We start from the raw sequence: 114709 nt of genomic DNA, 5'->3' as shown, positions 1-114709 counted from the left end.
TTCGATCGTGATCTGATGCGCCGCGTCCAGGCCCAGATCGCCCGCGAGGTGCGCGCCCGCGGGGTGCCGCTGGTGCTTTCGCCCGTGGTCGATATTGTGCGCGATCCGCGCTGGGGCCGGATCGAGGAAACCTGGGGCGAGGATCCTTACCTCGTCTCGGAAATGGCCATCGCCGCAATCGAGGGCCTGCAGGGCCCGGGCCGGTTCGAGCGCCTCGCGCCGGGCAAGGTCTTTGCCACGCTCAAGCACATGACCGGGCACGGCCAGCCCGAAAGCGGCAACAATGTCGCCCCCGCGCCGATTGCCGAGCGTGAATTGCGCGAGAACTTCTTCCCGCCCTTCCGCAAGGTGATCGCGCGCTGCTCGGTCGGGGCGGTGATGCCGAGCTACAACGAGATCGACGGGGTGCCCAGCCACGCGAGCACCTGGCTGCTCGGCGCGGTGCTGCGCGGCGAATGGGGGTTCGATGGCATCATCGTCAGCGACTATGGCGGCGTGCACGAGCTGGCAACGCTGCACCATGTCGCGCGCGATCTCGAGGACGCGGCCCGGCTGGCCCTCACCGCCGGGGTTGACAGCGAATTGCCCGATGGCGAGGCCTTTGCCACGCTGGTCGAGGCGGTGCGCGCCGGGCGGGTGCCGCCTGGCCTTGTCGATGCCGCCTGCGCGCGGATGCTGACTTTCAAGCTGCGCTGCGGCTTGTTCGAGAATCCTTATGGCGATCCTGCCCTCGCCGAAGCGATAACCGGCAATGCCGAGGCCCGCGCGCTCGCGCTCGAAGCGGCGCGCAAGAGCCTGTGCCTGCTCACCAACAGGGGCGCGCTGCCGCTCGCGCGCGAGCGTGTCGGCACGGTTGCGGTGATCGGCCCCAACCTCGCCATTGCCCGGCTGGGCGGCTATTCCAGCGTGCCGCGCCAGGCAGTGAGCCTGATCGAAGGCTTGCGGATGGTGGCGCCCGAAGTCGATTTCGTCACCGCCCAGGGCGTGTTCATCACCGCCAGCGAGGATCGCTCGGCCGATGAAGTCACGCTCGCCGACCGGGCGCAGAATCTGCGCCTCATCGAGGAAGCCGTGGCCGTGGCCCGCGGCGCCGACACCATCATCCTTGCCATCGGCGATACCGAGCAGACCAGCCGCGAGGGCTTTGCCAGGAACCACCTTGGCGATCGCACCAGCCTTGATCTGGTGGGCGAACAGAATGCCCTCGTCGATGCCCTCGCCGCGCTGGGCAAGCCCTTGATCGTGGTGGCCTATAATGGCCGCCCGCCGAGTTGGCCCAATGTCGTAGCCAAGGCCGACGCACTGCTTGAGTGCTGGTATCCGGGGCAGGAAGGCGGGCGCGCGGTGGCAGAGGCGCTGTTTGGCCTCGTCAATCCCGGCGCCAAGCTGCCGGTCAGCGTGGTGCGCAACGAGGGCCAGATCCCCTTGTTCTACAACCACAAGCCCAGCGCCCGGCGCGGCTACCTGTTCGATGATGGCAGCCCCTTGTTCCCCTTTGGCCATGGGCTGAGCTACACCAGCTTTGTCATTTCCCCCCCGCGCCCGGCCAAGCGCCGATTTGCCCGCGACGAGGCGGTGGTCGCCGAGGTGGACGTCACCAACACTGGCGCGCGCCGGGGTGACGAGGTGGTGCAGCTCTACATCACCCGCTCGCAGCTTGGCCTTGCCCGCCCAGTGCGCGAGCTCAAGGGTTTTGCCCGCGTGACGCTCGATCCCGGGGAGAGCCGCAGCATCACCTTCACCATTCCCCCGAGCGAGTTGGCCGTGTGGGACGATACGCTCAAGGAAAGCAACCCGCCCGGGCCGCTGCGGCTGTGGGCCGGCAACAGTTCCGCAAGCCTCTCATGCACCGATGTGGAGATCATCTGACATGCCCGATCATCTGTTGCTCTCGCGCCGCGCCGCGCTTGCCGGCATGGCCGCCCTGCCGCTTGCCGGGTGTGCAGGGCAGATGGCGATGGCCAATCCGCCCCCTGCAAGCGCTGGCGCCGCGCCGCAACCCGGCCTTGATGCCCTCGCGCAAAGGGGCAAGCGCCGTTTCGGCAGCGCGATCGCCTCGATCCCCGGTGTGGCCGAGGCCGGATCGGTGCAGAACCCGGCCTATACCGCCATCATCAAGGCCGAATGCGGTCTTGTCGTGCCCGAAAACGAGATGAAATGGCAGGCGGTGCGCCCTGCCCCCACGGTCTTCGATTTCGCGCGCATGGACGAGATCGTGCGCTGGGCCGGGGCCAATGGCTTGGCCGTGCGCGGCCACACGCTCTTGTGGCATCGCCCCCAGTGGTTCCCCAACTGGCTCAACACCCATGATTTCGGCGCCAACCCAGTGCGCGAGGCCGAAAGGATCCTCACCGAACATATCCAGACCGTCATCCGCCGCTACAAGGGGGTGATTACCAGCTATGACGTGGTCAACGAGGCGATCGACCATGATCGCAACGCCCCGATCGAGACCAGCCTGAGCCGCGCGATGGGCAGCCCCGAGGCGGTGCTCGACCTTGCCTTTCACACCGCCCGCGCCGAGCTACCCGAGGCGCAGCTGGTCTATAATGACTACATGAGCTGGGAGCCGCAGCACATGAAGCACTGCGCCGATGTGCTGCGCCTGCTCGAAGGCTTCAGAAAGCGCGGCACGCCGGTCGATGCCTTGGGTATCCAGTCGCATATCGAGATATTCGCGATCGACCCTGCCACCGGCGTCGGCCCCTATGCCGAGCGCGAATGGCGCCGCTTCCTCGATGAGGTGACGGGCATGGGCTATCGCCTGCTCATCACCGAGTTCGATGTCAAGGACAAGGCCCTCCCCGGCAACATCGCCCTGCGCGATGCCAAGGTGGCAGACTTTGCCCGGCGCTATTTCGAGGTGATGTTCGAATATGCCGATCACCTCGATGACATCCTCGCCTGGGGCATGGTCGATCGCTTCAGCTGGCTGCAGGGGTTTGAACCGGCGCGCCGGGCCGATGGCAAGGAAGTGCGCGGCACGCCCTATGGCTCGGACTATCAGCCCAAGCCGCTGCGCAGCACGCTTGCCGCGATCTTCGCCGCGGCCTCCTGATCAAACGCTGGTTGGGCAATGAAAGGCCCGGGCGCTTGCCCCGGGCCTTTTTGCATGCGCGTCCCGCAAGGGCGATCGCGCGGATGCGAAAAGGGCCCCCCGGCACGTGCCGGAGAGCCCTTTCCCTGGGGAGCCGGTAAAGCCCTTGCGGCTAGAAATTGCCCCGCAGGATAAAAGAGAAGCGCCTGTCGTTCATGAAGAACGAACGGGGTGCAAGGTCGTTGGCATTGCCGGTGTAGGCCTGGGTTGTCCTCGTCACCTCGTCGAGCAGGTTCACCCCTTGCACGCCAACCCGAATGTTCTTGGTGATATTGAAGAAGATCGACGCATCGAGCTGCCCCGTCGCCTCGTTGAAGATCGAGTAATAGGGGAAGATCACGTCGGCCGGGGTGAGCAGGAAACGCGAGCGCCAGTTATAGGCCGCGCGCATCGAAAGCGGCCCCTTCTCGTAGAAGATCGTGGCGTTCACATTGTGCTTGGAGAGCTGCTCGAGCGGCAGATTGCCTGGCGGGATGGTGGATTCGTTCACCGGTTCGCCCGTGTTGAGGAACACGTTGGGCAGACCCTTGCTCTCGATATAGGTGTAATTGGTGGCCACCCCCAACCCGTCGAGCGGCGCAGGCAGGAAATCATAGGTCTGCTGATAGGCGATCTCGAAGCCCTTGATCTTGCCGTTCTCGGTGAAGTTCGCCGGACCGCGCACCAGCACCTCGCGCGTGATCCCGTTGCTGGTGATCTGCCGCGTGGTGATCTGCTGGTAGAAGAAGTCCTTGATGTCCTTGTAGAAGGCGTTGAAGGTCAAGGAACCTACCCGGGCAAAATACCATTCCAGCGTGGCATCGAACTGCCAGGCCGAGGCCGGCCGGATGAAGGGATTGCCGGCATTGGCGGTCAGCTCCCCGCTCTGCCCGAGCCCGATCTGCAGGAAGTTGCGGACATAGGAATTGTCCGGACGGGTGATCACCCGCGAACCAGCAAGCCGCACGATCACGTCATCAGTGAGCCCGAGCTTGATGTTGAGGCTGGGCAGCCAGAAATCATAGCTTGCCCGCGCCACATCGAGCCGCGTCACCCCGTTGCCGGCGAAGGTCTGCAACTGGGCATAGCCCTCGGGCCCGAGGTTGCACACCCCGCCCGGGCGTTGGGGCTGGGTGCCCGGGGGCGCGCCCGGCGGCACCACCGCCTCGCAGCGTTCCTCGAAGGGTTCGAGGATATTGAGCGCCTGCTGGCTCGGCACCCCGATCGAGCCCTGCGAGCGGATCGCGGTGTTGACATAGCGCAGCCCGATATTGCCTGACAGGCGCACGCTGCCGAGCAGATCGTCGCTGCCGAAATCGAACTGGATATAGCCCGAGGTGTCGCGCTGCGCGATCGGCTGGATGTCTTCCGGCAGGAAGGGCGTGCCGGCGATCGCATTCTGCCGACCGGCGAGCGGCACCCAGGTGGGGCTGGCGCCCAGAGCGCGGGCCTGATCCTGGATCGAGCGGAAGAAATCGACCGAGCCCTGATAGTCGCCGATGAGGTCGCCGGCGTAGTAGAACCCGCCCGGAGGGCCAGGCACCTTGCCGCGGAAGAAGTTGGGAAATTCGTAGCGCAGCGAGGAATCGGCGGGCGTGTCGGCAAAGTTGATCGGGCGCTCGCCCGACCAGGTCTCGCTCAGCATCCCCCAGTTGTAGGTGGTGTAGCGCACCGTCTGGTCACGGTCCTGATAGCGCGCGCCCCACTTGGCCTTGCGGATGAAGGAGTCCTCGTCGAACTGGTAGGCCATGTCGGCCTGGAAGGCATATTGCTTGCCGCTCGAATCCTCGATGTGATCCATCGCCGCGCGCCAGAACTGGAAGCGCGGATCGGTGAAATATTGCTGCTCGGTGGCACCGGCAAGCACGTCACTCGGGGTCGACCAGGTGTAGCCGAGGAACTGCGGCTTGCGCGGGATGATCACCGGCAGATCGCCGGAAATGTCGAGCTCCTGGTCGGCAAAGAGCGAACCGAAGACGCTGAAATCGAGGTTCTGCTTGCGGCTGGTGGCATATTGCGCATCGAGCCGCAGCGACAGGCGGTCGGTCAGCTGGGTCTTGAGGTTGAGCGACCAGTCCTCGTTCTCGATCTCGTCCTTGACCTGCCGCCGGGCGAGCGACTGCTGCAACCCGCCGATCGGCACGAAGGGCGAAGTGCCCGGGTTCCCGCGCCAGCCGTTCGAGGCATTGACGATATAGCCCGATTGGAACAGCCCGTTCTCGTCATAGATGTAATCGGTAAAGCCCCCGACCGGGCACTGGGCCCGCGCGGTGGGATCGCCCAGCGAACCATCGGGATTGATGCGGTTGGGACCGGCATCGTTCTGAAGGCAGCCGATCGGATAGGTCGAATATTCGGCCAGGTCAGGCGCGGTCTCGTAGGTGTATTCGCCCCAACGGTTGGTCGAGGCCGAGCGGATGAACTCGGCGGTGATCAGCGTCTTTTCATCGATCGATTCGAACTGCGCCGAAATCGCGATGCCGTTGCGCTCGCGGTCGAACTCCTGGGTGCGGAACTGCCCGCCCACCGGGGCCACGCGCGATTGGGCAAAGTCGGCAAAGCCATCGGCACCCGGTGCACCGAAATTGCCGCAGGCCGCCCCGCCCGGCGGAAGGGTGAAGGCATCGGCAGCGCTCGGCAGCGGATTGCGGCACACCCGCACCCCATCGGTGTTGGCGGCATTGACCAGCTGCCCGTCACGGGTCTGATAATTGGCCACCTGAAGGCCGTCGGCACGGCTCTTGATACGGGAATAGGACGCGCTGGCGAGCAGGCCGAAGCGGCCCTTGTCGGTATCCCAGGTGTTGCTGATGAGACCGGAGAGGGTGGGCGTCCACTCCTTGCGGAAGTCGCCGTAATTGGCCTCGGCGCTGAAGGCGACCTTCAGACCATTATTGTCAAAGGGCTTGCGGGTGTTGAGGTTGACCGTGCCGGCGAGCCCGCCCTCGATGGTCTCGGCGGTGGCGTTCTTGCTGATGATCACCGAGCCGAGCAGCTCTGCAGGCACGTCGGCGAAGTTGAGCGCCTGGCCACCGACGCCCGCGGCAAATGCGGTGCGGCCGTTGAATTCCGAACGCACGAAGTTGAGCCCGCGCACCACCACGCCCGAGCCTTCGACCGAGAAGTGATCCGGGTCGTTCGAACCGGCAAAGCGGTTGATGGCAATCCCGGGAACGCGCTGCAGCGCCTCGGTCACCGAGCGGTCGGGCAGCGCGCTGATGTCCTGCGCGGTGATGGCATCGACCACGGTATCGGCGTTGCGCTTGACGCTCTGGGCATTGGCGAGCGAGGCGCGCAGCCCGGTGACGACGATCTCCTTGCCCGGTTCGGCGACCGGCTCGGCGACCTGTTCGCTCTCCTCGCTCTCGGCCGCATCCTGCGCGATTGCGGCAGTGGCGCTGATCATGCTGCCCACCACCAGCACCGAAGCCCCGGCGCGCAGCGCGGTCTTCAGCCAGGCGTCGCTCCCACGGTTACGGACGCGGCATTCCTGCGTCGGAATGTTCATTCGGATCCCCTCCTGATGTTAGCGCTATCATTTATGGTCAGATAGCTTGCCCTGTTATGAGGCTGTGGCTTATCGAGAGCCGCCGCGCTTGACAATAGGTCTTTGCATTTTTGCAGGGGAACTGTGGCAAATTGCCAACAATGGCGCGGCAGAGTAGGGTGGGAGCAGGATGGCTGAAAGCGATGGTATCGGTAACGCGCGGCGGCTCGAGCGGGTCGTCATCGTCGTTGGCGGCACCGCCGGATGGATGGCCGCGGCCGCGCTTTCGCGCTATTTCGATGATGGCGCGCGGCGCATCACGCTGATCGAATCGGAGACCATCGGCACGGTCGGCGTGGGCGAGGCGACGATCCCGCCGATCCGCGCCTTTAACGCCATGCTCGACATTCCCGAAGCCGAGTTCCTGCGCGAGACCCGCGGCACCGCCAAGCTCGGGATCGAGTTCGTCGACTGGGGCCGCATCGGGGATCGCTATTTCCACCCCTTCGGCGTTCATGGCGAGGATCTCCACGGCATCGCCTTCCACCAGCTCTATCTGCGCGCGCACGCCCGCGGCGGCAGCGGCGGCGTGATCGGCGATTATTCGATGAGCACCCAGGCCGCGCGGCGGGGGCGATTCGCCCGGCCGGCGGCCGGGGCGCAATCGCTGGTGCGCCAGCTTGCCTATGCCTACCACTTCGATGCCGGCCTTTATGCCGCCTATCTGCGCCGGCTCGCCGAACGGCAGGGCACCAGGCGCATCGAAGGCATCATTACCGAGGTCCTGCGCGATGCAACGAGCGGCGATGTCACCGCGGTGCGGCTCGACGGCGGCGCGTTGATCGAAGGCGAATTGTTCATCGATTGCTCGGGCTTCCGCGGCCTCCTGATTGAGGAAGCGCTCGCAACCGGGTTCGAGGACTGGAGCCACTGGCTGCCTATGGACCGCGCGCTCGCCGTGCCGAGCCGCGCGGCAGGGCCGCCCGATCCCTTCACCCGCGCCACCGCGCACGGCGCCGGCTGGCAATGGCGCATCCCGCTCCAGCATCGCACCGGCAACGGCCATGTCTTTGCCAGTGCCTTCATCGACGAGGAGGAAGCGCGCCGGGTGCTGCTCACCCATCTCGAAGGCGAGGCGCTGGGCGAGCCGCGCCTGCTGCGCTTCCGCACCGGAATGCGCGCCAAGGCCTGGAACCACAATGTCGTGGCGCTCGGGCTTGCCGCGGGCTTCATCGAGCCGCTCGAATCGACCTCGATCCACCTCATCCAGAACGGCATCCAGCGGCTTTTTGCCCTGTTTCCCGACTGGCCGATCACGCCGCTCGAGCGCGACGAATACAATCGCGGAATGCGCGGAGTGTTCGAGGATGTGCGCGACTTCGTGATCCTGCATTACAAGGCCACCCAGCGCAGCGACACTGCTTTCTGGCGCCATGTGCGCGACATGGAAGTGCCCGACAGCCTCGCGCGCAAGTTGGCGCTGTGGGAGCGCTGGGGACGGGTGTTCCGCGAGAATGTCGAACTGTTCTCCACCCCGAGCTGGGTGGCGGTGCTGTTGGGGCAGAACCTCTGGCCACAGGGCTATGATCCGATCGCCGACACGCTTGATGAGGCCAAGGTCGCCGCGGCGATGGCACAGATGCGCGCTGCCTATGCCGAGATCGCCGGACGCCTGCCGGGCCACGAGGAGTTCCTGCGCCGCGCCGGCTGCTGGCACGATGCTGCGCCCGCCGCCGTGCCCGGCCTTGCCCTTGGGGAGATGCCCGCATGACCGCCGCACCCGTCACCCGGATCGTGATTGTCGGCGGCGGCACCGCCGGATGGATGACCGCCGCCGCGCTGGTGCGGGTGCTGGGCAGCCTGCCTGGCCTCTCGGTCAGCCTGGTGGAGAGCGAGGCGATCGGCACGGTCGGCGTGGGCGAGGCGACGATCCCGCAGATCATCGGCTTCAATCGCCTGCTCGGCCTCGATGAGATGCAGTTCATGCGCGAGACCCGTGCGACCTACAAACTCGGCATCGAGTTCGTCGATTGGCTGCGGCCGGGCCATGCCTACGTCCATCCCTTCGGCAGCTTCGGGATCGACATGCTGGGCATTGATTTCCAGCATTTCTGGCTGCGCGGTGCGAGCATCGGCGAATTGGCGCCGATCGATGCCTATTCGATCGCGGCCATGGCGGGCAAGGCAGGTCGCTTCGGCTGGCCGCGCCCCGACCTGCCCAAGTCGCCGCTCGCGCGACTGTCCTATGCCTTCCAGTTCGACGCGGGCCGCTATGCCCGGTTCCTGCGCGCCTATGCCGAGGAGCGCGGAGCGGTGCGGATCGAGGGGCGCATCGTTGACGCCGTGCAGGATGGCCAGAGCGGCTTTGTCACCGCGGTGAGGCTGGAGGATGGGCGCGAGGTTGCCGGCCAGCTGTTCATCGATTGTTCGGGCTTCCGTTCGCTGCTTCTGGGCCAGACCCTGGGGGTGCCCTTCACCGACTGGAGTTCATGGCTGCCGTGCGATTGCGCGGTGGCGATCCCCTGCGAACTGGGGGGCGAGGACGTGCCGCTTACCCGCTCCACCGCGCGCCCGGCGGGCTGGCAATGGCGCATTCCGCTCCAGCACCGCATCGGCAATGGCCATGTCTTTTCCTCGGCCCATGTCAGCCGGGAAGCCGCAACCGATCTGCTGCTTGCCCATCTCGACGGCAAGCCGCTGGCCGAGCCCAATCATCTTTCCTTCAAGGCCGGGCACCGCGCGCGGATGTGGGAGAAGAATGTCGTTGCCCTGGGGCTGGCGGCGGGCTTTCTCGAGCCGCTCGAATCGACCTCGATCCACCTCGTGCAATCGGGCATCGCCCGGCTGCTGGCGCTGTTTCCCGATACCCGCTTCGGCGCGGTCGAGCGCGCGCGCTTCAATGCCGAGACCGAGCGCGAATATGTCAATATCCGCGATTTCCTGGTGCTGCATTACCGGGCCAGCGAGCGCGATGACTCGGATTTCTGGCGCTATTGCCGCAACCTTGCGCCGCCCGATGACCTTGCCGAAAAGCTCGAGCTGTTCCGCTCCTCTGGACGGATCGTGCGCGAGAACAACGAGCTGTTTACCGAGGACAGCTGGCTTTCGGTGATGCTGAGCCAGGGGGTGCGCCCCGAGGCCTGGCACCCGGCTGCCTGGATGCTCGACGAGTACGAAACGCGCAAGGGGCTTGCCCATATCCGCGCGGTGATCGCCAACACCGTCGATCAATTGCCGAGCCAGGCACAGTTTCTCGCCCAGAATGGCGCGGCGATCAGCCCGGCCGAGCGTCTGGCCGCCTGAGCGTAGCCGAAAGGCCACCAAAGCTAGGCCAAAACCCAACCGAAGCGCTAGACCCGCACACCAGCGCCAAGCACGCTTGCCAGCCAGGCTTCATAGGGCGGGGCAAAGGCGAGCGCAGCGCGGGCCTCGGCCTCGAAGGCAGCGCGCGCAGCCGCCTCGCCCGGCGCGGCGGTCGCCAGCGCGGCAGGGGGAAGGCCCGGCGCCCAACCCAGCGCGGCGAGCAGAGCGAACTGCTCCTGCCCCAGCAGCGGCATTTCCTCGCGGAAGGGAATGCGCCCGCGCCGGGTGAACTGGTCGATCACCTCGGCGGCTCGGCCCGGCAGGGGCCGCGCGCCAAACACGGCCGCAGCGGCAGGCGCGGCGAAGTGCAGCGCCAGCACCTCGTGCACGCCCTCCATCATCAGCACCGAGCGGCGGTTATATTCGGCGCGCTCATGCGCACAGATGGGCCGGCCGGGCAGCAGCTCGATGAGCAGGGCGAGCTGGCGATGGGCAAGATCGAGGTGGAGCGGCCCCAGCGGCTCGAAGCGCGCTGCCGCATCACCAAGTGCCAAGACATTGCCGAGCCACGGCGCTTGCACCCGGCCCGGGGTGAGGTTCACCATGCCTGTCGCACGGCTGCCCAGCTGCGCCTCCGCCGCCGCGCGGCTGAGCGGCGCCGCGGTGCCGAGCATCAGATGCGTGCCATCACGGCCTGCAACCGCGCTCAGCCAGCCCGCCGCGCCGAGGCTGAGGCGATCCTCGAGCGCGAGGCGCGGCGCGCCGGGAGCAGCCAAATAGACATGGCGCGTGGGCAGGCTTGCCGACCAGTCGATGAAGGCAAAGCGCGGGTGCGCGGCGATGAGCTGGGCGGCAGGCCCGCTGCAATCGATAAAGAGGTCGGCCGCGATAAGGTCGCCTCCGGCAAGACGGATCGCAGCAATCTCATCGCCCGCGCCGGGCGCGATCCCTTCGGGATGGACCGGAACATGGATCACCCCCAGGCCTGCGGCCACCTCGATCAGCAGATCGCGATAGGCAGCCGGGTTCCAGCGCAGCGCATAATCAACCGCCGAGATCGGGGTCGGCTCACCCGGGGGCGGCGGGGCAAAGCGGCCCGCCTCGGCCAGCACCGCGGCAAGACTGAAGGCCGAGGGCGCCCCTTCGCCCGGCAGGCGCACCCGGCCCCAGTTGCGGGCAAAGGCGGTCTTGAGCACGCTTGGCAGGGTCTCGCCATAGGCAAGCAGGCCCTCATGGCCTACACCGCCCCAGCCGGCGAGCCGCGTGACAAGGCGGTAGGAGCCGCCGGCGCGGCGCACCAAGTCGGCCTCGGCAATGCCCAATCGGTCGTGCAGCTTGTTGGTGAAGGGCATGGCGCTGGCCGCATGGTCGGCAAAGGCAGCAGGGCCGGGTGCCTCGCCCACCACCACCACCTCGCATCCCGGCAGCGCCCGGCGCAGCGCGATGGCGGCAAGGATGCCGAGCGGCCCGCTGCCCGCCACCACCACCCGGCGCAGAGGCTGGCGCGGCGCGCTCACGCCGCCTCGGCGAGCCGCGCGGCCTCGCGCGCGAGGTATTCGCGGTGCTCCGGCATGGTCGCCACCTCACCCGCCACGGCAAGGCGCAACCGCTCGCTCGCCCGGGCAAGGGCGTTGGGATCGATCAGCGCCGTGCGCGGATCGTGCGCCTCGGGCAGCAGGCCCTGGCCAATAAAGACCGCGATCCAGCTGGCATCGTAGAACAGCCCGTCGGAATATTTCGCGATCCGGCCTGCCTGCCGCCACAGTTCGAGCTTGCCCGCAAGGCTATCGGGCACCTGCATCGTGCGCACGTGGTTCCAGAAGTCCGAATCGTCGCGGGTGGTGGCGTGGTAATGGAGGATCAGGAAATCGCGTACCCGGTCATATTCCATGTCAACCAGGCGGTTGAACGCATCCCGATCGCGCGGATCGATCACGCCCCCAACCGGGAAAAGCTCGATGAGATAGGTGATCGCCATCTGCGCGAGGTAGATCGAGGTCGATTCGAGCGGCTCGAGAAAGCCGCTGGCCAGCCCCACGCCGATGACATTGTGGCTCCACGAGCGTGTGCGCCGCCCGGGGCGGAACTTCAGGATCCTCGGCTCGGCCAGCGGCGTGCCTTCGGCCGCGGCAAGGATCGCCGCGCAGGCCTCGTCCTCCGACAGGTGGGCGCTGGAGAAGACATAGCCATTGCCCATGCGGTGCTGGAGCGGGATCTGCCAGCGCCACCCGGCGGGCATGGCGGTGGCGGTGGTGTAGGGCCGCAGCTCTGCGCTGGCGTGGGCGCAGGGCATCGCCGCAGCCCGATCGCAGGGCAGCCAATGGGCCCAGTCCTCCCACGCTTCGCCCAGCTCCTGCCCGAGCAGCAGCGAGCGAAAGCCCGAGCAATCAACGAAGAGATCGCCCGCGATCCGGCGCCCATCGGCGAGCACCAGTGCCGTAACATCGCCGCTTGCCCCATCGCGCTCGACCGCCACCACCCGCCCCTCGTGGCGCTCAACCCCAAGGTTAAGGCTGAACTGGCGCATGAAGGGGCCGAAAAGCGTGGCATCGAACTGATAGGCATAGCCATAGGTTGAAGCGAGGCTGTCATCCTCGGCAGGCGGGCGGAAGCGGTTGGCCCGCGCGGCGGCCACCGCGAGCGAATAGTCGCCCAGATCGCGCGCCAGGCCATGGCGCGCAAGCTCGAGCCACCAGTGGTGGAAGCCCACCCCCTGCACCTCCTCGCCAAAGGAGCCGAAGGGGTGGATGTAGCTCTGCCCGATGCGGCCGAAATCGCGAAAGTCGATGCCGAGCTTGTAGGTGGCATGGGTCGCCTTCATGAAGGCGGCTTCGTCAATCCCCAGCCGTTCGACAAAGCTGCGGATGTGCGGCAGTGTCGCCTCGCCCACGCCGACGATGCCGATCTCCTCGCTTTCGATAAGGCTAACGCGGGCAAGCCCCGGCAGCAGCCCGGCAAGCCCCGCCGCAGTCATCCACCCGGCGGTGCCGCCGCCGAGCACGACCACGCGGACAGGGGTCGGCGCCTCGCCCATCACCGGCCCCGGCCCCGCGCGGCTTTGCTCATCCCACCATCTCCTCCAGCTCCTTGCCCTTGGTCTCGGTGATGAAACGCTGGACGAGGAAGAAGCTGATCACCGCGCAGACGGCATAGAAGCTGTAGCTGGCGGCAAGGCCGATCCCGGTGGCCATCACCGGGAAGGTCTGGGCGATGAGGTAATTGGCAAACCACTGGAAGAACCCGGCCACGGCAAGGGCCGAGCCGCGGATCTGGTTGGGGAACATCTCGGCCAGCATCACCCACATCACCGGCCCCCAGCTGACATTGAAGAAGATGACATAAAGATTGGCCGCGACCACCGCCACCGTCCCGAGCGCCGGGGAAAGCACGAGGTTGCCGGCCGCATCAAGCCCGCCCTGGCTGAAGGCATAGACCATCACCAGCAGGCTTGCCGCCATCCCGGCCGAGCCGATCAAAAGCAGCGGCTTGCGCCCGATCCGGTCAATCACCGCGATGGTGACAAAGCAGGCCGCGATCGAGACCGCGCCTGAAAGGATGTTGATGAGCAGCGAGTCGTTTTCGGTAAAGCCCGCCAGCTGCCACAGCGTTGCCCCGTAATAGAAGATCACGTTGATGCCGACGAGCTGCTGGAACACCGCCAGCATGATCCCCACCCACACGATCGCGCGGATGCCGAGGAAGGACGGCGCCCCGGCAGGCGCGAGCACATCGGCAAGCCGCGGGCGGTGATCGGCAGAAAAGCTGGCGCGGATCTCGGCCAGCTTGGTTGCGGCCTCGGCCGGGCCGAACAGGCTGGCGAGCACCTGCGCAGCTTCGCCATGGCGGCCCTTGCCGACGAGATAGCGCGGGCTTTCCGGAATGAAGAACAAGGCCACCAGGAACACCGCGGCAGGCACGGCCTGCATCAGGTACATCCAGCGCCAGGCGGCGATCCCGCCCCACAAGGCCCCGGTCGAATCGCCAGCCGCGGCGGCCAGCGCGTAATTGACGAGAAAGGCCAGCGTCAGCCCGGTGATGATCATCACCTGCTGCACCGTCGTCATCCGCCCGCGGATATGGGCCGGGGCGACTTCGGCGATATAGGCGGGCGAAAGCACGCTCGCCGCGCCCACCGCCATGCCCCCGGCGATGCGTGCAATGAGGAACAGCGTGTGATCGGCGGTCAGCCCCTGCACTAACGCGCCGAGCAGAAACAGCAGCGCGGCGATGCGCATGACATTGCGCCGGCCGAGCTGGTCAGCCAGCGTGCCAGCAAAGAAGGCACCGATGAAGCACCCGATCAACAGCGAGCCAACGGTAAAGCCGAGACCGCCCTCGCTGAGGCCGAAGGCACCTTTCAGCCCTGGCTGGGTGCCGTTCACCGCCCCGCTGTCATAGCCGAACAGCAAGCCCCCAATCGTTGCCACCGCCACGATCGCCGAAATCAGCGCCATGTTGGCGCCTTCGCGCTGTGTCTCCAAGATCCCTCTCCTTTGGCTTGCCGGTTGCAAGCCCTGCCGTTTATGGTAGCGCTACCTTTGACCGAAAAACGCGCTATGGCAAGCCGCGTTTTCACCACGCGGAATCACTTTTCGAGAGGAATGGCAATGCTGACGGGCAAGAATCTGGTTGCGGGCGAATGGCGTTCGGGCGCGCACAGTTACACCGCCATGGCGGCAGCGAGCGGCACGGCGCTTGCCCCCGCCTATGCCGAGGCCAGCGCCGATGACGTTGCCGATGCCTGCGCCGCCGCAGCAGCAGCGCAAGCGACCTACACCGCGCTGCCGCTCAGCGATCGGGCTGCCTTCCTGCGGGCGATTGCCGCGCATATCGAGGCGCTGGGCGACGAGCTCACCGAGCGCGCGATGCTGGAGACCGGCCTGCCCGAGGCGCGGCTGGTCGGGGAGCGCGGGCGTACCGTGGGCCAGCTGCGCCTGTTTGCCGAGGAGGTCGAAAATGGCGGCTGGCAGGGGCTGCGGATCGACCATGCCCTGCGCGAGCGCACCCCGCCCAAGCCCGATCTGCGCATGCGCAAGGTGCCGCTCGGGCCGGTCGCGGTGTTCGGCGCCTCGAACTTCCCGCTCGCCTTCTCGGTCGCGGGGGGGGATACGGCTTCGGCACTGGCGGCGGGCTGCTGCGTCGTGGTCAAGGGCCATCCGGCCCACCCGGGCACGTCCGAACTGGTGGCGGGCGCACTGCTCGCCGCGATCCGCGAGATGGGCCTGCCCGAGGGGGTGTTCTCGCTCCTCGGCGGCACCGATCACGCGCTCGGCGAGACGCTGGTCAAGGATCCGCGGATCGCCGCGGTCGGCTTCACCGGCTCACGCGCCGGGGGGCTGGCCCTGATGCAACATGCCGCCGCGCGCCCGGTGCCGATCCCGGTCTATGCCGAGATGAGCAGCGTCAACCCGGTGCTGCTGCTGCCCCACCGGCTGGAGGAGGCGGCCGAGGCCCTGGCGAGCGCCTATGTCGGCTCGCTCACGCTCGGTGCCGGCCAGTTCTGCACCAATCCCGGAATCGTGCTGGTGCCGGCTGGAGCCGCCGCTGACCGTTTCATCGCCGCTGTGGGCGCAGCGCTCGCCCCGATCGCGGCCCAGACCATGCTGACCGCGGGCATTCTCCAAGCCTATGAAAGCGGCATCGCCGCGATCACGGCCCATGGCGCGCGCCTCGTGGGCACCGGCGCGGCCGGCAGCGGGCCTTGCGGCAAGGCCCATGTCTTTGCCGTCAGCGCCGATGCGTTCCGGCGCCAGCCCGCGCTTGGCCACGAGGTTTTCGGCCCCGTCTCGATCATCGTCACCTGCACCGATATTGACGAGATGGCCGCAATCCTCGCGGCGATGGAGGGCCAGCTCACCGCCACCTTGCACATGGCAGCGCCCGATTATCCCGCGGCGCGCGAATTGCTGCCGATCCTCGAGGCGCGCGCCGGGCGGATCATCGCCAATGGCTGGCCCACTGGCGTCGAGGTGACCCATGCGATGGTGCATGGCGGGCCCTTCCCCGCAACCTCGGACGGGCGCAGCACCTCGGTCGGCACGCTGGCGATCGAGCGCTTCCTGCGCCCGGTGTGCTATCAGGACATGCCCGCCGCGCTGCTGCCCAAGGCCTTGCTCGACGGGCCGAGCGGCGTGCTGCGCCGTATCGACGGGGCCTATGCGATCACCTAGGCGCGGCGGCCGCGACTGCCCCTGACATCATCCCCTCGCATCCTTCGCCCGCATCAGCGGTTGCTTGCTGCTGGACCGCTGCCCGTTATCTGCGCCGAGCGCAAGCGGGTGCTAGGGTGGCAATCAGTGCCGGGCTGGCAAAGACTGACGTGCTCCCCTGATTGTTACCAGTCAGAGGCAGAGTCTCGCTTCTTCATGATGTGTGTTTGATGGGTTGGCAACGTGTCTGGGGGCATGCCCCCAGACACGTTGGCCGGCGATGTCGGCGGGGGTCTTCCCGCCCAGTTTTGAGTGTGGCCTGACCGTATTGTAATCGTACCGCCAGGCGGCGAGGACGAACCGGGCATGGGCCAGCGAGGTGAACAGGGTCTCGTTGAGGCATTCGTCGCGCAGGCGACCGTTGAAGCTTTCCACGACCCCAGGGCGGCGCAGCCAACCCGTTCTGCATCGGCTTGCCGGGCGCGATGTAGTGCCACTCGACCCGTCGCTCCTGCGACCAGCGCAGGATCGCCGACGAGGTGAGTTCGGTGCCATTGTCGCTGACCACCATGTGCGGCTTGCCGCGGCTGCCCATCAGGCTGGTCAGTTCCCGCGCTACCCGAGCACCGGACAGCGATGTATCGGCCACCAGCGCCAGGCACTCCCGCGTATAATCATCGACCACGCACAGGATGCGGAAGCGCCGACCGCAGATCAGGCTGTCGGAGACGGATTCGAAGCGAAGCGGAGAAGGGCGCGCAGCGCCCAACTCGAGGCTCCAACGCTGGTTCGGACCATCCGGCAGCACCATTGGCCTGCGCGTGCCCAGCGCCCGCTTCCGGCCGCCACGGCGCCGCACGCGCAGTCCTTCCTCGCGGTAGATGCGCAGCAGATTCTTGTGGTTGGGGGCGATGCCCTCTCGCGCCAGCAGGTAGCCCAGGCGGCGGTAACCGAACCGACGACGTTCCGCCGCCAGCTCGCGCAGCCGTTGGCGTAGCGCCCCGTCATCGGACCGCGACGGCTCGTAACAGATCACCCTGCGGCTCACACCAACCAATGCACACGCCCCCCATTCGTCTCTTGGGCTCGCTCACCCCGTGATGCTCCCGGGCATGGGCGACGGCTTCCCGCTTGGCGCCGGGCGTTACCATTTTTTGATGCCAGATCGTTGGCTACGCCGCCCTTCGGGTCAGCACGGCATTGTCGAGCATGGCCTCGGCCAGCAGCTTGTTCGCTTCGCGGCCCTTCGGGTCAGCCGCGAGTTCTCCTCCTCGAGCGACCGTAGCCACCGGGCCTCAGACACATCCAGGCCGCCGAACTTCGACTTCCACTTGTAGAACGTTGCCGAGCTGATCCCGTGGCGGCGGCAGACCTCCGCCGTCGCCATCCCCGCTTCCTGCTCCTTCAAGATCGCAATGATCTGCTCTTCGTTGAACCTGCTCCGCTTCATATCGTCCGACTCCTTGCGTCAGACTCTACCAAAAAGCGGTCACATTTCAGGGGAGCACGTCAACAGGTGACCCCTTCTGGCGAAGCCAGACGTGCGTTGGAGTGATCTTTCGCGACCTGCGCCGAGCCTTGCGCGGCGGTTGTTGCACCGATGATCGAGAGACTGCTTTTCCCTCTCTTGGCTCCCGGAAGCTGCTTACCAGCAACCGGCGAGGGAAAGGTCAGAGTTCCCCACCTGTTCGGGGCTGGCGTCCTCGGGGATCTCGGATTTGCCTATTCTCGCAGCGCTGGCGCGCCCGGCAGGACTCGAACCTGCTGCCTCAAGATTAGAAGTCTCGCGCTCTATCCAGATGAGCTACGGGCGCGCGCCGGCTCGCCCCATAGCGCGCTTTGCGGCCCGCGCAAATCGCGCTAACCGGGGCGGCAATGGAAAAGCCCGCCCCCGCCGCCGATCCCGCGCAGGATCCGGCCGCCGCCTTTGACCGCGATCCTGACGACGGGATCATCGCCACCAGCCGAGCGCCGGTTACCTTCCGCTATTATGACCTCGTCATGGCGGCCTTCGTGGCGATCCTGCTGCTTTCGAACCTCATCGGCGCGGCCAAGCTGACCTATGTCGATGTGCCGTTCTGGCCCGATGGCTGGTGGCCCGCGCCCGACGGGGTGTTCATCTACGGCGCCGGGATCCTGTTCTTCCCGCTCGGCTATGTCATCGGCGATGTCCTGACCGAGATCTACGGCTTCGCCCGGGCGCGGCGGGTGATCTGGGTGGGCACGGCAGCGATGGTGTTCCTTGCCTTCATGTCCTGGGTGGTGGTGAGCCTTCCCCCCTTTGACGGCTGGACCTGCAGCGCCAGCGGCTTTGGCGGGCCGCGCCCCATCACCTCCAATCCCGATCCCGCCATTCCCGACGGGGCGATCTGCCAGGAAACCTATGTCAGCGTGTTCGGCAGCACCTGGCGCATCGTGGTGGCCTCGATCAGCGCCTTCTGGGCGGGCGAATTCGTCAATTCCTTCGTCATGGCCAAGATGAAGGTGCTCACCCGCGGGCGGTTCTTGTGGACCCGCACCATCGGTTCGACATTCGTTGGCCAGGGGGTGGACAGCCTGATCTTCTACCCCGTGGCCTTCCTTGGCATCTGGACTCCGCAAGCAGTGGTGACGGTGATGGTCACCAACTGGGCGCTCAAGGTCGCCTGGGAGGCAGCGCTCACCCCGGTCACCTATGCCGTGGTGGCCCGGCTCAAGCGTGCCGAAGGGGTCGATCTGTTCGATCTCGACACCGATTTCTCGCCCTTTGCCACCAGCACGCCGCGCGCCGGCTAGAGCAGGCTCTCATCGGCCACCACCTCGAGGCGCCAGGGAAGGCCGAGGCGCTGCGCGATGAGCTTGATGTCCTTCTCGGTCGGGCTGCCGAACAGGGCGGCGTGGCTTTCGGCAAGGCGCAGCACCAGGGCGCCGCCGTCCACCAGCAGGCGGCTGGCCTCGAGCGAGCGGCGCGACTGGGCACCCAAGCGCCGGGCGAGCCGCAGCGCGAGGCCCCAGCGCACCGCTTCCTCGAGCGCCTCGGGGCACGCCAAGGCGCGTAGCTCGGCCGGCAGGGAAAGCTGGTTGCCATTGGCCGCGATGGCCGCTGCCAGCATCGCCCGGCCCTTGGCATCGATCCCGATCCAGCGTTTGTGCAGCGCCCAATTGATCGCCTGCGGCAGCCGGATATTGGGCTCGATCTGCATGCTGGCGAGCCCGAGCATCGTGGCCGCAAGGCGCAGCCGTTCGCTGCCATGGGTGCGCGCCGGGGCGGCATCGAGCGTCCAGGCCGCCATGCGGGTTGCAAGCGTCGGCTCGGTGCCGCGCTGGCTGGCAAACACCGCCACCCCGGCGAGCAAAGGATCGGCAGCGCGGCTGTGGGCGGGCAGGCGATCATAGATCAGCCCCTCGCGCAGGCCCCAAGACGAGAACACCACCCGCTCCGGCGCCAGGCGCGCCAGCAGCGCCTCGAGCAGCACCGCGGCATCGGGGAGCTTCTCGGCGCGCATCGAGGAAATGCGCTCGCGTCCCTTGAGCGCCTCGACATCGCTGGCGGCAAGCGCCGCGGCAAGCTCACCCGCCGCCGCGGCATCAAGCGCAAAGCCGTGGGGGTCACTGAGCGGCCAACCGCGCGCCGCCATGGCATAGATCGCCATCGCCCGCCAGGTGCCACCCACGAGGTAGAGCGCGCCGTTTTCCGCCGGCAAGCGCGCGGCATCGTCCCACCCGGCCTTGCGGATCGCCCGGTCGAGCGACTTGCGCATCGCGCTGCGTGCGGCCGCGCCCTTGCGTCCGGAAGGCCGATGGTCGGGCAGGCGCAGCGTCCCGAGCGGCAGGCTGCTGGCACCCTCGCAGCGCCCGTCGGCGACCCGCACCAGTTCAAGGCTGCCCCCGCCAAGGTCGGCCACCACGCCGCGCGCCGCGGGGAAGGCGCCGATCACGCCGTGGGCGGAAAGCAGCGCCTCCTCCTCGCCCGAAAGCACCCGCGGCATGAGGCCGATGGCGCGCAGTTCCTCGAGGAAGGCCGGCCCGTTGCTGGCCTCGCGCACCGCGGCGGTGGCCACGGTCTCAATGTCCCTGATGCCGAGATCGGCAAGCAGCAAGGCAAAGCGCCTGAGCCCGCGCAGCGCGAGCGCCATGGCATCCTCGGCCAGCCGCCCGGTGACGGCGATCTCGCGCCCGAGCCGCGCCGTCACCTTCTCGTTGAGCAGCACCGTGGGCGCGCGCATGGCGCCGCCATAGACCACGAGGCGTACCGTGTTCGAGCCGATGTCGATGATCGCGCGCTCAGGCCTGCTGCCCAGAATGGCGCCCTCGCGCTCGGCCCGCCGCCTAGGATAGCTCATCCCACCGCTCCCCGCCGCAGGCTGAGCTTGGGCACCGCCCCGGCCTCGAGCGCCCCGCCGCGGCCCGAAAGCGAGGGGTTGGTCATGAAATAGCGGTGGCAATTGAAGGGCTTTGCTCCCGGCTCGAGCGTGACGCGCGAATAGTGCCCATCGGGGTGCAGCCACCAGCTCTGCTCGGTGTCGAGCATGTTGGCGAGCAGCACCTGCTGGAGCACCTGGTCGTGCACCGTGCGGTTGAGGATCGGGATCAGGGTTTCCACCCGGCGATCAAGATTGCGAGTCATCATGTCAGCAGAGGCGATGAACACCGCGGCGTGAGCGCTGGGCATGGGATGGCCATTGGCAAAGGCATAGATACGGCTGTGCTCCAGAAAGCGTCCGATGATCGACTTGACACGGATATTCTCGGAAAGGCCGGCAATCCCGGGCCTGAGGCAGCAGATCCCGCGCACCACCAGTTCCACCGGCACCCCGGCATTGCTGGCGGCATAGAGCCGGTCGATCACCCCCTCATCGGTGATCTGGTTGCACTTCATCCAGATCGCGGCGGGCCTGCCCTTGCGCGCGTTTTCGATTTCGGCATCGATGCGGGCATAGATCTCCGCGCGCAGATCAATCGGGGCAATGTGCAGCCGCTCGAGCGCGTGCGGCTCGACATAGCCGGTGATGAAATTGAACATCTTGGCCGCATCGCGCCCGAGCTTGGGATCGGCGGTGAAGAAGCTGAGATCGGTATAGATGCGCGCGGTCACCGGATGATAATTGCCGGTGCCGAAGTGGCAATAGGTGCGGAAGGAATCGCCCTCGCGCCGCACCACCATTGCCACCTTGGCGTGGGTCTTCCAGTCGGTGAAGCCGTAGATCACCTGCACGCCCGCACGCTCGAGCTTGCTCGCCCATTTGAGGTTCTGCTCCTCATCGAAGCGGGCCTTGAGCTCGACCACCGCGGTCACCGATTTGCCCGCCTCGGCCGCCTCGATCAGGGCATTGATCACCGCCGATTGGCTGCCGGCACGATAGAGCGTCTGCTTGATTGCCACCACATCGGGATCGGCCGCGGCCTGGCGCAGGAAATCGACCACCACCTCGAAGCTTTCATAAGGGTGGTGGATGATGATGTCCTTCTCGCGGATGGCCGAGAAGGCATCGCCGTCATGCTCGCGAATGCGCTCGGGATAGCGCGGGGTATAGGCATCGAACTTGAGGTCGGGCCGATCCTCGCGCACGATCTCGGCAAGGCCATCAAGGCCGATCATGCCATCGGTCTTGATCACCGCGGCTTCGTTGATGCCCAGCTGTTCGCGCAGCAAGGCTTCGGCCGCCGGATCGAAATCCTCCTCAAGCTCGAGCTGGATCACCTGGCCGCGGCGGCGGCGCTGGATCGCACTGCGGAAGGTGCGCACCAGGTCTTCGGCCTCTTCCTCGATCTCGATGTCGCTGTCGCGCAGCACCCGGAACAGCCCGTCGCCCTGGATGGCAAAGCCGGGAAACAGCGCCGCGGCATAGCGCTGGATGAGCCGCGCGATCGAGATATAGAGCGCGCCGCTGCCCTCGCCGCCGGTTACCGCATCGGGCACCCGCACAAAGCGCGGCAGGGCGCTGGGGATCAGCACCATCTCGATCAGCTGTTCGCCGGTGGCCTCGCGCCGCAGGGTGAAGAGCAGCCCCAGCCCGCCGTTCTGGACGAAGGGGAAGGGATGCGCCGGATCGAGCGCCTGGGGCGTGATCACCGGCAGGATCTCATTGAGGAAGAAGGCCTTGAGCCACTTGTGCGCGGCCGGGCTGACGCGCTGTTCATCGGCAACGTGGATATCGGCAGCGGCCAGCGCGGCGCGCAGCTTGCGCCAGATCGCCTGCTGGCGCTGCGAGAGCCGGACGAGCTGCTCGCGGATCGCGGCCAATTGCTGCGAGGGGCTGCGCCCGTCGATCGAGGGGGTTTCCAGCCCGCGCTGCACCTGGCCCACCAGCCCGGCGACGCGGATCATCATGAATTCATCGAGATTGCTGCCCGAGATCGAGAGGAAGCGCAGCCGCTCGAGCAGCGGATAGGCCTCGTTGTCGGCCTCGGCCAGCACCCGCTGGTTGAATTGCAGCCATGATAGCTCGCGGTTGAAATAGGGCGATTCATCGGGCCCGAGCGCCGCCAGCGGGGCGGCGGGCATGACAGGCTCTGGACCGGTCGGTGACGTGCTCATCGCTTTCCTGCTTCCATGCGGCGCCGCGGGCCGGCCGCGCCGTGCGCCGGCACGCGCATGTGTTCGCTCGCGCGGTCGGTGTAAATCACCTTGCAGGCGCTGTCACACGAATGTCAAATTGTGCGCGCGGGCGACCTCGGGCGGCCTAGAGCAGGCTGCGGCTGTCAGCGATCGCGGCGATCCCGCGCCGCCCGCTGGCATCGCGCCCCAATTGCACGATCACGTCGATCACGCTTGCGGCATAGGCAATGGTGTCGCCGCGCGAGAGGCCAATGCCCGTCTGCATCACCATAAGCGCCAATTGTTCCAGCGCCCCGCGCAAGCTGTTGGCGTGGATGGTGGAGAAGCTGCCCGGGTGTCCGGTGTTGATCGCGCGCAGGAAGCTGACGCTTTCCGCCCCGCGCAATTCGCCGAGCACGATGCGATCGGGTCTCAGGCGCAGCGCCGCCTGGAGCAATTCGTTGGCCGTGACCTTGGCCTCGCCCAGTTCGCCCTTGACCGCAACGAGGCCCACCCCATTCTCGCCCGGGAGCTTCAATTCGGGCGTGTCCTCGACCAGCACCACCCGCTCCTCGCGCGGGATCTCGCCGAGCATGGCATTGAGGAAGGTGGTCTTGCCGGTGCTGGTGCCCCCGGAAATCAGGATCGTGCGCCGCGCCCGGATGGCGGCGCGCAGATAGGCGATCGGCTGGGTCTGGGGATCGGGCAGGTCGCACTGCTGTTCGCCCATCAGCGGGCCGGTATCATAGGCATCGAGCGGCAGGTCGAGCCGGCGGTGGCGACGGATCGCCATCACCCAGTGCCTGCGGCTCGCCGGCGGGCCGCAGAACTGCACCCGCGCGCCATCGGGCAAGGTCGCACCAAGCAGGGGATGCTCGCGGTTGATCCCCTGGTGGCTGATGCGCGCGACCTGTTCAGCCAGGCGCTGCACCAGCCGATCATCGATCTCGGGGGTCTCGATCCGCTGCATCCCCGGGTTGGCGGCATCCTCGATCCACACCTCGCCCGGGCGGTTGACCATGATCTCGGTGATGGTGTCGCGCTCGAGCCAGCGGCGAAAAGGCGCCAGATAGGCCTCGAGATAGACGCTGCGCTCGGCCATGCCCGCGCGCGCGGCGGCGCTCTCGGCCTCCTCCGGAATGCCTGTCGCCATCAGCCGGTGAATCTCCCCGGGCACAGGATCAGTTGCCCACCGTGCTGAAATCAAGATCGCGCGCGGTGAACACCCGGATCGGCTCGCCCATGCGCACGCGGATCGTGGGGCTGATCTGCCCCTGCGATTGCACCGCGCTGCTGGCAGCGTTCTGCGCCCCGCCGGCGACGATCACCCCGCCGACCCCGCCGGTCGCCACCGCGCCGAGCCCGCCCACCACCGAAAGCAAGAGGCCCGAGCCGAAGCGCTTGAAGAAGTGGCTGTTGACATCGCCCTCAAGCCCGGTGGTGCCGTCAAAGGCCACCGCGGGCGAAGCTAGGTTGATCGAGGCGCCATCGGGGCGAATGAGCCGCGTCCAGATCACATAGGCGCGGCGCTGGCCCTGCTGCACGCCCGACTGGTATTGTCCGATGAGACGCGAGGAGCGCGGGATCAGCACGCGCTTGCCATCAAAGCTGCGCACGTCCTGGCTCACCACCGCGCGGACATAGCCGGGCACGTCGGTGTTGATCGCGGTCTCAAGGATCGCGGGGATCAGCGTGCCCTCGGTCACGGTGGTGGAAGGATTGGTCATCGGCCGGGCCTGCGCCGGCGCGCCGCCGACCCCGCCGATGCGGCTGGCAAAGGCCGCCGCGCTGCCGGTCCCGGCCACATCGCCCGCAGCCCCGCCCGGCGCAGGCGCCGCAACCGGCGCTTCGGCAAGCCGCGGGGCGCTGCGCGCGGCGGTGCCATCGAAAATGAGGCTCGGGCTGTCGAAGGGATTGGCTGCGGGGGCCTGGGCAAACCCGGGCTGGTTGGCGAGCACCGGGGCGGGCGCCGGATCGGGCTGCGGCGCAACCGGCGCAGCCCCGGGCGCCTGTGCCGGATCGGCCACCGGCTGCACCGGCGCGGGCACGGCGGCTGCCTGCGGCGCGGCCACATTGGGGTTGCCGATCCCCTGCGGCGTGGGCGTGCGCGCGGCGTTCATCGCCCAGAAGGTGACCGCGCCGAGCAGGCCGACGATCGCCACGCCGGCGGCAAGGCCCAGCCCGTCACCCCGCGCCCGGCGCTCGGTGACCGCGGGGAAGGCCGCGCGGCTGGCAAGGTCGATGATCTCGGCCGATTCGCGCTCGCGCGGATCGACCAACTCGCTGCTGCTTCCATCGCCCTTCTTCGGCGGCAAACGCATGGCAAGGCGCATCACTTGGTCTCCCTGGCGGATCGGTGGCGGATCATGAACCCTTGCGTGCCCTTTCGGCGGGCGTGCTCAGCCCGGCGGCGCGCGCCGCGGGCGGCATCGGGCCGGTGTTGGTCAGCGTGGCGGTGTCGCGGCCCGAGCGCAGGATGATCTGCGGCGGCACGCCTTCGACCACCACGGTTTCGCCGCGCACGGTGAAGTTGACCGGGCCTTCCTCGCCCGCGGCATTGGTGACGAGGATCGCCGGGATCGGGGCACCCGCAGGCCAGGTGAGGAACACCGCCTCGCCATCATCAAAGGCCCGCAGCGGCAGCAATTCGCGCGCGCCAGCGCTGGCCCAAGCAAAGTTGAGGCTGGCCGGATCGGCGACGGCAAAGCGATCGCTTGCCGCGGCCATCTCCTCCGGGCTCGCCCTGGCGCGCAGGGCTTCGGCCTCGGCCTCGGCGGCAGCAGCAAGGCGCGCTTCCTCCTCGGCCTTCTCGAGATCGGGATAGCGGAACTGGAGCACGTAGAGCGGCGCGTTCTTCGGGCTGGCGACGAGATCGAAAAGGTAGGTGCGCTTGCTCGTCACCACCGTCATGTTGGTGCGCGCCGCCGGCTCGAGCGGCTTGACGAACAGGATCGTCTGCGCGCGGTTGGGCTGCACCTGCCAGGCGGTGCTGTCGCCGATGGCGACATTCTCGATCATCTCGTCGGGGGCAAACTTGATGGTGGTCTGCACCTTCACCCGCCCGTCGATGCGCACCACCGTGCCTTCGTCGAACACGCGGGTCTGCAGGCGTGCATCCTCGCTGGCGGCGGGGGTGGCGAACGCGAGCGCGGCGGCGGTGAGTGAGGGCATCAGCGCAAGGCCGAAGGCACGGGGCATGATCAAGTCTCCGAAGGGTTCCTGGGCGCCGGCGCGCGCAGCGGGGCAGCCGAGGCCAGCGGCGGGGCCGAGCGGAAGCGGTTGCCGATCCCGCGGGTACGCGAGGCGGCAGGATTGAGCGGCACCACCTGCCCGCTCTCGCCCGTGGTGGCATAGACGCGGGTCTCGCGCCGGATGGTGGCATCGGGCGCGGTGTCATTGGCGGCCACCACCGCCGCAGCGGGCGCGATGTCGGTGCGGCGCGGGCCGGGCGCCGTCGCCACCGGAGCCGCGGAGACGCGCGCGCCCGCGCCAGCTGCCGCAAGGCTGGCAGGGGCAGCGCGCGGCGGCTCGGCTGAAGCTGCGCGCTCCTTGCCCGGGGCAAGGCCGAAGACCTGCCAGCCCGCCACCATTACCGAGGATACCTTGAGCGCCATCAGCATCAGCGCCACGTGCACTGCGCCGACGAGGAAAAAGGCCATCGCCGCCTGCTGGTCGATCTTGCCCGGCACCGCCACCAGCGCCGCCAGGATCGGCACCGCCATCTCGAGCATGATGGTGCCGCCCAGCACCGCAAACAGTGGGGCGAGCGCCAGCATCACCAGCCCCTTGAGCCAGCCGGCAAACAGCCCGCGGGTGCCCTCGAACAGCGCCAGCACCACGAAGATCGGCCCCACCGCGAGCAGCAGTGCGAGGCCAATCCGGGCGGTCACCAGCAGGCCCACCGTGCCCAGCAGCAGCAGCATCGCCCCCAGCCACATCATGCCGGGCGGGGAGAAGGCATTGATATCCTTGGTGTCTCCACTTGCCTGCTGGATCGCGAGGAAAACCACGTCGAGCTTCTGCGCGAACACCGCCGTCGCGCTTTGGCCGCGCGTGCCGGTGAGAATGCCGGCGATCTGGTCCGGCCCGCCGATAAAGAGATTGTAGAACACCGTCGAAAAGGCGACAAAACTGGTGGCAAAGGTGAGCACCAGCCCCAGCGTCATCATCTTGGGCAGCAGCGCGCGCACCGAAAGGTTGGCGCGGCCGAGCATCAGCGAAATGCCGAAGAAGCCGACATAGAGCCCGAGCAGAAGCGTCAGGGCAAAAGCGAGCTGGCCTTCGGTGCCGAACAGGCGGTTGAAGGCCTGTTCGGAAACCCCGCTGGCGATGCAATCGACCGCGGTCAGCGCCGCGGAGACCCCGGTGCCCATCGCCTGGGCGGCCATGTCGCAGCTGGTGCTCATTCGGCTGCCTGCCACAAGCTCTCATCCTCCGCCTGCGTGCCATCGGGCCACGGCTTGCCGGTGAGCGCAGGATACCAGGCCGAGGGCGCATCGCCCAGCGCCTCGCGCAACAGATCAAGCCGCCGCACCGCGCTTTCACGGCCAGAGAGGATGGTGAGCACCTCGGGCGCGCCCGACAGGTCGAGCCGCACCACCACGCTCGCATCGGGCTGACGCACCAGGAAGCAGCGCGAATGGGCCGGCAGGCTGCGGATCAGCGCCAGTTCGTGCGCGGTCAGGCCAAAGCCGTCGCAATAATCCTCTGGCCGCGCGCGGCTGTTGGGCATGAAGATCATCGTCGCGGTTTGCTCGACAAGCGCGGTCGCGATCCGGCTGTCGAGCGCATCGCGCGCGCTTTGCGTGGCAAAGCCGACGAGCGCGTTGCGCTTGCGCAGCGTCTTGAGCCAGTCGCGGATGCGCGCGGCGAAGACCTCGTCATCGAGCGCCTTCCAGCCCTCATCAATGAGGATCATCGTCGGCTGCCCATCGAGCCGCTCGTCGATGCGGTGAAAGAGATACATCATCACCGGTGTGCGCAGCCGCGGGCTTTCCAGAAGGGCGGTCATGTCGAAGCCGAGCACGCGCTCGGAAAGGTCGAGCCGGTCGCGCGCGTTGTCGAACAGCCAGGCATGTTCGCCCTCACCGATCCAGGCGCCGAGCCGGTCTGCAAGGTCGCCCGGCTCGGGCCGCCGGGCACCGGCGAGCAGTTCCTTGAAGTGCCGCAGCCGCCGCAACCGCGGATCGTTGGCATAGGTGGCATCGACCGCCGCGGCGATGGTGGCAAGCTCCTCCGGCCCTTCCGCCTTGAGCAGCACGCCGAGCCAGTCGCGCAGGAAGGCGCGGTTGGCCGGGCTGTCGGGCAAGGCCAGCGGGTTGAAGCCGGTGGGCTGGCCCGGGGCGATACGGTCATAGCGCCCGCCGATCCCGCGGATGAACAGCTCGGCGCCGCGATCCTTGTCGAACAGGATGGTGCGCGGCGCAAACTTCTGCGCCTGGGCGGCAAGGAAGTTCATCACCACGGTCTTGCCCGAGCCCGAGGGGCCGATCACGGTGAAATTGCCAAGATCGCCGTGGTGGAAATTGAAGAAGAACGGGGTGGCGCTGGTGGTCTCGAGCAGGGTGACCGCATCGCCCCAGTCATTGCCGCTCGCCTGGCCCAAGGCAAAGCCGTGGAACGAGCCGAAGCCTGCCATGTTGGCCGAGGAAATCAGCGCGCGGCGCACGATATATTCCTCGTTGCCAGGGAACTGCGCCCAGAAGGCAGGTTCAAGATTGGTGTCCTCGCGCACCGCGATCGCGCCGGTATCGGCCAATGCCGCCGCGCAGGCGGCCATGGCATCATCGAGCCGCGGCAAGGTCTTCTCGCGCACCAGCACGGTGAGGTGATGGTCGCCAAAGCCCACCGCCCCATTGCCCAGCGCATCGCGCGCGGCGAGCATCTCGGCCCGTTCGGCCGCGGCCTCCTCATCGACCGAGCGCGAGCGCCTGAGCGCCAGGTCGATGCGCTCCTTGGCGGTGGTGCGCTCGTTGGGGGCATAGGTCTCGGTCACCACCATCTCGAAGGGCAGGCGCAGGAGATTGTCGAGCAAGCCCGGCGAGGTCGCCTCGGGATAGTCTTTAAGGCCAAGGATGGCGGCAAAATCGGGCGCGGCGCTCCCCCGCAGTTCCATCGCATCAAGGCCAAATGAGGCGCGGCGATAGGGCAGCATGTGGCCGATATCGGTTTCGGGCGCGGGGCGCCGCACCGGGCGCATCTCGCCGTTGTAGAGCGCCGAGAGCAGCTCGAGCATTTCCGAATTGGTGCCGCTGCTGCCCGGCGCCTGATAATCGCCCAGCACCGCGGCGCCATAGTTCTGCAGGCTGGCCACGATCCCGGTGATCGCCGCCTTGAGGCTGCGCAGATCGCGCGGATCAGGCTCCAGCTCCTCCGCGGCGGCCCGGCTGAAGAGCTTGGAAAGCCGTTCGGGCAGGCCGGTCTTGCCGCGCGCCGGGCGGCGGATGAGGGTGATGAACTGGTCGTTGATGAACAGCGATCCGCCGGCAAGGCGCTGCTTCCAGCGCGCATCGATATGGCGGCTGAGCGGATCGGGAAATTCGGCCTCAAGCTCCACCTCCACCCGGCGGCGGATGACATGGTGATAGAGCACGAAGCGCGCATCGAGGGTGCTCCGCAGCATCACCTCGCGGGTGGCGGCATGGGCGTTGAGCGCGTCCGAATCCTCGGTCTCGAACAAGAGGCCAGGGACCTGGATCGCGCTCATCACGCTGCCATCGCGCAAGAGCACGGTGTGCTCGTCGATCAGGCGGGCATAGGGCAGGCGGTCGCCCACCTTTGCCTCCTTGGCGCTCCAGGCGGCAGGTCCAATCCATTTTACCATGTCCGGCCCTCCTTGGCGCGGCGACGTGCGGGCGTCATGGCGCGTAGCTGTTGCAGCCCCAGCGGCGGTAATTGGGCACGCGCGGGCATTTCGACACCTTGGTGATCCACAGATCAAAGATGCGCGGCTCGCGCAGCGAAGCGAAATAGCCGATCACGTGCATCACGATCGGCACGGGGATGATCCAGAAGCTCTTGAGCATCAGGAAGGCGATGGTCGTCACCATCAGGTTGATGATGAAGAAATTCATCGTCACCCCCGCAAACATCTGCGGGCGGGTGAGCGCGCGGTGCACCGGATGGCGGACAAGCTCGCTCATCGCTCTGCCCTAGCCCGCGGCCGCCTGGATGCCGGCGACGATGGTGGTGGCGCCGAACAGGATGAACACGCCGATGATGACGGTAGCGCCAAAGCGCCAGTTCATCCGCCCGGTCAGCATCATGAAGCCGATCGCGGCCACCGCCATCACCGCGATGGTGGTGGCGACGGTGCCGAGCAGCGTGCCCTGGAGCCACAGCAGCGCGGCATTGATCGGGCCGGAGCCGGCCGGATCGGCCCCCTGGGCAAGCGCCGCGCCCGGGCTGGTGGCAAGCGCAGCCAGAAAGGCAAGGCGGGCGGGAAGGCGAAGATTGGGCGTCATTATCGGGTCAAGGTCCTTGGCTTGGCGGCGCGGGCCGCCCTATCGGGCGGCCAGGCGCGCATGGTTGGAAAGCCGCCCCATGATGGCAGCGACATAGAGCTTGGTCTCGCGGATATTGGGAATGCCGCCCGAACGGAGCACCCGCCCCGGGCCGGCGTTGTAGGCGGCGAGCGCCTTTTCAAGATCGCCATCGAAGCGATCAAGCTGTTCGCGCAGGTAGCGCGCCCCGCCCTCGAGATTGGCGAAAGGATCATCGGGATCGACCCCGAGATAACGCGCCGTGCCCGGCATCAGCTGGGCAAGGCCCCGCGCCCCCACCGGTGAAACCGCATTTTCGTTCCAGCGGCTTTCCTGCCACACCAGCGCCTCGAGCAGGCTGGGGGAAAGATCAAAGCGCGCGGCAAGTTCGTGGATCTTGGCGGCATAGCGCACCGGCACCCCGGCGGCATGGCGCGCCGGATCGGAGACGGCGATTTCGGGCGCGATCTCGGGCGCGACGGGCGCGTCGCGCGGCGTGGGCGCAGCTGGCATGGCCGCATCGGCGCTGGAGCCAGCGGCGTTCTGCCCGGCGCGCGGGCCTGCCACCCAGCGCGCTTCGCCGCCGCCCAGTTCGAGCACGTCGGCCCGGGCCTCGACCGCCAGGGCAAGCAGCATGGCAAGTGTGGTGACGCGGCAAGCCGCGGCGAGAATCATGTCTCGGCCCTCCAGAATGTCCTCCTTTGTCTATCGTAAATGACACAGAGGTGACAGTCTCTGGAAAGCCGGGACATGCGCGCCAAAGGCTTAACCGCCTCGCATTTCGCGCAAGACCGCGAAAACTTGCGCCTTGGGCGGGCCCGGTGCGGCCCGGTGCGGCTTACTGGTCGCGGTAGGTGAGCTGGCCCGCGGGAGCGGCTGCCGGGCGCAATTCGCCGCGTTCGAGCATCTTGAGCGCGCGGCGCGCGAGCCGGCGCGAATCGGTGGTGGTGCCATCGGCGGTCTGAAGCTCGACCACCTCGGGGCAGGCGAGCGCCTGGGCAAAGGCGGCGCGCGCCTTTTCCTCATCGCCTGCATGGGCATAGGCGATACCGAGATTGATCAGCACCGCGGCATCGCCGGGATCGGCGGCGCTGGCCCGCTCGAGCACCGCGATCGCCTCGCGCGTCCGGCCGGCGGCCAGCGGCCTCGTGGCAAGCGCGCCCGCGCCATCAGGGCTCTGCAGCTGCGCGCTCGCAGCCACGGGCGAAGGGGCGACGGCGACAAGCGCCAGGGCAAGGGCAGTCACGATCATCGGCAAGGCTCCTCCATCTGTGCGGAGCATCATGCCTCAGTCAGGTTGTCGATGCAACAAAACCGTAACAATGTCTTTTTTCTGTAATCTACAATATCATCTCATTGTATTTGCTTATATCTTTCGTGACACCGCCGGACTGCGGGCGCGCCGGGCGGTGGGCGAAAATGGTCATATTTGTCTTTCTTCGGTCATATTGACCGGTTTGCAACACGCCTGTCATGCTGCAAGAATTCTGTCACGCGAGCCCCCTAGCGAGCGTCGCTGCGCACCATCCTGACCGCGCCTAACTCGATTCTCGGCTTTTGAGGGGACCGCTCGCTGTGAAAAACATTCAACGCACTTTGATCCTGGGTTGCAGCTTGGTCGCTCTGGCTGGCTGCGGCGCGGACGAGATCGTCTCGCCGGGCACCGGCGGCAACATCATCATCAACAACCCGCCCGCGCCGACCCCGACGCCGACCCCGACGCCGACGCCGACCCAGTCGCTGGTCACGCCCGCGGCCGGCTGCCCGACCATCGCCACCCCCGGCGGCCTCACCGATGCGGGCACCATCAGCGGCCCGACCGGCACCTATCGCGTGTGCAAGCTGCCCGCGCGCTTCACCACCAATGACCTGCTGCCCTATATCCGCGGGCTGCTCTACCAGATCGAGGGCCGTGTCGATGTCGGCAATGACCGCGGCTTTGCCGGCACCACCGGCACCGCGGTCACGCTCACCGTCGAGCCGGGTGTGATCTTCTTCGCGCAGCAGGATTCCTTCCTGGTGGTCAACCGCGGCAACCAGATCCAGTCGAACGGCACCGCCGATCGCCCGATCATCTGGACCAGCCGCGACAACATCATCGGCCTTGCCAACGACAACAGCCAGCAGCAGTGGGGCGGCGTGGTGCTGCTCGGCACCGCGCCGGTGTCCGACTGCCGCGACGGGGTGTTCAACACTGCGGGCAACCCCAACAACAACCCGACCTGCGAAGGCCGGCTCGAGGGCGCGGCGACGCTCACCCCCTTCGGCGGCAATACGCCGACCAACAACGCCGGTTCGTTCCGCTTCAATCAGATCCGCTTCTCCGGGTTTGAACTTGCTCCCAACAACGAGCTCCAATCGCTCACCACGGGCGGTGCGGGTTCGGGCACGGTGATCGAGAACTTCCTCTCGTTCAACAGCTCGGATGACGGGCTCGAGTTCTTCGGCGGCGGGTTCAACGCGCGCAACTTCGCGATCATCGGCGCTTCGGACGATTCGCTTGACGTTGATACCGGCGCGCTCGTCAACCTCGACACCGTGATCGCAGTGCAGCGCTCGGGCACTGGCGACCGCCTGATCGAGCTTGATTCGCCCAATGTCTCGGACCGCACTCCCTCGAACGCGATCCCGCAGACCCGTTTCCAGCTCAACAACTTCACCTTCGTGGCCCGTTCGGGTGCGCCGATGGTGGTGCAGGCCCGCGGCGGGGCAGCGCTCAGCCTCACCAACGGGGTGATCCGCGCAGGCACCAACCAGTGCTTCCAGATCGACGAGCCGGAAACCCTGGCCGCGCTGATCGGGGTAGATTCAGTGGTCGGCAACTGCCCGGCGACCGATCCGATCCGCGGCGGCGCGGGCGTGACCAACGCCCAGGCGGCCGCTGCGGTCAATGGCGGGACCAACAACAATTTCGCCTTCACCATCACCCTTACCAACAATGTGGTGAACGGCGATGGCGAGAACGGGCGCACCCCGTTCGCGGCCAATTCGCGCTCGACCTTCTTCCCCAACCGCGCCTTCATCGGCGCGATCCAGAATGCCGCGGCGCTGACCACCACCTTCGGCAACTGGACCTGCAACTCGTCGATCCAGAACTTCGACAGCGCCACGGGAGCCTGCACCTCGCTGCCGGTCTATCCGGCCTGAGCCGCAGGCTCGACATGCACGGGGGGCGAGGCCGCATCACGGTGCAGCGCCTTGCCCCCCTTCGCCGCTTTCCTCGCGCGGCTGCCAAGCAGCCTGCGACCATGACACAGGCCTATTCATGAGGGGATCCTCACCTATGTTGACCGGCACGCGCCTGGCAGGGCTGCTGCTTCTCACCACTTCGCTGACCTTGCCTTCGGTGCTCCACGCCCAGGATGAGCAGGCGAGCGATCCGCTGACCCAGGAAGTCGAGGAGCCGGAGCCGCAGGAGGACCTCAGCAATACCGACATCTCGCTGCCCGGCGGCGGCATCATCGTCACCGGTACGCGCAACCGCGATCCGGTGCGCGCCTCCTCGCAGGTGCTGAGCGTGCTGTCAGAGGCCGACATCGCCCGTTCGGGCGAAGGCGATATTGCCGGGGCGCTGACCCGCGTGAGCGGTCTGACCCTCGTTGGCGCCGGGCGCGTGTTCGTGCGCGGCCTTGGCGAGCGCTATTCGCTGGCGCTGCTCAACGGCCTGCCGCTGCCCAGCCCCGAGCCGCTGAGCCGCGTGGTGCCGCTCGACATCTTCCCCACCAGCGTGATCTCCTCGAGCCTTGTGCAGAAGACCTATTCTGCGAACTTCCCCGGCGAGTTCGGCGGCGGGGTGATCAACCTCACCACCAAGGCGATCCCGACCGAGAGCTTCCTTACCATCGGCGGCTCCATCAGCGGCGACAGCGAGACCACCTTTGAAAACGGCCTCACCTATTTCGGCAGCCGCTGGGACACCTTCGGCTTCGACAATGGCAACCGCGATTTTCCCTCCGCGCTCCAGCAGTTGATCGCCACCGGCACCCGCGTCAACGAGGCCTCGGCCGATCTCCAGCGCCAGCTTGCCGGGCAGATCATGCCGCTCAACCTTGTTACCCTGCAGAAGAACAACGCGCTGCCGGTCAATTTCTCCGCCAACATCACCGGGGGCACCTCGTTCGAGATCGGGGATGGCAATTATCTCGGCATCATCGCCACCGCCGGGATCAGCAATTCCTGGCGCAACCGGTCGGTCATCAGCCAGCAGTTCGGCAATGCCGAGGCGGGCGACATCATCTTCGATTCCAACACCTTCATCACCGACAACAAGGTGCTGGTGAATGGCCTTCTCGGCCTTGGCCTCGATGTCGGCGAGCACACGATCCGCTGGACCAACCTCTATATCCGCGACACGCTCAAGACCGCGCGGCTCTCGCGCGGAACCGATTTCTTTACCGACCGTGTCACCGGGTTCGATTTCCAGACCCAGCAGACCGGCTGGTTCGAGCGCCAGCTGATGGATTCGCAGCTGGTGGCCGAGTTCAATTTCGACAAGCTCGAGATCGATCTGCGCGGCGGCTACGCCCAAACCGATCGCGAAGCGCCCTACAATGCGATCGTGCCCTATTTCCGCACCAACATCGCTGGCGATCCCTTCGGCGACAAGTTCGTGGTCGATGTCGGCGCGCTGATCGGCGGCACCGAGCGCATCCAGGTCGGCTTTGAGGACCTGCGCGAAAAGCTGTGGTTCGGCGGGGCGGACGTGACCTACGAGCTTACCGACAATCTCTCGCTCACCGCGGGCTATTCCTATTCGGATACCTCGCGCCGCTCGCTCTCCTTTATCGTGCGTCCGCTGATCAGCTCGTCCGAACAGTTCACCACGGTGCTGCGCGCGCTCGGGCTGCGCCAGCCGGGCGAGATCATCAATGGGGCAACGCTTGCAGTCGGCCCGGATGGCGTGCCGATCTTCAACATCACCGTCTCCGACCCGACGCCCTTCCCGGCCTTCGATGCCGGGTTGAAGATCCACGCCGGCTATGGCCTTGCGCGCTATCGCCCGACCGACCGGCTGAGCATCGAGGCCGGGGTGCGCTTCGAGGACGGGCTGCAGGTGGCCGCGCCCGATCCCGCCTTCGGCAGCGCCTTCCAGCCGACGCCGACGCGGATCGCCGAGCAGTATTTCCTGCCTTCAGGCACGATCACTTGGGAGGTGACCGACGATTTGCAGCTGCGCCTTGCCGCGTCCAAGACCATCGCCCGCCCGCAGTTCCGCGAGCTGGTGGAACAGACCTATTTCGATCCCGAATCGAACCGGCGCTTCCGCGGCAACCCCTTCCTGCAGGACAGCGAGCTGACCAATGCCGAGGCGCGCGCCGAATATTATCTCAGCCGCCGCAACAAGATCAGCCTTGCCGGCTTCTACAAGAAGATCGACAATCCGATCGAAAACTTCCTCATCACCGCCCCGGGGGTGATCGAGACCAGCTATGCCAACGCGCCTTCGGCCGAGCTGTATGGCGGCGAGATCGATCTGTCCTATGCCATCGACCTTGCCAATTGGGGCGGGTTGTTCGAGACCAAGCAGCTGCTGATCCTCGCCAACTACACCTACACCCAGTCGCGCCTTGCGGTCGGGCCGGACGACCTCGCCCCGATCCCCGGCGCGCCCGAACAGCGTGCCACCAACCTGTTTGATGACGGGGCGCCGCTGGTGGGCCAGTCCGACCACGTCGCCAATCTCTCGATCGGGATCGAGGATACCGAGAAGGTGCAGCAGCTCACCGTGCTGCTCAACTATGCGAGCGAGCGCGTCACCCTGCGCGGCGGGGCGCTGCCCGACGTGGTCGAGGACCCGGGGCTGACGGTGGACGTGGTGGGCCGCACCGAGTTCAAGCTCGGCGGGGTGCCGCTCGAGCTTTCGCTCGAGGCGCGCAACATCTTCGGGCGCGACAATTTCGAGTTCCAGGCGATCAACGGCAACCGCGCCGAGATCAACACCTACCAGGTCGGCACCAGCTTCTCGGTCGGACTCAAGGCGAGCTTCTGAGCGCGCCGAAAGGCGCGCTTGAAGCCAGCCGCAGCGAGGGCCACCCCACAGCGGGCGGCCCTTTCTGTTTCCGGGCGCGCAGCGGCGGGCCCACCCCGCGCACGGCAGACTTCAATTGAGATCGAAGACGTAGCCCATCGAGCGCACGGTGCGCAAAGGATTGCCCCCGCCCGCGGCCTTGATCGCCCGGCGCAACCGTCCGATCCAGACATCAACGGTGCGCTCGTCGATCGGCGGCTCGCGCTTGCCAAGGCCGTTGATCAGCTCCGCGCGAGTGAGCACCCGGTTGGGATTTTCGGCAAAAAAGCGCAGCAGCCGGAACTCGTTGGGCCTCAGCACAATCGGCTCGCCCGCCCAGCGCGCCTGGAGCGCGGCCATGTCGATCGAGAGCGCGCCGACCTCGAAGCGGCGGGTGGCGTGGCGTTCGGCCTGGCGCGATTGCAGCGCCAGCACCCGATCGAGCACCGCGGTGCGGGTGAGCGGGCCGATCACATAGTCATCCGCCCCGGCGCGCAGCGCCCGGCGGCGATCTTCGGGATCGTCCTCCTCGAGCACCATGGTGACATGGGCATCCATGGTGCGCGGATCGGCGCGCAGGCGGCGGCACATTTCAAGCCCGGCCAGATCGTCCATCACCCAATCAACAAAGGCCCACATCGGCCCCTCGACCAGCCGCCGCGGGCCATCCGGCCCGAGCCGATCGAAGGTGAAGCGGCGCTGGTCATGGACGAAATCCTCAAGGCTCTCGCCCAGTTCGCTCGTCAGGAAGATGTTGACGACATCCATGTTCAGCCGGCCCCGTTTGGGGCGGGAGTGACGCAAGGGTGTGACGCGTTTGTGACGGGATTACAGCAATGCGAAGCGCGGGGGGAATGACCCGTCGCCGCGGGTGTCAGGACAGGGTCAGCCCCCCGTCGACCACCAGCGTCTGGCCGGTGATGTAGGCGCTCAATGGCGAGGCGAGGAACAGCGCGGCTCCGGCCATGTCCTCTGGCGTGCCCATGCGGCCAAGCGGGATTTTCCTGAGACTCGCAGCGAGGCGATCGGGGTGCTCGGTGGTCACTGCGGTCAGCTTGGTCGGCACGAGACCGGGGGCAATGCCGTTGACGCGGATGCCATCGCGCGCCCAGGCCTCGCCCAGCGTCTTGGTGAGGCTCGCCGCCCCGGCCTTGGAGGCGGCATAGGCGGGCGTGCCGATGGTCGATTTGAACGCCGCGACGGAAGAGACGATGATGAGCGCGCCCTTGGCCGCAGCCAGCGCCGGGTGGAAGGCGCGGGCGGCATCCATCACCGAATTGAGGTTGATGTCGATCACCTGATCCCAGCCCTCGCGGGTAAATTCCTGCCGGCCATAGCGCACCGTGCCCTGGCACAGCACCAGCACATCGAGCGGGCCGAAATCTGCCGCCAGCCGGTCAGCCGCGTCGCGATCGGTAAGATCAAGCTGGCGGTAATCGAGGCCGGTGAAGTCGGAATCCTCGGCCTCGAGATAGTCGCCGCAATCGGGCCGCGTCCCGGTGACGGTCACCCGCGCCCCGCGCTGGCGGAAGCCGTGGGCAATGCCATTGCCGATCCCGCTCGACCCGCCGATCACGAGAACGCGTTGGCCGGTGAAGTCGAGCGGATCGGTCATGTCACATGCCCCTCAGATGCTCCGCGAGATCACTTCCTTCATGATCTCGTTCGTCCCGCCGAAGATGCGGGTGACGCGCGCGTCGCGCCACAGCCGCGCAATGGCATATTCGTTCATGTAGCCCGCCCCGCCGTGGAGTTGCAGCGCCGCATCGCAGGCTTCCCATTGCAGTTCGGTGTGCCACAGCTTGGCCGCGCTCGCCTCATCGGTGGTGAGCTTGCCTTCGAGATGGCGCTTGATCGCCCAGTCGAGATGCGCCCAGCCGACCTGGATCTTGGCCTTGAGGTCAGCGAGGGTGAACTTGGTGTTCTGGAACTCGAACACGGATCTGCCAAAGGCCTTGCGCTCCTTGGTGAACTTCACCGCCTCGTCGAACGCCCGCTGGGCTGCGGCCTGCGCGCCCACGGCGATGCCGAGGCGCTCCTGCGGCAATTCCTCCATCAGGTGGACAAAGCCCATGCCCTCGGCGCCGAGGATATTGGTCATCGGCACGCGGCAATCGTTGAAGAACAGCTCGGACGTGTCGGCGGCGTGCTGGCCGATCTTGTCGAGATTGCGCCCGCGCTCGAAACCCGGGGTGTCGGCATCCACCAGCACCAGGCTGATCCCCTTGGCGCCCTTGTCGGGATCGGTCTTGGCCACCACGATCACCACATCGGCGTTCTGGCCATTGGTGATATAGGTCTTCGAGCCATTGATGACGAGGTGATTGCCGTCCTTCCTGGCGGTGGTGCGGATGCCCTGAAGGTCGCTGCCGGCGCCCGGCTCGGTCATGGCGATCGCGGTGATGATATCGCCCGAAACCATGCCGGGCAGATATTTGGCGCGCTGCTCGGGGGTGCCAAGCCGCTCGAAATAATTGGCGGTGATGTCGTTCTGCAGCGTGAAGCCGGCCGAGGAGCCGAGATAGGAAAGCTCCTCGGTGAGCACGCAGTTGAAGCCGAAATCAAGGCCAAGCCCGCCGTTTTCGGGCTTCACCGTCATGCACAGCATGCCCGCATCGCCCATCTTCTTCCACACGTCGCGCGGGACAATGCCGTTCTTCTCGTGCTCGTCCATGTAGGGCACGAGATGTTCGGCAAAGACCTTGCGCACGGTGTCGCGGAAGGCCTCGTGGTCTTCGTTATAGGCGGTGCGGTTGGCAGTGGCGAGCATGGGGGTTCTCTTTCGGCAAATGGGTTTCGATTTGCCACGATCAAAGCCCGCCACCGGGCGAGGGTCAAGCGCGAAAGTGGGGGTTTAAGGCCCCCAACCATGTCCTAGCCGACGAAGGCCCGCTCGATCACGAACTGCCCCGGCTTGTTGTTCGCCCCTTCCTCGAAGCCGCGGGCTTCCAGATCGGCGGCGTGGTCCTTGATCATCGCCATGCTCCCGCACAGCATCACGCGGTCCTCGTCGGGCACGAAGTGCTTGGGGCCCTTCGACTGCGCGAACAGGCGCCCATCGTCGATCAGCGTCTGGATGCGCCCGGTGGTGTGGAAAGGTTCGCGCGTGACGGTGGGAATATAGATCATCCGCGCCCGATCCTCATCCTCGAGCAGCGGATCGCCCTCGAGCTTGCTTTCGAGCAGCTCGCGATAAGCGAGTTCGGCGACATGGCGCACCGAGTGCACCACGATCACTTCCTCGAACATCTGATAGACTTCAGGATCGCGCACCAGGCTCATGAAGGGCGCAAGGCCCGTGCCGGTCGCCAGCATGAACAGGCGCTTGCCCGGCAGCAGCGCATCGGTGACGAGCGTGCCGGTGGGCTTCTTGCCGAGATAGATCGGATCGCCCGGCTGGATATATTGCAGGCGCGAGGTCAAGGGGCCATCGGGCACCTTGATCGAGAGAAACTCGAGTTCCTCGGCGTAAGAAGGCGAGGCGACCGAATAGGCCCGCAGCAGCGGCTTGCCGTTGTCACCCGGCAGGCCGATCATCACGAATTCGCCCGAACGGAAGCGGAACGAGGCCGGGCGCGTCATCTTGAGGCTGAACAGCCCCTCGCACCAGTGGTGGACGTGGGTGACGGTTTCCACGGTCAGCGCCGCGCTTTCGGTGAACTGGTCGCGGGTCAGGGTAAGCTGGGTCAAGACGGGCCTCGCCAGATGCGCTGCGCCGCGCGCGCAGGCGCGGCAGGATCGGGGGCGCCCTTGCCCGAGAGCCGCGCCCCCTTCAAGACAGTTTCTTGATAGGGGCTGAAAGCCGCGCTTGGTTGGCGCGCGGTCAATTCCACCCCGCCTTGTCGAAGATCTTCACCGCTTCGGCCTGGTGCCGGCCGATTTCGGCAAGATTGAGCGGATCGGGCTTGAACGCGCCCAGCCCCGCCACCGCCGCATTGGGCTTCAACCCGATCACCGCCGGATATTCGTTGTTGCCATCGGCAAAATAGCGCTGGGCGCTTTCAGAGGTGAGATATTCGAGAAAGCGGATTGCATTGGCGCGGTTGGGCGCGGTCTTGACCAGCCCCGCCCCGCTGACATTGACATGGGTGCCCGTCCCGTCCTGATCGGGGAAGATCACGCCGACCTTGTCATAGATCGCCTTCGCCTTGGCATCGCCCCCGGCATAGCGCGCGAGGTAATAGGTGTTGACGAGCGAGAGGCGGCACTGGCCGGCGGCCACGGCCTCGATCATCGCCGTGTCATTGCCCTGAGGCGGCTGGCGGAAATTGGCGACCACGCCCTTTGCCCATTGCTCCGCCGCTGCCGGGCCCTTGTGGGCGATGATGCTCGAGAGCAGCGAGATGTTGTAGATGTTGGAGGAGGAGCGCATGCAGATCTGCCCCTTCCACCTGGGATCGGCCAGATCGGCATAGGTCTTCAGCCCCTCGGGCACGCCGGCGGCCTTGTTGTAGATGATGATCCGGGCGCGGGTGGAAAGGCCAAACCACTTGCCTTCAGGGTGGCGCAGATGGGCAGGCAGGCGCTCTTTCAGCACCGCCGAATCGACGGGCGCGAGGATCCCCGCCTGTTCGGCGCGCCACAGCCGTCCGGCATCGACGGTGATGAGCAGGTCAGCCGGGCTGAACTCGCCCTCGGCCTTGATCCGCTCGATCAGGGCATCAGCCTCGGCCTCGATGCGGTTGACCTTGATCCCGGTTTCGCGGGTGAAGTCCTCATAGAGGGCAAGGTCGGTGTCATAGTGGCGCGAGGAGTAGATATTGACCTCGCCCGTGATCGGGGCCGCCGCGCCCTTGCCTTGCGGCTCACCGGTTTCGCTTGGCGAACAGGCGGCAAGGCCAAGCACGGCCAGGATGGCAAACAGAAGCTGCTTCATCGGGAGGATTCCTGCACAGATTTGCGAATGACTTGCAATATTAACGCAAGCCGCGCAAGCCCTAATCGCGGGCAAAGGCGCGCAGGCTCGCCGCCTCGGGCAGCGGCTGGTAGCGCGCCGCCGGATCGATCTGCCCTGCGGTTTCAACCGTGATCATTGCCCCGCCCGCGCCTTCGAGCACCACCCGGGTGCGCCGGCCGAGCGGGTGCAGGTCGCGCACCCGGCAGCCGGCATCGCCCTGGGCCGGGGCGAGCGCGATGCGCTCGGCCTCGACCAGCAGATCGAGCGCTTCAGCCGCGGGCAGCGGCCCAGCCAGGCTCGCCAGCGGCCAGGTGCCGAAGGCGCTTTCCAGCCCCTCGTCCACCCGCCGCGCGGCGATGATCTGCGCGCCCGAGAAGATCGCCCCCACCGCCGCGCTCGCCGGCGCCTCGTGCAACTCCTGCGGCGTGCCGAACTGGACGATCCGCCCGCGCTCCATCACCGCGATCCTGTCACCAATGTCGAGCGCCTCGGCCGGGTCATGCGTCACCAGCACCACCGTCGCCCCCGCCGCGCGCAGCAGGCTGCGGCATTCGCGGCGCAGCGCGCGGCGCAGCACGATATCGACACTGGCAAAGGGCTCGTCCATCAGCAGCACCCGCGGCCCCGGTGCCATCGCCCGGGCAAGCGCGGCGCGCTGCTGCTGCCCGCCCGAAAGCTCGTGGGGATAGCGATCGCCCAGCCCCGCAAGCCCCACCTGGGCAAGCCAGCCTTCGACCTCGCCCCGGCGCGCCTTGGGCAGGCCAAAGGCGATATTGGCCGCCACGCTCATATGCGGAAACAGCGCCCCATCCTGAAACACCAGGCCCACGGGCCGCGCTTCGGGCGGGGGGTTGCGGCGCGGATCGGCCAAGGGCGCGCCATCGAGCCAGATCTCCCCCTGCTGCACCCTGAGCAGCCCGGCGGCGAGGCCCAAAAGCGTTGACTTGCCGCAGCCCGAAGCGCCAAGCAGGCAGGTGATCTCTCCCGCCGGGGCGGCAAGGGTAATGTCCTCGAGCGCCCGCACCGGACCGTAAGCATGGGCAATATGGCGAAATTCAAGGCTCAATGGCTGATCCTGCCGCTCGGGCGCTGGCGCCGTGGGGGCGCGCGCCGGTGAGCCGCATTAGGCAATTTCGCCGCCACGAGGCAAGCGGGGCCGGGTGGACGGGGGCCGCGCTGGTGCTCGCCGCGCTTGCCGCCCTGCCGCTGGTGGCGGTCGCCGCCGCGGCGCTCACGGACGGCGGTGAGAGCCTCGGCGCGCTTTCCGGCACGGTGCTGCCATCCTATCTTTCCAACACCGCGCTGCTGATGCTGCTGGCGGGCGGGATCGCCGTCGCGATCGGCACCCTGTGCGCCTGGCTGGTGGTGGCCACGCGCTTTCCCGGCCGCCGCCTGCTCGCCTTTGCGCTGGTGCTGCCGCTGGCGGTGCCGGCCTATCTTGCCGCCTATGTCTATGGCGCGCTGCTCGATATCGGCGGGCCGGTGCAGAGCGCCCTGCGCGCGCTCACCGGATGGCAGGCGGGCACCTATAGCTTCCCGCCGATCCGCTCGCTCGGCGGCGGGGCGCTGGTCTTTGGCCTGGTGCTCTATCCTTATGTCTATCTCCTTGCCCGCACCGCCTTTGCGACGCAAAGCCTTACCCAGTTCGCCGCGGCGCGCAGCCTCGGGGCCGGGCCGTGGCGGGCCTTCTTTGAGGTCGCCCTGCCCGCGGCGCGCCCGGCGATCGCCGGGGGCCTTGCACTGGTGCTGATGGAGGTGCTGGCCGATTTTGGCGTTGCCGAATATTTCGCCATTCCCACCTTTTCCACCGGCATCTTCCGCGCCTGGCTGATCAGCGGGGACAAGGCCGGCGCCCTGCGCCTTGCGGGGGTGATGCTGGCCTTCGTGATCGCGCTGGTGGCGCTCGAGGCGGCGAGCCGGCGCGGGCGGCGCGACAGCCGCGATGGCCTTTCCCGCCGCGCCGAGGCCGAGCCGATGGTGCACCTGACGCCGCTGGGCCAAGCGCTCGCGCTTGCCGCCTGCCTCGTGCCGGTGGGGCTCGGCTTCGTGCTGCCGGCGGCCTACCTTGCCGCCCTCGCGCTCACCGAACGCGCCCGCGCCGCCGCTGGCGAACTGGCAAGCTATGTGGCGAGCAGCCTGTGGCTGGCGCTGGCGGTGGCAGGCACCTGCCTCGTCGCCGCGCTGCTGCTTGTCTTTGCCCGGGCGCGCGCCGGCTCGCGCCTCACCGGCGCGGCGATCCGGGTGGCGAGCCTTGGCTATGCCCTGCCCGGCGCGCTGCTCGCGGTCGGCCTGCTCGCCCCGCTCGGCGCGCTCGACCAGAGCCTCACCCGCCTCGCGCGTGACCACCTGGGCTGGAGCGGCGGGCTGCTGCTTACCGGCACCAGCCTCCTGCTCATCTATGCCCTTGCGGTGCGGTTCCTGACGGTCGCCTACAACACGCTTGATGGCGGGCTGGCCCGCATCCCGCCCGGTCTCGATGCCGCGGCCCGCAGCCTGGGCGCCGCGCCGGGGCGGGTGCTTGCCCGCATCTATGCCCCGCTGCTTGCCCCCAGCCTCGCAGGCGCCGCCGCGCTGGTGTTCATCGACACCCTGCGCGAACTGCCGGCAACGCTGATCCTGCGCCCCTTCAATCTCGAAACGCTGGCCACCCGCACCTATCGCCTCGCCAGCGATGAACGCCTGATCGAGGCGGCGATCCCGGCGCTGATCCTGCTCGCCGCCGGGCTGCTGCCGGTGCTGCTGCTCAACCGGCTGGGCAAGCGCTGACAGCCGGGCGCGGGGCGCATCGGCCGCAAGTGTCCAGCCAGCCTGTCACTTGTGCTTGTCCAAAGCCGCCGGAAGGTTCACAAGACCAGGCGATGGCACGCTTTCCCTTCTCCGCAATCGTCGGTCAGGACGAGATGAAGCAGGCGCTGCTGATTGCCGCGGTCGATCCCGGCATCGGCGGGGTGATGGTGTTCGGCGATCGCGGCACCGGCAAGTCCACCGCGGCGCGCGCGCTCGCAAGCCTGCTGCCGCCGATCCTCGCGCCCGAGGATTGCCCCTATGGCTGCGCCAGGGAGGATCAGGCGCGCTATCCCGATATCTGTGGCAAGGGCCGGATGGTGCGCCGCCCGGTGCCCTTCGTCGATATGCCGCTGGGCGCAACCGAGGACCGGGTGATCGGCGCGCTCGATCTCGAACGGGCACTGAGGCGGGGCGAAAAGGCCTTCGAGCCGGGCCTGCTGGCCAAGGCCCATCGCGGGTTCCTCTATATCGACGAGATCAACCTGCTCGAGGATCACCTCGTCGATCTGCTGCTCGATGTCGCCGCCTCGGGCGAGAACGTGGTCGAGCGCGAGGGCCTATCGGTGCGGCACCCGGCGCGTTTCGTGCTGATCGGCTCGGGCAACCCCGAGGAGGGCGAGCTGCGCCCGCAATTGCTCGATCGCTTCGGCCTGTCGGTCGAGGTGCGCAGCCCCACCGACATCGACGTGCGGGTCGAGATCATGCGCCGGGTGGCCGAGAGCGAGCATGACCCGCAAGGCTTTGCCGCGCGCTGGGCGGGCGAGGATGCGAAGATCCTGCGGCGCATCGCCCGCGGCAAGGCGCGCCTAGCCCGGCTGGCACCGAGCGAGGCGGTGCTGCGCGATGCGGCCGAGCTGTGCCTTGCCGTGGGGGCCGATGGCATCCGCGGCGAACTCACACTGATGCGCGCCGCCCGGGCGCTTGCCGCTCTGCAAGGGGCCAAGGAAGTGACCCGTGCGCATCTGGTCGCGATTGCCCCTTCGGCCTTGCGGCACCGGCTGCGGCGTGACGTGCTCGACGAGACCGGATCGACCGCGCGCATCACCCGGGCGATTGCCGAGCTGTTCGGATGAGCCAGGAGCCTGCCGCCGATCCGCTGGCCGATGCGGTGCTGGCGGCACGGCTGTTTGCGCTGGCGCCGCAGCGCTTTGGCGGGCTGGTGCTGCGCGGCGACAGCCCGGCGCGCGCGGCGCTGGTGGCGGCGCTGGGCGCGGCGCTGCCGCTGCGCCGCCTGCCCGGCCATGTCGATGATGCGCGCCTCATCGGCGGGATCGATCTTGCCGCGAGCCTTGCCGCCGGCCGCCCGGTGGAGGCCGCCGGCCTCATCGCCGAGGCCGCGGGCGGGGCGCTGGTCGCCGGCATGGCCGAGCGAATGGAGGGCGCCGTCGCCGGGCGGCTGGCCCAGGCGCGCGACGCCGGCAAGGCGGCGCTGGTGCTGCTCGATGACAGCGCCGATCCCGAGGAAGCCCCGCCCGCGTGCCTGACCGAGCGGCTCGCCTTCTCCTGCAACCTTGCCGCCGTGCGCGCGTGGGAGGCGCTCACTCTTCCCCCGCCGCCGGGCAGCCTTGCCGCGGTGGCCCCGCTCACCGCAGAAGATCGCGCGGCGCTCGCCGCCGCCGCGGCCGCGCTTGGGGTGGAAAGCCTGCGCGCGCTGCTCTTTGCCGAGGCCGCGGCGCTGGGGCTGGCGGCGCTCGAAGGGCGGGAGCTTGCGGGCAGGGCCGATCTTGCCGCCGCGGTGCGGCTCGTCCTCGCCCCGCGCGCCACCCGCCTGCCGCCCGCGGAAGCCCCCGAAGCCCCGCCCGAGCCGCCCGAACCGCCCCCGCCCGACGGCGCGCCCGAGGAGCAAGCCGAAAGCGAGGCCGCCCAGCCGCCCGAGCCCGAGCTTGCCGACATGCTGATCGATGCGGCGCGGGCGGCGATCCCGGCCGATCTTCTCGCCCGGCTGGCGGCGGGGGCGGCCCCGCGCCGCGCCGCGGGCAGCGGCACCGGGCAGAAGCGCAAGGGCGCGCTGCGCGGCAAGCCGCTCGGCGTGCGCCCCGGCCTGCCGCGCGGCGGCCAGCGCCTCACGCTGATCGACAGCCTGCGCGCCGCTGTCCCCTGGCAGCGGCTGCGGCGGGCCGAGACCGGCGCCCCCACCGATGGCCCGATCCTGATGCGCAAGGCCGATCTCAGGGTGCGCCGCTTCGAGGAGCGCGCCGCGCGCGTCACCATCTTCGTGGTCGATGCCTCGGGCTCGGCCGCGGCCGCGCGGCTGGCCGATGCCAAGGGCGCGGTCGAGCTGCTGCTGGCCCAGGCCTATGTCACCCGTTCGCAGGTGGCGCTCGTCGCCTTTCGCGGCACCGGGGCCGAGGTGCTGCTGCCCCCCACCCGCTCGCTCACCCGGGCGCGGCGCCTGCTGGCGGCCCTGCCCGGCGGGGGCGGCACGCCGCTCGCGCAAGGCCTTGCCGCCGCGCGCGAACTGGCCGAGGCGGTGACCGCCCGCGGCCACAGCGCCGCGCTGGTGATCCTTACCGATGGCAGGGCCAATATCGCCGCTGACGGCACGCCCGGCCGCGTGCAGGCGAGGGCCGATGCCGAAGCCGCCGCCCGCGCCATCGCTGCGCGCGCTATCGAGGCGCTGGTGATCGACATTTCCGCCCGCCCCGGGCCGGAAGGCGCGGCGCTCGCCGAGGCCCTGGGCGGGCGCTTCCTCGCCCTGCCGCGGGCTGACGCACGGATGCTCAAGGCCGCGATCAACGCCGCCCAGCCCATCGGCGCGGCGGCATGAGCGGGCTGGACTGGCAGCGCGAGGGGCTGATCTGGCCGCACCGCGAGGCCAGCCGCTTCATCATGGCAGGAGGCGCGCGCTGGCACGTGCAGGAGATGGGCGCCGGCCCGGTGCTGCTGCTGCTCCACGGCACCGGCGCCTCGGTCCATTCCTGGCGCGGGCTGATGCCGCTGCTCTCCGAGCGCTACCGGGTGATCGCGCCCGATCTGCCGCGCCATGCCTTTACCAGCGGCCATCCCCCGCAGGCGACGGGCCTTGCCGCAATGGCCCGCGCCGTGGCCGAACTCAACGCCGCGCTGGGAATCGCGCCGCAGGCGATCATCGGCCATTCGGCAGGCGCGGCGCTGGCGCTGCAGCTGGCGCTCGATCACGGCTTTGCCGGCCCGATCATCGGCCTCAACGCCGCGCTGCGCCCCTTTCCCGGCCCCTTTGCCCAGCTGTTCCCGGCGGTGGCCAAGACCCTGCTGGTCAACCCGCTGGTGCCGCGGCTCTTTGCCGCCACGGTCGATTGGGGCGGCGGGGCCGAGCGCTTCCTGTGGCGATCGACCCGCTCGCGCCTCGATCCGCAGGGGCTGGCCTGCTATCGCACCCTCCTCACCCATCCGGGCCATGCCGCAGGCGCCCTGGCGATGATGGCCAATTGGGACTTGCCGGGCCTGAGGGCGCGCATGGGCGCGGCGGGCAATCGGGTGCTGCTGCTTCACGGCAGCGCCGATCCCGCCGTGCCGCTCGCCTGGGCGAAGGAAACGCAAGGCTGGCTCGGCAACGCCCGGCTGGACGTGCTCGAAGGCCTCGGGCATCTTGCCCACGAGGAAGCGAGCGCGCAAGTGGCGGCACGGATCGTCGCCTTCCTCGCCGATGAGGGGCAAGGAGGCTGAGATGCACGCCGGGAACCTTGGCTGGATCGAGCTGGTGGCCTTCTATGGCATCGCCATCGGCATCGGGGTGTGGCAGTGGGTCAAGATGGACCGGATGCTGAAGCGCACCCGCGCCGAACAGGCCGCGCGCGCCGCAGATGAAGCGCGGCCCGAAACAGAGCCGGAAAGGTGATCGGCCCAGCCGCCGCGCAGCACCCTAACCCCTGCGCCGGGGCATGCGATAGGGCAGCATGAATTGCACGAGGCCTGAGGAAAAGCGCTCAAGATCAAGACTTTCCTGCACGGCCACCACTTCCTCACCCAAAAAGCGCGAGGCCAATTCGGAGCGGGCGTAGAAGGGCGTGTCCTCCCAGGTGCGGCGGACCCGGGCCACTCCGATATCCGACCGGGTGCGCCGTGCGATCCGCCAGCGGCTGCGCGGCAGGTGCGCGATCGGCGGCAGCTCCACCGGCTCGGGCACGCCGTGGCGATCGAACCGCAGGGCGCTGGCGAACAGCGAGCCATCGCCGCGCTCGCCCTCGTAGCACACCAGCGCGCCCTGCGTGAGGTGCGCGCGCGACCAGTGCCAGGTGCGAAAGCCGGCCTCGAGCGGCTCGGCGCCGCGGTTGTGATCGAGATAGGCCTTGCCCTGCCAGCTGAGCGCCGGCGCCTCCATCTCCACCTCGATCCGCGCGCGCGGGGCGAGGCAGTGCCAGATGTGCTGCTCGCGCGCATCGAGCGCAAAGGCCGCGCGGTTGAGCGCCTCGGGGATCACCCGCACCCGCCCGGCCACCCGCCGCTGCCACGGAATGAACAGGCGCGTGTCGCCTTCCTCGATGGTGATGGTGAGCGCCCCATCCTCCCAGCGCACCTGGCTCGGCCCGAGGGTGAGCAAGGCCGCCTCGCGCGTGAGCGCGCTGCGCCCGCGCTCGGTCATCACCCAGCGCTGCGCCGGGCCATAGAGCGCGACATTGAGCGCGGCATGATCGAGCGGATCGCGCCGCCCGGCGCGCTTGTAATAGGGGGAAAAGACGCTGCCGACAAAGGCGATGATCGTCAGCGCGTGCTGCCCGTCGTCGCTGATGGCATCGACATACCACCAGGCATAGCCGCCGGGCGGAATGTCCTCATCGAAGCGAGGTCCTTCGCGATCAGCCGCGCCGCCAGCTGCCCGGACAAGGCTGCCATGGGGACGCCGGCCGCCGGATGGGTCGCCCCGCCCGTACAGAACAGGCCCGGCAGGCGGGTGCGCGGCCCCTGTCGCTGGAAGGAGGCTGCCCAGCCGTGCGACGCCCGCCCATAGAGCGCGCCGCCCGTGGCCGGGAACAGGCGCTCCCATTCCTGCGGGGTCATCAGCTGGTGCGGCAGGGGCTGCTCGAGCATGAGCCCGCATCGCTCGAGCCTTGCCATCATGGCCTTGGTGCATCGCGCTCTCTCCTCTGCGCTGTAGCTTTGGGTGTCGCCATCGGCCGGGGCATTGACGATGATCTGCAGCCGCTCGCGCGTGCCCGGCGTCAGGGCGGCCCCGGCAAGGGTGGGGGGCCGGTCGATGGCGCAGACATAGACGGTGGGATCGGAAGGGGGCGCGCCGCCGGCGATCTCGGCAAATTCGCGGGCGTAATCGCGCGAGAAAAAGACGTTGTGGTGATTGAGGGCAAAGCCACTCGTTTCGGCATGGGCATACCACACCAGCGCCGAGAGCGAGCGCGCGCGGGGCGGCAGCGGCGCCACCGCGCGCGCTGCGGCTGCGCCAAACCGCCCGGTGGCGAGCGCCGAAGGATCGGCGTTGCAGATGACGATATCGGCAGCGATCTCCTCGCCGCTGGCAAGCCGCACCCCGCGCGCGCGCCCGCCGCTCACCAGCACCTCGGTCACTGCCGCAGCGGTGCGCACCGCGGCGCCCTGGCGCACGGCAAGCTCGGCCAGCGCCCGGGCGAGCGCATGAATCCCGCCCTCGATCACCCACACCCCGCGCGCCTCGACATGCGCGATCAGCATCAAGGTGGCCGGGGCAGCGAAGGGCGAAGAGCCGCAATAGGTGGCATAGCGGCCAAACAGCTGGCGCAGCCGCGGATCGGCAAAATGCCCGCCCAGCGCATCCCACATGCGGGTGAAGGGGCGCATCGCCAGCATCTCGCCGAGCCGCGCCGGGCCGATCCGCCACATCATCGGCAGGGGGGTGCTGGCCTTGTCGCCGCGCAGGAACGGCTCCTCCAGAACCGCATAGATGCGCGCCGCCTCGGCGCAGAAGGCGCGGTAGCCGCGCGCCGCCTCAGCCCCGGCAAAATCCCCGATCGCGGCTTCCGAACGGCGCGGATCGGCAAAGAGGTCGAGCGCGGCGCGATCATCCCAGGCGTGGCGGGCGATGATCTCGGCCGGGGTCACCCGGACATGATCGTCGAGCCGCGCGCCGCAGGCGGCAAACACCTCCTCGAACACCTCGCGCAGGGTAAAGACCGTCGGCCCGCCATCGATCTCGGCACCATCCACGCGCACCCGGCGCGCCTTGCCGCCGACCCAGGCCTCCTTTTCCAGCACCGTGACCTCGGCCCCGCGCGCGGCGAGCAAGGCGGCGCTCACCAGCCCGCCAATGCCTGCTCCGATCACGGCGACTCGCCTCGTCACGCGCCACTCCTCTGGCCATGGCCGGGCTTTATCATTGACCTTACGGTCTCATCTGTCCAATGATTTGGACATATGGCCCGAGCTGAGACCAGATGAAGCGCCTTTGGGCTGCCTTGAAGCTGGGCTATGTCGCGCGCCGCAACCGGGTGTTTGGTTCGCCCCGCTTCCAGCATTGGGCCGCGCGCCTGCCGTTGGTGCGCTGGATCGCCCGCAGCCGCGCGCGGGGCCTTCGATCTCTTGGCCGGCTTTGCCTATGCCCAGGTGCTGCGCGCCTTTGTCGAGGGCGGGCTGTTTGCGATCCTCGCCCAAGGCCCGCTCGGCCATGCCGAGATTGCCGCGCGCATGGGCCTGTCGCCCGCCGCCGCGCTGACCCTGCTGCGCGCCGGAAGGGCGCTGCGCCTGGCTGAGGAAGTCCTGCCGGATCAGTGGATGCTGGGCGAACAGGGGGCGGTGTTTGCCGGCAATCCCGGGGTGCAGGCGATGGTGCGCCACCACCGGCTGCTCTATGCCGACCTTGCCGATCCGCTGGCGCTGCTGCGCGCCGATCGCAGCGCGCCCACCGCGCTCAGCCGCTTCTGGAGCTATGCCGGGGCGCTCCACGGCGCGGGCGAGCGCGGCGCCGCAACCCAGGAAGATTCCGAACTGATGGCCGCCTCGCAGCATTTCGTTGCGGGCGAGGTGCTCGCTGCGGTGCGCTTTTCCCGCGCGCGGCGGCTGCTCGATGTCGGCGGCGGGCACGGCGCCTTTCTCGCTGCGGTGGGCGCCGCGCACCCGCACCTTGCTGTCGGCCTGTTCGACCTGCCCGAAGTCGCCGCGGTCGGCGGCGCGCGGCTCGCCCAGGCGCTGGGGGACAAGCGGGTAAGCATCCATCCGGGGGATTTCTTCCGCGACCCCATTCCGCAAGGCTACGACATGGTCGCGCTGATCCGCATCCTCCACGATCACGACGATGCGCCCGCAGCGGCGCTGCTCGCCAATATCCGCCGCAGCCTGGCCCCCGGCGCACGCCTGTTGATCGCCGAGCCGATGGCGCGCGTGCCCGGCGCCGAGGCGATGGGGGAAGCCTTTTTTGGGCTTTACCTCTGGGCGATGGGCTCTGGCCGCCCGCGCAGCCCCGGCGAGATCGCCGCGATGTGCCGGAAAGCGGGATTTGCCGCGGCACGGCCCGTCGCCACCGCGCAACCGGTCAACGCAAGCGTGGTGCTGGCCCGGGCCTGAGAAAACTTGTCCAATTAAATTGACAGTTGTTTGCGTAAGGCGTAGCAAACAGGTGGGAGAACGTAGCGATCGGGTTTCCGACTCGACTGCGCTGTCGCTGGCACTCGGAGAGGACGAGGCGATGAACACGCTGGCAGTCATTCTCGAAGCACCGCAGCGCCTGGCGCTGCGCGCGCTCGAGATGAAGCCGGTGGAAGACAGCGACGTGCTGGTCGAAATCGCCTTCAGCGGGATCAGCACCGGGACCGAAAAACTCCTGTGGAGCGGGCAGATGCCGCCCTTCCCCGGCCTCGGCTATCCGCTGGTGCCGGGTTACGAATCGGTCGGGCGGATCTGCGATGCCGGCCCGGCGGCGCGCGGGCGCATCGGCGACTGGGTGTTCGTGCCGGGTGCCAATTGCTTTGCCGGGGCGCGCGGGCTGTTCGGCGGCACCGCGCGGCGGGTGGTGGTGCCTTCGGCGCGCGCCCTGCCGATCCCCGAACATCTGGGCGAAGCAGGGGTGCTGTGCGCGCTCGCCGCCACCGCGCTGCACGCGATCAAGGGCGGCTTTGCCCGCGCCGCGGCCCTGCCCGATCTCATCATTGGCCACGGCGTGCTCGGCCGCCTGCTCGCCCGCATCACGCTTGCGCTCGGCGGGGCGGCGCCCACGGTGTGGGAGGTGAGCCCCGCCCGCCGCAGCGGCGCGCTGGGCTATCAGGTGATCGCGCCCGAGGCTGACGAACGCCGCGACTATCGGGCAATCTATGATGCCAGCGGCGATGCCGGCCTCATCGACACGCTGATCGAGCGCCTGGCCAAGGGCGGCGAGATCGTGCTCGCGGGCTTCTATTCCGAGCGGGTGAGCTTTGCCTTCCCTGCCGCCTTCATGCGCGAGGCCCATTTGCGCGTTGCGGCCGAATGGCAGCCGGGCGACCTTGCCGAGACCCGGGCGCTGATCGAATGCGGTCGGCTCGATCTCAAGGGCCTCATCACCAACCGGCGCCCCGCCGGAGAGGCGCTCGAGGCCTATCCCCAGGCCTTCTCGGACCCTGCCTGTCTCAAGATGGTCCTCGATTGGAGCCAATGCTGATGTCCGTGCTCGACACCCAGGCAGCCGCCCTGCGCGAGGAAGCGAGTCATGATCCCGATCCGGTGCACACCGGGGAGGTGACCAAGCAAACCCAGATCATCGCCATCTATGGCAAGGGCGGCAGCGGCAAGAGCTTTGCCCTTGCCAACCTCAGCTACATGATGGCCCAGCAGGGCAAGCGCGTGCTGCTGATCGGCTGCGATCCCAAGAGCGACACCACCAGCCTGCTGTTCGGCGGCAAGGCCACGCCGTCGATCATCGAGACCTCCTCGAAGAAGAAGCTCGCCGGCGAGGAGGTGCGGATCGAGGACGTGTGCTTCCAGCGCGACGGCGTCTTCGCGATGGAGCTGGGCGGGCCCGAGGTCGGGCGCGGCTGCGGCGGGCGCGGCATCATCCACGGCTTTGAAACGCTCGAGAAGCTGGGCTTTCACGAGTGGGGCTTTGATTACGTGCTGCTCGATTTCCTCGGCGACGTGGTGTGCGGCGGCTTTGGCCTGCCGATCGCGCGCGACATGTGCCAGAAGGTGATCGTGGTCGGCTCGAACGACCTGCAATCGCTCTATGTGGCCAACAATGTGTGCCACGCGGTGGAATATTTCCGCAAGCTCGGCGGCAATGTCGGCGTCGCCGGCATGATCGTCAACAAGGACGATGGCACCGGCGAGGCCCAGGCCTTTGCCAAGGCGGTGGGGATCCCGGTGCTCACCGCCATCCCCGCGCATGAGGACATCCGCCGCAAGAGCGCCAATTACCAGATCATCGGCTATCCCGGGGGTGAATGGGGCGGCCTGTTCGAGGAACTGGCAACCAATGTCGCCAAGGCCCCGCCGCTGCGCCCCAAGCCCTTGTCACAGGACGAGCTGCTCGGCCTGTTCAGCCCCGATCAGGTGGGCGGCACGATCGAGCTGATCCCGGCCACCCAGGCCGACATGCGCGGCGGCTCCTTCGAGGTCCGCCCAAGCCTGGAGGTGATCTACGACGAGGCATGAACAGTCCGGCCGCCTTTGACGCCCCGCGCGCCCCTGACCGGATCGAGCTCGATCCGGCGCTGGCGGGCGGCTGTGCTTCGAAGGAGACGATGCGCGAGGCCGCGCGCGCCGCGGGCAACAGCGACCTGCTCGATCGCTATGCCGCCGATTATCCGGTTGGCCCGCATGATCAGCCGCAATCGATGTGTCCGGCCTTCGGCTCGCTCCGGGTGGGCCTCAGGATGCGGCGCACCGCCACCGTGCTCTCGGGCTCGGCCTGCTGCGTCTATGGCCTCACCTTCACCTCGCATTTCTATGGGGCGCGGCGCACGGTCGGCTATGTCCCGTTCAATTCCGAAACCCTGGTGACGGGCAAGCTGTTCGAGGACATCAAGGAGGCGGTCGAGGGCCTGGCCGATCCTGCGCTCTATGATGCGATCGTGGTCACCAACCTGTGCGTGCCCACGGCGAGCGGGGTGCCGCTCCGGCTGCTCAGGAAGCAGATCAACGGGGTGCGGATCATCGGCATCGACGTGCCGGGCTTTGGCGTGCCCACCCATGCCGAGGCCAAGGACGTGCTCGCCGGGGCGATGCTCGCCTATGCCCGCGAGGAAGCCATGGCCGGTCCCGTCGCCGCCCCGCGCGAACGCGCAGACAAGCCCAGCGTCACGCTGCTCGGCGAGATGTTCCCGGCCGATCCGGTGGTGATCGGGCAGATGCTCGAGCCGCTCGGCCTTGCCGCCGGCCCGGTGGTGCCCACGCGCGAGTGGCGCGAGCTTTACGCCGCGCTCGATTGCGCGGTCGCGGCGGCGATCCACCCCTTCTACACCGCCTCGATCCGCGAGTTCGAGGCCGCCGGGCGCCCGGTGATCGGCTCGGCCCCGGTCGGCGCCGATGGCACCGCGGCCTGGCTACAATCGCTCGGCGAGGTGCTCGGCCTGCCCCAGGCCAAGGTCGATGGGGTCAAGAACGCGATGATCGGCGCCTGCCGCGCGGCGCTCGGGAAGATGCCGATCAAGGGGCGGATCACGGTTTCGGGCTATGAGGGCTCGGAACTGCTGGTGGCGCGCCTGCTGATCGAAAGCGGGGCCGAGGTGCCCTATGTCGGCAGCGCCTGCCCCAGGACCCGCTGGTCGGATGCCGACCGTGAATGGCTCGAAGCACGCGGGGTCGAGGTGAGCTTCCGCGCCAGCCTCGAACACGATATCGCCGCGGTTGAAGAATATCGCCCCGACCTTGCGATCGGCACCACCCCGGTGGTTCAGCACGCCAAGGCCAAGGCGATCCCGGCGCTCTATTTCACCAATCTCATCTCGGCCCGGCCGCTGATGGGCCCGGCGGGCGCGGGCAGCCTTGCCACGGTGATCAACGCCGCCCTTGCCAACCGCGCGCGCTTTGCCGCGATGCGCGATTTCTTCGAGGGCGTGGGCACCGATCATGCCGCCGGGGTGTGGCAGGACGTGCCGGTGGACCGGCCCAAGTTCCGCAAGAAATACGCCGCCCTCAACGAGGCCGCGCGCAAGGCAGCGGAGGCGGTGGGCACATGAGCCTGGTTCTCGATCATGATCGGGCCGGTGGCTATTGGGGCGCCACCTATGTCTTCACCGCGGTGAAGGGCCTGCAGGTCATCATCGATGGCCCGGTGGGCTGCGAGAACCTGCCCGTCACCTCGGTGCTGCACTACACCGATGCCCTGCCCCCGCACGAGCTGCCGATCGTGGTCACCGGCCTTTCGGAAGATGAGCTGGGCAAGACCGGCACCGAGGCGGCGATGAAGCGGGCCTGGCAGACGCTCGATCCCGAATTGCCGGCGGTGGTCGTCACCGGCTCGATCGCCGAGATGATCGGCGGCGGGGTGACGCCCGAGGGCACCAATATCAAGCGCTTCCTTCCGCGCACGATCGATGAGGACCAGTGGCAATCGGCCGATCGCGCGCTGGTGTGGCTGTGGCGCGAGTTCGGGCCGAAGAAGGTGCCCGCCCCGCGGCAGCGCAAGGAGGGCGAAAGGCCGAAGGTCAACATCATCGGCCCGGCCTATGGCATGTTCAACATGCCTTCCGATCTCGCCGAGATCCGCCGCCTCGTCGAAGGCATCGGCGCCGAGGTCGGGGTGATCTTCCCCCTGGGCACCCACCTTGCCGATATCGCCCGCCTGGCCGAGGCCGATGCCAATATCTGCCTTTACCGCGAATATGGCCGCGGGCTGTGTGAGGCGCTCGAGCGGCCCTATTTCCAGGCGCCCATCGGCCTTACGCAAACCACCCGTTTCCTGCGCGCGCTGGGGGCCGAATTGGGGCTCGATCCCGAACCCTTCATCGAGCGCGAGAAGCACACCACCATCAAGCCGCTGTGGGATCTGTGGCGCTCGGTCACGCAGGATTTCTTCGGCACGGCGAGCTTCGGCATCGTCGCCAACGAAACCTATGCCCGCGGCATCCGCCGTTTCCTTGAAGAGGACATGGGCCTGCCCTGCGCCTTCGCCTTTTCCCGCTGCGCCGGGGCCAAGCCCAAGAATGATGAGGTGCGCGCCGCGATCCACGGCAATCCGCCGCTGGTGCTGTTCGGCAGCTATAATGAGCGGATGTATCTGGCCGAATGCGGCGGGCGCGGGGTCTTTATCCCGGCGAGCTTCCCCGGCGCGGCGATCCGGCGCCACACCGGCACGCCCTTCATGGGCTATTCGGGCGCGACCTATCTGGTGCAGGAGGTGTGCAACGCGCTGTTCGATGCGCTCTTCCACATCCTGCCCCTCGCAACCGAGATGGACAAGGTTGCGCCCACGCCAGCCCGGCGCGAGGTGCCGCTCAGCTGGGACGATGAGGCCAAGGCACGGCTCGACCAGCTGGTCGAGGCCCAACCGGTGCTGATCCGCATTTCCGCCGCCAAGCGCCTGCGCGATGCGGCCGAACGCGCGGCGCGCGCACGCGGCGAGACCACGGTTTCACCCGATTGCCTCGCCGAGGCACTGCTCGAGGGGGCGGCAACATGACCATGCGGCCCGCCCTTGCCCTGGCTTTTGCGCTTTTCCAGCCTTTGTTGCTGCTGCGGCCCCGTGCCGTTGCCGCGCCACAGAATGCCCCCCGCAAGGGGGCTCTCCAATCCACGTGGGGGATCACGCGGGGATGCCGACGGGGGCCTTCGGGCTCCCACTCTCACCCAACTGAATGGAGAAAACCCAATGAATGAACGCATCGGGACCCACCTGACGCCCGAAGAGGCGCAGGAAATCCACAAGGGCTTCATGGGCACTTTCACGCTCTATGTGGCGATCGCGCTGGTCGCCCATGCTCTGATGTGGGCCTACAAGCCCTGGCTCTAACTCCGTCGGACACGCGCCCCGCCTGCCGCGCGCAAGGGGCCATGGTCCTCTGATCGGTTCACGAAAGGAATTTTCCCATGTGGAGAATCTGGTTCTATTTTGACATCCGCCGCGTTCTGGTTGCGCTGCATGTGGGTCTGGCTGTGCTGGCCTTCACCATCCACTTCATCCTGCTGAGCACGGATCGCTACAACTGGCTCGAGCGCGCCCCCGGCACGCCCGCGCCGGCTCAGGCCGCGGTCGAATCGTCGGAAAATCCGGCGGCCGGCTAGCCCCTGGTCGAATGTGAGGGGGCAGGTTCGCCTGCCTGCCTCCTGACACTCCTTTCGATCACTTCAAGAACCTGCCGCTGAGGCGGGAAGGATGGACCTATGGCGCTCCTCAGTTTCGAGCGGAAATACCGCGTCCGCGGTGGCACCCTGATCGGCGGCGACCTGTTCGACTTCTGGGTCGGGCCGTTTTATGTCGGTTTCTTTGGAGTGACCACGGCCATCAGTGCGCTGCTCGGCACCGCATTGATCTTCGCCGCGGCCACCCAGGGCCCGACCCTCAACCCCTGGCTGATCTCGATCAACCCGCCGCCGGTCGAGTATGGCCTCTCGCTGGCACCGCTCAAACAGGGCGGATACTGGCAGATCATCACCTGTTGCGCGGTGGTGGCCTTCGTCTCGTGGGTCTTCCGGCAGGCGGAGATCTCGCGCAAGCTCGGCATGAGCTACCACGTGCCGATCGCCTTTAGCGTGGCGGTGTTTGCCTATGTCACGCTCAACGTCATCCGTCCGCTGTGGATGGGGGCCTGGGGCAATGGCTTTCCCTATGGCATCTGGACCCATCTGAACTGGGTCTCGGGCGTGGGCTATGCCTTCGGCAACTTCCACTACAACCCCGTCCACATGCTCGCGATCACCTTCTTCTTCACCAACTGCCTGGCGCTCGCGCTGCATGGCGGGCTGGTGCTCTCGGCGGTCAATCCGAGCGGCGGGACCGACGTCAAGTCGCCCGAATACGAGGACACCTACTTCCGGGACTTCATCGGCTATTCGGTCGGCACGCTCGGCATTCACCGGGTGGGGCTCTTCCTGGCGCTCAACGCCGGGTTCTGGAGCGCCATCTGCATCGTCATTTCCGGCACCCTGTATGTCGGCAGCTGGATCGAATTCTGGGATTTCTGGAAGAAGATCCCGATCTGGTCATGAGGAGCACCTGAACATGGCGACCTATCAGAACATCTTCACCCAGGTGCAAGTGCAAGGGCCGCCCGAAATGGGCGTCCCGCACCTCGACGGCTCGGAGGGGCGGCTTGCGCTCACCGGGCACAACTACTGGATGGGCAAGATCGGCCAGGCCCAGATCGGCCCGGTCTATCTCGGGCTGCTGGGCACGCTCAGCCTGGTCTTCGGCGGGGCGGCGATCCTGATCATCGGGCTGAACTTCTGGGCCCAGGCCGGGTGGAGCCCGCAGACCTTCATGCGCGAGTTCTTCTGGCTCTCGCTCGATCCGCCGGGGCCGGAATATGGCTTCAGCCCCTTCGTCCCGCTGGAGAAGGGCGGCTGGTTCATCATGACCGGGGCCTTCCTCACCATCTCGGTGCTGTGCTGGTGGGCGCGCACCTACATGCGAGCCAAGGCGCTGGGCATGGGGATGCACATTCCCTGGGCCTTTGCCAGCGCGATCTGGCTGTTCCTGGTGCTGGGCTTCATCCGCCCGATGCTGATGGGCCAGTGGTCCGAAGCCGTGCCCTACGGCATCTTCAGCCACCTCGACTGGACCAACAATTTCTCGCTGGTCTATGGCAACTTGTTCTACAACCCGTTCCACGCGCTTTCGATCGTGTTCCTCTACGGTTCGGCGCTGCTCTTTGCGATGCACGGGGCGACCATCCTCGCGCTCGGGCGCTATGGCGGGGAGCGCGAGATCGAGCAGATCACCGACCGGGGCACCGCGGCCGAGCGCGGGGCGCTGTTCTGGCGCTGGGTGATGGGCTTCAACGCCAGCTTTGAATCGATCCACCGCTGGGCCTGGTGGTTTGCGGTGCTGACCACGCTCACCGGCGGGATCGGCATCCTGCTCACCGGCACCGTGGTCGACAACTGGTATCTGTGGGCGCAGGAACACCACTACGCTGCCGATACCATCCACTACGATCCGAGCGGCGCGATCCAGGAATCGACCGGGCAATAGGCCCGCGCGTGAGGCCGCCACCCCCCGGCGGCACGATCCTGACTGGCCCGGTGCAGGCTTCCCCTGCGCCGGGCCTTGTCTTGGCTCGCCCAACGCGCACCAGGCCTTGCCCGCCGCGTAGATGGCAGGCGCCAGCGCGGGGCCGCGCTCAATCCTCGGCCAGCCGCGCGCTTAGATCGAGAAGGTGCAGCGGCAGCGAAGCGGCGAGCGGCAGCGCGATCCACCACCACGGCGCGCCGGTGAGCGCCGCACGCAGGCCCAGCACGATCAGCACCGCCGGGCCGATGAGGCCGGCGATCGCCCGCCAGCGCCAGCCGCGCGCGCGGCGCAGCCACAGCGCCTCGGCCGCAAGCACGATGAGGATAAGATCGGCCGCATGGCCCGATGCAAAGAGCCAGGCCATCGCCCCCGCCCGCCCCGCTCAGCCGAAGGGCGCGTTGAGCGCCACCACCGCCTGGTTGAGCGCCCCGGCAAAGCTCACCCAGCCAAGATAGGGCAGCAAGAGCAGCGCGGCGATGCGCGAGAAGCGCCCGCAATAGACGATCAGCACGAGGATCGAGAGCCACAGCGCGATGAGCTCATAGAAGGCGCAATCGGGCCGCTGCAGGCGAAAGAAGATCAGGCTCCAGGTGATGTTGAGAAAGCCGTTGAGGGCAAACAGGCCGATCACCCATTCCGCCTCGGCCGAAGTGCGCGCATCGCGCCAGGCATAGACCGCAGACATGGTGATGAGCGCATAGATCAGCGTCCAGCCCATCGGAAAGAGCGCATCGGGCGGGGTCCAGCCGGGCTTTTCCAGCCCTTGATACCAGGGGCCAAGATCGGTCACCGTCGCCCCCAGCGCCGCCACGCCGAGCGCAGCAAGGCTCGCCACCGCCACGGGCAGGATCATCATGCGCTTCATGGCAGGGGGGTTTAGCGGGTTGCGGCGCGCAAGCCTAGCAGGTGGGCGGTATCCTTGAGGAAGATCTTGAGGTGCGCCATCGGTTTGGCGCGCACCAGCCGCTTGTGCATATAGGCCTGCCAGGTGAGCTCCTGCACGTCCTTGTCATCGCACATGGTGACAAAGCGCTCGCGCCGCTTGTCTGTAGAATACCAGAAATATTGCATGATCCCCAGCACCATGAACACCGTGCCGTGCTCCTGCATGAAGCGCTTGCGGGCCTGGTGCAGGTGGCGGGCGTCGCCGGTGGCAAGGAAGGCAGCGGCGGCCTCGGCCACCATTTGCCCGCCGACCATGGCGTAATAGATCCCCTCGCCCGAGGCCGGGGCGACGATCCCGGCGGCATCGCCCGCCACGATCACATCGGCGCCATTGTCCCAGCGCTTCAGCGGCTTCAAGGGGATCGGCGCGCCCTCGCGGCGCAGGGTCTCGCAGCGATCAAGCCCGAGATCGGCGCGCATCGTGGCGATCGCCCCGCGCAAGGAAAAGCCCTTGTTGGCGCTGCCCACGCCGATGCTCGCGGTTTCGCCATGGGGGAAGACCCAGGCATAGAAATCGGGCGAGAGACGCCCCTGGTAAAACACGTCGCAGCGGCTGCCATCGAAGGCATCCGAACTTACCTGCGGGCTGCGGATGATCTCGTGATAGGCAAAGACGCAAGGCACGCGCTCGGCCCCGGGCAGGCATTGCTTGGCCACCGCCGAGCGCGCCCCATCCGCCCCGATCACCACCCGCGCGCGCACGCGCTCGAGCGGCGCGCCGCGGCTGCGGCGGAAGATGACGATCGGGTGCGGGGCATCGTCGCGCGCGATCTTCTCGAAGGTGGCGGTAAGACGCTCGGCCCCCGAATGGCGCGCGCGCTCGCGCAGCCATTCGTCAAAATCCTCGCGGTCGACCATGCCGACATAACCGATCTCGCCCACCGGCATATCGACCGCGCGGCCCGAAGGCGCCACCATCCGCGCCGCGCGCGCCCGTGCCACCAGCAGCGATTGGGGAATGTCGAAATCGGCGAGGAGGCGCGGGGGAATCGCCCCGCCGCAGGGCTTGATCCGCCCGCCGCGCTCCATCAGCAGCACCGAGCGGCCGGCCAGCGCCAGCGCCCTTGCCGCGGTGGCGCCCGCCGGGCCGCCGCCGATCACCACCGCATCATAGACCATCTCGCTCATGCGAACCTCTCTCCTGCCCGCTCGGGCCTCGTCTCGGCCATGCTGATGCTGCGGATCGCCGCGCTGCCGGTGGCCCTGACGGCAAGCAGCGCGGCGAGCACGAAGGCGCTTGCCTCGATCGCGAAGACCAGCTGGAAGGCCGGCCCAGCCGCGCCCAGCGCGCGCCGGGCAAGATCAACGCCAAGAGCGCCCGAGAGCCCGCCAAGGCCGAAGGCGATCGCCTGGCTCGCGCCCCACACCCCCATGCGCACACCCTCGCGCGTGGTCTTGCCCGCGCCGGCAAGGCCCATCATTGTCCCGATCGCCGCCACGGCAAAGACGCCATTGCCAAGCCCGAGCACGAAGACATTGAGCCCCAGCGGCCAGGGCGGGCCGCTCACCGCGGCAAGCCCCAGCGCCCCCAGCCCCAGCGCGGAGACGAGGCACCCGCCGATCACCCAGGCGCGCAGACCATCGGGCCGCTTGCCGGAAAAGGCGCTGCCGCCGATCCCGGTGAGGATCATGCCAACAAGGATCCCGCCCTGGTGCTGCCCGCCCAGCTGGGTCGATTCTCCGGGCGCAAGGCCAAAGACGAGGCCGGCAAAGGGCTCGAGGATCAAGTCCTGCATCGAGAAGGCGATCATCGAGACGAAGATGAAGATGGTAAAGCGCCGCGCCGCCGGCTCGTGCCAGATCTCGGCCAGCGCCGCGGCAAAGGCGGGTGCGGGCGCATCGGCCGCGGCATGGCCGAAGCGGCCCGCCTGCCGCTCGAGCCGGAAGGTGGCGAGCGCGGCAACCAGCACCATCACCAGCGCCAGGCCCCCGGCGACCAGCAGCAGCCGAGTGAAGGAAAAGGGCTTGAGCAATTGGCCCACACTGATCGCCGAGGCGACGATGCCGGCGACCATCATGATCCAGGTGAGCGCCGCGGCCGCCGCGCGGCGCTGCGGGGCCACCCCGCTGGCGAGCAGCGCCAGCGCCGAGGTGCCGCCCGCCCCCACGCCCGCGCCGATCAGGGCATAGGCAAGCACGGCCAGCGCAAGCGCCGGGGCAAAGGCGCTTGCCATCCAGATCGTCGCCTGGGTGGCGAGCAGCCCGCCGAGGCCGAGCAGCCCCACCCCGCCGACGATCCAGGCGGTGCGCCGGCCCCCGCGGTCCGAGGCATGGCCCCACAGCGGGCGCGCAAGCTGCACCCCATAGTGCCAGGCCACCAGCCCGGCGGGGATCGCCGCGGCGAGCGCCAGTTCCACCACCATCACCCGGTTGAGCACCGTGGTCGCCAGCATCACCAGCGCGCCGATCGCGGCCTGCACCAACCCGATGCGGATGATCGCCAGCCACCCGAACCCGGCCTTGCCCGTCGCATCCTGGGGCGCAGGCCGGGGGGCGTGCATCAGATATAGCCCCCAAGGCCGAGCGCGGCGGCGAGCATCCCCAGCACATAGAGCGTCACCCCAACACCATTGTACCACGGCGCCTGCCCGGCCGGATCGCGGATCAGCCGCGGCATGGCGGCGATCTGGGCGGCCAGCAGCCCGGTGACGATCAGCGCCGAAAGGCCAAAGCCCCAGATCAGCAGCAGCAGGATCACCACGATCTGCGCCGAGGCCATGGTGGTGCAGGCAAAGCGCACCGCCGCGTCCACCCCCATCACCACCGGCAATGAGGCTAGGCCCGTCTGCCGATCACCTTCGACTGCCTTGAAATCATTGAGCGCCATGATCCCATAGGCGCCGAGCGAATACATGAACAGGATGATGCCGACCTCGACCGGCGGGGCATGGCCGAGCATCACCGCCGCGCCGGTGAACCACGAGAGGCCCTCATAGGTCAGGGCGCACACCAGCGGCCCGACCCAGCCATTGGCCTTGAGCCGCAGTGGCGGGGCCGAATAGGCCCAGGCAAAGGCAAGGCCGATCAGCGCCGCGGCAAACACCAGCGGGCCGAGCAACCAGGCAACCCCGGCCGAAACCAGCGTGGCGATGCAGGCGATGTAAAGGCCCCAGCGGCCTGGGATCCGGCCCGAGGGGATCGGGCGGTGCGGCTCGTTGATGGCATCGACATGGCGGTCAAACCAGTCGTTCACCGCCTGGCTGGTGCCGCACACCAGCGGCCCTGCCAGCAGCACCCCGCCGGCCACGAACCAGCCGCGCCCTTCCAGCCCCACGCCCGATGACACCGCCCCGCACAGGAACGCCCACATCGGCGGGAACCAGGTGATCGGCTTCATCAGCTCGAGCACATCGCGCGGGCGCAGGCGCGCGGGCCGGGAGGCTGGCTGCGGGGCCGCCGGGCGAGTCGGGGCTACCGAATGCTCCATGGCAAAAGGGTATGTCTGACGCCATGAAGCGTCAAATTATTTTGACACTCATTTTTGCATTGGGCCCGTTTTCGGAATGATAAATCGTGATCGGGCGCAAGCCATGTCCATCGGCTTGCTGTCAAGCAATTGGACAGATCGGCGCGCGGATGCGACGAATTGCCTTGGCTTAGAGCGGCTTGAAGGTCACGGGCCCGGTGCGCAGGCAGGAAAGCGCCGCGCGGCGCGCGAGGGGGCCTTGCTAGTCGTTTTCGCCCGCGAGATTGCCGAGCCCGTAGCGGTGCAGCTTGGAATAGAGGCTCTGGCGCGACAGGCCGAGGATTTCGGCGGCCGAAGCACGGTTGTCGGCGGTGTAGGAAAGCGCCGCCTCGATGCACAGCCGCTCGATCAGATCGGTGCTCTCGCGCACAATGTCCTTGAGGCTCATCCGCCCGACCAGTTCGGTCAATTGCTCGACCGAGCGCGGCAGATCCTGCCGGCCCGGGGGCAGATCGCGCAGGCGCCGGCCGATCGGGCGGATGACGAAGCCGTAATAGCCATCCTCGCCCGCGGTGCGCACCGCCGACAATTCAACCGGTTCGCCTTCAACGTCCTGGCCGACCCGCAGCACCGTGGCGACATTGCGCGCCGCCCCGTGCTGATCGATCTGCCCCTCGATCAGTTCCAGATCGATCCCCGGCCGCCCGATCCACGTTGACAGGTGCCTCCCGCGCAACTGATCGACGCTGGCGGCTTGCACCATTTCGACAAAGGCGGCATTGGCGGTGACAATCGCCAGATTGCTGTCGGCGACCACGAAGGCATCGGGCATCTGATCAATCAGATCGAGCACCGGCGAGCCTTCGGCCCCGCTGCGCTCGCCGATCGGGGTCAGGCGCACCAGCAGGAACTGTCCGCGATCCTGGGTAAAGCCGGTGAAGGCGGCCATCACCTCGCGCGCGCCCTTGGTGATGCAGATCGGCGCCGGGCTGACCGTGTCCGACACCTGCGCCGCGCCGACCAGGCTCAGCACCACCTCGTGCGAATTCTTGTCGATGAAGTTCAACAGCTTCTTGCCCGGCAGGCCGACCGGGCGCACGCCAAGCAGCGCGTGCGCGGCCGCATTGGCCTCGCGGATGCGCAAGGTTCCCCCCTCGATGATCAGCACCGGCTCGCTCGAACGCTCGAACAGCATCCGATAACGCGCCTCGAGCTGGCGCATCTTGAGATAATCGCGCTCGAGCGATTGCTGCACCTGGAGCAGGCGCTGCTGGAGCTTGCCCGCCTCGCGCAGGTCACGCCCAAAGGCGATGCGGTGCTCGCCGCGATTGACGCTGAGCACAGCATAGCGGATCGGCACATCACCATCGCGCGAGGGATGGTTAACCTGGCGCCAGTGCTGCACCTCGCCGCGCCGGGCGGCGGCCAGCATTTCCATCACCTTGGGGCGGCTCTCATCGGTGACGGTGTCGATCCAGTTGCTGCCCACCCAATCGCCAAAGGCCGGAAATTCGCGCGGATCATAGGCGGCATCGAGGATGGTGCCGGTATCATCGAGCACCAGGGTGACATCGCCCGCCACCATCGCCAGCTTCATCGCCGCCTCGGCATCGAGCGTGTTGAACAGCTCGGCGGCCTTGCCGAAGGGGTTCTTGCCTTCAATGCTGTGTTTGCGGGTGAGCATGGCGGCGATCCGAACCTATCCGAGGTTCAGATCACGAACGGCTGCCTTCTCCACCAGCGCATTTGCCACTTCGAGAGCCGCCAGCGCGTCCACGCCCGTGCCGTCTGCCCCCACTTCGATTACCAAGCCCGGGTTCTCGTTGATCATTCGCCCGCCGACAAGCACCATGATGTGGGGATTGGCTGATGCCGCGCGCATCGCCTTGATGAGGTTTGCAAGGGCCGCGCTAGGGCAATCGCGGGCGAGCGTCAATCCCACCAGATCATAGGGCTGGCGCGCCAGCCGGTCGAGCAATTCGCGCCGCTCGGGCCGCACCAGCGCCTCGCTACGCCAGCCGCCGCGGGCGAAGACCTCCTCGATCATCAGCGTGCCGAAATTGTGCTGATCGCCGGGCATCGGCGAGAACAGTGCGCTGCGCGGGATGCAAAGCCCGCCAAGCTCGGCCGGGCTGCGCGCGGCGATCTCGCGCATCACTTCCTGCAGCCGCCACAAACCCATTGTGACATCGAGGAAATCACATTCATCACGATCCCACATCTCGCCCAGCATTCGCGCCGCAGGGGCGAGCAGATCGATGCAGATGGTCTCGACGCTGGCGCCCTCGGCGATGAAGGCATCGACCTCCTCGATGAGGCACGCCGCCTCGAGCCGCAGCGGCAGCAGGGCAAAGCGCGAGGCATCCTCGGGCCTGATGCCGCGCCCACGCCGCAGCCTTGGGCGCGCGCCATTGCCAGCCCCGCCAGACCCGCCGCCATGGGCCATCAGCAGGCGCGGGATGATCTCGCTCTCGATGATGGTGTTGACCGAATCGTCCTGGCCTGGCGCGGGGGCCGCGCTCCTGCGTCTGACCCGTTCGAGCGGCGCGGCGATCACCTCGCGCAGCATCGCCGATCCGGCGCCGAACATGCTTGAAGCCTTGGACTCTCCCATTCGTCAGACCCTCCTAGGTCTTGCGGAAAGCCTTTCCGCGAGGAGGTGGCGACCACAACCGGACGAAGCGGCCTTGGCTCTGATCCCGAAAAGCCAGCGACTCTCTTTTACGCTCTTTTCGATCAGGGCGCAAACGACCTTACCGACAAGGGCATGGTCGTCAAGCTAGCTAAACGTCCAATTGAGTTGACACATAGGGGCTAAAGAGTAATCATCCGAGTCTGACAAAAAGGCTGACGCGGCAGATGACTCGGATGGATCAGGTATCCCCGGTCGAACCCCAGGCAGGCGCACGGGTGGCGGGCCAGAAACGGGTGAGGACCAGAGCGCTCTACACCGCCGAGCAGCGGCGGCGGCGCGATGCCTCGGTCTGGACCGTGGTGCAGGGCGTGCTCGCGCCACTTCAATTCCTGGTGTTTCTCGTCAGCCTCGCGCTGGTGCTGCGCACGCTCGTCACCGGCGAGGGCGCCTTTGCCGCCGATCTTTCGATCGTGATCAAGACCATGGTGCTCTACACCATCATGGTCACCGGCTCGATCTGGGAGAAGGTGGTGTTCGGCAAGTGGCTGTTTGCCGAGCCCTTCTTCTGGGAAGACGTGTTCTCGATGCTGGTGCTGGCGCTGCACACGCTCTACCTCGTGATGCTCTTTGCCGGTCTTGGCACCCTCGAAGAGCGGATGCTGGTCGCGCTGGCGGGCTATGCCGCCTATGTCATCAATGCCGGCCAGTTCCTGTGGAAGCTGCGCATGGCGCGGCTCGAAGGCGCAGGCAGCGCCGCGGCGGTGCCGGCATGAGCGCGCTCGATCTGCTCGAGGGCTGCGCCGCCCCTGTGGCCCCCACCGCGGCAGACCCGGCGCGCGCGGTGCTGCGCGAACGCGGCCAGCGCGAGGTGTTCTGCGGGCTCACCGGGATCATCTGGCTGCACCGCAAGATGCAGGATGCCTTCTTCCTCGTGGTCGGCTCGCGCACCTGCGCGCACCTGCTCCAGAGCGCGGCCGGGGTGATGATCTTTGCCGAGCCGCGCTTTGCCACCGCAATCCTCGAGGAGCGCGACCTTGCCGGCATGGCCGATGCCCAGGACGAGCTTGACCGGGTGGTTGCCCGCCTGCTCGCGCGCCGCCCAGACATCAGGACGCTGTTCCTCGTCGGCTCGTGCCCATCCGAGGTGATCAAGCTTGATCTTGCCAAGGCCGCCGAGCGGCTCGGCGCGCGCTATCTGCCTGAGGTCAGGATCCTCAACTATTCGGGCAGCGGGATCGAGACCACCTTCACCCAGGGCGAGGATGCCTGCCTTGCCGCGCTGGTGCCCGACATGCCCGCGCTTGCCCCCGACGCGCCGGCCGAGCTGCTGATCGTCGGCGCGCTCCCGGATATCGTCGAAGACCAGTTCCTGCGCGTGTTTGCCGCCATGGGGATCGAACGGGTGCGCGTGCTTCCGGCGCGCAGCGCCCGCGATCTGCCCGCGGTGGGGCCGGGCACGCGCTTTCTGCTCGCCCAGCCCTTCCTCGGGGCCACCGCGATGGCGCTTGAGGCGCGCGGGGCGCAGCGGATCGCGGCGCTGTTTCCCTTCGGGGCCGAGGGCACCGCCGATTGGCTGCGCGCCGCGGCGCGCGCCTTTGGCATCGCGCCCGAAGTGGCCGAGCGGGTGATCGCCCCGGGCGCCGAGCGCGCCCGCCGCGCGCTCGCCCGGCTGCGCCCGGAGCTTGAGGGCAAACGCATCACCTTCCTGCCGGATTCGCAGCTCGAGGTGCCACTTGCCCGCTTCCTTCAGGACGAGCTGGGGATGGAACTGGTCGAAGTCGGCACGCCCTATCTCCACCGCGCCCATCTCGCGCCCGAACTGGCGCGCCTTGCCCCCGGCGTGCGTCTTGCCGAGGGCCAGCATGTCGAGCGCCAGCTTGATCGCGTGCGCGCCGACCGGCCCGATATCACCGTGTGCGGCCTGGGCCTTGCCAACCCGCTCGAGGCCGAGGGGCTGACCACCAAGTGGGCGATCGAACTCGTCTTCTCGCCGATCCACGGCTTTGATCAGGCCGCCGATCTTGCCGAACTCTTTGCCCGGCCGCTGCGCCGGCATGCGTTGCTGGAGGTCTAGGGCGATGCAGCTGGCGGTCTGGACCTATGAAGGGCCGCCCCACGTGGGGGCCATGCGGGTCGCGACCGCGATGGAAGGGCTGCACTACGTGCTCCACGCCCCCCAGGGCGATACCTATGCCGACCTGTTGTTCACCATGATCGAGCGGCGCGCCAAGCGCCCGCCGGTGACCTACACCACCTTCGAAGCGCGCGATCTGGGCAAGGACACCGCCCAGCTGTTCCAGGATGCCGCGCGCGAGGCGGTGGCGCGCTTTGCCCCTGAGGCGATCATCGTCGGCGCCTCCTGCACCGCCGAGCTGATCCAGGACGATCCGGGGGGCTTGGCCGAGGCGATGGGCCTGCCCGTGCCTGCCATTCCGCTCGAACTGCCGAGCTACAGCCGCAAGGAAAACTGGGGCGCGGCTGAAACCTTCTACCAGATCGTGCGCACGCTCGCCGATCGGTCGCTCACGCGCCCCCCGCGCGCGGGCCGCCCGGCGCGGGCCAACATCCTTGGCCCCACCGCGCTCGGTTTTCGCCACCGCGACGATCTCGTCGAGGTGCGCAAGATCCTCGATTGCCTCGGGGTCGAGGTCAATCTCGTCGCCCCGCTGGGCGCGAGGCCGAGGGACATCGCCCACATCGGCGCGGCCGATTTCAACATCGTCCTTTATCCCGAAATCGCAGATGAGGCCGCCCGCTGGCTGGAGCGCACATTCGCGCAGCCCGCGGTGCGGACCGTCCCGATCGGCGTGGGAGCCACCCGCTCCTTCATCGCCGAAGTCGCCGAGCTGGCAGGTGCAGATCCCACGCCTGCCCTCGGCGACACCTCTTCCCGCCTGCCGTGGTGGAGCCGCTCGGTCGATTCGACCTATCTCACCGGCAAGCGCGTGTTCATCTTCGGCGATGCCACCCACGCCATCGCCGCGGCCCGCATCGCCCGCAAGGAACTGGGCTTCGAGGTCTGCGGCCTTGGCTGCTACAACCGCGAATTCGCCCGCGACCTGCGCGCCGAGGCGGCGGCCTGCGGGGTCGAGCCGCTGATCACCGACGATCATCTCGCGGTTGAGGAAGCGATCGCCGCCGCCGCGCCCGAGCTGGTGCTGGGCACGCAGATGGAGCGCCACATCGCCAAGCGGCTCGGCCTGCCCTGCGCGGTGATCTCGGCCCCGGTGCATGTGCAGGATTTCCCCGCGCGCCACTCGCCGCAGATGGGCTTCGAGGGCGCCAACGTGATCTTCGACACCTGGGTGCACCCGCTGGTGATGGGGCTGGAGGAGCACCTGCTCACCATGTTCCGCGAGGATTTCGAATTTGCCGACGAGGCCGGCCCCAGCCACCTCGCCGCGCACAGCCCGCGCGCGCCTGGGGGAAGCCGCGCAGCCAGCACCCCGGCACCGGCCCATGAGGCCGCGCCCGCCCCCGGCCCAGCGCCAGCCGCGCCCGAACCGGCCCCAGCCGACACGGGCGGGCCGGTGTGGACCGCCGAGGCCGAGCGCGAACTCAAGAAAATCCCCTTCTTCGTGCGCGGCAAGGCGCGCCGCAACACCGAGGCATTCGCCGCTGCCGAAGGGCGCAGCGCCATCGATCTCGACACGCTCTACGAGGCCAAGGCCCATTATGCACGGTAAGATCGCCTCCCCCGCCTCGGTCGATCCGCGGGCGCCTGTGCGGGTGGCGATCGTCACGCTCGACAATCACCTGAAGGGCGCGGTGAACCGGGCCGAAGCCGCGCTCGCGCCCGAGGGCATCGCGCTCAGCCTCCATGCCGCCAGTGACTGGGCGAGCGATGCCGGCGCGCTCGAGAGGGTAAAGGCCGCGATTGCCGAGGCCGACATCGTGATCGCCACGATGCTTTTCCTCGATGATCACATCCGCCTGATCCTGCCCAGCCTCGAGGCGCGGCGCGAGGCCTGCGATGCCATGGTGTGCATGATGAGCGCGGGCGAAGTGGTGCGGCTCACCAAAATGGGCCAATACCGCATGGACGCGCCGGCCCGCGGCCCGCTGGCGCTGCTCAAGCGGCTGCGCGGCAAGCCGGGCAAGCAGGGCCAGGGGCCGAGCAATTCGGGCGCCGGGCAGATGAAACTGCTGCGCCGCCTGCCCAAGCTCTTGAAGTTCATTCCCGGCACCGCGCAGGATGTGCGCGCCTATTTCCTCACGCTGCAATACTGGCTCGCCGGATCGGACGAGAACGTGATCGCCATGGTGCGCGCGCTGATCGACCGCTATGCCGCGGGCGATCGGATTTATCGCCGCGGCATCACCCCGGCCGAGCCGCCGCGCGAATATCCCGAAACCGGGGTCTATCACCCGCGCACCCGCCAGCGCATTTCCGAAAGCCTGCGGCTGCTGCCCGAAGGCGAAGGGCGCGAGGGCACGGTCGGCCTCATCCTGCTGCGCTCCTACATCCTCGGGCGTGACTGCGCGCATTATGACGGGGCGATCGCCGCCTTCGAGGCCGCCGGGCTCAAGGTGGTGCCGGTGTTTGCCAGCGGGCTCGATGCGCGCCCGGCGATCGAGAAGTTCTTCATCGGCCCCGACGGGCGGCCCACGGTCGATGCGATCGTCAATCTCACCGGCTTTTCGCTGGTCGGCGGGCCTGCCTATTCCGATGCGGCAGCCGCGCGCGAGGTGCTCGCCCGGCTCGATCTGCCTTACATCGCCGCCCATGCCACCGAGTTCCAGACGATCGAGGAATGGGCGCACCGTGCGCAGGGGCTCCTGCCGATCGAGGCGACCATGCTGGTGGCCCTGCCCGAGCTTGATGGTGCCTGCGTGCCGCATGTCTTTGGCGGGCGCGCCGGCGGGGGCGAAGGTGGCTGCACCGGCTGCGCGCGCAAATGTCCGCGCCCGGCCTCGCACAAGGCCAAGCCGATGCAGGCCTGCCCCGAGCGGGCCGAGGCGCTGGCCGCGCGCACCTTGATGCTCATCCGCCTGCGCCGCAAGGCGCGCGCGGCGCGCAAGCTTGCCATCGTGCTGTTCAACTTCCCCCCCAATGCCGGAGCCACCGGCACCGCCGCCTTCCTCGCGGTGCACGAATCGCTTCACGCCACGCTCCAAAGGCTCAAGGCCGAAGGCTACAGCCTCGAGGTGCCCGAAAGCGTCGAGGCGCTGCGCGAGGCGCTTTTGGGCGGCAATGCCGAGCGCTATGGCACCGATGCCAATGTCGCCCACCGCATCCCGGCCGATGAGCATGTGCGGCGCGAGCCTTACCTTGCCGAGATCGAGGCCGCCTGGGGCCCGGCTCCTGGCCGGCAGCTTGCCGATGGCGGGCATATCCTCGTCCAGGGCCTTCAGCTCGGCAATGTCTTTATCGGGGTGCAGCCCGGCTTTGGCTATGAGGGCGATCCGATGCGGCTGCTGTTCGAGGGCGGCTTTGCCCCGACCCACGCCTTCAGCGCCTTCTACCGCTTCCTGCGCGAGGATTTCGGCGCCGATGTGATCCTGCATTTCGGCACCCATGGTGCGCTCGAGTTCATGCCCGGAAAGCAGGCCGGGATGTCGGGCCAGTGCTGGCCTGACCGGCTGATCGGCGCTTGCCCCAATTTCTATCTCTACGCCGCCAACAACCCGTCCGAAGGGATGCTGGCCAAGCGCCGCTCGGGCGCGACGCTGATCAGCTATCTCACCCCGCCGCTGGCGCAGGCCGGGCTTTACAAGGGCCTGGCCGAACTCAAGGCCAGCCTCGATCGCTGGCGCGCCGCGCCCGATGATGCCGATCATGCCGCCGAGCGCGCCGATCTTGCCCGCCTCATCGCCGATCAGGCCGAAGCGCTCGACATCACCTATGGCGATATCGGCGAGCTGCCCGCGCGCCTTTACGAGATCGAGGAGGTGCTGATCCCCCATGGGCTGCATGTCCTTGGCCGCAACCCGCAAGGGGCCGAGGCCGAGCACATGCTCGATGCGATGATGGAAGCGGGCAGCCACGATGGCCCCACCCCCGATCGCGCCGCGCTGGCCGCGCGGCTTGCCGCCTCGGACGAGCTGGGCGCGCTGATCCACGCGCTCGATGGCGGCTATGTGCCCCCGGCGCCGGGCGGGGATCTGGTGGTCAATCCCGAGGTGCTGCCCACCGGGCGCAACATCCACGGCTTTGACCCCTTCCTCATGCCCTCGGCCTATGCCTGCCGGCTTGGCAGCGCCCAGGCCGAAGCGCTGATCGCCCGCCACATCGAGGGCGGCGAGCCTTTCCCCGAAAGCATCGCCATGGTGCTGTGGGGCACTGACAACATGAAGTCCGAAGGGGTGCAGGTGGCCCAGGCGCTGCGGCTGATGGGCGCGCGCCCGCGGCGCGACACCTATGGGCGCCTGGCCGGGGCCGAACTCATCCCGCTCGCAGAACTCGGCCGCCCGCGGATCGACGTGGTGATGACGCTTTCGGGCATCTTCCGCGATCTCCTGCCGATGCAGATCCGAATGCTGGCCGAAGCCGCGCTGCTCGCCAGTCAGGCCGAGGAGCCTGAGGAGGCCAATTTCATCCGCATGCACAGCCTCGCGCTGATGCAGCAGCATGGCTGCGATCTCGAGACCGCGGCGCTGCGCGTGTTCTCCAATGCCGAAGGGGCCTATGGCGCCAATGTCAACCAGATGATCGCCGGCGGGGTCTGGGCCGATCCGGATGAACTGGCCAATGCCTTCGAGAGCAACAAGGGCTTTGCCTATGGCGTCTCGGGCCGGCCGGTGCAGCAGCGCGAGTTGCTCAGAAGCGCGCTCGCCACGGTCGATTTCACCTATCAGAACCTCGAGAGCATCGAACTGGGCATCAATGACGTTGACCAATATGTCGATGGCCTTGGCGGGGTCACCCGCTCGGTGGCGCGGGCCAAGGGGTCCGAAACCCCGGTCTATATCCTCGATGCCACCCGCGGCAGCCCCAAGGTGCGCACGCTCGGCGAACAGATCGACCTTGAAACCCGCACCCGCACGCTGAACCCGCGCTGGTTCGAAAGCCTGCTCGAACACGGCTATGAAGGCGTGCGCCAGATCGAGGGCCACGTCACCAGCACGCTGGGCTGGTCGGCCACCACCGGGCAGGTGGCCCCATGGGTCTATCAGAAGATTTCCGAGACCTTCGTGCTCGATGCCGAGATGCGCCGGCGCATGGCGGCGCTCAACCCCAAGAGCTCGGCGCGGGTGGCCGGCCGCCTGCTCGAAGCCTGCCAGCGCAATCTGTGGACGCCCGACGAGGCCACCCTCGCCGCGCTGCGCGAAGCCAATGACGAGCTGGAGGACCGCCTCGAAGGCGTGTTCCCGGCCGAATGACCAAGGGATAGATCATGAACCTGCACAGCCCCGCTTCCCGTTTCAGCCCGCCCGATGGCGAGGGATCGGTGCAGGTTCAGCTCGATCCGCGCGACCGCATCGGCGGAGCCAAGGTCTTTGCCGTCTATGGCAAGGGCGGGATCGGCAAATCGACCACCTCGTCGAACCTCTCGGCGGCCTTTTCCAAGCTCGGCCACCGGGTGCTGCAGATCGGCTGCGATCCCAAGCACGATTCGACCTTCACCCTCACCAAGAAGCTGATGCCCACGGTGATCGACGTGCTCGAGACGGTCGAGTTCCACGCCGAGGAGCTGCGGCCCGAGGACTACATGTTCGAGGGCTACAATGGAGTGATGTGCGTCGAGGCCGGGGGTCCGCCGGCGGGCACGGGCTGCGGCGGCTATGTCGTGGGCCAGACGGTCAAGCTCTTGAAACAGCACCACCTGCTCGAGGAAACCGATGTCGTCATCTTCGATGTGCTCGGCGATGTGGTGTGCGGCGGCTTTGCCGCGCCGCTCCAGCACGCCGAACGCGCGATCGTGGTGGCGGCCAATGATTTCGACAGCATCTTCGCGATGAACCGCATCGTCGCCGCGATCGGGGCCAAGGCCAAGAACTATGACGTGCGCCTTGCCGGCGTGGTCGCCAACCGCAGCCGCGAGACCGACGAGATCGACCGCTTCTGCGATGCCATCGGGATGCGGCGCCTTGCCCATTTCCGCGATGTCGATGCGATCCGCCGCTCGCGCCTCAAGAAGTGCACCCTGTTCGAGATGGGCGACGATCCCGAAGTGATCGAGGCGCAGAACGAATATCTGCGCCTCGCCCAGATGCTCTGGGACGGGGTCGAGCCGTCGCAGGCGCGGCCGATGAAGGACCGCGACATCTTCGATTTCCTGGGGTTCGAGTGATGGCCAGCCGCAACCCATCCGAATATGAACTGCGCCGCGAGGCCCTGGCGACCTATTTCGACAGCACCGCGCGCCAGGCCTGGATCGATCTCACCTCGGACGTCAAGGTCTCGGGCATCCGCGCCACGGTGCGCGCCGGGCGCGAGGCGATGCGCGCCACCCTGCTCGGCTGGCTGCCGCCCGATCTGCGCCGCACCCGGGTGCTCGATGCCGGCTGCGGCACCGGTGCGCTGGCGATCGCGGCGGCCTGCCGCGGGGCCGAGGTGATCGGCATCGACATCGCCCCCGGCCTCATCGAGGTGGCGCGCGAGCGCACCCCCTCCTTCCTCGGCCATGGCCGCATCCGCTGGCGCTGCGGCGACATGCTCGATCCCGATCTCGGCAGCTTTGCCCATGCCGTGGCGATGGATTCGCTCATCCACTATCAGCCCGAAGACCTCGTCGCCGCGCTCGCCCGGCTGGCGGCGCGCACCAGCGGCTCGATCCTTTTCACCTTCGCCCCGCGCACGCCGCTGCTGGCGGCGATGCACAATGTCGGCAAGGTCTTTCCCCGGTCCGATCGCAGCCCGGCAATCGTGCCGGTGGCCGAAAGCGATCTCTCCGCGCGCCTTGCCCGGCTCGATGGCTGGCGCATCGGCCGCACCAAGCGCATCAGCAGCGGATTTTATACCTCGCAGGCGCTCGAACTGGTGAGGATGGGATGAGCCGCCCGGCGCGCCCTGCCCCGCCGCACTGGACCGAGGCGATCTTCCGCCTCCTGCCCTTTGCCGACGCGGCGAGCGCCGATCTGCCACTCGGTCGGCTGCTGCGCCTGGCGCTGTTCCAGGTCAGCGTGGGGATGGCGATGGTGCTCTTGAACGGCACCTTGAACCGGGTGATGGTGGTGGAGCTGGGCACGCCCACCTGGCTGGTGGCGCTGCTGATCGCGGCGCCGCTGGTGGTGGCGCCGTTCCGCGCGCTGATCGGCCACAAGTCCGACACCCACCGCTCGGTGCTCGGCTGGCGGCGGGTGCCCTATATCTGGTTCGGCACGCTGATGCAGTTCGGCGGGCTGGCGATCATGCCCTTCGCGCTGCTGCTGCTGGGCGTGCCGGAGCGCTTCACCCTTGGCCTCATCGCCGCGGCGGCGGCCTTCCTGCTCACCGGCACCGGCTTTCACGTCACCCAGACCGCAGGCCTCGCGCTCACCAGCGATCTTGCCCCGCAAGACAAGCGCCCGCGCGCGGTGGCGCTGCTCTATGTCATGCTGCTTATCGGCATGATGTTTGCCGCCTTCGTCATCGGCGGGGTGCTGGCTGATTATTCGCCGACCAGGCTGGTGCAGGTGATCCAGGGCTGCGCGCTGCTCACCCTGGTGCTCAACACCACCGCGCTGTGGAAGCAGGAGGCGCGCAACACCAAGATCACCGCGCCCGACCGCGAGACGCCCACCTTCGGCGAATTGTGGCAGGCCTTCGTGCGCGACGGGCGCAATGCCCGGCTGCTCACCGCGATCGGCATCGGCGCGGCGGGCTTTGCCATGCAGGATGCGCTGCTCGAGCCCTATGGCGGGGAGATCCTCGGCCTTTCGGTCGGGGCGACCACCGGGCTGACGGGGGCGTGGGCGCTGGGCTCGCTCATCGGCTTCATGCTCTCGGGCCGGGCGCTCGCGCGCGGGTGGGATCCGCTGCGGCTGGCCGGGGCGGGGCTGGTGATCGGGATCAACGCCTTCCTGCTGGTGCTCTTTGCCGGGCCCTTTGCCGCGGCGCTGCTGCTCTATGCCGGGGCGCTGGGGATCGGGCTTGGCCTCGGGCTGTTCTCGGTCGGCACGCTGATGGAGGCCATGAGCCTTGCGCGCAGCGAGACTGCCGGTCTTGCGCTGGGTGCCTGGGGCGCGGTGCAGGCGACCTGTGCCGGCACCGGCATCGCGCTTGGCGGCCTCATCCGCGATGGCGTTGCCGCCTGGGTCGGCAGCGGCGCGGCGAACGCCTCGGTGGCGACCAGGGCGAGCGGCTATTCCACCGTCTATATGCTTGAAATCGCGCTGCTGCTTGCCGGGATGGCGGCGCTCGGCCCGCTTGTGGGCCATGCCCGCCGCCGCCGCGGCGCGCCCGACGATCCCCTCGCCCAGCCCTTCGGCCTGAGGGAGTTTCCGACATGATTACCCGTGCCCGCCTGTCCCTGATCCTGCCCGGCCCGGCCTCGGCCGGTCTGTTCCATGAGAGGAATGTGAAATGAATGCAGCCTATATTGTCGGCACGCTCGACGTCGCTGAACTCGCCTTCCTGCTGTTCTTCGTCTTCTTCATCGCGCTGGTTTTCTATCTCAACCGCGAAAGCCGCCGCGAAGGCTATCCGCTTGAGGATGAACAGACCGGCAAGATCCACCCCGGCAGCCTGTTCGATGGCGACAAGAAGGTGTTCAAGCTGCCCCATGGCCGCGGCACCTATGTGCCCGAGGACAATCCGCGCGATGACATCAACATCCCCGCGGTGCAGGCCTTCAACGCCGCCGGCGCGCCCTGGGTGCCGACCGGCGATCCGATGATCGACGGGCTTGGGCCGGCGGCCTGGGCCAACCGTGCCAAATATCCCGATCTCACCTTCGACGGGCGCCCGCGCATCGTGCCGATCGGCCAGAGCCACGAGATCATCGTCTCCCCGCGCGATCCGCAGCTGATCGGCTGGCCGGTGGTGGCCGCCGACGGCGTGACCGTGGGCAAGGTCAGCGACATCTGGGTTGACCAGGCCGAGCACATCATCCGCTATCTCGAGATCGAGACCAACAGCGGCAAGAAGGTGCTGGCCCCGATGATGGTGGCCGCGGTGCAGACCAGAGGCTTCTTCAACGACAAGCCCGAACTGGTCGAGATCGATGCGATCACTTCGGCCCAGTTCGAAAATGTGCCCCAGCTTGAAACCCCCGGCATCATCACCCGCTACGAGGAAGACCGCATCCAGGCCTATTTCGGTGGCGGCTACATGTATGCCACGCCCGAGAGGTCGGAAGCATGGCTGTAACCACCCCCGGCCTTGAGGCGGCGCCGGCAGCCACGCTGCCAGCGCTGCCCGAGGGGATCGATCACGCCGCGCTCGAGGAGGATGGCCCGCGCGCCTTTGGCGATCGGATGGGCACCCCGGCAGCAGATGAAAAGGTGCTGTGGAAGGGCCGGCCCGATCTGCGCCTGCTTGCCCGCAGCGCCTTTCACACCCGCGCGCTCGGGCTTTACATGGCAGCCCTGGTGGTGATCGCGCTTGCCACCGGAAGGAGTGATGCGGCGATCGTGGCCGGGGTGCTGGGCGCCGCGCTGCTTGCGCTCCTCTACCTCATCGCCTGGCACAGCACGCGCACCACGCTCTACATCCTCACCGACAGCCGGCTGATCCTGCGCATCGGCATGGCGATCGAAACCCGCATCAACATCCCCTTGAAGCAGATCAGGGCCGCCCATCTGCGCCTGCGCGGCCAGGGGCATGGCGATATTGCCTTCGAGCTGGCGGGCGAGCGGATCCTCGGTACGCTGCTGCTCTGGCCCCATGTGCGCCCCTGGCACTATGCCATGCCCCAGCCGATGCTGCGCGCCGTGCCCGATGCGGCGGCGCTCGCGCACCTGATCGCCGCGGCCCGGGCACGGCACGGCGCGATCACGCAAAATTTGATCGGGATCAAGGAAAGCGCCGCCCCGGCAGGCGAGGCTGGCAGCATGGCCGGCGCGCTGCCGGCGCAGGGCGGCGCGAAAGGCCGGCTGGGCGAGGCGGGTCTTGCGGCCGGTCTTGAAGGAGCGACGGCATGATCGTTCGCGAATACGAGAAGGACGAAGTCACCGTTCACAAGGTGCCGCTGCTGCTGATGGGCGGCATCGTGGCGATCTCGCTCGCGCTCACCGCCTCGGTCAGCTTCGGCCTGTTTGAGCGCAGCGCGATCCCCGAAAAGGCCCGCGCCGAGGCCGGCACCAGGCCCGAGGCGCAGCGCCCCTTGCGCTTCTTCGACGAGCCCGATGGCACCGTGCGGGTCGAGGACGGGGCGAGCAAGGCGGTGCTCGCCCGCTTCGGCCCGGGCGAAGGCGGGTTCGTGCGCGCCAGCGTGCGCGCGCTGGTGCACCAGCGCCGCATCCGCGGGCTTGGGCCGGAGGTTGCCTTCGAGCTTATCTCCTGGCCCGATGGCGCGCTCACCCTGCACGATCCGGCCACCGGGCGCAGCATCGAGGTTGCCTCCTTCGGCCCGATCAACCGCGCGGTCTTTGCCAATATGCTGGCGCAGGAGGCACGCTGATGGGCCGGCGCTTCGAGACCCCCTGCACCATCACCGTGGAACAGAGCCCCGAGGCCTTCCACGCCCATGTGGAACTGGCCGAGGAGGTCGAGATCTTCCCCGGTGACAGGGTGCGCGTGCACGGCGCGCCGATCCAGATCCCCTTCGGCACGCGCCAGGTGTTTGAACGCCGCGCCACCATCACCCGCGCCGGGCCGCTGCGGCGCCGGCTGGTGCGCCTTGCTGCCTATTTCGATCTCAGCGAGCTTTACGAAGTGAGCTTCAACGCCGGGAGGATCAAATGAACGCCTACAAGCCGATGACCAGCGAGGAGGCGATGGCGCTGGCAACGCAGGACACCATCCTCACCCCCCGCTTCTACACCACCGATTTCGATGCGCTCGATGCCATCGATGTCAGCCCGGTGAGGGCCGAGTGGGACCAGCTGATCGCCGACATGAGCGCTGACCCGAACAAGCGCCACTTCAAGCGCGCCGAGAGCTTTGTCGGCGCGATCGAGGGGCTGGAGCCGGCGCTGCGGCAGGAGTTCACCGATTTCCTCGTCAGCTCGATGACTTCGGAGTTTTCGGGCTGCGTGCTCTATGCCGAAATCGCCCGGCGCACCAGGAACCCCGATGTCAAGCAGCTCTTCCGCCTGCTGGCGCGCGATGAAAGCCGCCATGCCGGCTTCATCAACGAGTGCCTCAAGGATGCCGGGATCGGGGTGGATCTCGGCTTTCTCACCAGGACCAAGAAATACACCTTCTTCAAGCCCAAGTTCATCTTCTACGCGGTCTATCTGAGCGAGAAGATCGGCTATGCGCGCTACATCACCATCTATCGGCACCTTGCGCGCAACCCGCAATACAAGTTCCACCCGATCTTCGACTGGTTCGAGCAGTGGTGCAACGACGAGTTCCGCCATGGCGAGGCCTTCGCCATGCTGCTGCGCTCCGATCCCAAGCTGCTTGAAGGCGCCAACAAGCTGTGGATCCGCTTCTTCCTGCTGTCGGTCTATGCCACGATGTATGTGCGCGATCACAACCGGCCGGTGTTTCACGCCGCGCTGGGCCTTGATCCGACCGAATATGATTACAAGGTGTTTTCGATCTGCAACCAGATCGCCCGCCAGGTCTTCCCGGTCGAGCTTGATATCGACTCCCCGGCCTTTCGCGCGCAGATGGAAAGGCTGCGCCGCGCCGCGGGCCGGATCGAGGATGGCAAGGCGCGCGGGGGCCTTGCTGGCTGGGCGCAGCGGCTCTCCGGCACGATCGGCGCGGGCCTTGCCTTTGCGCGGATGTTCCTCCAGCGGCCGCGGGCCAACACCCTGCCGCAAGCGATCCGGCTGCAACCGGCGTGGTAAGCTGGAGCGGCCATATCGTCCCGGCAATCGTGACGGTGGCCTTGTGGTTCGTCGCCACCGGGCTGATCGCCTGGGCCGACAACCGCGAGCGCGCCTCCTTCTCGCGCAGCCTGATGGTGGGCAGCCTCGCCGGGATCGGCGGGCTGGTGGTGATCCTCATCGCCTCGCTCTCGGTCGAGGTCTGGGCGGTCTATCTCGCCTTCATCGGCGCGCTGATGGTGTGGGGCTGGCATGAGCTGGCCTTTCTCACCGGCGCTGCCGCCGGCCCGCGCCGGGGCCTTGCCGATCCGGGCCTCACCGGCCTTGCCCGCTTCCGCCAGGCTGCGGCCACGGTGATGCACCACGAGGTGGCGCTGGCGGTCACCGGGCTGCTGCTCGTCTCGCTCTCGTGGGACGTGCCCAACCAGATCGGGGCGATGGTCTTCGTGCTGATGTTCGCGATGCGGCTGATCTCCAAGATCAACCTGTTCATCGGCGTGCCCAACACCAGCGCCGAGATGCTGCCCGAGCACCTGTCCTACCTCAAGTCCTATTTCGGCCCCCGCCGCATGACGCTGACGCTTGCCCTTTCGATCGCAGGGATCGCCGCGGCGGCGGCGTGGTTTGCGGGCCTTGCGCTCGCGGCGCCGGCGGGCAGCGCGGCGATGGTGGGGGCAAGCCTCATGGCCACCCTCGCGCTCCTCGGGGTGCTCGAACACCTGTTCCTCGCCCTGCCTTTCCGCGACGGAATGCTGTGGGGCTGGGCCTTGCCGCAGCGCCGCCCGGCGGGGGCCAGACGGGAAAGACCATGACACCAACGACAAACACAAAGGGAACGCCGATGGATTTCGAAGCCTTCTTTGCCGGTGAGCTTGACGCGCTGCGCGCCGATGGCCGCTACCGCGTGTTCACCGACATCAAGCGTCACCGCGGGCGCTTCCCCCATGCCACCCGCTTTGTCGGCGAGGATACCCGGCCCGTCACCGTGTGGTGCTCGAACGACTATCTCGGCATGGGCCAGCATCCCAAGGTGCTCGAAGCGATGCACGCCTGCCTCGATGAATGCGGGGCGGGCGCGGGCGGCACCCGCAACATCTCGGGCACCAACCACTATCATGTCGAACTCGAGGCCGAGCTTGCCGATCTCCATGGCAAGGAGGCGGCGCTGCTGTTCACCAGCGGATATGTCTCGAACTGGGCGGGGCTTGGCACGCTCGCCAGCAAGATCCCGGGCTGCGTCGTCTTTTCCGATGCCTTGAACCACGCCTCGATGATCGAGGGCATCCGCCATTCGCGGGCGCCCTACAAGATCTGGCGCCACAATGATGTGGAGCACCTTGACGAGCTGCTTTCAGCCTACGGCCCCGAGGTGCCCAAGCTGGTCGCCTTTGAAAGCGTCTATTCGATGGATGGCGATATTGCCCCCATCGCCGACATTCTCGATGTCTGCGAGAAGCACGGGGCGATGAGCTATATCGACGAGGTTCACGCCGTGGGCCTCTATGGCCCGCGCGGCGGCGGGGTGGCCGAGCGCGAGGGGCTGATGGACCGCATCACCGTGATCGAGGGCACGCTCGGCAAGGCCTTCGGGGTGATGGGGGGCTATATCGCCGCCAGCGCCAACCTTGTTGATTTCGTGCGCAGCTTTGCCAGCGGCTTCATCTTTTCAACCGCCCTGCCCCCGGCGATCGCGGCGGGCGCGCTGGCGAGCATCCGCCATCTCAAGACCAGCAATGCCGAGCGCGAGCTGCAGCAGAAGCGTGTCGCCCAGGTGCGCCGGGCCTTGGACATGATGGGCATTCCGCACCTCAACAACCCCAGCCACATCATCCCGGTGATGGTGGGGGATGCCAAGAAGTGCAAGATGATCAGCGATTGGCTGATGGACAATCACGGCATCTATGTGCAGCCGATCAACTATCCCACCGTGCCCGTGGGCACCGAGCGGCTGCGGGTGACGCCCTCGCCGGTGCACAGCGATGGCGATATCGACCGGCTGATCAAGGCCTTGAGCGAAATCTGGTCGCATTGCGAGCTGGCGCGCATGGCAAGCGCGGCCTGAGGGCAGTGCTTGGCGCTCCGGCCCCGCTGCCTTGGCCGGACCATCGCGCGCTCGGGCGGCCGCTTCGGGGGAGGCGGCCGCCCTTTCGCATCTGCTGCCCGCGCGCTTGCGGGCGCGCGCCTCACGTCACCGGAATGAAGCGCACCGCCGCCCCGCCCCCGGGGGCAAGCCGCAGGGCAAAGGCATCCCCGCCCGTGACCAGCTTTTCCTCGATCACCATGGCATAGGGGTTGGTGTCCCAATCGGCATCCGCCCCATCGCGGTAGATCTGGGCGCGGTATTGCCTGCCCGGCTCGAGGAAGCTCAAGGTGAGCGCCAGATCGCGCGCCTCCTCATCGCTCACGGCGCCCAGGAACCATTCCTTCGATTTCCTCCCCTGCCGAGCGATGGCGACATAATCGCCGATCTCGCCGGCCAGCGCGATCGATTGCTCCCAATCGGTTTCCACGTCCTTGATGAACTGGAACGCGTCGGGCCGCGCCTCGTAATTCTCGGGCAGGTCGGCGGCCATCTGGATCGGCGAATAGAGCACCACATAGAGCGCCAATTGCTTGGCGAGCGTCGTCTGCGGGCGGTTGGAGGGATCGCTGCGCGGCATGTCGGGGCGCAGCGGCGGGCGTTCGTTGGGGCGAAGATCGAAGATGCCCGGCGTGAAGTCCATCGGCCCGGCGAGCATCCGGGTAAAGGCCAGCATCGCCTCGTGCTCGGGCGGGTTGGGGGGCGTGCCCCAGGCGTTGAACTCCATCCCCCGCGCCCCCTCGCGCGAAATCCAGTTGGGATAGGTGCGCCTGAGGCCGGTGTCCTTGACCGGCTCGTGCGCATTGATCGAAATCTGGCGCCTCGCCGCTTCCTCGACCACCTTGAGATGGTGGCGCACCATGAACTGGCTGTCATGCCATTCATAGCGGCGGATGCCCTTGGCATCGATCCGCACCACGTCGCCGGCATCGGCGACATAGCCGGTCTTGACCTGGCGCACGCCGAGCCGCTGGTAGAGATCGAAGGCGGCCTCCATCTGGTTTTCGTAATTGGTGATGTTGGCCGAGGTTTCGTGGTGGCCGATCAGCCGCACGCCCTTGGCAAGGGCATAGCGGGCAACCTCCTCGAGATCGAAATCGGGCATGGCCTCGGTGAAGCGGAACAGATCGCCATTGTTGAACCAGTCGCCATCCCAGCCGATGTTCCAGCCCTCCACCAGCACCCCGGCAAAGCCGTGGCGCGCGGCAAAATCGATATAGCGCTTGGCCTCATCGGTGGTGGCGCCGTGGATGCCCTCGCGCCCCCAGGTGCGATCGCGGATATGCATCGCCCACCAGATGCCGACATATTTGCCCGGCTCGACCCAGGAGACATCGCCCAGCTTGTTGGGCTCGTTGAGGTTGAGGATGAGATCGGAATTGATGAGGCCCACCGCCGCGGGCGCGATCTGGATGGTGCGCCAAGGGCTGTGGAACGGCGCGCGGGTGATGACCTTGGGCCCGCCCGACCAGTTCCTCAGGCGCGCCTCGAAGGTGCCGGGCCGCAGCGCCCCCAGCGACATCGCCGAATAATCGACGAGCGCGGCCTCGTGGATGGAAAAATAGATGCCATCGCCGTTGCGGAAGGTGGCCGGGGTGTGCGCATCATCGACCTTGCCCGCCGCCCCGGTGCGGGTGAGATATTCGTAGCGGTTGAACTCGTCCGAAGGGGTGTACCACATCTGCGTGGTCTCGCCGACGGCGAACTGGGTCAGCTCCTCGACGATGGCCAGCTCGCCGGCCAGCGCCGCTTGCGCGCCCAGCTCGTAGCGAAAGCCGATCCCGTCATCAAAGGCGCGAAAGCGCACCACCATGCTTCGCGCCGGGCCGGTGGTGGCGCTGAAGGTGACGGCCAGCTCATTGTGCCGATCACGCACCTGCCGCCGCTCGCCCCAGGGCTGCTCCCAGGTGTCATCGCGGCTGGCGCGCGCCGCGGCGGTGATGGCCAGATCGCGCTCGAACCCGTGATGCGCGGCAAACAGCAGCCCCAAGCGCGAGCGCGCGATCACCGGGCGGCCCTCAAAGGCCACTTCGTAGCTCGCCTCACCGCCGGCATCGCTGATGGTGATGGCAATGCGGCCATCGGGCGAGGTCAGCACCAGGCTCTCGGCCCGGGCGGGCGCGGCGAGCGCCCATGCCGCCCACAGCACCGCGGCAAATGCGGCAAGGATGTTCCGATAGCGTCTCATGCGTCCCTCTCCCTTGCGTGAGCCCGCGCGGCGGGCCGTGCCTCAATCGCTCTCGGCAAAGATGCGAAAGCCCCAGGCGGGCAGTTCCAGCACCTCGCCCCCGGCAAAGGCCATGGCCTCACCCCCCAGCGCGTCGCGGTAGCGGCCGTGGTGGCGGGCGAGGCCAAAGCGCACCTGCTGCGCGCGGGGTGAGAGGTTGAACACGGCAAAGACCCGCTCGCCCGCAGCGCCGCGGGTGAAGGCGAGCACGTCGGCATCGGCGCTGGTGGGCACCATCACCATCGGCGCGCCAAAGCGCCCGTTGTGAAGCGCGCGCATCCGCGTCTTGAGCGCGATGAGCTGGCGAAAGAGCGGGGCATGCACCCCCTCGCGCCAGGCAATCGGATCGCGTTCGAAAAAGGCCAGCTGGCGGTCATTGTCCGCCTCCTGCCCGTTGTAGATGAGCGGCAGCCCCGGCCCGACGAAGCTCAGCGCAATCGCTGCCGCATAGGCCGGGCCATAGATCGCACGGGCCGCCCCGTCCCAGGCGTTCTGATCGTGGTTTTCGGTATAGACCATGCGCATCGCCGCATGGGGCCAGGTTTCGGCCTGAAGCGCATAATAGGCGCGGATCGGCCCGGCGCCCTCGCCGCTTTTGACAAGGCGCTGCATCGCCTCCTTCCAGCCCCAGGCATAGGTGGCATCAAAGGCGCGTGCGTGAAGATCGCGCTGTTCCCATTCGGCGAGCATGAACACCGGCCTGATCGCCTCCAGCTCGGCGCGCGCCGCCTCCCAGAAGTCGGTGGGGACATAGCCCGCGACATCGCAGCGGAACCCGTCGATCCCGTATGCGCGCACCCAATGGGCCATGGCATCGATCATGTAGCGGCGCAGGCCCGGCTGGCTGTAATCGAAATCGGCCACATCCGACCAATCGGTGCCCGCCGGGCTGGTGAGCGCGCCTTCGGGGGTGCGGGTGTACCAGTGGGGGTGGCTCTGCGTCAGCGGGTTGTCGCGCGCCGAATGGTTCGCCACCCAGTCGAGAATGACCTTGAGCCCCAGCCGGTGTGCCTCGGCCACAAAGGCGGCCAGATCGGCCTCGGTGCCAAGCTCGGGGTTGACCGCCAGATAGTCGCGCACCGCATAGGGGCTGCCAAGGCTGCCCTTGCGCCCTTCCAGCCCGATCGGGTGGATCGGCATCAGCCAGATGATATCCACCCCCATCGCCGCCAGCCGCTCCAAGTGCTGCTGCGCGGCGGCAAGGGTGCCCTCGGGGGTGAACTGGCGGGTGTTGATCTGATAGATCACCGCATCGCGCGTCCAGGCGGGGTTGGTGAGAGCCACCCCGGCGGCAGGCGCATCGCCGGGCGCGGCCTGCACCGGCACCGCGGCCAGCCCCGCGGCGATGAGCGTGGTGAGCAGGCGCCGCCTCATGCCGCCGCCTCCTTCACCAGCAAGGTCGCCAGCGCCGCAGCCACGAAGCTCGTCGCCGAAATCGCAAAGGCATAGGCCGGCGCGCCGCCGAACAGGTTGGTGATGAGAAAGCCCAGCACGGTCGCCGCCAGGAGCTGCGGCACGACGATGAAGATGTTGAACACCCCCATGTAAATGCCCATTTTCTCGGCCGGCACGCAGCCGGCAAGGATGGCATAGGGCAGCGAGACGATCGAGGCCCAGGCAATGCCAAGGCCGATCTGCGGGATCCACAGAAGCGCCGGATCGCGCACCAGCAGCATCGCGGCAAAGCCCGCCGCACCGGCGATGAGGTTGAAGGCGTGGAGGCGGCAACGGTCGATCCTTGCCGCGATCAGCACGAAGCCGAGCGCCGCGGCAGCGGCAAGGCCGTTCCTCACCGATCCCATCAGGCTCCACCAATCGGCGCCGTTCTGGTAGGCCGCGCTCGCCGCCTCGGTCGCGCCGAAATGGTATTCGGCCACCCCCGGGGTGCCATAGATCCACAGGCCGAACATCCCGAACCAGCTGAAGAACTGCACCAGCGCCAGCTGGCGCATGGTGCGCGGCATGGCGAAAAGATCGCCCACCACCTCCATGAAGCCATTGTCCGCGCGGCTCTGCCGCTTGAGCACGCCCGCGATCAGCTGGATCGCCCCGAACCCGGCGAGCAGGGCGGCAAGGACATAGATGTCCTTGGCGATCTCGATCGTGCCGAGCAGCGCCGCGCCGTTCTCACTGCGAGCAAAGGCGACAAAGGCGGCAAGGGCAAGGCCCGCGGCCACCCACATGATCCCGCCGCGGGTGAACTGCGCTGCCGTGCGCGCCGCCGCGGCTGCGGGGGTGCGCGGCGCGGCAGCGCGGGCCGCTTCGAAGCGCGCCAGCTCCTCGGGCGAATATTCCCTGGTGGTGAAAACCGTCCAGCACACCGCCGCCAGCAGCGCCGCGCCGCCGATGTAGAAGGACCAATGCACTGTCTCGGGGATCTCGCCCGCGGGCGCGGTGTTGCTGAGGCCCAGCCAGTTGGTCATCACCCAGGGCAGCGCGCCTGCCAGCACCGCGCCGGTGCCGATGAAGAAGCTTTGCATGGCATAGCCCATGGTGCGCTGCGAATCGGGCAGATTGTCGCCCACGAATGCGCGGAACGGCTCCATCGTGATGTTGAGCGAGGCGTCCATCACCCACAGGAGGCCCGCCGCCACCCACAGCGCCGGGGCGTTGGGCATGATGAACAGGGCCAGGCTGGCAAGGAGCGCGCCGATGAGGAAGAACGGGCGGCGGCGGCCGAAGCGCGGGCTCCAGGTCTTGTCGGAAAGGTGGCCGATGATCGGCTGCACGATCAGCCCGGTCATCGGCGCGGCGATCCACAGGATCGCCAGTTCGCCGACATCGGCGCCCAGGGTCTGGAAAATGCGGCTGACATTGCCGTTCTGAAGCTCAAAGCCGATCTGGATGCCGAGAAAGCCGAAGCTCATGTTCCAGATCTGGCCCGGGCTCAGCCGAGGCTTGAGGCCGGCATCATGCATGTCCCATTCCCTCTCCCTCACGCGCGGGCCGCTTGCCAGCCGGCGCGCCACAGGGCAGGCTGCCGCCCGCCGGATGCTACGCCCGGTCATTGTGCTGGCCTGCCGCCGTGCAGTGTGAAGCTCCTGCAAAAATTTGCAAGAATCTTTGCCATCCGGCGGGTGATTTTTCCTGCTCACTTCCGGCCTTGTGAAATTATTTTCTGCATTTTTAATACTTTGATTGCCATATTGGGCGCCGGCGGCGGCGTTCACAAAGATTTGCAAAATCTCTCGCGCGGTGTCACAGATAGGCGCGGAGGGAGTTGGGTCATGATGCGAATCCTCGCCAGTCTGGCGGCAGCCTTGTGCGCGGGCAGTGCGCTTGCAGGCGGGCCGGTGGCGGCCCCTGGTGCCGGGTACGGGGAGGGGACAAGCGCCCCGGCGCCGCGCGCGCCTGCCCCCCTCGCCCCGATTGCCGAGCGGCGGCTCGAGGATGAGGTGATCTATTTCGTCCTGCCCGATCGCTTCGCCAATGGCGATTCCACCAATGACAAGGGCGGGCTCAAGGGCGGGCCGCTCCAGCACGGCTTTGATCCTGCGCGCCGCGGCTTCTACCACGGCGGCGACCTTAAGGGGCTGACCCAGCGGCTCGATTACATCGCCGGGCTGGGGGTGAGCGCGATCTGGTTTGCGCCGGTGTTCAAGAACAAGCCGGTCCAAGGCCGCCCGGGGGAGGAGAGCGCGGGCTATCATGGCTATTGGGTGACCGATTTCACCCAGATCGATCCCCATTTCGGCACCAATGGGGAGTTCAAGGCCTTCGTCGATGCCGCCCATGCCCGCGGCATCAAGGTCTATATGGACATCATCACCAACCACACCGCCGATGTGATCGACTATGTCGAGGGCGAGGCCACCGGCTATGCCTATCGCTCCAAGGGGGAATATCCCTTCTCGCGCCGCGGCGGGCCCGATGGCGTGCCGATCAACGAAGGCTTTGCCGGGGATGACGATCCCGATCCGGCCAATTGGGCGCGGCTTACCGATCCCACCTATGCCTATACCCCCTTCGTGCGCGAGGCCGAGCGCAACATCAAGGTGCCTGCCTGGCTCAACGACATCACGCTCTATCACAACCGCGGCAATTCGCACTGGGTGGGCGAAAGCAGCGTCTATGGCGATTTCGTCGGGCTTGACGATCTGGCCACCGAGCATCCGCGGGTGGTGGCCGGGATGATCGAGATCTTCGGCCGCTGGATCGAGGATTATGGCATCGACGGCTTTCGCATCGACACCGCCAAGCATGTGAACCCGGCCTTCTGGCGCGCCTTCGTGCCGGCGATGCTCGAGCGCGCCCGGGCGCGCGGGATCAACCACTTCCACATCTTCGGCGAGATCGCGCACGAGGAACCCACCGCCACGCTGACCGCGCAGGTGATGGCCGAAAGCGCCCTTCCCCACGCGCTCGACATGGGCTTTGCCAAGGCCGCGCAGCTGGTCGCCAGCGGCAAGGCGCCGCCGCGGCTGATGGCCGAGTTTCTGGCGCAAGACGCGATCTATCCCGGCGGGCCGGCCACTGCGCTGGGCCTGCCGACCTTCCTTGGCAACCACGATTTCGGCCGCTTTTCGATGTTCGTGCGCGAGCTGAGCGGCGAGCGCGACGCGGCGCGCCTGCTCGCGCGCGTCAGCCTCGGCCATGCAATGATGTTCCTGCTGCGCGGGGTGCCCACGGTCTATTACGGTGACGAGCAGGGCTTCATCTCCGATGGCAATGACCAGCTTGCGCGCGAGGACATGTTTGCGAGCAAGGTGGCCGAATACAACGACAATGACCTTATCGGCAGCGATGCCACCACGGCGCAGGACAATTTCGATCCTGCCCACCCGCTCTATCGCCTGATCGGCACGCTGGCCGCGGCCCGCCACGCCAATCCGGCGCTGCGGCGCGGGCTTTCCACCGTGCGCGCCTTTGCCGAAAGCGCGCCGGGCATCCTCGCGGTCGAGCGCCACGATCCCGAAAGCGGGGCGCGCGTGCTGGTTGCCTTCAACACCGCCGAGGAGCCCTTGTCGCAGGCGATCGAAGTGAGCTACCGCGCCCGCGGCGTGAAGCAGCTTGTGGGGGCCTGCCCGGCGGCGCTCGCCGCGCCGGGATCAATCCGGCTCACCCTTCCTGCCTTCGGCTTTGCCGCCTGCATCCTGGAGAATGACGAATAATGGCAACCGCCGTGGCCGAGCCTTCCCCCAATGCTGCTGCCGCCCGCCCGTGGTGGCGCGGCGCGGTGATCTACCAGATCTATCCGCGCTCCTTCCGCGACACCAATGGCGATGGCATCGGCGATCTTGCGGGAATCGCCGAGGGGCTCGATTACATTGCCGATCTCGGCGTGGACGGGATCTGGATCAGCCCCTTCTTCACCTCGCCGATGAAGGATTTCGGCTATGACGTGGCTGATTATTGCGGGATCGATCCCTCTTTCGGCACCTTTGCCGAGTTTGACCGCATCATCGCCAAGGCCCATGCCCTCGGGCTCAAGGTGATCATCGACCAGGTCTATTCGCACACCTCCGATCAGCACCCCTGGTTCCTCGAGAGCCGCAAGGATCGCACCAATCCCAAGGCCGATTGGTATGTCTGGGCCGATCCCAAGCCCGACGGCTCACCCCCGTCCAACTGGCAATCGGTGTTCGGCGGTTCGGCCTGGCAGTGGGACGGGCCGAGGAAGCAATATTACCTGCACAATTTCCTCACCTCGCAGCCCGATCTCAACGTCCACAACCGCCAGGTGCAGGATGCGCTGCTCGAGGTCGCGCGTTTCTGGCTCAGGCGCGGCGTCGATGGCTTCCGCCTGGATGCCATCAACTTTGCCATGCACGATCCTGCCCTGCGCGACAATCCGCCCTCGGGCCTGCCGATGGAGCTGGTGACGCGCCCGTTCGACATGCAGATCAAGCGCTACAACCAGTCGCACCCCGATATTGTTGCCTTCCTCGAGCGCATCCGCGCAACGATCGAGGAATTCCCCGGACGCTTCACCGTCGCCGAGGTCGGCGGGGCCGAGCCGCTGGCGGAGATGAAGGCCTTCACCGCGGGCGGCAAGCGGCTCGATTCGGCCTATAATTTCGATTTCCTCTATGCCCCCGCACTCACCGCCGCGCGGGTGCGCGCGAGCCTGGCGCAGTGGGACGGGGAGCCGGGCGAAGGCTGGCCTTCCTGGGCCTTTTCCAACCACGATGCCCCGCGCTGCGTTTCGCGCTGGGCGCGCGGCGGCGATCATGCCGCGGCCGCCAGGCTCAGCCTGATGGTGCTCCTGTGCCTGCGCGGCAATCCGATCATCTATCAGGGCGAGGAGCTGGGCCTGCCGCAGGGCGAGGTGCCCTTCGAGGATCTGCAGGACCCCGAGGCCATTGCCAACTGGCCGCACACCCTGGGGCGCGATGGGGCGCGCACCCCGCTGCCTTGGGCTGCCGATGCCCCGCAGGCGGGCTTTTCCAGCGCCAATCGCACCTGGCTGCGGCTCGATCCAGCCCATGTGCCGCTGGCGGTTGATCGCCAGGCGGCCGATCCCGGCTCGACCCTTGCCTATGCCCGGGCGCTGCTGCGCCTGCGCCGCAGCCTGCCGGCGCTGATCGCGGGCGACATCACTCTCATCGACACGCCCGAGCCGCTCCTCGCCTTTGTCCGCAAGGACGGGCCAAGCCGGGTGCTGTGCGTCTTCAACCTCGGCGAGGAGGCGCTCGCCTGGCAGCCCCCGGCAAGCCTCGGCCAGGCCACGCTGGTGGCGCGCACCGAGGCGGTCGGCCCGGCGCCGCTGCCGTTGCAGCTTGCCCCTGGTTGCGGCTACTGGGCGGTGCTGACCGATATGTGAACCCCATGGCCGATCGCCCGCCCCCTTCCGCCCGCCGCAGCGCCACGCTCGAGGACATCGCGCGCGAGGCCGGGGTGTCGATCTCGACCGTGAGCCGGGCGCTGAATGACAGCCCCTCGGTCAAGCGCCGCACCAAGCAGCATATCTGGCAGATCGCGCGCGCGCATGATTACGAGTTTCGCGCCTCGATGCCTTCCGGCCCGATCGGCGCCGATGCCACCATCGCGGTGGTGGTGCCCACCCCGCAGGCGCGCGAGAGCAGGGTGGCCGACCCCTTCTTCCTTGAACTGCTCGCCGGGATCGCCGAGGCCGCGCGCGAGCGCAACGCTGATCTCATCATCAGCCACCTTGCCCCGCGCGCGGGCGCGGACCTTGATTATGCGATGAGCACCAGCCGGGCGACGGGGGTGATCTTCATCGGCCAATCCTCGCTCCACCACGCCTTCAATGCCCTCGCCGCGCGCGACAACCGCTTCGTGGTCTGGGGCGCGGAGTTCCCCGATGCGCAATATTGCGTGATCGGATCGGACAATCTGGCCGGCGGGCGGCGGGCGACCGCGCATCTTGCCCGGCTGGGGCGGCGGCGCATCCTGTTCCTCGGCGATACCGAGGCGCCCGAGGCCGAACAGCGCCTGCGCGGCTACCGCCAGGCGCTCGCGCAGGCCGGGCTGGGCTATGACGAGACCCTGGTGCTGCCCGCCCATTTCGAGGTGCATTCGGCCGAGGCCGCGGTGCGCAGCGCGCTGGGGCGCGGGCTTGGCTTTGATGCGGTGTTTGCCGCGAGCGACCTTATCGCCATCGGCGCGATCCGCGCGCTCACCCGTTCGGGGCTGAAGGTGCCCGAGGATGTCTCGGTGGTGGGCTATGACAATATCCCCGCCGCCCGGCTCGTCACCCCGCAGCTCACCACCATCGATCAGGATGCCAACCTTGCCGGGCGGATGCTGGTGTCCAAGCTGATCGACAAGGGCGATGGGCCGGCGATCTCCGAGCGGCTAGAGACCAGCCTGCTCATCCGCGAGAGTTGCGGCGGATGAGCCGCGCCCCCGCCCCGCTGCGCCAGATCGTCATCGTCGGCGGGGGCAGCGCCGGGTGGATGGCGGCTGCCGCGCTCGCCCAGGCGGTGGGTGAAAGCTGCGCCATCACCCTCATTGAGAGCGAGGTGATCGGCACCGTGGGCGTGGGCGAGGCGACGATCCCGCCGATCCGCCACTTCAACCAGCGCCTCGGCATCGACGAGGCCACCTTCCTGCGCGAAACCCAGGGCAGCTACAAGCTCGGCATCCAGTTCGTCGATTGGGGACGCCAGGGGCACAGCTATTTCCACCCCTTCGGCCAATATGGCGCCGAGTTCGATCAGGTGCCCTTCTATCACCACTGGCTCAACGAACACCTTGCCGGGCGCGTGGCCGGGCCGATCGATCACTTCTCGATGTGCTGGGCCATGGCCGAGGCCGGCAAGTTCAGCCACCCGGCCAGCGACCGGCGGCTGATCCAGTCAACCTTTGACTATGCCTATCACTTCGATGCCGGGCTTTACGCCGCCTTCCTGCGCCGCTTTGCCGAGGCGCGCGGCGTGGTGCGGCTGGAAGGCAAGGTGGTTGCGGTGGCGCTCGCTGGCGAGGATGGCTTCATCGAGGCGGTGCAGCTTGAAGATGGGCGGCGCATCACCGGCGATCTGTTCATCGATTGCTCGGGCTTTCGCGGCCTTCTGATCGAGGAAGCGCTCGGCGCAGGCTATGACAACTGGCAGCACTGGCTGCCGTGTGACCGCGCCGTGGCGGTGCCCTGCACGCGTGGCGCGTTCACCCCCTACACCCGCTCGACCGCGCGGCAGGCCGGGTGGCAATGGCGCATCCCGCTCCAGCACCGCACCGGCAATGGCTATGTCCATTGCAGCCAGTTCATCAGCGAGGACGAGGCCGCCGCCACGCTGCTCGCCCATCTCGATGGCGAGGCGCTGGCCGAACCGCGCACCTTGCGCTTCGTCACCGGCAAAAGGCGGGCGTTCTGGAAGAAGAACTGCGTGGCGATCGGGCTTGCCGCCGGGTTCATGGAGCCGCTCGAATCAACCAGCCTCCACCTCATCCAATATGCCATCCTGCGGCTCATCGCCCTGCTCCCCGATGCCTCGATGCCGCCGCTCCTGGTGCGCGAATATAATGCCCAGACTTCAAGGGAATACGAGCTGATTAGGGATTTTCTCATCCTCCATTACAAGGCCACCACCCGCGATGATGGGGAATTGTGGCGCTATTGCGCGGCGATGGAAATCCCCGAGAGCCTTTCCTACAAGATCGCCCATTTCCGCGCCCATGGCACGCTGGTGGCCGAGCCGGGCGAGCTGTTTGCCAATCCGAGCTGGATCGCGGTCTATCTCGGCCAGGGCATCGTGCCCGAACGCGCGCCCCCGCTCGCCACCATGCGGCCCAAGGTGCCGGTGGCCGAGCGCCTCGCCCAGATCCGCACGGCCATGGCCGAAGCGGTTGCCACCATGCCCAGCCACGGCGAGTTCATCGCCCGCCACTGCGCTGCCGCACCGATCGCCGCCTGAGCCTTCCCCGCCAGGCGCCGCCGCGCCCGCGCGCGACCAATGTTTCACGTGAAACATTTCAGGAACGCACTGTCATTCACCGGCGCCGCGGGCACGGCCCTGCGGCGCGCAAAGAAGGGCCCGCCATTGCTGGCGGGCCCTTGCCTCGACCCGGGCTGCGACCCCAAGGGCCCTGCGGCGATTGGCCGTCAGAAGTTCTTGCGGATGGTGAAGTTGAAGGTGCGCCCGTAAAGTTCATGCCGGCTGGGGAAGGTGCCCACCTGCTGGCCCGCGCCGTTGAACAGGTCGTTCTCGGTGACAAAGGGCTCATTGGTGAGGTTGAACACCTCGGCCAGCACCTGCACCCCGTTGAGCACGCTGCCCGGCTTGTCGAAGGTATAGCCGATCTGCGCGTCGATGATGGTTTCGGGCTGGGCCTGCGCGCCCGAGAGCGAGCCGTCGAAGTTCTGCACTTCGGAGAGGAACCCGCTGCGGTAGCGCGCCGCGATCTTGGCGCGGAAGCCGTGCTTTTCGTAGAAGATGTCCCCCGACCAGGTGAGGTCCGAATAGCCGGGAATGGCGATCGGGTTGAAGTTCTGGTTCTTCACCTTGGCGTCGGCATAGGTGATGCTGGCAAAGCCGCCGAAGCCATCGAGCGCATCGCTGAGATCGCCGAAATTGAGGCGCACCGTGCCTTCCACCCCGGTGATCTTGCCATCGGCAAAGTTGACCGGGCCGTTGAAGGTGCCGATCGCCACCTGCGGATTGTTGACGAGGATGCCGCCAAACCCGGCGTTGTTGATCGACTGCGTGAGGTCGGTCAGCTCGCTGAAGTCGATGATCCAGTCCGACAGGTCCTTGTGGAAGGCAGCGATGATGATCGCGCTTCCGGGCGAGAAATAGCGCTCGAGGCTGATGTCGTAGGACACCGATTCATAGGGCCGCAGCGCCGGGTTGCCGCCGCCGAGGTTGAAGCACACCACCGAGGGCGGGTTGTAGGCGATCACCTGATCGGGCCGCTGGTCGCCATTGGTGTCGATGCAGCTCAAGGGGTTGAAGCCGATGTTCTGGTTGGCGGTCATCTGGTCGAGCCGCGCGCGGGTGATGGTCTTGGCCGCGGCCACGCGGATGAAGGTGTCGGGCATCACCTCGAAGGAGAGGTTCATGCTCGGCAGCCAGTTGTCATAGCTCGCCCGGACGGTGTTGGTGCGCCCGCCGGCGATGGTGCCGGTCGATTGCTGCCTGGTATCGGCATAGCGCAGGCCGATATTGCCGCGCACCGGCACGCTGCCGAGATCGCCATCGATATTGGCCTGGATATAGAAGTTGTGGATCTTCTCGGCCACCACCCACTGGGTGTCGAAGGTCGCCTTTTCGACCCTGTAGGTGCCATCGGTGAGGAAGAACGAGGGATCATAGGCAAGGATGTCCATGCCCAGGCTCTTGGTGTCGGTGGTGCCGCGGATCGCGCCCGCCGGGACCACCAGCCCGTTGCCGAAGGCAGGCGTGGGGCGCAGGAAGCTTTCGTTGGAATCGAAGTTCTTCTCGCGGTCGGAATAGAGCCAGCCGAGGGTGATGCGGTCGATGAAGCCGCCATCAAACTCCCAATAGGCCTCGGCGCGCAGCTGGTGCAGCTCGTCGCTGATGATCGGCTGCTTGATGAAGCCGACCTGCCCCCAGCCGCCCGGATCGGTGAGCAGCACGTTGGCGGGGTTGGTGTAATCGAGCTGGCTGTCGATGGTGTAGGCCCCATCGCGCGGGAAGGTGAAGGTCAGCCGATCCTGCGCGCCCGAACGCGCGCGCCCGGTGCCGGCATAGCTTTCGTAGTCGATGTCGTTGCGATCGAGCGTCGAATAGCCATAGTCGAGCACGAAGCCGAGATTGTCGGTGGCCTTCCACTCGGCATTGGCGCCGATCGCGAAGATCTCCGACTCGGCCCCTTCGGTGTCGGTGCGCAGGATCGGCACCACCGCGTTGTAGGTGGCGCTGTCGGCAAAGGGCCCATTGCCGGTGGCGCTGACGAACTGCGCGCCGCTCCACGAGGCGATCGGGGTTTCGGTGCCGCGGAAGATCCCGCTGTCGCTGGTGTCGGTGTAGAAGCTGTCGACGGTGAAGGAGAAATTGTCGGTCGGCTCGAACTGGAGCGTGCCGGCGATCGAGGTGCGCTCGAAATTGCGGCTGACCACGCCCTGGCGCGGGTTGTCGGCCGGGTAGATCACACCCTGCGGCGTGCGCGCCACCTGAAACTGGTTGGTCTTGAGTTCGCGGCTGATGAACTGGGTCGGGATCGACTGCACGGTCACGCCCAGCGCCCAGCCCACGGTGCCATCAGCGTTCTGGTCGATGAGGCTGCCGAAGAAGCGGTAGCCGTCGCTGGCGAAATCGGGGTTGAGCTGGCCGTTGTCGTTGAAGGTGTAGGTGCCCGAAAGGGTGATCTGGCGCTTGCCCGAATCAAGCGGCTTGACGGTGCGCAGATCGACCGCGCCGGCAATCCCGATCGCGGCGAGCTGGGCATCGCCGGTCTTGTAAACCACGCCCTGCCCGATCAGCTCGGAGGGGAACTGGTCGAATTCGATCCCGCGGTTGTTGCCCGCCGAGACCACCTCGCGCCCATTGAGCAGGGCCAAGCTGAAATCGGGACCGAGGCCGCGGATCGAGACCTGCTGCGAACGGCCGCGCACGCGCTGGGCGGTGACGCCGGGCAGGCGCGCAAGCGTATCGGCGATCGAAAGGTCAGGGAGCAGGCCGATATCTTCAGCCGCGATCACCTCGACGATCGAGGTGGCATTGCGCTTGGCATCGAGCGAGGAACGGATCGAGCCGCGGATCCCGGTGACGATGATGCTGTCGGCCTCGCTGCCATCATCCTCGACCGCGCCGGCCTGATCCTCGGCCTTTTGCGCCATCACCGGCGCGCTCGCAGCCGCCAGAGCCAAGAAGGTCGCCGCCCCGCACAGCAGGCGCGCACCACCAATGATCCCGTTCTTCTTCATCACAAATCCCCTCCCGCAAGCGACATCCTGCGTGCGCTTTTGCAGGTTTTTTCATAGACCATGGCGCGGCGCGCGTAAATCGCCAATCTGCGCTTGTCCGGTAAACCTGCGGACATGGCATTTTCGGCAATATTTTTCGTGTTTTAGCACGCATCTCAAAGGCCGCCCGCGCAGCCCGGCAAAGCGGTTTCGCGCGATTGTTGCCGGATTGTCACACTTGCCTGCCTGCCGGCGGAGCGCGCCGCGCCAGGCCCTGCCAGACCATGCGCGCCGGCGGCTCGGCCATGCCCCCCGCCTTGGCACAATTCCTCTGCAAATTATGCACTTAACATCGCGCTTGGCCGGTGTCCGGCGTTTTGTTAGGCTTGAGGCCATGACCCCGGCCCGCCCGCTCGCACCGTTACCGCCGCCCGCCGGCTGGGCGCTTGCGGGCACAAGCCCCGAGATCGGCACAATTCCGGGCACGGATCAGCCGCTGATCGCCTTCGAGGGCTTCCTCGCCGCGCCTGAAACGGTGATTCGCGCGGCCAGTTTGCAAAATTTTGCAAAGATCACTCCGCACTATCCGGGGCTGCGCGCGCCGCTTCCGGCGGCGGCTTCGGCGGCCTGGCTCGCGCAGCTTGCCCCGCAGCTTGCCGCCTGGTTCGGCGCGCCCGCCGGGGGCTGGCGGATCGAGGCGTGGTATTCGCTCGTCACCACCGCGCCGGAAGCGCTCGCGCCGATCCAGCGCCTGCCCCATGTCGATGGCACCGATCCCGATCAGATCGCGATGATGCTCTATCTCCACCGCACCGGGCACGGCGGCACCGCCTTCTTCCGCCACCGCTCAACCGGCCTTTCGGTGCTGGGCGCGGCAGACTATCCGCGCTATGCCGCCGCGCTCCAGCGCGAGGTTGCCGCGGCCGGGCTGCCCCCGCCGGCCTATCCCACCGATGGCGCCCCGCATTTCACCCGCATCCACGCGGTCGAGGGGCGGTTCAATTCTGCGGTTTTCTATCGCGGCAATATCCTCCACAGCGGGGTGATCGACAATGCCGCCCCCTTGAGCGCCGATCCGCGCGCCGGGCGGCTGACGATCAACGCCTTTTTCCGGCCGATCAGGGGGTGAGCGAGGAGAGCATGGACGAAAGCGGCATCACCCGGCTGGTGATCGTGGGCGGGGGCACCGCCGGGTGGATCACCGCGGCGGCCTTTGCCCGCCTCCTGGGGCAGCGCCTTGCGATCGAACTGGTCGAGAGCGAGGCGATCGGCACCGTGGGCGTGGGCGAGGCGACGATCCCGCAGATCATCCGCCTCAACACCATCCTCGGGATCGACGAGCATGATTTCCTGCGCCACACCGGCGGCACCTTCAAGCTCGGCATCGAGTTCGTCGATTGGGGGCGCAAGGGCACGCGCTATCTCCACACCTTCGGCGAGACCGGGCTGGCCCTCGGCCATGTCGCCTTCCACCACTATTGGCGCCGCAGCCTCGGGCAAGGCACGCATCACGATCCGATGAGCCTGTGGGACTATTCGCTGCACCAGCACGCGGCGGCCGCGGCGCGCTTCGGCAAGCTCGAGCGGGTCGGCAACACCGCGCTGGCTGGCCTTGCCTATGCCTATCACTTCGATGCCAGCCGCTATGCCGCCTACTTGCGCGCCTATGCCGAGGCGCGCGGGGTGGTGCGCACCGAGGGGATCGTGGCGGCGGTCGAGCGCGAGGGGACGAGCGGCGACATCACCGCCATCACCCTTGCCGACGGGCGGCGCGTGGCGGGCGATTTCTTCATCGACTGCACCGGCTTTCGCGCGCTGCTTCTGGGCGAGGCGCTGGGGGTGGGCTACGAGGACTGGTCGCGCTGGCTGCCGTGCGACCGGGCGCTGGCGGTGCCGAGCGAGCGCCTGCCCGTGCTGGTGCCCTACACCCGCGCGGGCGCGCGCGAGGCCGGGTGGCAATGGCGCATCCCGCTCCAGCACCGCACCGGCAATGGCCTGGTCTATTCCTCGAGCTTCCTGGCTGACGAGGCGGCCGCCGAGATGCTGCTGGCCGGGCTGGATACCCCCGCGCTCGGCGATCCGCGCCCGATCCGCTTCACCACCGGGCGCAGGCAGGCCTTCTGGGCGCATAATTGCGTGGGCATCGGGCTGGCGAGCGGCTTTCTCGAACCGCTCGAATCCACCAGCATCCACCTCATCCAGTCTCACGTCAGCCGCCTCATCCAGCTTTTCCCTGGTAACCGTCGCAGCAGCGCCGAGCGCGACGAATACAACCGCCGCTGCGCTGCGGAATTCGCGCAGATCCGGGATTTTCTCATCCTTCACTACCACCAGACCGCGCGCGAGGACTCCGAGTTCTGGCGCTATTGCCGGCACATGGCCGTGCCCGACAGCCTCACCCACAAGCTCGAACTCTTCGCCGCCTCGGGCCGGGTCGGGCGCGATGTCGATGATCTGTTCCGCGAGGCCAGCTGGGTGCAGGTGATGCTGGGCCAGGGGCTGATGCCGCGCGCCCATGATCCCATGGCCGATCAGATCAGCCCAGGCCAGCTTGCCGAGTTCCTCGCCAATCTCAAGACCATCATCACCCGCGCAGTGGCGGGCCTGCCGGCGCATGAGGACTATCTTGCGCGCCACTGCGCCGCCGACCCGGCCAGCCTCGCCGCCTGAGGCGCGCAGCAAAAGGGGCGGCGTGGCACCCCACACCGCCCCCTTCTCCACGCGCCGCGCGGGCGCGGCGGCTTACTTCGACTGGCTTTCGAGATAGGCCACCAGGTTGGCGCGATCCTGCGGATCCTTGATCCCGGGGAAGGCCATCTTGGTGCCGGGCATGAAGGCCTTGGGGTCTTCAAGGTATTCAAACAGCACTTCGGGCGTCCAGGTCACGCCGCTGTTCTTGTTGGCTTCCGAATAGGCAAAGCCGGGGACCGAGCCCGACTTGCGGCCCACCACCTTGTGGAGCGAGGGGCCGACGCGGTTCACGCCTTCATCGAGCACGTGGCACGAACGGCACAGGGCAAAGACCTTTTCGCCCTTGGCCGGATCGGTGGTGAAGCTCGCATATTCGAGCTTGGCACCTTCCGCCGCCGCGGCAGCCGGGGTTTCGGCAGCAGCCGGGGCTTCGGCGGCAGGCGCCGCTTCGGTGGCCGCGGGCGCCGGGGCATTGGCATCGCTGCCCGCACCGCCACCGCAAGCCGAAAGGGTAACCAGAGCCGCCAGCGCGGAGCCCATCAGGAAATTACGCTTCATGATTTTTTGTCCTTCCGAACGACTGGTCCTCCCGCATCCCCGCGGGCATAAACCACAATGCCGGGCAGGGAAAGCGGGGCTTGGCGCGCGGTGCACAAGCCCTCTCCCCCGGCGCCGTGCACCTGCAACGCATGAAGCGGCTTTGGTTTCCCGACCCGCGCGCAGCGATTGCCTTGCGCGCCGGAGGCGTTAAACCCTTGGCCCCATGAAGATGCTTGCCTGGCATTCCAAGCTCACCCTGGCGCTCATAGCGCTCATCCCCCTGTTCTTCGCGATTGCCGCGCTGGGCACGCGCCTTGGCCTTTGGGGCTGGCAGTTTGGCCTGCTCACGCTCACCTTCGGCGGGGGCGTGATCCTCCTCGGGCTGACCGCGCTTGTCGCGGTGATTTCACTGGTGCTGGCCCTGCGCGCCCAGCCGCGGCGCAACCTGCCGCTGGCGCTGGCGATCATCGGCCTCCTTGTGCCGGGGGCGGCCTTCGTCATGTTCCTCTCGGCCGCGGGCAAGGCCAGCGACAATCCGATCCATGATATTTCCACCGACACCGCCAATCCCCCGGCCTTCTCGGCGGCGGTGATGGCGGCGCGCCAGGCCGCCGGGGCCAATCCGCTGAGCGACTATCAGACCCCGCTCGGCCAGATTGACCTGTTCAAGGATCGCGTTTCGCCCGAACTTGCGGTCAAATCCCACGCGCAGATCATCACCGCCCGGCGTGACCGCCCGGCGCCGCTGCCGCTGGGCGGGGCAAGCAAGGCCGAGGGCATGGCCGCGGTGGCCGCGGCGATGGCGGCGATGGGCATGGGCGAGATCCGCAGCGATCCCGAGGCGGGCCTGGTCGAGGGGGTGGCAACGAGCTTCTGGTTCGGCTTCAAGGACGATGTGGTCGCCCGGGTGGGCGAGGCGCAGATCGATTTCCGCTCGGTCAGCCGGGTGGGCCTCAGCGACCTTGGCGCCAATACCCGGCGCATCGCCGAACTGCGCCGCCGCACCGAGGCGCTGCTCGGCGCGGCAAGTCGCTAGCCGCCAAAGCGCGCGGCGGCCATGGCGCTGCGCTGCACCACGGTTGCCACGCACAGGGCGGCATAGGTATAGGCGATCGTGGCGAACCACTGCGGCGCAAGGCACATGGCGATAAACACCGCAATGGTCTCGGCCCCCTCGGCAAGGCCGGTCGAATAGAAGAAGCTCTTGCGCCCATGCGCGCGGGTCTCCTCGCCGCGCTTGGCGGCGATCACCGCGAAGGCAAGGAAACTCACCCCCGTGAGCACGAAGCTCGCTACCAGCACCAGCGCGGGCAGGGTGTTGGCCGGATCCATGATCCCGAAGGCGGTGGGAATGGCAACATAGAAGGCAAAATCAGCCACGATGTCGAAATAGCCGCCCAGATCGCTGGCCCCGCGCGCGCGGGCGACCGCGCCGTCGAGCCCGTCAAACAGCCGGTTGGCACAGATGAGCACCAGGCCCCAGCCGAGCGCGCCCAGGGCAATCGCGCCCGCCCCGGCAAGCCCCAGGGCAAGGCCGGCAAAGGTGAGGCACGTGGCGCGCACCCCCAGCTGCGCGAGGGCGCGCCCGGCGGCGTTGAGCGGCGGATCGATGAGCGGGCGCAGCCGGGCGTCGAACATGGGTGTCTTCCCCCTCCCCTCAGCCGCGCCGCCAGGCGTGGTAGCGCTCGACCCAGCGCAGGAGCCGCTCGGGCTTGTGCGCGCGCTTCCACGCGCCGGCGGCATATTTGTTGGCCTCAACCAGGGTGGGATAGGCGTGGATCGTGCCGAGGATCCGATTGAGCCCGATCCCATGCTTCATCGCCAGCACATATTCGGCGATCATCTCCCCGGCATGGGCGCCGACGATGGTGACGCCCAGCACCTTGTCCTTGCCCGGCGGCGTGAGCACCTTGACGAAGCCTTGCGTCTCGCTCTCGGCGATCGCGCGGTCAAGCTCGTCGAGCGGGAAGCGCGTCACCTCACAGGCAATCCCCTTTTCGGCGGCCTCGCGCTCGTTGAGGCCCACCCGGGCGATCTCGGGATCGAGAAAGGTCACCGCCGGGATCACCCGGTAATCGGCCTTGAACCGGCGAAACTGGCCGAACAGCGCGTTGACGCTGGCATACCAGGCCTGGTGGCTGGCGGTGTGGGTGAACTGGTAAGGCCCGGCGACATCGCCCGCGGCCAAGATATTGGGAAAGCGGGTGGCCAGATAGGCATCGGTGGTGACGGTGCGATCGGTGGCAATGCCGAGGTCTTCAAGCCCGAAGCCCTTGAGCCGCGCCCGCCGCCCGACCGCAACGATCAGCGCATCGAAGGGGACAGGCACGTCCTGCCCGGCGTGCTCGGCCACCAGCACGTGGCCCTCGATCCGCGCCGCCTTGTGCCCGGTGAGCACGCTGACCCCATCATCTTCGAGCACCCGGCGGGCCAGCGCCGAAACTTCAGGATCCTCACGTCCCAGCAGCTCGGGCGCCATTTCGACCAGCGTCACCCGGGAACCCAGCCGCGCCAGCGCTTGGGCAAGCTCGCAGCCGATCGGCCCGCCGCCCAACACCGCGACGCGCTGCGGCGGCGCGTCCATCTGCATGAGCGCCTGCCACAGGGTATCGCTGGTGAGATAGCCGCTCGTCTCGATCCCGGGGATTGGTGGCACCACCGGCTCGGCGCCCGAGGCGATGATGATGCTGCGGGTGGTGAGCCGGCGGGCGGTGCCATCCGCGCCGGCGATCTCGACCGTCCAGGGATCGACGATTCGCGCATGGCCCTTGACCACATCGACGCCAAGCGCGGTGTAGCGTTCGACGCTGTCATTGGGGGCTATCGTGCCGATCGTGCGCCGCACCCGCGCCATCACCTGGCGGAAGGGCACTTCAGGCTCCACGGGGCCAAGGCCATAGCGATCGGCATGGCGCATCTGGTGGGCGACCCTTGCGCTCTTGATCAGCGCCTTGGAGGGCACGCAGCCGGTGTTGAGGCAATCCCCGCCCATCTCGCGCGCTTCGACCAGGGTGACGCTCGCCCGCACCTGCGCGGCGATATAGGCCGAAACGAGGCCGGCCGATCCGGCCCCGATCACCACCAGATTGCGATCGAACCGCCGCGGCCGGGTGAAACCTGTATAGATGCGGCGGCGCTGGAGCACCCCGACGATGCCCTTGGCCAGCCAGGGGACGATGCCCAACAGCACGAAGCTGCCCAGCATCGCCGGCGAGGCTATCCCGGCAAGGCTGTCGATCTGCGCGAGCTGGGTGCCGGCGTTGACATAGACGATGGTGCCCAGCAGCATCCCCACCTGGCTCACCCACATATAGGTGAGCACCGGCATGCGGGTGAGGCCCATGACCAGATTGACCACGAAGAAGGGAAAGAGCGGGATCATCCGCAGGGTGAAAAGGTAGAACGGCCCGTCGCGCGCCAGCCCGGCGTTGATCGCGGCGAGCCGGGCGCCAAGACGCGCCTCGAGCCGGTCGCGCAGCAGATAGCGCGCCGAGAGGAAGGCGAGCGTCGCCCCGAGGGTCGAGGCGAAGGAGACGAGGATGCTGCCCACCACCAGCCCGAACAGCGCGCCTGCCGCCAGCGTCATCACCGCCGCGCCGGGAAGCGAGGCCGCGGTCACCGCGACATAGGCAAGAAAGAAGGCCGCGAGCACCAGCAGCGGATTCTCGGCATAGAAGGCCTGCCAACCGCCCAGTGCCTGCTTGATCCCGCCAAGGGTGAGATAGTGATCGAGGTCGAGCGCGAAATAGGCCGCGATGACAAGCGCCAGCACGGCCAGGATGGCAAGCTTCTTCATCGCTGATCTCCCTTGCCCAAGGGTTCGCCCCGCCCGGGCGCGCGGTTACGCGCCACCGGATTGCTTACCACTTGCCAGCGCGGCGTATTTCGCAATCCAGCGCTTGTCGATGGCGTGCTTGAGCGCCAGCACCCAGCGCCCTTCGGTCGCAAGCGGGCCATAGCTTGCGATTGCCCGGCCATCGCCGGTGTTGAGGAGATAGAGGCTATGGCGGCGCGGGCGATAGGCAGCGCGCGGCGCCTTGCCCGCAAGCGCCGCGCGCAGATTGGCGGCGAGCACCGGCCCGGCGCGCACCGCGTGCACCCCCGAATGGGCGAGCGCCCGGTCGGCCCGCGCGGCAACATCGCCCGCGGCAAACACATGGGGGTGCGACACCGAGCGCTGCCGCGCATCGACCAGCACGAAGCCCGCCGCATCAAGCGCCAGCCCGCTGGTGCCGAGCCACGGCGGCGCGGCGCTGCCGAGTGCAGCGACAAGGCCATCAACCGGCTCGAGGCTGCGGCCTCCCGCCATCACCTTCCCGCCCGCGATGCGCGCGTCTGCTGCGATCAGTGCGATCCCCTGCCGCGCCAGCGCCCGCGCGGCGCGCGCCCTGACGCCGGGGGCAAAGCCAGGGAGCAGGCCGGCAGCGCCTGCCACCAGCGTCACCGCCGGGCGCGGCGCGGCGCCAGCGCGGTTGCGCAGGGCAAAGGCCAGTTCCACGCCCCCCGCCCCGCCGCCTGCCACCACCACATGGCCGGTGAGCATCTGGGCGGCAAGGCTCTCGGCAAAGGCGCTGATCGGGCGCACGTCGATAAGGCGCGGATCATCACCGATCAGCGCCGCCCCGCGACCCACGCCGCCGCAATCGAGCGCGGCGACATCAAAGGCAAGCCTGCGCCCGCCCGCAGTGATGACGATCCGCGCCGCGGCATCGATCCCGCTGCAGCGATCGGCCAGCCACGCGATCCCCGCGCGCGCGGCGAGAGCGGCAAGATCGACGCGGCCCGCGCCAGCGCCATGCTGGCCGGCCAGCCAGCCCGGCACCATGCCCGAATAGAGAAGATGGCGCTCGGGGCTGAGCAGCACCGCGCGCACGCCGGCAGGCGCGCCGCGGGCGATCCAGTCGGCCAGCACCGCCACGTGGGCATGGCCGCCCCCCACCAGCACCAGCTCACGGCCCATTGCCCCTCCTGCCCTCGCCTTGCGCGCTCAAGACCGCCCCGGCATTGCGGGATCGTTCATCCCGGCGCAAGCTTCGCCCGCTAACGGGCGCCGCGCGATACATCGTCTCACCGGGTGGGAACACTCTGCCGATCTTCAAAGGCTTGCAGATGCGCCCGGCCTCGGAACCGCCAGCGGGCTGGGCGATTGATCGCTTGCACAGGCAGGGTGTTGCGCGCCATACAATCACGCGGCGCGGACATTGCCCCTGGTCGCCGGGCTGATGGTGCGGGAAACGGATTTCGGAGCGGAAAAGGGCTGTCATGGCAGGATCAGGCCAAAGTTACGGTGCCCAGCTTTCGCTGGCACAGTTCTTCCGGATCTTCTTCGACATCCTCAAGCCCGAGGCCAATTTCTACTGGCTTGCCGCGGTTTATGGGGTGGGCATCAGCCTGCTCAGCCTGGCCACCCCGATCTCGGTGCAGATGCTCATCAACACCATCGCCAACACCGCGCTCACCGCGCCGCTGGTGGTGCTCTCGCTCACCCTGTTCGGGCTGCTGGTGATCTCGAGCCTGCTTTATGCCCTGCGCATCCACCTGCTCGAGCTGTTTGCCCGGCGCTTTTATGCGCGCATGGTGGCCGAGATTTCGCTGATCTCGGTCTATGCCCAGAACCCCTTCTTCGGCGACGTCAAGCAAAGCGCGCTGTTCAACCGCTATTTCGATGTCGTCTATGTCCAGTCGCTGGTGCCCAACCTGTTCATCGGCGGGTTCACCGTGCTCCTGCAGATCGCGGTCGGCTTCGTGCTGGTCTCGCTCTATCACCCCTATTTCCTTGCCTTCACCCTGGTCATGATCGCGCTCATCTGGGCGATCTGGCTGGTGTGGGGCAGCCGCGCGCTGCGCACCGCGGTCGATCTCAGCCACGCCAAGCACAAGACCGCCGCCTGGCTGGAGAGCATCGGCGGGTCCAACGGCTTCTTCAAGTCGCAGCGCCGGATCGACTATGCGCTCGACAAGACCGATGATTTCACCCGCGATTACATCATCGAGCGCAAGCGGCACTTCCGCCAGCTGTTCTCGCAGACCATCGCCTTCCTGCTGATGTATGCCGCGGCGAGCGCGGCGCTGCTCGGCCTTGGCGGCTGGCTGGTGATCCAGAACGAGCTGACGCTCGGCCAGCTGGTGGCGGCCGAGCTGGTGCTTTCGGCCGCCTTTGTCGGGGTGTCGCAGCTTGGCACCTACCTCTCCTATTTCTACGACCTGTTTGCCGCGGTCGAGGAGATCTCGCTGTTCTACCAGGTCGAGCAGGAGCAGCCCAAGGGCGCCGATCCCTTCGACGGGCCCGATCACACCATCGTGATGAAGGGGGTGAAGGGCCTCGCCCGGCACGAGCAGGCGCAGTTTGACCTCACCATCCCCTCGGGCGCGATCATCATGGCCGATACCAGCCACCACGGGGTGCAGCGGCTGTTCACGAATCTGTTGAAGATGCACGCCCTGCCCGAAGGCGGCTATGCCACGCTCGGCGGGATCGACATCAAGGACATCGAAGCACATCACCTGCGCAAGAATGTCCACGTGCTCGACCGACCGACCTTCGTGGAGATGACCATCCGCGAATATCTCGCGCTCTCGTGCAAGGACACCGCGCCGCGGCGGATGATCGAGGCGCTCGAGACCGTGGGCCTGGCCGGCACCATCGCCACCTTCGAGAAGGGGCTCGACACCCCGATCGCCTCGACCGGCTTTCCGCTCTCGGCGGTGGAGCTGCAGCAATTGAAGCTTGCCAATGCCCTGCTCGAGGCGCCGCGCATCCTGGTGCTCAGCCGCCTGTTCGACCTGCTCGATCCCGAACCGCTCAGCCGCGCGGTGCGGGTGCTCAGGGAACAGGCCTATTCGACCGTGATCTACTTCTCCAACCGCCGCATCGACCTCGGATTTGACCGCTTCCTCTATCTCGAAGCGCGCCAGCAGCGCTTCTTCGACAATTTCGAGGAATTCCGCGCCGCGGTAACGGCGGGGCAGCAGGCGCTCGCCGCCCCCGGCGCCGCGCATGAAGCAGGAGGGCGCTGAACATGGCCACGCTTGATCGGGACATGGCCCATTTCACCACGCTCGCCGCGATCCGCACCCCGCGGGTGATGCGGGTGGTGTTCGTGGGGCTTCTGGCGGCGATCGTCATCACGATCGCCTTCCTCATCTATGTGCCCTGGGTGCAGACCACCTCGGGCTATGGCGTGATCACCACGCTCAGCCCCAACGAGCGCAAGCAGGACATCAACGCACTGGTGCCGGGGCGGATCGAGGAATGGTATGTGCGCGATGGCAGCACGGTGAAGAAGGGCGATCCGATCGTCAGGATCACCGATATCGACCCGCAGCTGATCGAGCGCCTGGAGGCCGAGCGCGCCCAGCTGGCGCTGCAATTGCAGGCCGCCCAGTCGGCGCTCGCCACCGCCAAGATCGACGAACGGCGCACCCGCGAACTTTACGAGGCCGGGCTTGCCGCGCGGCGCGACTATGAACAGGCGCAGATCCGCATCGCCGAGCGCGAGGGCCAGGTCGCCGCGGCCCAGGCCGCGCTCAACCGTGCCGATGTCAACATCGCCCGCCAATCCGAACAGATCGTGCGCGCCCCGCGCGATGGCTTCATCCAGAGCCTCAACGCCGGGGATGCCTCGACCTTCATCAAGGCCGGCGACGTGCTTGCCACCTTCGTTCCGGCCAATGCCCAGCGGGTGATCGAGATCTTCATCGACGGGCGCGACGTGGCGCTGGTCAAGCCCGGGGACAAGGCCCGCATCCAGTTCGAAGGCTGGCCCGCGGTGCAGTTTTCGGGCTGGCCCTCGACCGCGGTCGGCACCTTTGGCGGCAAGGTGCTGGCGGTCGATCAATCGGCCCAGATCGACGGGCGCTTCCGGGTGCTGATCGAAGAAGACCGCAGCGAAGGCGAGCGCTGGCCGGCCGAGCGCTATGTCCGCTTCGGCGCCGCGGTGCAGGCCTGGATCCTGCTCGAAACCGTGCCGGTGGGCTACGAGATCTGGCGCCAGCTCAACAATTTCCCGCCCGAATTGCCCCAGGGCGAGGGCACGGCCCAGGCCAAGTAGCGATGGCGCGCGCAGCGGCTCGCACAAGGCTCGGCGCGCTGGCCGGCAAGGCCGCGATCGGCACGGCGCTGCTGGCGCTGGTGCTCGCCCCGGCCCCGGGCGCGGCGCAGGACATCGCCCCGCTCGGCGATCCGCTCGAGGCCGCGCTCACCCGAGGCCCGCTCCTGCCCGAGGCGGTGCTGCGCTCCTCGGCGCTCACCTTCCCGGCGATCCTCGAGGCCTTCGAGCGCGAGGCCGCCGCGCGCGCCGATCAGCTCGGCGCCGACGGGGCCTTCGACCTCATGCTCAAGGGCGAATATTACGACCGGCTGACGGGCTTTTACTCCGGCGGCTATGGCAAGGCCGAGGCGCGCCAGCCGCTGCGCCCCTATGGTGCCGAGGTGTTTGCCAGCTACCGCCTGTCGGACGGCACCTTTCCGACTTACGAGAACGAGTTCAACACCAACCGCCTCGGCGAAGTGAAGGTGGGGGCGCTGTTTGCACTGCTGCGCGGCCGCGACATCGATGCGCGGCGCTTCGCCATCGAGGACACCCGCCTTGCCGCGAGCCAGGCGCGGCTCGATGTCATGCTGGTCAAGCTCAATGTCCAGCACGAGGCGCTGCGCGCCTATTGGCGCTGGGTGGCGGCGGGCGAGGAGATCCGGGTGTTCGAGGAACTGCTCGAGATCGCCGAGGCGCGCCAGATCGGCCTTGCGCGCGAGGTTGGCGAAGGCGCGCGGGCGCGCATCGCGCTCACCGAGAACGAGCAGAACCTGCTGCGCCGCCGCACCCTGCTGGAAGAAGCCAAGCGCAACTTTGCCGTCGCGGCCAACAGCCTCGGCTTCTATCTGCGCGGCGAGGACGGGCGGATGATCGTGCCCACGCGCGAACAATTGCCCGATCCCGGCACGCTCGCCGCGATTCCGCCGGCAGAGAAGCTGCTCACCGTGCCGCTCGCTGAGGTGCTGGCGAACCGGCCCGAGCTTGCCGCCTTCCGCCTCGCGCTCGAGCGGGCGGTCAACCGGGTGGCGCTCAGGCGCAACGATCTCATGCCCCGGCTCGATGCCAGCGTCGAGCTGTCGCGCGATTTCGGCCCGGTGGGCGCAGGGGGTGCGGGGTTCGCTTCGACCGACACCGTGGTCGGCCTCACCTTCTCGGTGCCGCTCCAGCGCCGCCAGGCGCGCGGGGCCTTGCAGCGCGCCGAGGCCGAGCTGCGCGAGACCGAGCTGCGCCAGCGCCGCATCGCCGACCAGGTCGCCACCGATGTCGCCAATATCATCGCCAACCTCACCGCCGCGCTCAAGCTCGGTGAACTTGCCGATGCCGAGGTCAAGCAGGCCAATGCCATGGTGCAGGCCGAGCGCACCCGTTTTCGCCTCGGCGCGGGCGAGTTCTTCCTCGTCAACGCCCGCGAGGAAACCGCGGCCAATGCCCAGATTGGCGCGATCCGCGCCGATCTCAACGCCCGGCTCGCCGAAGCGAGCTACAACGCGGCGACGATGAACCTCAAGGCGCTGGGGCTGGAATAGGCGCGCCCACCGCTTCGGCAGGCGCTTCCTCGGCCATCGCGCTCACCTCGCTCACAGCCGCGGCGCGGGCACGGGCCTCGGCCTCGGCCTCGGCCAGGCCGACCAGATCGATCGGCACGTCGCGCTCATAGGCCAGCACCCCCGGCACCGGCGGGATCCGCCCGACCAGCACGGAAAGCACGTTGTCGCGCTTGCCCGCCGCGCGCAGCTGCGCCGGCGCGCCGGGATATTGCGCGAGGCTCGCGGGCAGGCTCCAGTCGGTGGCGCGCGCCGGACGATCGGGCAGCAACTTGCGCTCGATGGTCGATTGCGCGAGCGCCGCGCGATCCGCCCAGTCGAGGCTGAGGAAATCGCCGAGCGAAGTGATGACGCCGGCGCGGGCCTCGAAGCGAACCGAGCCCATGCAATAGCAGGTGCCGAAGATCTGCGTGCCGGGCAGGTAGAAGATCGGGCCGAGATAGGTATATTCGCCCGGCTCGACCTCGATCAGATAGCTGAAGCTCTTGTCCGGCCCCTCGGTCTTGTCGAACACGAATTGCGGGCCAAAGGCGACGATCATGCGCAGATCGATCGGGGCGATGGCAAAGCTCTCCTCGGTCGGCTCGACCGGCTTTGGCCCGCGCTTGCGCCCGCTCTGCGCCTCCAGCTCCCAGCGGCGCAGCTGGCCGGGATAGTCCTCGCGCGCATCGGCCAGTTCCTCGCGCCACTTGGCCTCGTAATTGGCCAGTTCCTCAGCGCTCGGGGTCTTTAGGAACACCCCGTTGGTGCGATTGCGCGGGCTGCGGATGAAGATATAGGCCTTGGCAGGATCGATCTTCGCCTTGCCGGCGAGGATGTTCTTGAGCTCGATCGGGCGATGTTCGGCAATATCGGGCTTGAGCTTCTCGGCTGCCGCAGGTGCCGCAAGTGCAAGCGCGAGGGCGCCTGCAAGCAAAGAGACAAGACGCATCATGGTTCAAGCACCTCATATGTCGGGCGCGGGCCGGAGGCGACGCGCGCCTGCTTGAGCAGCGCGGCCTCGCGGTCCTTGGCGTTCTCGCGGCTCAGCCCTTCCTCGAAATGGAAGGCCTGCCACTTGTCCTTTTCCAGACCATAACGATCATAGCCCTTGTAGAACATGCAGTTGCGCATGTTGATGCGCTTGATCCGGCGGCGTTCGGCGCTGCCGAAGATAGCATCGGCCATCAGCCCGCCGATCGCCCCGCCGATCCCGCCGGCGAGCACCCCATATTGCGCCATGGCCGAGGCCAGCGCGGCGCTGTCGGCCCCCATGTAGAAACTGATCCCGCTTGCCAGCGCATCGCATTCGGTGATGTCGGCATAGGCCTGGCTGAAATCGGTATCGGGGCGATGGAAGAAGAAATACTTGTCGAAATCGGCCGCGATCGCCGGATCGGGCTTGTAGGCAAGATCGGGCATGGCAACCGCTTCGATCTCGGCCGCCGTGAAGGTGCGCATCGGCGGCTCGGACTTGATCGCCTGGGCATGGGCACCCCCGGGCAGCGCGAGCGCGAGCATGAGCGGCGGCACCAGCGCCGCCGCGCGTGACAGAAATGGCATGGAAAGATTGCCCCCTTTAAGCCCCTCGGCGCTGCACGTCGCAGGTTTGCCCCGAGGCTGCAAGCTATATCTTGCCGCGCAGCGCCTGATAGGCCGCGGCTGACACCGTGTTGGCAAGGTTGAGCGAGCGGATCACCTCGGATCGCATCGGCAGGCGGAACAGGCGATCAGGATATTGTGCGGTGATGCTGCGCGGCAAACCTTTTGTTTCATTGCCGAATACGAGGAAGGCGTCATCGGGATACTCGGGCTCGTAGAACGAGCGCGGCCCATATTCCTCGAACAGGAACAGCTGCTCGGCCCGCGGCGCGCGCGCGGCGAGGAAGGCCTCCCAATCGGCAAATTCGGCAAGGCGCACATGCGGCCAGTAATCAAGGCCCGAGCGCTTCACCCGCTTGTCGGAAATCTCGAAGCCCAGCGGGTGGATGAGGATGAGTTCCAGATCGAGCGCCACGCAGGTGCGCCCCACCGCCCCGGTGTTGCCGGGGATCAGCGGCTCGACGAGAACCACGGCAAGGCCCATGCGGGCGCTGCTCAGCCGAGCTTGTCCTTGAGGAGCTGGTTGACCACCTGCGGATTGGCCTTGCCCGCCATCGCCTTCATCACCTGGCCGACGAAGAAGCCGAACAGCTTGTCCTTGCCGGCGCGATATTCGGCCACCTTGTCTTCGTTGGCGGCGATCACCGCGGCAATCGCCGCCTCGATCGCGCCGGTGTCGGAGACCTGCCGCAGCCCCTCGGTCTCGGCGATCTCGGCCGGATCGCGGCCGGTCTTCATCACGATCTCGAAGATCTCCTTGGCCTGCCCGCCGCTGATTGCGCCCTTGTCCTGCATCGCGAGGATGGCGGCCTGCGCGCGCGCCGTGGCGTTGGCGGGGTCGGCTTCATCGCCAAGCGCCTTGATCACCCCCGGCGCGACCGAGAGCGACCAGTTGGCGACTTGCGTTGCGACCTCTGCCTCCCCCTTGCCGGTGGCCCGGGCGGTCTCAGCCAGCAGGGTTTCAAAGCGGGCGAAGGTTTCGACCTCGGCGGTCAGCTCGCGGGCGTTGTAGGGGGTGAGGCCGAGCACCTCGATATAGCGGCGGCGCTTGGCATCGGGCAGTTCCGGGAGCGAAGCGCGGCATTCGGCCAGGAAGTCCTCGTCCAGCTCGAGCGGCAGGAGATCGGGATCAGGAAAGTAGCGATAGTCATGCGCATCTTCCTTGCTGCGCATGGTGCGGGTGGTGCCGGTGGCCGGATCGAACAGGCGGGTCTCCTGATCGACCGTGCCGCCGCTTTCGAGCACATCGACCTGACGCATCGCCTCGTGCTCGATCGCCTGCATCACGAAGCGCACCGAATTGACGTTCTTGGTCTCGGTGCGGGTGCCGAAGGGTTCGCCGGGGCGGCGCACCGAGACGTTGACATCGGCGCGCAGCGAGCCTTCCTCCATGTTGCCATCGCAGCTGCCGACATAGCGCAGGATCGCGCGCAGCTTCCTCAGGTAAGCCCCGGCCTCGGCGGGCGAGCGCATGTCGGGCCTCGAGACGATCTCCATCAGCGCAACGCCGGCGCGGTTCAGGTCGACATAACTCATCGTCGGGTGCTGATCGTGCATCAGCTTGCCGGCATCCTGCTCGACATGGATGCGCTCGATCCCGATCCACTTGTCCTCGGCGATCCCGGCCTTCTCGTCGGCCTCGATCAGCAGCCGCCCCTCGCCCACCAGCGGGTGATAGAGCTGGCTGATCTGATAGCCCTGCGGCAGATCGGCGTAGAAATAGTTCTTGCGGTCAAACCGGCTCCAGCGATTGATCTTGGCCTCGATCGCCATGCCGGTGCGCACCGCCTGGCGGATGCATTCGCGGTTGGGCACGGGCAGCATCCCCGGCATGGCCGCATCGATGAGGCTGACCTGGGTGTTGGGCTCGGCCCCGAAGGCGGTGGCCGCGCCGGAAAAGAGCTTGGCGTTGGAGGTGATCTGGGCGTGGACTTCAAGGCCGATCACGACCTCCCATTCGCCGGTGGCGCCCTGGATGCGATAGGTGCTCATCTCCTGTCCTCGTCCTCGATCACCCTGCCGTCCGGCCCGAAGCGCATTTCGCCGTGATCGACATTTTTCCTCACCCAATTGGCGACCATGAAGGTCACCGGCACCGCCAGCATGATTGCGATGCCGGCGATCACAAGCGGTGTGTCAACGCTCACCACCACTTCTCCGGCCGCGCGGCAAAGCCCGCGCGCTCCTCGATCGCCAGGCCGGCATCGAGCACGGTCTGCTCATCAAACGGGCGCCCGACGATCTGCAGGCCCAGGGGCAGGCCCTCGGGATTGAGCATGGCGGGAACGCTCATGGCGGGCAGGCCCGCAAGGCTGGCGGGCACGGCGAAGACGTCGTTCAGATACATCGTCAGCGGATCTTCGTTCATTGAGCCCAAGGGGAAGCTCGCGGTCGGCGTGGTCGGCGCGAGGATCGCGTCGCATTCCTCGAAGGCGCGGGCGAAATCGCGGGCGACCAGCGCGCGCACCTTCTGCGCCTGGGTGTAATAGGCATCGTAGAAGCCCGCCGAGAGCACATAGGTGCCGATCAGGATGCGGCGCTTGACCTCATCGCCAAAGCCCGCGGCGCGGGTGGCGGCATACATCTCCTGAAGGCCCGCCCCTTGCGGCAATTCGCGCAGGCCATAACGCACCCCGTCATAGCGCGCGAGGTTGGACGAGGCTTCGGCAGGCGCGATGATGTAATAGGCGGGCAGGGCATATTTGGTGTGCGGCAGCGAGACATCGACGATCTGCGCGCCGGCATCCTGCAGCCATTCCTTGCCCTTCTCCCAGGCCTCGAGGATCGCCGGATCGGTGCCCTCCATCCGGTATTCGCGCGGAATGCCGATCTTCTTGCCCCTAAGGTCGCTCGTGAGCTGTCCTTCCCAATCGGGCACCGGCATGTCGAGGCTGGTTGCATCCTTGGGATCAAAGCCCGCCATCGCGCCCAGCATGATCGCGCAATCCGCAACCGAGCGCGCCATCGGCCCGGCCTGATCGAGGCTCGAGGCAAAGGCGATGATGCCCCAGCGCGAGCAGCGGCCATAGGTGGGCTTGATCCCGCAGATGCCGGTGAAGGCCGCCGGCTGGCGGATCGAGCCGCCGGTGTCGGTGCCGGTCGCCGCCGGGGCGATGCGCGCCGCCACCGCCGCCGAAGACCCGCCCGAGGAGCCGCCCGGGCTCATCGCCGCATTGGAGCCGGCCTTGCGCCAGGGCGAGGTGACATTGCCGAAATAGCTCGTCTCGTTCGAGGAGCCCATCGCGAACTGATCGAGATTGAGCTTGCCGAGCATCCCCGCGCCCGCGTCCCACAATTTCTGGCTGACGCTCGATTCGTAGCGCGGGGTGAAGCCTTCGAGGATGTGGCTGGCCGCGGTGGTCTCTACCCCATGGGTGGCAAACAGGTCCTTCATCCCGATCGGCACGCCCGCCATCTTGCCCAGCGGCTTACCCGCGGCGCGCGCTGCGTCGACCTTCTCGGCCGCCGCGAGCGCGTGGTCGGGGGTGGTGAGGATGAAGGCATTGAGCGCCGCGGCCTCGGCCACGGCGGCATTGAAGGCCTCGGCCACCTCGCGCGCGGTGAAATCGCCCCGGGCGACCCCGTCGCGGATATCCTTGACGCCAAGAGAGGTGAGGTCAGTCATGGTCCTGCTTCCGTCATCCCCGCGCCCGCGGGGAACCGGCTCACCTCACCAGCCCTGGCTTGGATCCCCGCCGTGGCGGGGATGGCGAGGCGAGCGCAATGAATTGCCTATTCGATCACCTTGGGCACGCCGAAGAACCCGTGTTCGGCCACCGGGGCATTGGCCAGCACATCATCGCGCTTGCCCCCGCCGGTGAGCGGATCGGCATCGACTTCGTCCTCGCGCAACCGCAGCCGGTTGGGGATCACCGCCGCCATCGGCTCTACCCCGCTGACATCGACTTCGCCCAATTGTTCGACCCAGGCGAGGATGCCGTTGAGTTCGGGCACCATGCGCTCGAGCGCTGCATCATCCATGCGGATGCGCGCGAGGCTGGCGATGCGGGCGACGGTGGCCTTGTCAACCGACATGCGCAGCGCCCACCCTTACTGGCCCTGCGTGCCCTGCGGCGCGCCCGGAGCACCGGGGGCGCCGGGGCCGCTGCCCATCTGGCGCTGCATCGCCTCTTGCAGGATGGCAAGATTGCGATCGAAGGTGGCCTTGCTCATGATGTCCACGACCTCGATCTCGAACTCGAGATC

At 67.7% G+C, this 114709-nt stretch carries 92 protein-coding genes, 1 tRNA gene and 1 pseudogene (2 of these 94 cut by a window edge); 46 read left to right on the top strand and 48 right to left on the bottom strand.

Translation table 11 applies throughout. The features are described 5' to 3' along the window. Both G524_RS0113390 and G524_RS0113385 read left to right on the top strand, forming a co-directional pair. Nucleotides 1–1869 carry the 3' portion of a glycoside hydrolase family 3 N-terminal domain-containing protein gene (locus G524_RS0113390; RefSeq protein WP_027444146.1) on the top strand. 519 nt of this gene lie to the left of the window's left edge, so only the last 1869 of its 2388 coding nucleotides appear in the window; its start codon lies beyond the left edge, outside the window; its stop codon occupies nucleotides 1867–1869. A 1-nt stretch (nucleotide 1870) separates the two neighbouring features. Beyond that, entirely contained in the window at nucleotides 1871–3058 is a 1188-nt protein-coding gene (locus G524_RS0113385; RefSeq protein WP_051221263.1) for an endo-1,4-beta-xylanase, read from the top strand. 151 nt (nucleotides 3059–3209) lie between these two features. On the opposite strand, the gene G524_RS0113380 is transcribed toward G524_RS0113385, so the two are convergent. Then, complete coding sequence (locus tag G524_RS0113380; protein ID WP_245561377.1) at nucleotides 3210–6584, bottom strand: TonB-dependent receptor; 3375 nt, start codon at nucleotides 6582–6584, stop codon at nucleotides 3210–3212. A 169-nt stretch (nucleotides 6585–6753) separates the two neighbouring features. Between G524_RS0113380 and G524_RS0113375 the strand changes: the two genes are divergently transcribed. Continuing rightward, nucleotides 6754–8334, top strand: coding sequence for a tryptophan halogenase family protein (locus G524_RS0113375; protein ID WP_051221262.1), 1581 nt, complete (start codon nucleotides 6754–6756; stop codon nucleotides 8332–8334). After that, nucleotides 8331–9866 (top strand): tryptophan halogenase family protein, encoded by a 1536-nt coding sequence (locus G524_RS0113370; protein WP_027444142.1) that lies wholly within the window; start codon nucleotides 8331–8333, stop codon nucleotides 9864–9866. The genes G524_RS0113375 and G524_RS0113370 overlap by 4 nt, the downstream gene beginning before the upstream one ends. Before the next feature lie 47 nt (nucleotides 9867–9913). On the opposite strand, the gene G524_RS0113365 is transcribed toward G524_RS0113370, so the two are convergent. From G524_RS0113365 to G524_RS0113355, 3 genes are read right to left on the bottom strand one after another with little or no spacing between them, the layout of a single operon-like run. Then, entirely contained in the window at nucleotides 9914–11383 is a 1470-nt protein-coding gene (locus G524_RS0113365) for a tryptophan 7-halogenase (RefSeq protein WP_027444141.1), read from the bottom strand. Then, a complete protein-coding gene (locus G524_RS0113360; protein ID WP_036857990.1) occupies nucleotides 11380–12900 on the bottom strand; it encodes a tryptophan halogenase family protein in 1521 nt (506 codons plus the stop codon). The genes G524_RS0113365 and G524_RS0113360 overlap by 4 nt, the downstream gene beginning before the upstream one ends. 28 nt (nucleotides 12901–12928) lie before the next feature. Next, the gene (locus tag G524_RS0113355) at nucleotides 12929–14350 is read right to left on the bottom strand and encodes a sugar porter family MFS transporter (protein WP_027444139.1); all 1422 of its coding nucleotides are present in this window, start codon (nucleotides 14348–14350) and stop codon (nucleotides 12929–12931) included. Between the two features lie 123 nt (nucleotides 14351–14473). Between G524_RS0113355 and G524_RS0113350 the strand changes: the two genes are divergently transcribed. Next, a complete protein-coding gene (locus G524_RS0113350) occupies nucleotides 14474–16036 on the top strand; it encodes an aldehyde dehydrogenase (NADP(+)) (RefSeq protein WP_036857987.1) in 1563 nt (520 codons plus the stop codon). Nucleotides 16037–16207: 171 nt separating this feature from the next. Here G524_RS0113350 and G524_RS16745 read toward each other — a convergent pair. Both G524_RS16745 and G524_RS0113335 read right to left on the bottom strand, forming a co-directional pair. Beyond that, nucleotides 16208–17465: pseudogene (locus G524_RS16745) on the bottom strand (IS3 family transposase). 287 nt (nucleotides 17466–17752) lie between these two features. Beyond that, nucleotides 17753–17829 (bottom strand) — tRNA-Arg (locus G524_RS0113335). Nucleotides 17830–17890: 61 nt separating this feature from the next. Here G524_RS0113335 and G524_RS0113330 point away from each other — a divergent pair. After that, nucleotides 17891–18790 (top strand): queuosine precursor transporter, encoded by a 900-nt coding sequence (locus tag G524_RS0113330; protein ID WP_027444136.1) that lies wholly within the window; start codon nucleotides 17891–17893, stop codon nucleotides 18788–18790. On the opposite strand, the gene G524_RS0113325 is transcribed toward G524_RS0113330, so the two are convergent. The 11 genes from G524_RS0113325 to G524_RS16420 form a co-directional block, all read right to left on the bottom strand. Beyond that, a complete protein-coding gene (locus G524_RS0113325) occupies nucleotides 18787–20337 on the bottom strand; it encodes a Ppx/GppA phosphatase family protein (protein WP_027444135.1) in 1551 nt (516 codons plus the stop codon). The genes G524_RS0113330 and G524_RS0113325 overlap by 4 nt on opposite strands. Then, nucleotides 20334–22532, bottom strand: coding sequence for an RNA degradosome polyphosphate kinase (locus G524_RS0113320; RefSeq protein ID WP_156894099.1), 2199 nt, complete (start codon nucleotides 22530–22532; stop codon nucleotides 20334–20336). Before G524_RS0113320 ends, G524_RS0113325 begins: the two co-directional genes overlap by 4 nt. Before the next feature lie 145 nt (nucleotides 22533–22677). Continuing rightward, on the bottom strand, nucleotides 22678–23685 hold the full coding sequence (gene virB11 / locus G524_RS0113315; protein WP_027444133.1) for a P-type DNA transfer ATPase VirB11: 1008 nt from the start codon (nucleotides 23683–23685) through the stop codon (nucleotides 22678–22680). A gap of 28 nt (nucleotides 23686–23713) precedes the next feature. Further along, nucleotides 23714–24865: a TrbI/VirB10 family protein gene (locus tag G524_RS0113310; protein ID WP_245561376.1), complete on the bottom strand. Its 1152-nt coding sequence runs from the start codon at nucleotides 24863–24865 to the stop codon at nucleotides 23714–23716. A 31-nt stretch (nucleotides 24866–24896) separates the two neighbouring features. Continuing rightward, on the bottom strand, nucleotides 24897–25730 hold the full coding sequence (locus G524_RS0113305; RefSeq protein WP_051221260.1) for a TrbG/VirB9 family P-type conjugative transfer protein: 834 nt from the start codon (nucleotides 25728–25730) through the stop codon (nucleotides 24897–24899). Between the two features lie 2 nt (nucleotides 25731–25732). Then, nucleotides 25733–26938, bottom strand: coding sequence for a TrbL/VirB6 family protein (locus G524_RS0113300; protein ID WP_027444130.1), 1206 nt, complete (start codon nucleotides 26936–26938; stop codon nucleotides 25733–25735). Beyond that, entirely contained in the window at nucleotides 26935–29355 is a 2421-nt protein-coding gene (locus tag G524_RS0113295) for a VirB4 family type IV secretion/conjugal transfer ATPase (protein ID WP_027444129.1), read from the bottom strand. Before G524_RS0113295 ends, G524_RS0113300 begins: the two co-directional genes overlap by 4 nt. Before the next feature lie 34 nt (nucleotides 29356–29389). Next, nucleotides 29390–29674, bottom strand: a complete 285-nt coding sequence (locus tag G524_RS0113290; protein WP_027444128.1) for a VirB3 family type IV secretion system protein — start codon at nucleotides 29672–29674, stop codon at nucleotides 29390–29392. 9 nt (nucleotides 29675–29683) lie between these two features. Further along, nucleotides 29684–29995: a TrbC/VirB2 family type IV secretion system protein gene (locus tag G524_RS0113285; RefSeq protein ID WP_027444127.1), complete on the bottom strand. Its 312-nt coding sequence runs from the start codon at nucleotides 29993–29995 to the stop codon at nucleotides 29684–29686. A gap of 39 nt (nucleotides 29996–30034) precedes the next feature. Further along, nucleotides 30035–30688, bottom strand: a complete 654-nt coding sequence (locus tag G524_RS0113280; protein WP_051221258.1) for a lytic transglycosylase domain-containing protein — start codon at nucleotides 30686–30688, stop codon at nucleotides 30035–30037. A gap of 163 nt (nucleotides 30689–30851) precedes the next feature. Further along, a complete protein-coding gene (locus tag G524_RS16420; RefSeq protein WP_051221256.1) occupies nucleotides 30852–31265 on the bottom strand; it encodes a tetratricopeptide repeat protein in 414 nt (137 codons plus the stop codon). A gap of 362 nt (nucleotides 31266–31627) precedes the next feature. Between G524_RS16420 and G524_RS0113270 the strand changes: the two genes are divergently transcribed. Then, entirely contained in the window at nucleotides 31628–33160 is a 1533-nt protein-coding gene (locus tag G524_RS0113270) for a hypothetical protein (protein ID WP_156894098.1), read from the top strand. A 136-nt stretch (nucleotides 33161–33296) separates the two neighbouring features. Next, nucleotides 33297–36002 (top strand): TonB-dependent receptor domain-containing protein, encoded by a 2706-nt coding sequence (locus tag G524_RS0113265; RefSeq protein ID WP_027444124.1) that lies wholly within the window; start codon nucleotides 33297–33299, stop codon nucleotides 36000–36002. A 111-nt stretch (nucleotides 36003–36113) separates the two neighbouring features. On the opposite strand, the gene G524_RS0113260 is transcribed toward G524_RS0113265, so the two are convergent. From G524_RS0113260 to G524_RS0113235, 6 genes are all read right to left on the bottom strand, one after another. Continuing rightward, nucleotides 36114–36788 (bottom strand): response regulator transcription factor, encoded by a 675-nt coding sequence (locus tag G524_RS0113260; RefSeq protein WP_027444123.1) that lies wholly within the window; start codon nucleotides 36786–36788, stop codon nucleotides 36114–36116. A gap of 106 nt (nucleotides 36789–36894) precedes the next feature. Continuing rightward, complete coding sequence (locus G524_RS0113255) at nucleotides 36895–37635, bottom strand: SDR family NAD(P)-dependent oxidoreductase (protein ID WP_027444122.1); 741 nt, start codon at nucleotides 37633–37635, stop codon at nucleotides 36895–36897. A gap of 12 nt (nucleotides 37636–37647) precedes the next feature. Beyond that, a complete protein-coding gene (locus G524_RS0113250; protein WP_027444121.1) occupies nucleotides 37648–38790 on the bottom strand; it encodes an acyl-CoA dehydrogenase family protein in 1143 nt (380 codons plus the stop codon). Between the two features lie 104 nt (nucleotides 38791–38894). Continuing rightward, the gene (locus G524_RS0113245) at nucleotides 38895–39710 is read right to left on the bottom strand and encodes a ferredoxin--NADP reductase (RefSeq protein WP_051221254.1); all 816 of its coding nucleotides are present in this window, start codon (nucleotides 39708–39710) and stop codon (nucleotides 38895–38897) included. 133 nt (nucleotides 39711–39843) lie between these two features. Further along, the gene (locus tag G524_RS0113240) at nucleotides 39844–40896 is read right to left on the bottom strand and encodes a Fe(3+) ABC transporter substrate-binding protein (RefSeq protein ID WP_036857986.1); all 1053 of its coding nucleotides are present in this window, start codon (nucleotides 40894–40896) and stop codon (nucleotides 39844–39846) included. Between the two features lie 61 nt (nucleotides 40897–40957). Further along, complete coding sequence (locus tag G524_RS0113235) at nucleotides 40958–41983, bottom strand: ABC transporter ATP-binding protein (protein ID WP_027444118.1); 1026 nt, start codon at nucleotides 41981–41983, stop codon at nucleotides 40958–40960. Between G524_RS0113235 and G524_RS0113230 the strand changes: the two genes are divergently transcribed. The 5 genes from G524_RS0113230 to G524_RS16935 all read left to right on the top strand — a co-directional run bounded on the left by G524_RS0113230 (nucleotide 41983) and on the right by G524_RS16935 (nucleotide 47521). Then, entirely contained in the window at nucleotides 41983–43683 is a 1701-nt protein-coding gene (locus G524_RS0113230; protein ID WP_169447853.1) for an ABC transporter permease, read from the top strand. The two genes, G524_RS0113235 and G524_RS0113230, sit on opposite strands and share 1 nt — an antisense overlap. A 92-nt stretch (nucleotides 43684–43775) precedes the next feature. Further along, a complete protein-coding gene (gene bchI, locus G524_RS0113225) occupies nucleotides 43776–44777 on the top strand; it encodes a magnesium chelatase ATPase subunit I (protein ID WP_027444116.1) in 1002 nt (333 codons plus the stop codon). Further along, nucleotides 44774–46471 (top strand): magnesium chelatase subunit D, encoded by a 1698-nt coding sequence (locus G524_RS0113220; protein WP_027444115.1) that lies wholly within the window; start codon nucleotides 44774–44776, stop codon nucleotides 46469–46471. The genes bchI and G524_RS0113220 overlap by 4 nt, the downstream gene beginning before the upstream one ends. Further along, a complete protein-coding gene (bchO, locus tag G524_RS0113215; RefSeq protein ID WP_027444114.1) occupies nucleotides 46468–47349 on the top strand; it encodes an alpha/beta fold hydrolase BchO in 882 nt (293 codons plus the stop codon). Before G524_RS0113220 ends, bchO begins: the two co-directional genes overlap by 4 nt. 1 nt (nucleotide 47350) lies before the next feature. Next, nucleotides 47351–47521 carry a hypothetical protein gene (locus tag G524_RS16935; RefSeq protein WP_156894097.1) on the top strand — a complete coding sequence of 57 codons (171 nt, stop codon included), beginning with the start codon at nucleotides 47351–47353 and terminating at the stop codon, nucleotides 47519–47521. Nucleotides 47522–47545: 24 nt separating this feature from the next. Here G524_RS16935 and G524_RS0113205 read toward each other — a convergent pair whose 3' ends face one another. Beyond that, nucleotides 47546–48265 (bottom strand): hydroxyneurosporene dehydrogenase, encoded by a 720-nt coding sequence (locus G524_RS0113205; RefSeq protein WP_027444112.1) that lies wholly within the window; start codon nucleotides 48263–48265, stop codon nucleotides 47546–47548. Between the two features lie 119 nt (nucleotides 48266–48384). Beyond that, nucleotides 48385–49953: a 1-hydroxycarotenoid 3,4-desaturase CrtD gene (gene crtD, locus G524_RS0113200; RefSeq protein ID WP_027444111.1), complete on the bottom strand. Its 1569-nt coding sequence runs from the start codon at nucleotides 49951–49953 to the stop codon at nucleotides 48385–48387. Between the two features lie 237 nt (nucleotides 49954–50190). Here crtD and G524_RS16025 point away from each other — a divergent pair, with 237 nt between their 5' ends. The 9 genes from G524_RS16025 to pufM all read left to right on the top strand — a co-directional run bounded on the left by G524_RS16025 (nucleotide 50191) and on the right by pufM (nucleotide 58708). Beyond that, on the top strand, nucleotides 50191–51171 hold the full coding sequence (locus G524_RS16025) for an acetylserotonin O-methyltransferase (RefSeq protein WP_245561375.1): 981 nt from the start codon (nucleotides 50191–50193) through the stop codon (nucleotides 51169–51171). Nucleotides 51172–51292: 121 nt separating this feature from the next. After that, a complete protein-coding gene (bchC, locus tag G524_RS0113190; RefSeq protein ID WP_027444110.1) occupies nucleotides 51293–52240 on the top strand; it encodes a chlorophyll synthesis pathway protein BchC in 948 nt (315 codons plus the stop codon). After that, a complete protein-coding gene (locus G524_RS0113185) occupies nucleotides 52240–53229 on the top strand; it encodes a chlorophyllide a reductase iron protein subunit X (protein WP_027444109.1) in 990 nt (329 codons plus the stop codon). The genes bchC and G524_RS0113185 overlap by 1 nt, the downstream gene beginning before the upstream one ends. Further along, nucleotides 53226–54755: a chlorophyllide a reductase subunit Y gene (gene bchY, locus G524_RS0113180; protein ID WP_027444108.1), complete on the top strand. Its 1530-nt coding sequence runs from the start codon at nucleotides 53226–53228 to the stop codon at nucleotides 54753–54755. Before G524_RS0113185 ends, bchY begins: the two co-directional genes overlap by 4 nt. Then, the gene (bchZ, locus tag G524_RS0113175; protein ID WP_027444107.1) at nucleotides 54752–56197 is read left to right on the top strand and encodes a chlorophyllide a reductase subunit Z; all 1446 of its coding nucleotides are present in this window, start codon (nucleotides 54752–54754) and stop codon (nucleotides 56195–56197) included. Before bchY ends, bchZ begins: the two co-directional genes overlap by 4 nt. Nucleotides 56198–56386: 189 nt before the next feature. Next, nucleotides 56387–56527, top strand: a complete 141-nt coding sequence (gene pufB / locus G524_RS16740) for a light-harvesting antenna LH1, beta subunit (RefSeq protein WP_084625188.1) — start codon at nucleotides 56387–56389, stop codon at nucleotides 56525–56527. A 77-nt stretch (nucleotides 56528–56604) separates the two neighbouring features. After that, nucleotides 56605–56799, top strand: coding sequence for a light-harvesting antenna LH1, alpha subunit (gene pufA / locus G524_RS0113165; protein WP_027444106.1), 195 nt, complete (start codon nucleotides 56605–56607; stop codon nucleotides 56797–56799). Between the two features lie 99 nt (nucleotides 56800–56898). Further along, complete coding sequence (pufL, locus tag G524_RS0113160; RefSeq protein WP_027444105.1) at nucleotides 56899–57723, top strand: photosynthetic reaction center subunit L; 825 nt, start codon at nucleotides 56899–56901, stop codon at nucleotides 57721–57723. Nucleotides 57724–57736: 13 nt separating this feature from the next. Beyond that, complete coding sequence (gene pufM / locus G524_RS0113155; RefSeq protein ID WP_027444104.1) at nucleotides 57737–58708, top strand: photosynthetic reaction center subunit M; 972 nt, start codon at nucleotides 57737–57739, stop codon at nucleotides 58706–58708. Between the two features lie 148 nt (nucleotides 58709–58856). Here pufM and G524_RS0113150 read toward each other — a convergent pair whose 3' ends face one another. The 7 genes from G524_RS0113150 to G524_RS0113120 all read right to left on the bottom strand — a co-directional run bounded on the left by G524_RS0113150 (nucleotide 58857) and on the right by G524_RS0113120 (nucleotide 65688). Next, nucleotides 58857–59111, bottom strand: coding sequence for a hypothetical protein (locus tag G524_RS0113150; RefSeq protein WP_027444103.1), 255 nt, complete (start codon nucleotides 59109–59111; stop codon nucleotides 58857–58859). Nucleotides 59112–59129: 18 nt separating this feature from the next. Then, entirely contained in the window at nucleotides 59130–59612 is a 483-nt protein-coding gene (locus tag G524_RS0113145) for a TspO/MBR family protein (protein ID WP_027444102.1), read from the bottom strand. 11 nt (nucleotides 59613–59623) lie between these two features. Further along, nucleotides 59624–60820: a geranylgeranyl diphosphate reductase gene (locus tag G524_RS0113140; protein ID WP_027444101.1), complete on the bottom strand. Its 1197-nt coding sequence runs from the start codon at nucleotides 60818–60820 to the stop codon at nucleotides 59624–59626. Continuing rightward, the gene (locus G524_RS16020) at nucleotides 60817–62193 is read right to left on the bottom strand and encodes a BCD family MFS transporter (RefSeq protein WP_051221250.1); all 1377 of its coding nucleotides are present in this window, start codon (nucleotides 62191–62193) and stop codon (nucleotides 60817–60819) included. Before G524_RS16020 ends, G524_RS0113140 begins: the two co-directional genes overlap by 4 nt. Next, nucleotides 62193–63119 (bottom strand): chlorophyll synthase ChlG, encoded by a 927-nt coding sequence (gene chlG / locus G524_RS0113130; protein ID WP_027444100.1) that lies wholly within the window; start codon nucleotides 63117–63119, stop codon nucleotides 62193–62195. The genes G524_RS16020 and chlG overlap by 1 nt, the downstream gene beginning before the upstream one ends. A 241-nt stretch (nucleotides 63120–63360) precedes the next feature. Further along, nucleotides 63361–64782 (bottom strand): transcriptional regulator PpsR, encoded by a 1422-nt coding sequence (ppsR, locus tag G524_RS0113125; RefSeq protein ID WP_027444099.1) that lies wholly within the window; start codon nucleotides 64780–64782, stop codon nucleotides 63361–63363. A gap of 15 nt (nucleotides 64783–64797) precedes the next feature. Further along, nucleotides 64798–65688: a cobalamin B12-binding domain-containing protein gene (locus G524_RS0113120; RefSeq protein ID WP_027444098.1), complete on the bottom strand. Its 891-nt coding sequence runs from the start codon at nucleotides 65686–65688 to the stop codon at nucleotides 64798–64800. 278 nt (nucleotides 65689–65966) lie between these two features. Between G524_RS0113120 and bchF the strand changes: the two genes are divergently transcribed. The 14 genes from bchF (at nucleotide 65967) to hemA (ending at nucleotide 81601) form a co-directional block, all read left to right on the top strand. Further along, a complete protein-coding gene (gene bchF, locus G524_RS0113115) occupies nucleotides 65967–66506 on the top strand; it encodes a 2-vinyl bacteriochlorophyllide hydratase (protein ID WP_051221248.1) in 540 nt (179 codons plus the stop codon). After that, the gene (locus G524_RS0113110; RefSeq protein ID WP_027444096.1) at nucleotides 66503–67807 is read left to right on the top strand and encodes a ferredoxin:protochlorophyllide reductase (ATP-dependent) subunit N; all 1305 of its coding nucleotides are present in this window, start codon (nucleotides 66503–66505) and stop codon (nucleotides 67805–67807) included. Before bchF ends, G524_RS0113110 begins: the two co-directional genes overlap by 4 nt. Before the next feature lie 4 nt (nucleotides 67808–67811). Then, the gene (gene bchB, locus G524_RS0113105) at nucleotides 67812–69419 is read left to right on the top strand and encodes a ferredoxin:protochlorophyllide reductase (ATP-dependent) subunit B (protein ID WP_027444095.1); all 1608 of its coding nucleotides are present in this window, start codon (nucleotides 67812–67814) and stop codon (nucleotides 69417–69419) included. After that, the gene (locus G524_RS0113100) at nucleotides 69409–73056 is read left to right on the top strand and encodes a magnesium chelatase subunit H (RefSeq protein WP_036857985.1); all 3648 of its coding nucleotides are present in this window, start codon (nucleotides 69409–69411) and stop codon (nucleotides 73054–73056) included. The genes bchB and G524_RS0113100 overlap by 11 nt, the downstream gene beginning before the upstream one ends. A gap of 14 nt (nucleotides 73057–73070) precedes the next feature. After that, complete coding sequence (gene bchL, locus G524_RS0113095; protein ID WP_036857984.1) at nucleotides 73071–73967, top strand: ferredoxin:protochlorophyllide reductase (ATP-dependent) iron-sulfur ATP-binding protein; 897 nt, start codon at nucleotides 73071–73073, stop codon at nucleotides 73965–73967. Further along, nucleotides 73967–74671: a magnesium protoporphyrin IX methyltransferase gene (bchM, locus tag G524_RS0113090; protein ID WP_027444092.1), complete on the top strand. Its 705-nt coding sequence runs from the start codon at nucleotides 73967–73969 to the stop codon at nucleotides 74669–74671. The genes bchL and bchM overlap by 1 nt, the downstream gene beginning before the upstream one ends. Continuing rightward, the gene (locus G524_RS0113085; protein WP_027444091.1) at nucleotides 74668–76107 is read left to right on the top strand and encodes a BCD family MFS transporter; all 1440 of its coding nucleotides are present in this window, start codon (nucleotides 74668–74670) and stop codon (nucleotides 76105–76107) included. The genes bchM and G524_RS0113085 overlap by 4 nt, the downstream gene beginning before the upstream one ends. A 73-nt stretch (nucleotides 76108–76180) precedes the next feature. Continuing rightward, nucleotides 76181–76966: a photosynthetic reaction center subunit H gene (gene puhA, locus G524_RS0113080; RefSeq protein WP_027444090.1), complete on the top strand. Its 786-nt coding sequence runs from the start codon at nucleotides 76181–76183 to the stop codon at nucleotides 76964–76966. Next, nucleotides 76957–77739 (top strand): photosynthetic complex putative assembly protein PuhB, encoded by a 783-nt coding sequence (gene puhB / locus G524_RS16015; RefSeq protein WP_084625186.1) that lies wholly within the window; start codon nucleotides 76957–76959, stop codon nucleotides 77737–77739. Before puhA ends, puhB begins: the two co-directional genes overlap by 10 nt. Further along, nucleotides 77736–78218, top strand: coding sequence for a photosynthetic complex assembly protein PuhC (gene puhC / locus G524_RS0113070; protein WP_027444089.1), 483 nt, complete (start codon nucleotides 77736–77738; stop codon nucleotides 78216–78218). Before puhB ends, puhC begins: the two co-directional genes overlap by 4 nt. Further along, nucleotides 78218–78502 (top strand): hypothetical protein, encoded by a 285-nt coding sequence (locus tag G524_RS0113065; RefSeq protein WP_027444088.1) that lies wholly within the window; start codon nucleotides 78218–78220, stop codon nucleotides 78500–78502. Before puhC ends, G524_RS0113065 begins: the two co-directional genes overlap by 1 nt. After that, entirely contained in the window at nucleotides 78499–79560 is a 1062-nt protein-coding gene (gene acsF, locus G524_RS0113060) for a magnesium-protoporphyrin IX monomethyl ester (oxidative) cyclase (RefSeq protein WP_027444087.1), read from the top strand. The genes G524_RS0113065 and acsF overlap by 4 nt, the downstream gene beginning before the upstream one ends. After that, nucleotides 79554–80351: a putative photosynthetic complex assembly protein PuhE gene (gene puhE, locus G524_RS0113055; RefSeq protein ID WP_027444086.1), complete on the top strand. Its 798-nt coding sequence runs from the start codon at nucleotides 79554–79556 to the stop codon at nucleotides 80349–80351. Before acsF ends, puhE begins: the two co-directional genes overlap by 7 nt. A gap of 29 nt (nucleotides 80352–80380) precedes the next feature. Next, nucleotides 80381–81601, top strand: a complete 1221-nt coding sequence (gene hemA / locus G524_RS0113050) for a 5-aminolevulinate synthase (RefSeq protein ID WP_027444085.1) — start codon at nucleotides 80381–80383, stop codon at nucleotides 81599–81601. Nucleotides 81602–81722: 121 nt separating this feature from the next. Here the strand turns inward: hemA and G524_RS0113045 are convergent, their stop codons facing one another. Genes G524_RS0113045 through G524_RS0113035 form a run of 3 tightly spaced genes read right to left on the bottom strand, consistent with a single transcriptional unit; the run spans nucleotide 81723 to nucleotide 86764 of the window. Beyond that, nucleotides 81723–83807 (bottom strand): glycoside hydrolase family 97 protein, encoded by a 2085-nt coding sequence (locus G524_RS0113045; RefSeq protein ID WP_084625185.1) that lies wholly within the window; start codon nucleotides 83805–83807, stop codon nucleotides 81723–81725. A 42-nt stretch (nucleotides 83808–83849) separates the two neighbouring features. Further along, entirely contained in the window at nucleotides 83850–85220 is a 1371-nt protein-coding gene (locus G524_RS0113040) for an alpha-amylase family glycosyl hydrolase (RefSeq protein ID WP_027444083.1), read from the bottom strand. Then, nucleotides 85217–86764, bottom strand: a complete 1548-nt coding sequence (locus G524_RS0113035; RefSeq protein ID WP_027444082.1) for an MFS transporter — start codon at nucleotides 86762–86764, stop codon at nucleotides 85217–85219. The genes G524_RS0113040 and G524_RS0113035 overlap by 4 nt, the downstream gene beginning before the upstream one ends. 309 nt (nucleotides 86765–87073) lie before the next feature. Between G524_RS0113035 and G524_RS0113030 the strand changes: the two genes are divergently transcribed. From G524_RS0113030 to G524_RS0113015, 4 genes are read left to right on the top strand one after another with little or no spacing between them, the layout of a single operon-like run. After that, the gene (locus G524_RS0113030; protein ID WP_036857983.1) at nucleotides 87074–88957 is read left to right on the top strand and encodes an alpha-amylase family glycosyl hydrolase; all 1884 of its coding nucleotides are present in this window, start codon (nucleotides 87074–87076) and stop codon (nucleotides 88955–88957) included. Next, nucleotides 88957–90609 (top strand): alpha-glucosidase, encoded by a 1653-nt coding sequence (locus G524_RS0113025; protein WP_036857982.1) that lies wholly within the window; start codon nucleotides 88957–88959, stop codon nucleotides 90607–90609. Before G524_RS0113030 ends, G524_RS0113025 begins: the two co-directional genes overlap by 1 nt. A gap of 5 nt (nucleotides 90610–90614) precedes the next feature. Continuing rightward, the gene (locus G524_RS0113020; RefSeq protein WP_027444079.1) at nucleotides 90615–91646 is read left to right on the top strand and encodes a LacI family DNA-binding transcriptional regulator; all 1032 of its coding nucleotides are present in this window, start codon (nucleotides 90615–90617) and stop codon (nucleotides 91644–91646) included. After that, nucleotides 91643–93163, top strand: a complete 1521-nt coding sequence (locus G524_RS0113015) for a tryptophan halogenase family protein (protein ID WP_027444078.1) — start codon at nucleotides 91643–91645, stop codon at nucleotides 93161–93163. The genes G524_RS0113020 and G524_RS0113015 overlap by 4 nt, the downstream gene beginning before the upstream one ends. A gap of 188 nt (nucleotides 93164–93351) precedes the next feature. Here G524_RS0113015 and G524_RS0113010 read toward each other — a convergent pair whose 3' ends face one another. Next, nucleotides 93352–96135 carry a TonB-dependent receptor gene (locus G524_RS0113010; protein ID WP_036857981.1) on the bottom strand — a complete coding sequence of 928 codons (2784 nt, stop codon included), beginning with the start codon at nucleotides 96133–96135 and terminating at the stop codon, nucleotides 93352–93354. 373 nt (nucleotides 96136–96508) lie between these two features. On the opposite strand from G524_RS0113010, the gene G524_RS0113005 reads away from it, so the two are divergent. Next, nucleotides 96509–97243, top strand: a complete 735-nt coding sequence (locus G524_RS0113005) for a DUF6445 family protein (RefSeq protein ID WP_245561374.1) — start codon at nucleotides 96509–96511, stop codon at nucleotides 97241–97243. An 11-nt stretch (nucleotides 97244–97254) separates the two neighbouring features. Next, nucleotides 97255–98784, top strand: a complete 1530-nt coding sequence (locus tag G524_RS0113000; RefSeq protein ID WP_027444075.1) for a tryptophan halogenase family protein — start codon at nucleotides 97255–97257, stop codon at nucleotides 98782–98784. 72 nt (nucleotides 98785–98856) lie between these two features. Here G524_RS0113000 and G524_RS0112995 read toward each other — a convergent pair whose 3' ends face one another. After that, nucleotides 98857–99363 carry a c-type cytochrome gene (locus G524_RS0112995; protein ID WP_027444074.1) on the bottom strand — a complete coding sequence of 169 codons (507 nt, stop codon included), beginning with the start codon at nucleotides 99361–99363 and terminating at the stop codon, nucleotides 98857–98859. 205 nt (nucleotides 99364–99568) lie between these two features. On the opposite strand from G524_RS0112995, the gene G524_RS0112990 reads away from it, so the two are divergent. Further along, entirely contained in the window at nucleotides 99569–100381 is an 813-nt protein-coding gene (locus G524_RS0112990; RefSeq protein WP_027444073.1) for a DUF1499 domain-containing protein, read from the top strand. Here G524_RS0112990 and G524_RS0112985 read toward each other — a convergent pair. Genes G524_RS0112985 through G524_RS0112975 form a run of 3 tightly spaced genes read right to left on the bottom strand, consistent with a single transcriptional unit; the run spans nucleotide 100378 to nucleotide 104305 of the window. After that, the gene (locus G524_RS0112985) at nucleotides 100378–100983 is read right to left on the bottom strand and encodes a CDP-alcohol phosphatidyltransferase family protein (RefSeq protein ID WP_027444072.1); all 606 of its coding nucleotides are present in this window, start codon (nucleotides 100981–100983) and stop codon (nucleotides 100378–100380) included. The genes G524_RS0112990 and G524_RS0112985 overlap by 4 nt on opposite strands. 19 nt (nucleotides 100984–101002) lie before the next feature. Beyond that, the gene (locus tag G524_RS0112980; protein WP_027444071.1) at nucleotides 101003–103141 is read right to left on the bottom strand and encodes an FAD-dependent oxidoreductase; all 2139 of its coding nucleotides are present in this window, start codon (nucleotides 103139–103141) and stop codon (nucleotides 101003–101005) included. A gap of 45 nt (nucleotides 103142–103186) precedes the next feature. Beyond that, nucleotides 103187–104305 (bottom strand): FAD-dependent oxidoreductase, encoded by a 1119-nt coding sequence (locus G524_RS0112975; RefSeq protein WP_027444070.1) that lies wholly within the window; start codon nucleotides 104303–104305, stop codon nucleotides 103187–103189. Between the two features lie 302 nt (nucleotides 104306–104607). Between G524_RS0112975 and G524_RS0112970 the strand changes: the two genes are divergently transcribed. Genes G524_RS0112970 through G524_RS0112960 form a run of 3 tightly spaced genes read left to right on the top strand, consistent with a single transcriptional unit; the run spans nucleotide 104608 to nucleotide 108904 of the window. After that, nucleotides 104608–106362: an ABC transporter transmembrane domain-containing protein gene (locus tag G524_RS0112970; protein ID WP_051221246.1), complete on the top strand. Its 1755-nt coding sequence runs from the start codon at nucleotides 104608–104610 to the stop codon at nucleotides 106360–106362. A 2-nt stretch (nucleotides 106363–106364) separates the two neighbouring features. Beyond that, nucleotides 106365–107396 (top strand): HlyD family secretion protein, encoded by a 1032-nt coding sequence (locus G524_RS0112965; RefSeq protein WP_051221245.1) that lies wholly within the window; start codon nucleotides 106365–106367, stop codon nucleotides 107394–107396. A gap of 2 nt (nucleotides 107397–107398) precedes the next feature. Beyond that, nucleotides 107399–108904 (top strand): TolC family protein, encoded by a 1506-nt coding sequence (locus G524_RS0112960; protein ID WP_084625184.1) that lies wholly within the window; start codon nucleotides 107399–107401, stop codon nucleotides 108902–108904. Here the strand turns inward: G524_RS0112960 and G524_RS0112955 are convergent. The 8 genes from G524_RS0112955 to G524_RS0112920 all read right to left on the bottom strand — a co-directional run. Then, the gene (locus G524_RS0112955; protein ID WP_027444066.1) at nucleotides 108882–109856 is read right to left on the bottom strand and encodes a hypothetical protein; all 975 of its coding nucleotides are present in this window, start codon (nucleotides 109854–109856) and stop codon (nucleotides 108882–108884) included. The two genes, G524_RS0112960 and G524_RS0112955, sit on opposite strands and share 23 nt — an antisense overlap. Next, nucleotides 109853–110464 (bottom strand): hypothetical protein, encoded by a 612-nt coding sequence (locus G524_RS16010; RefSeq protein WP_051221242.1) that lies wholly within the window; start codon nucleotides 110462–110464, stop codon nucleotides 109853–109855. Before G524_RS16010 ends, G524_RS0112955 begins: the two co-directional genes overlap by 4 nt. A 64-nt stretch (nucleotides 110465–110528) precedes the next feature. Further along, nucleotides 110529–110987 carry a tRNA (cytidine(34)-2'-O)-methyltransferase gene (locus G524_RS0112945; protein ID WP_036857978.1) on the bottom strand — a complete coding sequence of 153 codons (459 nt, stop codon included), beginning with the start codon at nucleotides 110985–110987 and terminating at the stop codon, nucleotides 110529–110531. Nucleotides 110988–110998: 11 nt separating this feature from the next. Then, complete coding sequence (gatB, locus tag G524_RS0112940; protein WP_027444064.1) at nucleotides 110999–112495, bottom strand: Asp-tRNA(Asn)/Glu-tRNA(Gln) amidotransferase subunit GatB; 1497 nt, start codon at nucleotides 112493–112495, stop codon at nucleotides 110999–111001. Next, nucleotides 112492–112650 (bottom strand): glutamyl-tRNA amidotransferase, encoded by a 159-nt coding sequence (locus G524_RS0112935; protein WP_245561373.1) that lies wholly within the window; start codon nucleotides 112648–112650, stop codon nucleotides 112492–112494. The genes gatB and G524_RS0112935 overlap by 4 nt, the downstream gene beginning before the upstream one ends. Continuing rightward, a complete protein-coding gene (gatA, locus tag G524_RS0112930) occupies nucleotides 112647–114128 on the bottom strand; it encodes an Asp-tRNA(Asn)/Glu-tRNA(Gln) amidotransferase subunit GatA (RefSeq protein ID WP_027444062.1) in 1482 nt (493 codons plus the stop codon). Before gatA ends, G524_RS0112935 begins: the two co-directional genes overlap by 4 nt. 107 nt (nucleotides 114129–114235) lie before the next feature. Next, nucleotides 114236–114538 carry an Asp-tRNA(Asn)/Glu-tRNA(Gln) amidotransferase subunit GatC gene (gatC, locus tag G524_RS0112925; RefSeq protein ID WP_027444061.1) on the bottom strand — a complete coding sequence of 101 codons (303 nt, stop codon included), beginning with the start codon at nucleotides 114536–114538 and terminating at the stop codon, nucleotides 114236–114238. Nucleotides 114539–114553: 15 nt separating this feature from the next. Continuing rightward, nucleotides 114554–114709, bottom strand: partial view of an FKBP-type peptidyl-prolyl cis-trans isomerase gene (locus G524_RS0112920; protein ID WP_027444060.1) — the 3' portion only. It continues 435 nt past the right edge of the window; only the last 156 of its 591 coding nucleotides appear in the window; its start codon lies beyond the right edge, outside the window; its stop codon occupies nucleotides 114554–114556.

The sequence above is a fragment of the Erythrobacter cryptus DSM 12079 genome (assembly GCF_000422985.1).
Classification (GTDB): domain Bacteria; phylum Pseudomonadota; class Alphaproteobacteria; order Sphingomonadales; family Sphingomonadaceae; genus Erythrobacter; species Erythrobacter cryptus.
The sequence above is the reverse complement of the archived record's forward strand: the minus strand, read 5'-3'. Positions and strand labels throughout refer to the sequence as shown.

What these genes read in the sequence shown, in the direction of transcription:
- G524_RS0113240 (WP_036857986.1), bottom strand. Translation starts at nt 40,896, where the DNA reads ATGAAGCAGCTTCTGTTTGCCATCCTGGCCGTGCTTGGCCTTGCCGCC.
- G524_RS0112985 (WP_027444072.1), bottom strand. Translation starts at nt 100,983, where the DNA reads ATGTTCGACGCCCGGCTGCGCCCGCTCATCGATCCGCCGCTCAACGCC.
- G524_RS0113140 (WP_027444101.1), bottom strand. Translation starts at nt 60,820, where the DNA reads ATGAGCGAGATGGTCTATGATGCGGTGGTGATCGGCGGCGGCCCGGCG.
- G524_RS0112945 (WP_036857978.1), bottom strand. Translation starts at nt 110,987, where the DNA reads ATGGGCCTTGCCGTGGTTCTCGTCGAGCCGCTGATCCCCGGCAACACC.
- G524_RS16420 (WP_051221256.1), bottom strand. Translation starts at nt 31,265, where the DNA reads ATGATCGTGACTGCCCTTGCCCTGGCGCTTGTCGCCGTCGCCCCTTCG.
- G524_RS0112970 (WP_051221246.1), top strand. Translation starts at nt 104,608, where the DNA reads ATGGCAGGATCAGGCCAAAGTTACGGTGCCCAGCTTTCGCTGGCACAG.
- gatC (WP_027444061.1), bottom strand. Translation starts at nt 114,538, where the DNA reads ATGTCGGTTGACAAGGCCACCGTCGCCCGCATCGCCAGCCTCGCGCGC.
- pufL (WP_027444105.1), top strand. Translation starts at nt 56,899, where the DNA reads ATGGCGCTCCTCAGTTTCGAGCGGAAATACCGCGTCCGCGGTGGCACC.
- G524_RS0113185 (WP_027444109.1), top strand. Translation starts at nt 52,240, where the DNA reads ATGTCCGTGCTCGACACCCAGGCAGCCGCCCTGCGCGAGGAAGCGAGT.
- gatA (WP_027444062.1), bottom strand. Translation starts at nt 114,128, where the DNA reads ATGACTGACCTCACCTCTCTTGGCGTCAAGGATATCCGCGACGGGGTC.
- puhB (WP_084625186.1), top strand. Translation starts at nt 76,957, where the DNA reads ATGGCTGTAACCACCCCCGGCCTTGAGGCGGCGCCGGCAGCCACGCTG.
- G524_RS0113010 (WP_036857981.1), bottom strand. Translation starts at nt 96,135, where the DNA reads ATGAAGAAGAACGGGATCATTGGTGGTGCGCGCCTGCTGTGCGGGGCG.
- G524_RS0112965 (WP_051221245.1), top strand. Translation starts at nt 106,365, where the DNA reads ATGGCCACGCTTGATCGGGACATGGCCCATTTCACCACGCTCGCCGCG.
- G524_RS0113025 (WP_036857982.1), top strand. Translation starts at nt 88,957, where the DNA reads ATGGCAACCGCCGTGGCCGAGCCTTCCCCCAATGCTGCTGCCGCCCGC.
- G524_RS0113370 (WP_027444142.1), top strand. Translation starts at nt 8,331, where the DNA reads ATGACCGCCGCACCCGTCACCCGGATCGTGATTGTCGGCGGCGGCACC.
- G524_RS0113320 (WP_156894099.1), bottom strand. Translation starts at nt 22,532, where the DNA reads ATGAGCACGTCACCGACCGGTCCAGAGCCTGTCATGCCCGCCGCCCCG.
- G524_RS0113325 (WP_027444135.1), bottom strand. Translation starts at nt 20,337, where the DNA reads ATGAGCTATCCTAGGCGGCGGGCCGAGCGCGAGGGCGCCATTCTGGGC.
- G524_RS0113280 (WP_051221258.1), bottom strand. Translation starts at nt 30,688, where the DNA reads ATGATTCTCGCCGCGGCTTGCCGCGTCACCACACTTGCCATGCTGCTT.
- G524_RS0113035 (WP_027444082.1), bottom strand. Translation starts at nt 86,764, where the DNA reads ATGCATGATGCCGGCCTCAAGCCTCGGCTGAGCCCGGGCCAGATCTGG.
- G524_RS0113380 (WP_245561377.1), bottom strand. Translation starts at nt 6,584, where the DNA reads ATGAACATTCCGACGCAGGAATGCCGCGTCCGTAACCGTGGGAGCGAC.
- bchL (WP_036857984.1), top strand. Translation starts at nt 73,071, where the DNA reads ATGAACCTGCACAGCCCCGCTTCCCGTTTCAGCCCGCCCGATGGCGAG.
- puhA (WP_027444090.1), top strand. Translation starts at nt 76,181, where the DNA reads ATGAATGCAGCCTATATTGTCGGCACGCTCGACGTCGCTGAACTCGCC.
- G524_RS0113205 (WP_027444112.1), bottom strand. Translation starts at nt 48,265, where the DNA reads ATGACCGAGCGCGGGCGCAGCGCGCTCACGCGCGAGGCGGCCTTGCTC.
- G524_RS0113330 (WP_027444136.1), top strand. Translation starts at nt 17,891, where the DNA reads ATGGAAAAGCCCGCCCCCGCCGCCGATCCCGCGCAGGATCCGGCCGCC.
- G524_RS0113295 (WP_027444129.1), bottom strand. Translation starts at nt 29,355, where the DNA reads ATGGTAAAATGGATTGGACCTGCCGCCTGGAGCGCCAAGGAGGCAAAG.
- G524_RS0113045 (WP_084625185.1), bottom strand. Translation starts at nt 83,807, where the DNA reads ATGAGACGCTATCGGAACATCCTTGCCGCATTTGCCGCGGTGCTGTGG.
- ppsR (WP_027444099.1), bottom strand. Translation starts at nt 64,782, where the DNA reads ATGCTCACCCGCAAACACAGCATTGAAGGCAAGAACCCCTTCGGCAAG.
- G524_RS0113255 (WP_027444122.1), bottom strand. Translation starts at nt 37,635, where the DNA reads ATGACCGATCCGCTCGACTTCACCGGCCAACGCGTTCTCGTGATCGGC.
- gatB (WP_027444064.1), bottom strand. Translation starts at nt 112,495, where the DNA reads ATGAGCACCTATCGCATCCAGGGCGCCACCGGCGAATGGGAGGTCGTG.
- G524_RS0113005 (WP_245561374.1), top strand. Translation starts at nt 96,509, where the DNA reads ATGACCCCGGCCCGCCCGCTCGCACCGTTACCGCCGCCCGCCGGCTGG.
- G524_RS0113230 (WP_169447853.1), top strand. Translation starts at nt 41,983, where the DNA reads ATGGCTGATCCTGCCGCTCGGGCGCTGGCGCCGTGGGGGCGCGCGCCG.
- G524_RS16020 (WP_051221250.1), bottom strand. Translation starts at nt 62,193, where the DNA reads ATGCACGCCCCCCGGCCTGCGCCCCAGGATGCGACGGGCAAGGCCGGG.
- pufA (WP_027444106.1), top strand. Translation starts at nt 56,605, where the DNA reads ATGTGGAGAATCTGGTTCTATTTTGACATCCGCCGCGTTCTGGTTGCG.
- bchO (WP_027444114.1), top strand. Translation starts at nt 46,468, where the DNA reads ATGAGCGGGCTGGACTGGCAGCGCGAGGGGCTGATCTGGCCGCACCGC.
- G524_RS0113120 (WP_027444098.1), bottom strand. Translation starts at nt 65,688, where the DNA reads ATGTTCGGCGCCGGATCGGCGATGCTGCGCGAGGTGATCGCCGCGCCG.
- G524_RS0113360 (WP_036857990.1), bottom strand. Translation starts at nt 12,900, where the DNA reads ATGGGCGAGGCGCCGACCCCTGTCCGCGTGGTCGTGCTCGGCGGCGGC.
- G524_RS0113000 (WP_027444075.1), top strand. Translation starts at nt 97,255, where the DNA reads ATGGACGAAAGCGGCATCACCCGGCTGGTGATCGTGGGCGGGGGCACC.
- bchM (WP_027444092.1), top strand. Translation starts at nt 73,967, where the DNA reads ATGGCCAGCCGCAACCCATCCGAATATGAACTGCGCCGCGAGGCCCTG.
- G524_RS0112990 (WP_027444073.1), top strand. Translation starts at nt 99,569, where the DNA reads ATGAAGATGCTTGCCTGGCATTCCAAGCTCACCCTGGCGCTCATAGCG.
- G524_RS16010 (WP_051221242.1), bottom strand. Translation starts at nt 110,464, where the DNA reads ATGCCATTTCTGTCACGCGCGGCGGCGCTGGTGCCGCCGCTCATGCTC.
- G524_RS0112960 (WP_084625184.1), top strand. Translation starts at nt 107,399, where the DNA reads ATGGCGCGCGCAGCGGCTCGCACAAGGCTCGGCGCGCTGGCCGGCAAG.
- bchY (WP_027444108.1), top strand. Translation starts at nt 53,226, where the DNA reads ATGAACAGTCCGGCCGCCTTTGACGCCCCGCGCGCCCCTGACCGGATC.
- puhC (WP_027444089.1), top strand. Translation starts at nt 77,736, where the DNA reads ATGATCGTTCGCGAATACGAGAAGGACGAAGTCACCGTTCACAAGGTG.
- G524_RS0112955 (WP_027444066.1), bottom strand. Translation starts at nt 109,856, where the DNA reads ATGATGCGTCTTGTCTCTTTGCTTGCAGGCGCCCTCGCGCTTGCACTT.
- G524_RS0113250 (WP_027444121.1), bottom strand. Translation starts at nt 38,790, where the DNA reads ATGCTCGCCACTGCCAACCGCACCGCCTATAACGAAGACCACGAGGCC.
- G524_RS0113150 (WP_027444103.1), bottom strand. Translation starts at nt 59,111, where the DNA reads ATGGCCTGGCTCTTTGCATCGGGCCATGCGGCCGATCTTATCCTCATC.
- pufB (WP_084625188.1), top strand. Translation starts at nt 56,387, where the DNA reads ATGAATGAACGCATCGGGACCCACCTGACGCCCGAAGAGGCGCAGGAA.
- G524_RS0113285 (WP_027444127.1), bottom strand. Translation starts at nt 29,995, where the DNA reads ATGACGCCCAATCTTCGCCTTCCCGCCCGCCTTGCCTTTCTGGCTGCG.
- chlG (WP_027444100.1), bottom strand. Translation starts at nt 63,119, where the DNA reads ATGGAGCATTCGGTAGCCCCGACTCGCCCGGCGGCCCCGCAGCCAGCC.
- virB11 (WP_027444133.1), bottom strand. Translation starts at nt 23,685, where the DNA reads ATGGCGACAGGCATTCCGGAGGAGGCCGAGAGCGCCGCCGCGCGCGCG.
- G524_RS0113375 (WP_051221262.1), top strand. Translation starts at nt 6,754, where the DNA reads ATGGCTGAAAGCGATGGTATCGGTAACGCGCGGCGGCTCGAGCGGGTC.
- G524_RS0113265 (WP_027444124.1), top strand. Translation starts at nt 33,297, where the DNA reads ATGTTGACCGGCACGCGCCTGGCAGGGCTGCTGCTTCTCACCACTTCG.
- G524_RS0112980 (WP_027444071.1), bottom strand. Translation starts at nt 103,141, where the DNA reads ATGAAGAAGCTTGCCATCCTGGCCGTGCTGGCGCTTGTCATCGCGGCC.
- bchI (WP_027444116.1), top strand. Translation starts at nt 43,776, where the DNA reads ATGGCACGCTTTCCCTTCTCCGCAATCGTCGGTCAGGACGAGATGAAG.
- G524_RS0113385 (WP_051221263.1), top strand. Translation starts at nt 1,871, where the DNA reads ATGCCCGATCATCTGTTGCTCTCGCGCCGCGCCGCGCTTGCCGGCATG.
- G524_RS0113300 (WP_027444130.1), bottom strand. Translation starts at nt 26,938, where the DNA reads ATGAGCACCAGCTGCGACATGGCCGCCCAGGCGATGGGCACCGGGGTC.
- G524_RS0113220 (WP_027444115.1), top strand. Translation starts at nt 44,774, where the DNA reads ATGAGCCAGGAGCCTGCCGCCGATCCGCTGGCCGATGCGGTGCTGGCG.
- G524_RS0113290 (WP_027444128.1), bottom strand. Translation starts at nt 29,674, where the DNA reads ATGAGCGAGCTTGTCCGCCATCCGGTGCACCGCGCGCTCACCCGCCCG.
- bchC (WP_027444110.1), top strand. Translation starts at nt 51,293, where the DNA reads ATGAACACGCTGGCAGTCATTCTCGAAGCACCGCAGCGCCTGGCGCTG.
- G524_RS0113305 (WP_051221260.1), bottom strand. Translation starts at nt 25,730, where the DNA reads ATGCCCCGTGCCTTCGGCCTTGCGCTGATGCCCTCACTCACCGCCGCC.
- G524_RS0113085 (WP_027444091.1), top strand. Translation starts at nt 74,668, where the DNA reads ATGAGCCGCCCGGCGCGCCCTGCCCCGCCGCACTGGACCGAGGCGATC.
- G524_RS0113100 (WP_036857985.1), top strand. Translation starts at nt 69,409, where the DNA reads ATGCACGGTAAGATCGCCTCCCCCGCCTCGGTCGATCCGCGGGCGCCT.
- G524_RS0113260 (WP_027444123.1), bottom strand. Translation starts at nt 36,788, where the DNA reads ATGGATGTCGTCAACATCTTCCTGACGAGCGAACTGGGCGAGAGCCTT.
- G524_RS0113020 (WP_027444079.1), top strand. Translation starts at nt 90,615, where the DNA reads ATGGCCGATCGCCCGCCCCCTTCCGCCCGCCGCAGCGCCACGCTCGAG.
- bchZ (WP_027444107.1), top strand. Translation starts at nt 54,752, where the DNA reads ATGAGCCTGGTTCTCGATCATGATCGGGCCGGTGGCTATTGGGGCGCC.
- G524_RS0113110 (WP_027444096.1), top strand. Translation starts at nt 66,503, where the DNA reads ATGAGCGCGCTCGATCTGCTCGAGGGCTGCGCCGCCCCTGTGGCCCCC.
- G524_RS0113040 (WP_027444083.1), bottom strand. Translation starts at nt 85,220, where the DNA reads ATGAGGCGGCGCCTGCTCACCACGCTCATCGCCGCGGGGCTGGCCGCG.
- G524_RS16935 (WP_156894097.1), top strand. Translation starts at nt 47,351, where the DNA reads ATGCACGCCGGGAACCTTGGCTGGATCGAGCTGGTGGCCTTCTATGGC.
- acsF (WP_027444087.1), top strand. Translation starts at nt 78,499, where the DNA reads ATGAACGCCTACAAGCCGATGACCAGCGAGGAGGCGATGGCGCTGGCA.
- G524_RS0113030 (WP_036857983.1), top strand. Translation starts at nt 87,074, where the DNA reads ATGATGCGAATCCTCGCCAGTCTGGCGGCAGCCTTGTGCGCGGGCAGT.
- bchF (WP_051221248.1), top strand. Translation starts at nt 65,967, where the DNA reads ATGGATCAGGTATCCCCGGTCGAACCCCAGGCAGGCGCACGGGTGGCG.
- G524_RS0112995 (WP_027444074.1), bottom strand. Translation starts at nt 99,363, where the DNA reads ATGAAGCGTAATTTCCTGATGGGCTCCGCGCTGGCGGCTCTGGTTACC.
- G524_RS0113145 (WP_027444102.1), bottom strand. Translation starts at nt 59,612, where the DNA reads ATGAAGCGCATGATGATCCTGCCCGTGGCGGTGGCGAGCCTTGCTGCG.
- G524_RS0113065 (WP_027444088.1), top strand. Translation starts at nt 78,218, where the DNA reads ATGGGCCGGCGCTTCGAGACCCCCTGCACCATCACCGTGGAACAGAGC.
- G524_RS0113350 (WP_036857987.1), top strand. Translation starts at nt 14,474, where the DNA reads ATGCTGACGGGCAAGAATCTGGTTGCGGGCGAATGGCGTTCGGGCGCG.
- G524_RS0113310 (WP_245561376.1), bottom strand. Translation starts at nt 24,865, where the DNA reads ATGCGCCTTGCCATGCGTTTGCCGCCGAAGAAGGGCGATGGAAGCAGC.
- hemA (WP_027444085.1), top strand. Translation starts at nt 80,381, where the DNA reads ATGGATTTCGAAGCCTTCTTTGCCGGTGAGCTTGACGCGCTGCGCGCC.
- bchB (WP_027444095.1), top strand. Translation starts at nt 67,812, where the DNA reads ATGCAGCTGGCGGTCTGGACCTATGAAGGGCCGCCCCACGTGGGGGCC.
- G524_RS0112975 (WP_027444070.1), bottom strand. Translation starts at nt 104,305, where the DNA reads ATGGGCCGTGAGCTGGTGCTGGTGGGGGGCGGCCATGCCCACGTGGCG.
- pufM (WP_027444104.1), top strand. Translation starts at nt 57,737, where the DNA reads ATGGCGACCTATCAGAACATCTTCACCCAGGTGCAAGTGCAAGGGCCG.
- G524_RS0113015 (WP_027444078.1), top strand. Translation starts at nt 91,643, where the DNA reads ATGAGCCGCGCCCCCGCCCCGCTGCGCCAGATCGTCATCGTCGGCGGG.